Annotated in this window: 92 protein-coding genes, 1 pseudogene, 2 riboswitches and 1 other annotated feature (1 of these 96 running past the window's edge); of the genes and pseudogenes, 63 read left to right on the top strand and 30 right to left on the bottom strand. The window is 49.4% G+C overall.

Annotated elements, in window-relative coordinates; translation table 11 throughout:
* Nucleotides 1-217 precede the first annotated feature (217 nt).
* The 5 genes from NFR28_RS06890 (at nucleotide 218) to rplL (ending at nucleotide 6,968) form a co-directional block, all read left to right on the top strand.
* The gene (locus NFR28_RS06890; RefSeq protein WP_251179095.1) at nucleotides 218-820 is read left to right on the top strand and encodes a hypothetical protein; all 603 of its coding nucleotides are present in this window, start codon (nucleotides 218-220) and stop codon (nucleotides 818-820) included.
* A gap of 119 nt (nucleotides 821-939) precedes the next feature.
* Nucleotides 940-3,633: an aconitate hydratase AcnA gene (acnA, locus tag NFR28_RS06895; RefSeq protein WP_251179096.1), complete on the top strand. Its 2,694-nt coding sequence runs from the start codon at nucleotides 940-942 to the stop codon at nucleotides 3,631-3,633.
* A gap of 28 nt (nucleotides 3,634-3,661) precedes the next feature.
* Nucleotides 3,662-5,617 carry a Tat pathway signal sequence gene (locus NFR28_RS06900; RefSeq protein ID WP_251179097.1) on the top strand — a complete coding sequence of 652 codons (1,956 nt, stop codon included), beginning with the start codon at nucleotides 3,662-3,664 and terminating at the stop codon, nucleotides 5,615-5,617.
* Between the two features lie 96 nt (nucleotides 5,618-5,713).
* Nucleotides 5,714-5,878 (top strand) — a sequence feature (ribosomal protein L10 leader region).
* 58 nt (nucleotides 5,879-5,936) lie between these two features.
* Nucleotides 5,937-6,455, top strand: a complete 519-nt coding sequence (gene rplJ, locus NFR28_RS06905) for a 50S ribosomal protein L10 (protein WP_251179098.1) — start codon at nucleotides 5,937-5,939, stop codon at nucleotides 6,453-6,455.
* Between the two features lie 135 nt (nucleotides 6,456-6,590).
* A complete protein-coding gene (gene rplL, locus NFR28_RS06910; RefSeq protein WP_251179099.1) occupies nucleotides 6,591-6,968 on the top strand; it encodes a 50S ribosomal protein L7/L12 in 378 nt (125 codons plus the stop codon).
* A gap of 166 nt (nucleotides 6,969-7,134) precedes the next feature.
* On the opposite strand, the gene NFR28_RS06915 is transcribed toward rplL, so the two are convergent.
* Nucleotides 7,135-7,806 carry a type II toxin-antitoxin system RelB/DinJ family antitoxin gene (locus tag NFR28_RS06915; protein WP_251179100.1) on the bottom strand — a complete coding sequence of 224 codons (672 nt, stop codon included), beginning with the start codon at nucleotides 7,804-7,806 and terminating at the stop codon, nucleotides 7,135-7,137.
* 520 nt (nucleotides 7,807-8,326) lie between these two features.
* Here NFR28_RS06915 and NFR28_RS08880 point away from each other — a divergent pair.
* The 20 genes and pseudogenes from NFR28_RS08880 to NFR28_RS07020 all read left to right on the top strand — a co-directional run bounded on the left by NFR28_RS08880 (nucleotide 8,327) and on the right by NFR28_RS07020 (nucleotide 29,480).
* Nucleotides 8,327-8,875 (top strand): 4Fe-4S dicluster domain-containing protein, encoded by a 549-nt coding sequence (locus tag NFR28_RS08880; RefSeq protein WP_275556975.1) that lies wholly within the window; start codon nucleotides 8,327-8,329, stop codon nucleotides 8,873-8,875.
* A 20-nt stretch (nucleotides 8,876-8,895) separates the two neighbouring features.
* Nucleotides 8,896-11,076 carry a formate dehydrogenase subunit alpha gene (fdhF, locus tag NFR28_RS06930; RefSeq protein WP_251179101.1) on the top strand — a complete coding sequence of 727 codons (2,181 nt, stop codon included), beginning with the start codon at nucleotides 8,896-8,898 and terminating at the stop codon, nucleotides 11,074-11,076.
* A 39-nt stretch (nucleotides 11,077-11,115) separates the two neighbouring features.
* Nucleotides 11,116-11,184 (top strand): annotated as a pseudogene (locus NFR28_RS06935) (4Fe-4S binding protein); the annotation flags it as partial.
* Between the two features lie 12 nt (nucleotides 11,185-11,196).
* Nucleotides 11,197-11,709 (top strand): 4Fe-4S dicluster domain-containing protein, encoded by a 513-nt coding sequence (locus NFR28_RS06940; protein ID WP_251179285.1) that lies wholly within the window; start codon nucleotides 11,197-11,199, stop codon nucleotides 11,707-11,709.
* A complete protein-coding gene (gene hyfB, locus NFR28_RS06945) occupies nucleotides 11,710-13,800 on the top strand; it encodes a hydrogenase 4 subunit B (RefSeq protein ID WP_251179102.1) in 2,091 nt (696 codons plus the stop codon).
* Nucleotides 13,801-13,809: 9 nt separating this feature from the next.
* Nucleotides 13,810-14,736: a respiratory chain complex I subunit 1 family protein gene (locus NFR28_RS06950; RefSeq protein ID WP_251179103.1), complete on the top strand. Its 927-nt coding sequence runs from the start codon at nucleotides 13,810-13,812 to the stop codon at nucleotides 14,734-14,736.
* Between the two features lie 9 nt (nucleotides 14,737-14,745).
* Nucleotides 14,746-15,402, top strand: coding sequence for a hydrogenase 4 membrane subunit (hyfE, locus tag NFR28_RS06955; RefSeq protein ID WP_251179104.1), 657 nt, complete (start codon nucleotides 14,746-14,748; stop codon nucleotides 15,400-15,402).
* A 3-nt stretch (nucleotides 15,403-15,405) separates the two neighbouring features.
* Nucleotides 15,406-16,983, top strand: a complete 1,578-nt coding sequence (locus tag NFR28_RS06960; protein ID WP_251179105.1) for a hydrogenase 4 subunit F — start codon at nucleotides 15,406-15,408, stop codon at nucleotides 16,981-16,983.
* On the top strand, nucleotides 16,983-18,722 hold the full coding sequence (locus tag NFR28_RS06965) for a hydrogenase large subunit (protein WP_251179106.1): 1,740 nt from the start codon (nucleotides 16,983-16,985) through the stop codon (nucleotides 18,720-18,722). Before NFR28_RS06960 ends, NFR28_RS06965 begins: the two co-directional genes overlap by 1 nt.
* Before the next feature lie 3 nt (nucleotides 18,723-18,725).
* On the top strand, nucleotides 18,726-19,256 hold the full coding sequence (locus NFR28_RS06970) for a formate hydrogenlyase complex iron-sulfur subunit (RefSeq protein ID WP_251179107.1): 531 nt from the start codon (nucleotides 18,726-18,728) through the stop codon (nucleotides 19,254-19,256).
* Nucleotides 19,257-20,039, top strand: a complete 783-nt coding sequence (locus NFR28_RS06975; RefSeq protein WP_251179108.1) for an NADH-quinone oxidoreductase subunit B family protein — start codon at nucleotides 19,257-19,259, stop codon at nucleotides 20,037-20,039.
* Nucleotides 20,040-20,170: 131 nt separating this feature from the next.
* Nucleotides 20,171-20,629 carry a formate hydrogenlyase maturation HycH family protein gene (locus tag NFR28_RS06980; protein WP_251179109.1) on the top strand — a complete coding sequence of 153 codons (459 nt, stop codon included), beginning with the start codon at nucleotides 20,171-20,173 and terminating at the stop codon, nucleotides 20,627-20,629.
* The gene (hycI, locus tag NFR28_RS06985; protein ID WP_251179110.1) at nucleotides 20,623-21,129 is read left to right on the top strand and encodes a hydrogenase maturation peptidase HycI; all 507 of its coding nucleotides are present in this window, start codon (nucleotides 20,623-20,625) and stop codon (nucleotides 21,127-21,129) included. The genes NFR28_RS06980 and hycI overlap by 7 nt, the downstream gene beginning before the upstream one ends.
* A gap of 15 nt (nucleotides 21,130-21,144) precedes the next feature.
* Nucleotides 21,145-21,975 (top strand): formate/nitrite transporter family protein, encoded by an 831-nt coding sequence (locus NFR28_RS06990; protein WP_251179111.1) that lies wholly within the window; start codon nucleotides 21,145-21,147, stop codon nucleotides 21,973-21,975.
* A 3-nt stretch (nucleotides 21,976-21,978) separates the two neighbouring features.
* The gene (fdhD, locus tag NFR28_RS06995; protein ID WP_275556976.1) at nucleotides 21,979-22,776 is read left to right on the top strand and encodes a formate dehydrogenase accessory sulfurtransferase FdhD; all 798 of its coding nucleotides are present in this window, start codon (nucleotides 21,979-21,981) and stop codon (nucleotides 22,774-22,776) included.
* 31 nt (nucleotides 22,777-22,807) lie between these two features.
* A complete protein-coding gene (locus NFR28_RS07000; protein ID WP_251179113.1) occupies nucleotides 22,808-23,386 on the top strand; it encodes a carbonic anhydrase in 579 nt (192 codons plus the stop codon).
* 53 nt (nucleotides 23,387-23,439) lie between these two features.
* Nucleotides 23,440-24,771, top strand: coding sequence for a chloride channel protein (locus NFR28_RS07005; RefSeq protein WP_251179114.1), 1,332 nt, complete (start codon nucleotides 23,440-23,442; stop codon nucleotides 24,769-24,771).
* Nucleotides 24,772-24,911: 140 nt separating this feature from the next.
* Entirely contained in the window at nucleotides 24,912-26,024 is a 1,113-nt protein-coding gene (locus tag NFR28_RS07010) for a DUF4013 domain-containing protein (RefSeq protein ID WP_251179115.1), read from the top strand.
* Between the two features lie 23 nt (nucleotides 26,025-26,047).
* Complete coding sequence (locus tag NFR28_RS07015; protein WP_251179116.1) at nucleotides 26,048-27,955, top strand: YgiQ family radical SAM protein; 1,908 nt, start codon at nucleotides 26,048-26,050, stop codon at nucleotides 27,953-27,955.
* Nucleotides 27,956-28,067: 112 nt separating this feature from the next.
* The gene (locus NFR28_RS07020; protein WP_251179117.1) at nucleotides 28,068-29,480 is read left to right on the top strand and encodes a uracil-xanthine permease family protein; all 1,413 of its coding nucleotides are present in this window, start codon (nucleotides 28,068-28,070) and stop codon (nucleotides 29,478-29,480) included.
* Nucleotides 29,481-29,535: 55 nt separating this feature from the next.
* Here the strand turns inward: NFR28_RS07020 and NFR28_RS07025 are convergent, their stop codons facing one another.
* Both NFR28_RS07025 and NFR28_RS07030 read right to left on the bottom strand, forming a co-directional pair.
* The gene (locus tag NFR28_RS07025) at nucleotides 29,536-30,171 is read right to left on the bottom strand and encodes a flavodoxin family protein (RefSeq protein ID WP_251179118.1); all 636 of its coding nucleotides are present in this window, start codon (nucleotides 30,169-30,171) and stop codon (nucleotides 29,536-29,538) included.
* Nucleotides 30,168-31,859, bottom strand: a complete 1,692-nt coding sequence (locus NFR28_RS07030) for an FAD-binding protein (RefSeq protein WP_251179119.1) — start codon at nucleotides 31,857-31,859, stop codon at nucleotides 30,168-30,170. The genes NFR28_RS07025 and NFR28_RS07030 overlap by 4 nt, the downstream gene beginning before the upstream one ends.
* A 74-nt stretch (nucleotides 31,860-31,933) precedes the next feature.
* On the opposite strand from NFR28_RS07030, the gene NFR28_RS07035 reads away from it, so the two are divergent.
* From NFR28_RS07035 to NFR28_RS07055, 5 genes are all read left to right on the top strand, one after another.
* Nucleotides 31,934-32,851: a patatin-like phospholipase family protein gene (locus NFR28_RS07035; protein WP_251179120.1), complete on the top strand. Its 918-nt coding sequence runs from the start codon at nucleotides 31,934-31,936 to the stop codon at nucleotides 32,849-32,851.
* Nucleotides 32,848-33,591 (top strand): tRNA threonylcarbamoyladenosine dehydratase, encoded by a 744-nt coding sequence (locus NFR28_RS07040; protein ID WP_251179121.1) that lies wholly within the window; start codon nucleotides 32,848-32,850, stop codon nucleotides 33,589-33,591. The genes NFR28_RS07035 and NFR28_RS07040 overlap by 4 nt, the downstream gene beginning before the upstream one ends.
* Nucleotides 33,581-34,372: a TatD family hydrolase gene (locus tag NFR28_RS07045; protein ID WP_251179122.1), complete on the top strand. Its 792-nt coding sequence runs from the start codon at nucleotides 33,581-33,583 to the stop codon at nucleotides 34,370-34,372. Before NFR28_RS07040 ends, NFR28_RS07045 begins: the two co-directional genes overlap by 11 nt.
* Nucleotides 34,373-34,477: 105 nt before the next feature.
* On the top strand, nucleotides 34,478-35,080 hold the full coding sequence (gene thrH / locus NFR28_RS07050; protein WP_251179123.1) for a bifunctional phosphoserine phosphatase/homoserine phosphotransferase ThrH: 603 nt from the start codon (nucleotides 34,478-34,480) through the stop codon (nucleotides 35,078-35,080).
* Between the two features lie 160 nt (nucleotides 35,081-35,240).
* A complete protein-coding gene (locus NFR28_RS07055) occupies nucleotides 35,241-36,251 on the top strand; it encodes a helix-turn-helix transcriptional regulator (protein WP_251179124.1) in 1,011 nt (336 codons plus the stop codon).
* Between the two features lie 55 nt (nucleotides 36,252-36,306).
* Here the strand turns inward: NFR28_RS07055 and NFR28_RS07060 are convergent, their stop codons facing one another.
* From NFR28_RS07060 to NFR28_RS07080, 5 genes are all read right to left on the bottom strand, one after another.
* Nucleotides 36,307-36,903: a hypothetical protein gene (locus tag NFR28_RS07060; RefSeq protein ID WP_251179125.1), complete on the bottom strand. Its 597-nt coding sequence runs from the start codon at nucleotides 36,901-36,903 to the stop codon at nucleotides 36,307-36,309.
* 178 nt (nucleotides 36,904-37,081) lie between these two features.
* The gene (locus NFR28_RS07065; RefSeq protein WP_251179126.1) at nucleotides 37,082-38,881 is read right to left on the bottom strand and encodes a flavocytochrome c; all 1,800 of its coding nucleotides are present in this window, start codon (nucleotides 38,879-38,881) and stop codon (nucleotides 37,082-37,084) included.
* A 658-nt stretch (nucleotides 38,882-39,539) separates the two neighbouring features.
* Nucleotides 39,540-41,219 (bottom strand): energy-dependent translational throttle protein EttA, encoded by a 1,680-nt coding sequence (gene ettA / locus NFR28_RS07070; protein WP_251179127.1) that lies wholly within the window; start codon nucleotides 41,217-41,219, stop codon nucleotides 39,540-39,542.
* Between the two features lie 153 nt (nucleotides 41,220-41,372).
* A complete protein-coding gene (locus NFR28_RS07075) occupies nucleotides 41,373-42,230 on the bottom strand; it encodes a hypothetical protein (protein WP_251179128.1) in 858 nt (285 codons plus the stop codon).
* 318 nt (nucleotides 42,231-42,548) lie between these two features.
* On the bottom strand, nucleotides 42,549-43,988 hold the full coding sequence (locus NFR28_RS07080) for a helicase HerA-like domain-containing protein (protein ID WP_251179129.1): 1,440 nt from the start codon (nucleotides 43,986-43,988) through the stop codon (nucleotides 42,549-42,551).
* A 256-nt stretch (nucleotides 43,989-44,244) separates the two neighbouring features.
* On the opposite strand from NFR28_RS07080, the gene NFR28_RS07085 reads away from it, so the two are divergent.
* Complete coding sequence (locus NFR28_RS07085) at nucleotides 44,245-44,613, top strand: histidine triad nucleotide-binding protein (RefSeq protein WP_251179130.1); 369 nt, start codon at nucleotides 44,245-44,247, stop codon at nucleotides 44,611-44,613.
* Between the two features lies 1 nt (nucleotide 44,614).
* Nucleotides 44,615-47,227 carry a DEAD/DEAH box helicase gene (locus tag NFR28_RS07090; RefSeq protein ID WP_251179131.1) on the top strand — a complete coding sequence of 871 codons (2,613 nt, stop codon included), beginning with the start codon at nucleotides 44,615-44,617 and terminating at the stop codon, nucleotides 47,225-47,227.
* Here NFR28_RS07090 and NFR28_RS07095 read toward each other — a convergent pair.
* Nucleotides 47,224-49,362 (bottom strand): HelD family protein, encoded by a 2,139-nt coding sequence (locus tag NFR28_RS07095; RefSeq protein WP_251179132.1) that lies wholly within the window; start codon nucleotides 49,360-49,362, stop codon nucleotides 47,224-47,226. The genes NFR28_RS07090 and NFR28_RS07095 overlap by 4 nt on opposite strands.
* 194 nt (nucleotides 49,363-49,556) lie before the next feature.
* Between NFR28_RS07095 and thiM the strand changes: the two genes are divergently transcribed.
* Both thiM and NFR28_RS07105 read left to right on the top strand, forming a co-directional pair.
* Nucleotides 49,557-50,495, top strand: a complete 939-nt coding sequence (thiM, locus tag NFR28_RS07100) for a hydroxyethylthiazole kinase (protein ID WP_251179133.1) — start codon at nucleotides 49,557-49,559, stop codon at nucleotides 50,493-50,495.
* A 12-nt stretch (nucleotides 50,496-50,507) separates the two neighbouring features.
* Nucleotides 50,508-50,804: a thiamine-binding protein gene (locus tag NFR28_RS07105; protein ID WP_251179134.1), complete on the top strand. Its 297-nt coding sequence runs from the start codon at nucleotides 50,508-50,510 to the stop codon at nucleotides 50,802-50,804.
* Nucleotides 50,805-50,813: 9 nt separating this feature from the next.
* Here the strand turns inward: NFR28_RS07105 and NFR28_RS07110 are convergent, their stop codons facing one another.
* From NFR28_RS07110 to NFR28_RS07130, 5 genes are all read right to left on the bottom strand, one after another.
* Nucleotides 50,814-52,604, bottom strand: coding sequence for an ABC transporter ATP-binding protein (locus tag NFR28_RS07110; protein ID WP_251179135.1), 1,791 nt, complete (start codon nucleotides 52,602-52,604; stop codon nucleotides 50,814-50,816).
* Between the two features lie 5 nt (nucleotides 52,605-52,609).
* Entirely contained in the window at nucleotides 52,610-54,055 is a 1,446-nt protein-coding gene (locus tag NFR28_RS07115) for a helix-turn-helix transcriptional regulator (RefSeq protein ID WP_251179136.1), read from the bottom strand.
* Between the two features lie 187 nt (nucleotides 54,056-54,242).
* Nucleotides 54,243-55,970 carry an FAD-dependent oxidoreductase gene (locus NFR28_RS07120; protein WP_251179137.1) on the bottom strand — a complete coding sequence of 576 codons (1,728 nt, stop codon included), beginning with the start codon at nucleotides 55,968-55,970 and terminating at the stop codon, nucleotides 54,243-54,245.
* Entirely contained in the window at nucleotides 55,960-56,619 is a 660-nt protein-coding gene (locus NFR28_RS07125) for a cytochrome c3 family protein (protein WP_251179138.1), read from the bottom strand. Before NFR28_RS07125 ends, NFR28_RS07120 begins: the two co-directional genes overlap by 11 nt.
* Nucleotides 56,620-56,750: 131 nt before the next feature.
* Nucleotides 56,751-57,761 (bottom strand): L-lactate dehydrogenase, encoded by a 1,011-nt coding sequence (locus NFR28_RS07130; protein ID WP_251179139.1) that lies wholly within the window; start codon nucleotides 57,759-57,761, stop codon nucleotides 56,751-56,753.
* 186 nt (nucleotides 57,762-57,947) lie between these two features.
* On the opposite strand from NFR28_RS07130, the gene groL reads away from it, so the two are divergent.
* Both groL and NFR28_RS07140 read left to right on the top strand, forming a co-directional pair.
* On the top strand, nucleotides 57,948-59,576 hold the full coding sequence (gene groL, locus NFR28_RS07135; protein ID WP_251179140.1) for a chaperonin GroEL: 1,629 nt from the start codon (nucleotides 57,948-57,950) through the stop codon (nucleotides 59,574-59,576).
* Between the two features lie 288 nt (nucleotides 59,577-59,864).
* Nucleotides 59,865-64,340: an isopeptide-forming domain-containing fimbrial protein gene (locus NFR28_RS07140; RefSeq protein ID WP_251179141.1), complete on the top strand. Its 4,476-nt coding sequence runs from the start codon at nucleotides 59,865-59,867 to the stop codon at nucleotides 64,338-64,340.
* A 115-nt stretch (nucleotides 64,341-64,455) separates the two neighbouring features.
* Here NFR28_RS07140 and NFR28_RS07145 read toward each other — a convergent pair whose 3' ends face one another.
* Nucleotides 64,456-65,469, bottom strand: a complete 1,014-nt coding sequence (locus tag NFR28_RS07145) for a P1 family peptidase (RefSeq protein WP_251179142.1) — start codon at nucleotides 65,467-65,469, stop codon at nucleotides 64,456-64,458.
* 160 nt (nucleotides 65,470-65,629) lie between these two features.
* Between NFR28_RS07145 and NFR28_RS07150 the strand changes: the two genes are divergently transcribed.
* Complete coding sequence (locus NFR28_RS07150; protein ID WP_251179143.1) at nucleotides 65,630-66,487, top strand: TIGR02452 family protein; 858 nt, start codon at nucleotides 65,630-65,632, stop codon at nucleotides 66,485-66,487.
* A gap of 79 nt (nucleotides 66,488-66,566) precedes the next feature.
* Here the strand turns inward: NFR28_RS07150 and NFR28_RS07155 are convergent, their stop codons facing one another.
* Complete coding sequence (locus tag NFR28_RS07155; RefSeq protein ID WP_251179144.1) at nucleotides 66,567-68,897, bottom strand: ATP-binding response regulator; 2,331 nt, start codon at nucleotides 68,895-68,897, stop codon at nucleotides 66,567-66,569.
* Nucleotides 68,898-69,121: 224 nt separating this feature from the next.
* Here NFR28_RS07155 and NFR28_RS07160 point away from each other — a divergent pair, with 224 nt between their 5' ends.
* The 5 genes from NFR28_RS07160 to NFR28_RS07180 all read left to right on the top strand — a co-directional run bounded on the left by NFR28_RS07160 (nucleotide 69,122) and on the right by NFR28_RS07180 (nucleotide 73,382).
* Entirely contained in the window at nucleotides 69,122-69,766 is a 645-nt protein-coding gene (locus NFR28_RS07160) for a putative ABC transporter permease (protein ID WP_251179145.1), read from the top strand.
* A gap of 78 nt (nucleotides 69,767-69,844) precedes the next feature.
* Nucleotides 69,845-71,254, top strand: coding sequence for an MFS transporter (locus NFR28_RS07165; RefSeq protein ID WP_251179146.1), 1,410 nt, complete (start codon nucleotides 69,845-69,847; stop codon nucleotides 71,252-71,254).
* A gap of 143 nt (nucleotides 71,255-71,397) precedes the next feature.
* Entirely contained in the window at nucleotides 71,398-71,772 is a 375-nt protein-coding gene (locus NFR28_RS07170) for a GntR family transcriptional regulator (protein WP_251179147.1), read from the top strand.
* 9 nt (nucleotides 71,773-71,781) lie between these two features.
* The gene (locus NFR28_RS07175; protein ID WP_251179148.1) at nucleotides 71,782-72,663 is read left to right on the top strand and encodes an ABC transporter ATP-binding protein; all 882 of its coding nucleotides are present in this window, start codon (nucleotides 71,782-71,784) and stop codon (nucleotides 72,661-72,663) included.
* Nucleotides 72,660-73,382, top strand: coding sequence for an ABC-2 transporter permease (locus NFR28_RS07180; protein ID WP_251179149.1), 723 nt, complete (start codon nucleotides 72,660-72,662; stop codon nucleotides 73,380-73,382). The genes NFR28_RS07175 and NFR28_RS07180 overlap by 4 nt, the downstream gene beginning before the upstream one ends.
* 91 nt (nucleotides 73,383-73,473) lie before the next feature.
* Here the strand turns inward: NFR28_RS07180 and NFR28_RS07185 are convergent, their stop codons facing one another.
* Nucleotides 73,474-74,241: an FAD-binding protein gene (locus tag NFR28_RS07185; protein WP_251179150.1), complete on the bottom strand. Its 768-nt coding sequence runs from the start codon at nucleotides 74,239-74,241 to the stop codon at nucleotides 73,474-73,476.
* 75 nt (nucleotides 74,242-74,316) lie between these two features.
* Between NFR28_RS07185 and NFR28_RS07190 the strand changes: the two genes are divergently transcribed.
* Nucleotides 74,317-75,573, top strand: a complete 1,257-nt coding sequence (locus NFR28_RS07190; RefSeq protein ID WP_251179151.1) for a response regulator transcription factor — start codon at nucleotides 74,317-74,319, stop codon at nucleotides 75,571-75,573.
* On the opposite strand, the gene NFR28_RS07195 is transcribed toward NFR28_RS07190, so the two are convergent.
* A complete protein-coding gene (locus tag NFR28_RS07195; RefSeq protein ID WP_251179152.1) occupies nucleotides 75,563-75,880 on the bottom strand; it encodes an SWEET family sugar transporter in 318 nt (105 codons plus the stop codon). The two genes, NFR28_RS07190 and NFR28_RS07195, sit on opposite strands and share 11 nt — an antisense overlap.
* 83 nt (nucleotides 75,881-75,963) lie before the next feature.
* On the opposite strand from NFR28_RS07195, the gene NFR28_RS07200 reads away from it, so the two are divergent.
* Both NFR28_RS07200 and NFR28_RS07205 read left to right on the top strand, forming a co-directional pair.
* Nucleotides 75,964-77,400: a Na+/H+ antiporter NhaC family protein gene (locus tag NFR28_RS07200; protein ID WP_251179153.1), complete on the top strand. Its 1,437-nt coding sequence runs from the start codon at nucleotides 75,964-75,966 to the stop codon at nucleotides 77,398-77,400.
* A 169-nt stretch (nucleotides 77,401-77,569) separates the two neighbouring features.
* A complete protein-coding gene (locus tag NFR28_RS07205) occupies nucleotides 77,570-78,553 on the top strand; it encodes a helix-turn-helix transcriptional regulator (RefSeq protein WP_251179154.1) in 984 nt (327 codons plus the stop codon).
* Nucleotides 78,554-78,662: 109 nt separating this feature from the next.
* Here the strand turns inward: NFR28_RS07205 and NFR28_RS07210 are convergent, their stop codons facing one another.
* Both NFR28_RS07210 and NFR28_RS07215 read right to left on the bottom strand, forming a co-directional pair.
* The gene (locus NFR28_RS07210) at nucleotides 78,663-79,040 is read right to left on the bottom strand and encodes a hypothetical protein (protein ID WP_251179155.1); all 378 of its coding nucleotides are present in this window, start codon (nucleotides 79,038-79,040) and stop codon (nucleotides 78,663-78,665) included.
* Nucleotides 79,041-79,166: 126 nt separating this feature from the next.
* Nucleotides 79,167-79,850, bottom strand: a complete 684-nt coding sequence (locus NFR28_RS07215; RefSeq protein ID WP_251179156.1) for an HAD family hydrolase — start codon at nucleotides 79,848-79,850, stop codon at nucleotides 79,167-79,169.
* A 237-nt stretch (nucleotides 79,851-80,087) separates the two neighbouring features.
* Here NFR28_RS07215 and NFR28_RS07220 point away from each other — a divergent pair, with 237 nt between their 5' ends.
* Nucleotides 80,088-80,393 (top strand): ferritin family protein, encoded by a 306-nt coding sequence (locus NFR28_RS07220; protein ID WP_251179157.1) that lies wholly within the window; start codon nucleotides 80,088-80,090, stop codon nucleotides 80,391-80,393.
* A gap of 5 nt (nucleotides 80,394-80,398) precedes the next feature.
* Nucleotides 80,399-81,373, top strand: coding sequence for a peptide-methionine (S)-S-oxide reductase MsrA (gene msrA, locus NFR28_RS07225; RefSeq protein WP_251179158.1), 975 nt, complete (start codon nucleotides 80,399-80,401; stop codon nucleotides 81,371-81,373).
* A gap of 10 nt (nucleotides 81,374-81,383) precedes the next feature.
* On the opposite strand, the gene NFR28_RS07230 is transcribed toward msrA, so the two are convergent.
* Nucleotides 81,384-82,469 carry an asparaginase gene (locus NFR28_RS07230; protein ID WP_251179159.1) on the bottom strand — a complete coding sequence of 362 codons (1,086 nt, stop codon included), beginning with the start codon at nucleotides 82,467-82,469 and terminating at the stop codon, nucleotides 81,384-81,386.
* A gap of 33 nt (nucleotides 82,470-82,502) precedes the next feature.
* Nucleotides 82,503-83,813, bottom strand: a complete 1,311-nt coding sequence (locus NFR28_RS07235; protein ID WP_251179160.1) for an NCS2 family permease — start codon at nucleotides 83,811-83,813, stop codon at nucleotides 82,503-82,505.
* A 189-nt stretch (nucleotides 83,814-84,002) separates the two neighbouring features.
* Between NFR28_RS07235 and NFR28_RS07240 the strand changes: the two genes are divergently transcribed.
* Entirely contained in the window at nucleotides 84,003-84,752 is a 750-nt protein-coding gene (locus NFR28_RS07240; RefSeq protein ID WP_251179161.1) for an MBL fold metallo-hydrolase, read from the top strand.
* Here NFR28_RS07240 and NFR28_RS08885 read toward each other — a convergent pair.
* Nucleotides 84,749-85,444, bottom strand: coding sequence for a helix-turn-helix transcriptional regulator (locus tag NFR28_RS08885; protein WP_275556978.1), 696 nt, complete (start codon nucleotides 85,442-85,444; stop codon nucleotides 84,749-84,751). The two genes, NFR28_RS07240 and NFR28_RS08885, sit on opposite strands and share 4 nt — an antisense overlap.
* 126 nt (nucleotides 85,445-85,570) lie before the next feature.
* Between NFR28_RS08885 and NFR28_RS07250 the strand changes: the two genes are divergently transcribed.
* The 4 genes from NFR28_RS07250 (at nucleotide 85,571) to NFR28_RS07265 (ending at nucleotide 93,870) form a co-directional block, all read left to right on the top strand.
* On the top strand, nucleotides 85,571-86,506 hold the full coding sequence (locus NFR28_RS07250; protein WP_251179162.1) for an ABC transporter ATP-binding protein: 936 nt from the start codon (nucleotides 85,571-85,573) through the stop codon (nucleotides 86,504-86,506).
* A 20-nt stretch (nucleotides 86,507-86,526) separates the two neighbouring features.
* A complete protein-coding gene (locus NFR28_RS07255; protein WP_251179163.1) occupies nucleotides 86,527-87,732 on the top strand; it encodes an ABC transporter permease in 1,206 nt (401 codons plus the stop codon).
* Entirely contained in the window at nucleotides 87,719-88,951 is a 1,233-nt protein-coding gene (locus NFR28_RS07260; protein WP_251179164.1) for an ABC transporter permease, read from the top strand. The genes NFR28_RS07255 and NFR28_RS07260 overlap by 14 nt, the downstream gene beginning before the upstream one ends.
* Nucleotides 88,952-89,304: 353 nt before the next feature.
* Nucleotides 89,305-93,870 carry a DUF7601 domain-containing protein gene (locus NFR28_RS07265; RefSeq protein WP_251179165.1) on the top strand — a complete coding sequence of 1,522 codons (4,566 nt, stop codon included), beginning with the start codon at nucleotides 89,305-89,307 and terminating at the stop codon, nucleotides 93,868-93,870.
* 124 nt (nucleotides 93,871-93,994) lie between these two features.
* Here the strand turns inward: NFR28_RS07265 and queA are convergent, their stop codons facing one another.
* Together queA and NFR28_RS07275 are read right to left on the bottom strand one after the other, a co-directional pair.
* Nucleotides 93,995-95,098: a tRNA preQ1(34) S-adenosylmethionine ribosyltransferase-isomerase QueA gene (queA, locus tag NFR28_RS07270; protein WP_251179166.1), complete on the bottom strand. Its 1,104-nt coding sequence runs from the start codon at nucleotides 95,096-95,098 to the stop codon at nucleotides 93,995-93,997.
* Between the two features lie 46 nt (nucleotides 95,099-95,144).
* On the bottom strand, nucleotides 95,145-95,906 hold the full coding sequence (locus NFR28_RS07275) for an epoxyqueuosine reductase QueH (RefSeq protein ID WP_251179167.1): 762 nt from the start codon (nucleotides 95,904-95,906) through the stop codon (nucleotides 95,145-95,147).
* A gap of 107 nt (nucleotides 95,907-96,013) precedes the next feature.
* Here NFR28_RS07275 and NFR28_RS07280 point away from each other — a divergent pair, with 107 nt between their 5' ends.
* From NFR28_RS07280 to NFR28_RS07295, 4 genes are all read left to right on the top strand, one after another.
* Complete coding sequence (locus NFR28_RS07280; RefSeq protein ID WP_251179168.1) at nucleotides 96,014-96,808, top strand: HAD family hydrolase; 795 nt, start codon at nucleotides 96,014-96,016, stop codon at nucleotides 96,806-96,808.
* Between the two features lies 1 nt (nucleotide 96,809).
* Entirely contained in the window at nucleotides 96,810-97,955 is a 1,146-nt protein-coding gene (tgt, locus tag NFR28_RS07285; RefSeq protein WP_251179169.1) for a tRNA guanosine(34) transglycosylase Tgt, read from the top strand.
* Nucleotides 97,956-98,114: 159 nt separating this feature from the next.
* Entirely contained in the window at nucleotides 98,115-100,844 is a 2,730-nt protein-coding gene (secD, locus tag NFR28_RS07290; protein ID WP_251179170.1) for a protein translocase subunit SecD, read from the top strand.
* A 22-nt stretch (nucleotides 100,845-100,866) separates the two neighbouring features.
* Nucleotides 100,867-101,187, top strand: coding sequence for a DUF1292 domain-containing protein (locus tag NFR28_RS07295; protein ID WP_251179171.1), 321 nt, complete (start codon nucleotides 100,867-100,869; stop codon nucleotides 101,185-101,187).
* Between the two features lie 83 nt (nucleotides 101,188-101,270).
* Here NFR28_RS07295 and NFR28_RS07300 read toward each other — a convergent pair whose 3' ends face one another.
* Genes NFR28_RS07300 through NFR28_RS07320 form a run of 5 tightly spaced genes read right to left on the bottom strand, consistent with a single transcriptional unit; the run spans nucleotide 101,271 to nucleotide 104,863 of the window.
* Nucleotides 101,271-101,684, bottom strand: a complete 414-nt coding sequence (locus NFR28_RS07300) for a pyridoxamine 5'-phosphate oxidase family protein (protein WP_251179172.1) — start codon at nucleotides 101,682-101,684, stop codon at nucleotides 101,271-101,273.
* Between the two features lie 12 nt (nucleotides 101,685-101,696).
* The gene (locus NFR28_RS07305; protein ID WP_251179173.1) at nucleotides 101,697-102,497 is read right to left on the bottom strand and encodes an energy-coupling factor transporter transmembrane component T family protein; all 801 of its coding nucleotides are present in this window, start codon (nucleotides 102,495-102,497) and stop codon (nucleotides 101,697-101,699) included.
* Nucleotides 102,494-103,468: an energy-coupling factor transporter ATPase gene (locus tag NFR28_RS07310; RefSeq protein WP_251179174.1), complete on the bottom strand. Its 975-nt coding sequence runs from the start codon at nucleotides 103,466-103,468 to the stop codon at nucleotides 102,494-102,496. The genes NFR28_RS07305 and NFR28_RS07310 overlap by 4 nt, the downstream gene beginning before the upstream one ends.
* On the bottom strand, nucleotides 103,444-104,271 hold the full coding sequence (locus tag NFR28_RS07315; RefSeq protein WP_251179175.1) for an energy-coupling factor transporter ATPase: 828 nt from the start codon (nucleotides 104,269-104,271) through the stop codon (nucleotides 103,444-103,446). The genes NFR28_RS07310 and NFR28_RS07315 overlap by 25 nt, the downstream gene beginning before the upstream one ends.
* Before the next feature lie 4 nt (nucleotides 104,272-104,275).
* Nucleotides 104,276-104,863: an ECF transporter S component gene (locus tag NFR28_RS07320; protein WP_251179176.1), complete on the bottom strand. Its 588-nt coding sequence runs from the start codon at nucleotides 104,861-104,863 to the stop codon at nucleotides 104,276-104,278.
* 131 nt (nucleotides 104,864-104,994) lie between these two features.
* A riboswitch (FMN riboswitch) is annotated at nucleotides 104,995-105,157 on the bottom strand.
* A 246-nt stretch (nucleotides 105,158-105,403) separates the two neighbouring features.
* Between NFR28_RS07320 and NFR28_RS07325 the strand changes: the two genes are divergently transcribed.
* From NFR28_RS07325 to NFR28_RS07355, 7 genes are all read left to right on the top strand, one after another.
* The gene (locus tag NFR28_RS07325; RefSeq protein ID WP_251179177.1) at nucleotides 105,404-106,561 is read left to right on the top strand and encodes a cation diffusion facilitator family transporter; all 1,158 of its coding nucleotides are present in this window, start codon (nucleotides 105,404-105,406) and stop codon (nucleotides 106,559-106,561) included.
* Nucleotides 106,562-106,779: 218 nt separating this feature from the next.
* Entirely contained in the window at nucleotides 106,780-108,198 is a 1,419-nt protein-coding gene (locus tag NFR28_RS07330; RefSeq protein WP_251179178.1) for an alanine/glycine:cation symporter family protein, read from the top strand.
* 24 nt (nucleotides 108,199-108,222) lie between these two features.
* Nucleotides 108,223-109,521 (top strand): NAD(P)/FAD-dependent oxidoreductase, encoded by a 1,299-nt coding sequence (locus NFR28_RS07335; protein WP_251179179.1) that lies wholly within the window; start codon nucleotides 108,223-108,225, stop codon nucleotides 109,519-109,521.
* Nucleotides 109,518-111,293: an NAD(P)/FAD-dependent oxidoreductase gene (locus NFR28_RS07340; RefSeq protein ID WP_251179180.1), complete on the top strand. Its 1,776-nt coding sequence runs from the start codon at nucleotides 109,518-109,520 to the stop codon at nucleotides 111,291-111,293. The genes NFR28_RS07335 and NFR28_RS07340 overlap by 4 nt, the downstream gene beginning before the upstream one ends.
* Before the next feature lie 39 nt (nucleotides 111,294-111,332).
* Nucleotides 111,333-111,482: riboswitch (adenosylcobalamin (AdoCbl) riboswitch) on the top strand.
* 224 nt (nucleotides 111,483-111,706) lie between these two features.
* Nucleotides 111,707-114,058 (top strand): prenyltransferase/squalene oxidase repeat-containing protein, encoded by a 2,352-nt coding sequence (locus NFR28_RS07345; protein ID WP_251179181.1) that lies wholly within the window; start codon nucleotides 111,707-111,709, stop codon nucleotides 114,056-114,058.
* Between the two features lie 17 nt (nucleotides 114,059-114,075).
* Entirely contained in the window at nucleotides 114,076-115,065 is a 990-nt protein-coding gene (locus NFR28_RS07350; protein WP_251179182.1) for a DUF4430 domain-containing protein, read from the top strand.
* 7 nt (nucleotides 115,066-115,072) lie between these two features.
* Nucleotides 115,073-115,343 carry the beginning of an energy-coupling factor transporter transmembrane component T gene (locus NFR28_RS07355; RefSeq protein WP_251179183.1) on the top strand. 581 nt of this gene lie beyond the right edge of the window, so 271 of the gene's 852 nt are visible here — the first part of the coding sequence; its start codon is at nucleotides 115,073-115,075; its stop codon lies beyond the right edge, outside the window.

The raw sequence follows: 115,343 nt of genomic DNA on the forward strand, positions 1-115,343 counted from the left end.
CCGCCATCGCCTAAAGTACTACAGCGTCAGGCTGTGGGAGGACGGGAAGTCGCGCTCACAAAGGACGCTTTTGTTATTGTGGGGCAGAATATCCGTTAATGGTTGAGCAGGGTCACCTAGTCGTTGTGACCATAGGATTTGCACAAGAGCAGTCGTATAATAAAGGTTCAATAATATTGAGATATGTATGCATGTTGAGAGATAGCAGAGGGATTGTATGGCTGAGCAAACTGAAGAATTAGAACGCTTGTCTCAAGAAGCCATAGCGTCAGAAGAGAAGCTACAAGAACTTGTTTCGCTCTTATCGGGCTCGTCTCGAAGAGAGCGCCAGACAGCTGCAGCAGCACTTATACTTGTAGCGCAAAGTGATATTAGTCGCGTGATTCCTTATCATGCTGAATTGGTTGATGCGCTTAATAGACCTGAAGCTCGCACGCGCTGGGAATGTTTAGATATTTTAACCCGCATTGTGCCAGAAGATTCGCGTGTTTGTGACAAGGCGTTGCCTGGTGCTGAAGCGGCGCTCTTTGATGAAAAGAATGGTCCGGTGCGTTTAGCTGCCATGCGTTTCATGTGCAAGCTGGGCAGCACAACTGAAGCACGCTCTGAGCGTATTTGGCCGTTTATCGATGAGGGAATTCAGTGCTATCACGGAGATCTTGAGTACCAGGATATGCTCGCTGCGGTAGTTGAATTCTCACAAGGTAAACTCTCCGATGAGGTAAAGGAGAAGCTTGCTCATCGCGTTCGCTTTGATGCAGAAAACGGGCGAGGTTGGCTTAAGCGAAAATCTCAAGCTGTTCTGGATAACGTGAAATAGCAACATTCAAAGCGGGTGTTTCGCCCGCTTATTGTATATGGCGTAAATAAGAAGACCGCACTGGTCAATATCAAACGTTATTACAAAAGTAGTCTTTTGGTTTTAGGAGGAGACGAATTATGGCACAAAGCCGATATGCTGATGTTTTGCAGGTAGGAGACAAGGGGTACACCTATTATCCTGTATCAGGTTGCAAGGGGGCAGAAAAACTTCCCTATTCGCTTACAGTATTGTTGGAAAACGTGCTTCGTAAAGCCGAAAGCGATGATGCAGCAGCAGTTCTTGCGCAACGCATTATTGAAGCCGGCACGCAAGGCGTGGTAGGAAGCGAAGTTGAGTTTTCGCCTGCTCGTGTGCTCTTTCAAGACTTTACTGGTGTGCCGGTATTCGTTGATTTCGCAGTCATGCGTGAGGCTTGTGCTGAGCTAGGAGGAGACCCGAAGCGCATTAATCCTCAGATTCCGTGTGACTTAGTAATTGATCACTCGGTTATTGCTGATGTAGCAGGTTGTGGTTCGGCCATGTCAAAAAACATGTCTCTTGAGTTTGAGCGCAATAAAGAGCGTTATGACTTTTTGAAATGGTCACAGCAATCCTTTGATAATGTACGCATTGTGCCACCAGGAGTGGGCATTTGCCACCAGCTCAATATTGAGGCGTTTGCTCCTGTAGTCATGACAGCACAACCAGGAGAAGCAGGAGCGGGCGTGGCTGATCCTGCTCGCAGTGATGCTACTACGGTTGCATATTTCGACACATTGGTTGGAACGGATAGCCATACGCCAACTGCAAATGGTATTGGTGTGCTTGGTTGGGGCGTTGGCGGCATTGAGGCTGAGGCGGCCGCTTTAGGACAGCCTATCACCACGCTTGTGCCGCGTGTGGTGGGCGTACGCCTTACCGGTTCGCTTTCCGAAGGCGTAAGCGCTATGGATGTATCGCTGACGTTTGCGCAGATGTTGCGTGCGGCAGGCGTTGTAGGATGCTTTGTCGAGTGTTTTGGCCCAGGGCTTGCCAGCTTGAGCGCAACACAGCGTGCTTGCATCTCAAATATGACGCCCGAATATGGTTGTACTTGTACGCTCTTCCCTGTTGATGAGGCTACGATTGACTATTTGACGCTCACGGGTCGTTCGCAAGAGCAGGTAGATTTGGTGCGCGCTTATGCTAAAGCACAAGGCTATTGGTATGAGCAGGGTGCACCTGAGCGCGTGTACTCAGAAGTGATTGAACTGGATTTGGGAAGCGTTGAGCGCTCATTAGCAGGACCTTCTCGCCCGCATGATCGTTTTGCTTTTGATTCTGCGGCACACCGATTTGGCGAAATTTGCGCTGAGCGCGGTGTTGATTGTGCGCGACGCGTAACTGTTGATATCGATGGAGTGCCGACCGAGTTACGTGATGGCGCTTTGGCTATTGCTGCGGTAACAAGCTGCACCACCGCAACGGACCCAGCTATGATGTTGGCTGCTGGTTTGGTGGCGCAAAAGGCCGCTGAGGCAGGATTGAAGCCTAAACCATGGGTTAAGACAATCCTGGCTCCCGGTTCTCGCGCAACCGAGCTTTTGCTGGAGCGCGCAGGCCTTTTGGATGGTCTGCGTAACCTGGGCTTTTATACGTGTGGCTTCGGCTGCATGAGCTGTATTGGAAATTCAGGTCCAATTCGTTCTGAGCTGCATGAAATTGCCGATCAGCTTGAGTTGGCTAGTGTGCTTTCAGGCAATCGCAATTTTGAAGGACGCATCTCGCCTGATGTTTCACAAAACTACTTGGGTGCGCCGGCAACGGTGATTGTCTATGCACTTGCAGGCTTTATGGATGTGGATCTTGCGCATACTCCGCTGGGAGAGCGCGCAGATGGCACGCCGATTTACGCTTCCGATATTTGGCCGACGAACGCTGAGATCAATAAGCTGGTAGATACGTATGTTACGCGTGACCTTTACGAAGAGGGAATGCGTGGCATGTATGAGGGAGACGTTGCATGGCAGGAGTTGGGAAGTGACCCCAGCGACACTTTTGCGTGGGATGAGCGTTCTACGTACGTGCGTCGTGCACCCTATTTTGATGGCATGACGAAAGAACCTGAAGATAAAGCCCCCATTTCGGATGCGTGCATTTTGGCAAAACTGGGTGACTTTATTACAACCGATCATATCTCGCCCGCAGGGTCAATTGCACAAGATTCGCCTGCGGCAAAATATTTGGAAAACAAAGGCGTTTCGGTAAAGGACTTTAATACCTATGGGTCTCGTCGCGGAAACCACGAGGTCATGATGCGCGGCACCTTCGCCAACGTGAAGCTTCAAAACGAGCTGGCAGAAGGCAAGCGCGGCGGTTGGACCCGCAACGCGCTCACCGAAGCAATTGAGCCACTGTTTGATGCAGCGGTTGCCTACGACAACGCCGATTTGGGCGCAGTGGTAGTAGCCGGCAAGATGTATGGATCAGGCTCCTCGCGCGACTGGGCGGCGAAGGGTCCGGCACTTTTAGGAGTTCGTGCGGTTATTGCAGAGAGCTATGAGCGCATCCATCGATCGAACCTCATTGGTATGGGTGTTTTACCTCTGCAATTCATGGAGGGCGAAAACGCGCAGACGCTTGGCCTTGATGGCACGGAGCGTATGAGCGTTGCTCCCGTGGACTTTAGCGCGGGGCTCCCTCAACCAGCTATCACTTCGGTGACAGCTACAGACGAGTCAGGCAATCAACGGATATTTGATGTTATGGTGCGCGTGGATACCCCAACTGAAGGCTATTACATGCAGCATGGTGGTATCTTGCAATATGTTTTAAGACAGCTTGCTCAATAATCATCACCAATCAAGAGAGCGAAGGAAGATGAAACAAAACTCAGGGTTTGATGCCCTTATTGAAGCCCTTAAACAATCAGGGATCAATATGGACGGGAAGTTTGATGCTGATGCACCGTATGTTGAGGCGCAATCAGCTGACTCAGGCTCCGGATCTCGTACCTCTGGCGGTTCGGGAGGATCTGGGGGTTCAAAACCGCCACATCCGCATGTTGAGATTCCCTTTGCGGATAAGATGGCGAATTGGGGCAAACGCACCGTCATTATTGCTGCCATTGTTGTTGTGATCGTGGCGCTAATTGCATATTGGTGGTTCCATCCACCTATTAATATTCACAGCACTGACACCTGGATGTTTGTGTGTGTCTTTATCCTGTTACCCCTCTTTATTTTCTTCTGGAGTAAGTCAAAGAGTTATCAAGGGGGAACCAAAAAGGTAAAGGCGTCTGAAGGCAAAGCAAAGGCTTTCAAGATTGCATCATATGTGCCAATTGCTGTGGTTGTATTGGGGTTGCTTGGTGCGCTTTTGTCGCTCCCGCTTTTCCCGGGGAATGCTGAAAAGTACTCAAATGTGCTGAAAACTGACACGCTGGAGTTCGCACAAGATATTAAAGAAGTGAACTATTCAGAGATCCCTGTTATTGACCGCAATTCGGCTATTTTGCTTGGTAATCGCGAAATGGGTTCAATTCCTGAGTACGTGAGTCAGTTTGAAGTCTCCACGCTCTACAGCCAGATTAACTATCAGGGAACTCCAGTTCGTGTAAGCCCGCTTGGGTATGCTGATCTTTTCAAATGGTTTACGAACCGAGAGGGCGGCATCCCAGCTTATGCGTTGGTTGATATGACCACTCAAGATGCCGAAATCGTGCGTCTTGGCGATAATCCCATCTATTACTCGCAGAGTGAGCCGTTGGTTCGCAATATTGATAGACATGTTCAGCTGAAATATCCGTTCTACATGTTTGATGAGAAGTCATTTGAGATTGACGAAGATGGCCATCCGTGGTGGATTTGTCCAGTAAAAGATTTCACTATTGGTTTGTTTGGTGGTCAGACTATTAGCCGAGTGGTGCTCTGTGACGCTACGACAGGCGAATGTCAGGATCTGTCAATTGAAGATTGCCCCGAATGGGTTGACCGCGTATTTCCTGCTGAGTTGCTTATTCAGCAATATAACTGGTGGGGATCGTATAACAATGGCTGGTTGAATTCATTCTTGGGACAAGAAGGCGTGGTGCGTACTACCCCGGGTACTGATGGCACGTTGGGCTACAACTATATTGCCAAAGACGATGACGTATGGGTCTATACGGGCGTTACTTCTGCTACAGCTGACAACTCCATTATTGGATTTGTGCTCGTTAACCAACGAACGCAAGAGAGCCATTTCTACAGCGTTTCAGGTGCTACTGAGGACTCTGCAATGGATTCAGCAGAAGGTCAGGTACAAAACCTTCGCTATACGGCAACATTCCCCTTGCTCATCAATGTTGCAAATCAACCAACGTACTTCATGGCGCTTAAAGACGGCGCCGGCTTGGTAAAGAAATTCGCAATGATTGATATTCAGCGCTACCAAAATGTAGCGGTGGGTGACACCGTTGCCGATACGCAAAAAGCCTACGAAGCGCTTTTGGCAACCAATGGGGTAGTTGCTGAGGGCGAAGGCGGAGCTGCTGATGTGGTAACGGTAAAAGGCGTTATTCGCTCAATGAATCAAGCAGTCATTGAAGGCAACACGCATTTCTATCTCACCATTGAAGGTGAAGATGGCGAAATCTTTGACTTTGCTTTGCCGGGACTTCTTGACATCGTGGGATATGCGGTGGGAGACACCATCAATTTCACGTACGTTGAAAATGAGACGTCAAACACAAGTCCGGTCTATGAGATTTTAGGTGGCACCCTTGCGTCGGGTGAAACCGTTGCCGAAGATGAAACGCTTTCGGGTGAGCCGGAAGAAAATGTGGTGGCTCCGTGAAGCAGCCACCGGGAAGATGCTTGACAGTATCGCCTGATCTATTAAAATATATGGGCTGTCTTTTTAGGCTTTCAGTGTATTAAGGCAGCCCATGAATATAAAAATGTTCCGCTACTAAAGACAGCAGGTACCAAAGCGCATCTCTTAATGAGGCGCAAGAGGTTTAATCGCACAAGCGGCCCGCCGAGGTGGTTAGCATTATTCGCTCTGTTGAATGCTGCGACCTCCGTCTGTATGCGGGGGTCGTTTTCTTTTCAAGTGAAGCGACCCACCCTCAAAAAGGGCGGAACGCGATTTGCTTGAAAAGGAGGTGTACAGAATGCCAAACGCACAAAACATTGATCAACTTTCGCGCATCAAGTCTGACTTGGAAGATTGCCCTGCAGTTTGGGTAGTTGACTACCGCGGTTTGACCGTTAAGGAAAGCCAGGCTCTGCGCAACGCAATTCGTGAAGCAGGTGCAAGCATGAAGGTGTACAAAAACACCATTATGCATATTGCATTGACCGAAGCTGAGCTGCCGACTCTTGATGACATCTTAGAGGGTCCCAGTGCATTTATCTTCTCCGGTTCTGATGTTGCTGCTTCAGCAAAAGCTGTTAAAAATTTCGCCAAGGGCAATGAGAACCTGGTTATCAAGGGCGGTTTGATGGAGGGTGCAGCTGTTTCAGCTGCTGAGGTTGAAGCTATTGCTTCTCTTCCGTCTCGCGAAGAGCTCATGGCTCAAATTGCTGGCGCAATTTCTGGTGTTGCTCGTGGTCTTGCTACGACGATCGACGGTGTGCCGCGTAAGGTGGCACAAGTTATGCAAGCTCTCTCAGATCAGAAGGCTGCATAACACAACCATGCGGCACAAGGTGCCGCGTGGCTGTTGTGGCGTAGTATGCGCCACGAACTGACGAATGACGCCTGTGCGTCGCATTGAAAAAGTGAAGCCAGCCCTGAGGGGTTGGCCCTATGAAAGGAACTAACAATGGCTGTAACTCGTGAAGAGATCATTGAGGCTTTGAAGGAAATGTCACTGCTTGAGGCATCTGAGCTCGTTAAGGACATCGAGGAGACCTTCGGTGTTTCTGCTGCTGCTCCGGTTGCTGTTGCTGCTGCTCCTGCTGCTGGTGACGGCGCTGCTGCTGAAGAGAAGAGCGACTTTGACGTTGTTCTCGAGGGCTTCGGTGACAACAAGATTGCTGTTATCAAGGTTGTTCGTGAGATCACCGGTCTTGGTCTGAAAGAGGCTAAAGAGGCTGTTGAGGGCGCACCGACCACCATTCAGGAAGGTGTTGCTAAGGACAAGGCTGAGGAAATCAAAGGCCAACTGGAAGAGGCTGGTGCAGCTGTTACCCTTAAGTAATAACACTTGTTTATTGCTTACAGCTTAAAGCTTCTCAAGGCGTCGCACATAGTGCGGCGCCTTTTTTCTTTACTTGATGCGTACGACGTGGCTGCTTTTGGCGTTATGTGAGGTGAGGGTGCAGAGGGGATATGACTGCCCTGATATCTTAAAGAAGGCGTTAAGCCTACGAGAGATTTCCTGAAAGCTGCCTGTTGAAAGATTCGACGTGATGCCCTGTCAAAACATTTCGTGAGACTGTTAAGCAGGCGGTAAAAGGAAGGCGGTTGCCTGCGTATAGACGTGCTGCCAATCGGATGGCGGTTCCGTCTTGAAGAGAGACATCATCGGCTAGAAGCTCGATAACGGTGCCAATTAAAGATCGGGGGACGCGATAATCTTCGTCAAGTATGCGTACGGTTCTGGCTACAACTTCTGGATAAGCTTGGGCACAGCCCGAAGCAATGAGTCGACGCGCTTTGGCCGAGGGGCGGGGTTCGTCATCAAGTAGATAGCGCAGTAGTACTGTTTCATCAACGATGGTCACGACTCGGTCTTTCTCTGGAAGCGTACGATGGCGGCTTCGGTTGGATTTCTCACTCTGCTCCTTAAGCCAAGCGGTCCGTTCGTCACCCGTCAATTGGGGATTGCCGTAGTGTTTCAGTTTTCCAAACGCCGAGGTGCCTCCTTCGCTTTTGCTCGTGTGGGGCGTGAAGGGAAGACGTCGCTCGTTTACCGCCTGTGCAACGAAGAGGCGCACGGCCTCTGATAGCGACATTCCGAGAGCCTCAAACAGTTGATCTGCTTCCTGCTTTAGCTCTTCGTCGACGCGGATTTGCATGGTTGCCTGCTTGCTCATGGATCCTCCCGAAAAAAAATTCTGTGCCCTTGAAGACTGAAAAAGAAGTCTAATTGTGAGCAATTTGGTACGCCAACAGAACAAAACACCTGCATTATAGCGAAATATGTAGTACAAATGTAATACATAGCAAAATGACTTGAAAAACCCCTTCTTAATTTCCTGTTCAAAAAATGTCGAAATTAGCCCTTGCCGAACGATGTTAATGGGCGTATAAAGACCGTGACATCTCCGAGAGGCACTGGCTGCCGGTAATTCAGTTTTACATTCTTTCTTTTTAATACGGCTTTACCGCAGGGGATACTTGCGTTCATTTTGAGGGTGCTCGACTCGCATTCGACGTTTCCGGAGCGTTGCATGTGTGTACGGGTATGGATCGAGAGAGTTAAGAACTCTTGGTAAAGCAGCTCACTGATGTCTTGCCAGCCTCCTGCATAGGAAAGGGGAGGGCGAGAGGTAGTGGGGTTGTCTGGCCGATGGCCGTTGGGCTGTCGGAAGAGAAAAGTTGTAGGAGGATTACATGGGTTCCAAATTTGTCATTGCCGACCCGGGCCTGTGCATTGGTTGCCAGACCTGCATGGCGGGTTGCCTGTTGAAGCACAGCGTGCCGGGAGACGTTGCCAAGCCCCGATTGAATCTCATCACCACGTTGACCATCTCTGCGCCGATTGTGTGCCACCATTGCGCCGATGCACCTTGCGTTGCGTCGTGTCCTGAGGGGGCTTTGTACTTTGACGGCGATCGTGTTGCCGTGAAGCAGGAGCGATGCATAGGCTGTCGTAGCTGCGTGCTTGCTTGCCCCTACGGTGCAGTAGAGGTGGTATCTCAAGAGGGAGCGGCCAAACTTGGCGGTCTTGTTGTCGAGAGCGCCCCGAAGGCTTCGCTCGTCAAATGTGATTTGTGCTATGACCGCGAAGGCGGTCCGGCTTGCGTCGAGGCCTGTCCCACAGGCGGTCTTATGGTTGTTGACGAAGAAGAGCTGGCAGACCGTCAGCGCAAGCGTCGCATGAAGGCCGCTGTGGCCTCGGGAGCTTTCTCGAGCGTGCCCTTGAACACTGATCTCAACTAGCCTAGGGAAGGAATTGCACTATGGAAAAGCACATGGCTGTCTGCCCGTACTGCGGTGCCGGTTGTAAGCTCAATCTCATCGTGGACGACGGCATGGTCATCGGCGCAGAGGGTCTCGATGGCGTGACCAACGAAGGAGAGCTGTGCCTGAAGGGTTTGTCGGGCTTTGATTTCATCAACGACACCAAGATTCTCACACCGCGTATCTTGCATCCAATGATTCGTCGCGAAAAGGGCGGCGAGTTGGAGCGCGTAACGTGGGACGAGGCGCTGGACTTCACGGCGAAAAAACTGACGGCTATCAAGGAGAAATATGGACCTGATGCCATCATGCTCACCGGCTCTTCCCGTGGTCCGGGAAATGAGGCCAACTACGTCATGCAAAAGTTCACCCGCGCTTGCGTAGGTACCAACAACATTGACAACTGCGCTCGCACCTGTCATGGCCCCTCGGTTATTGGTCTTATGGATACGGTAGGATCGGGCGCTATGTCAGTCTCTATTCCGAACATGGAGAATGCTGACCTGATTATGTTGTTTGGTTACAACCCTTCAGCGTCACATCCCATCGTAGCTCGTCGCATTGTGAAAGCCAAGGAGAAGGGCGCAAAGATCATTGTTGTAGACCCGCGTTCTATTGAGACGGCTCGCATTGCCGATCTGTATATCCAGATTAAAAACGGCTGCAACCTTGCTTTCATGAATGCGTTTGCAAACGTGATTGTTTCTGAAAACCTGCACGACAAGGCCTTCATTGATGCCCATACGAGCGGCTTTGATGAGTGGTGGGAGACCATTAAGAACTATACGCCCGAATCGGTTGCTGAAATTTGTGGCTGCGACCCTGAAGACATTCGCAAGGCCGCCCGCATGTATGCTACGGCTCCCAACTCCATTATCGGTTGGGGCATGGGCGTTACCCAGCAGCGTCAGGGCGTCAAAACGGTGCACACCATTGCCGCTATTGCTTGCATCTCTAATCAGATCGGTCGCGACAATGCTGGTCTTGCTCCGGTGCGTGGCCAGAACAACGTTCAAGGTTCTTGCGACATGGGTATGTGGCCGAGCCTGCTTCCCGGCTACCAGAAGGTGGAGAACCCAGAGGTTCGTGCCAAATTTGAGAAAGCTTGGGGTCTGCCCGAAGGCAAGCTGCCAGCCAACCCTGGCTTTAAGTTGACTGATCTGCCTCATGGTGTGAAAGAGGGAAAGATCAAAGCCTTCTACAATTTCGGTGAGGATCCGCTGCAGACCGAGCCCGACTCTGCCGACATGAAAGAGACCCTGGAGAACCTTGAGCTGCTCATCAGCCAGGACATCTTCATGACCCAGACGACGGCACTGGCAGACGTGGTGTTCCCGGGCACGTCTTGGGGCGAACACGACGGCGTGTTCTCTGCCTCTGACCGCACCTTCCAGCGCTTCACGGCTGCTGTACCGCCTAAGGGTGAGTGTAAACACGACTGGCAGATCTTCAGTGAGCTGTCCACTCGTATGGGCTATCCGATGCATTATGAGGACACCAAGGAAATTTGGGACGAGATGCGTTCGCTGTGCCCGAACTTCTACGGTGCTACCTATGAGAAGATGGACGGCGTAGGTCATGCCCAGTGGCCAATCCCGACGCTTGATTGCCCGGGCACCCCAACGCTGTACAAGAACGGTCAGTTCAACACGGCCGACAAAAAAGCCATCCTTATGGCTCATGATTTCATTGAGCCTACAGAGATGCCCGACGACGCTTATCCGCTTGTGTTGTGCACGGTGCGCGAGGTGGGTCACTACTCCTGTCGTTCGATGACTGGCAACTGCAAAGTGCTCTCAATGCTGGCTGACGAGCCGGGTTATGTACACATTAACCCCGCCGATGCCGCTGCTCGTACTATTAAGGATGAGGATCTTGTTTGGGTGAGCTCTCGTCGCGGTAAGGTCATCACGCGCGCTTGTCTCGATGAGCGCATCAACAAGGGTGCTGTCTATATGACCTATCAGTGGTGGATTGGCAAGTGTAACGACTTGACCATGCATGTGACCGACCCGTTGTCTGGTACACCCGAAGACAAGTATTCCGCTTGCGAGGTGCACTGTATCGACGATCAGGTTTGGGCTGAGCGCCATATGCAATCTCTCTACACGACGCTCAAAGACCGTCTGGCCGCTGAAGCCGCACCCCAAAACGTGGCGCCGGCAACCGAGGCCCGATAGGATAACACCTGCTTCCACACTCATTCCGAAAGGACTCTGATGAACACTTTCATCGCTATAGAGCCGGATAGGTGTATCGGATGCGGCACGTGTCTCGCCGCCTGTAGCCATGGCCATCGTGTGGCCGGGCTACAGGCGGAGCCCCGTCTCGCGCTGACGTTTACACCGCAGGTGACGGCCGCTGTCACTTGTCATCAGTGCGAGGGTGCACCGTGTTTGGCGGTTTGCCCTGTGGATGCAATTAAGCGCACAGATAAGGCTATCGTCGTCAACGAGCAGACCTGCATAGGCTGCAAGATGTGCGCGGTAGTGTGCCCCTTCGGCGCCATTCATCCCTCGGGTACGTCCACGGCGGGCGTTGCCGGCATCTCCTATCCTACTCCCACTCAGCCACAGGGCACCTCGCCTCTGTTGGCTTGGAGCATTGGTGTCTACACCTGCGCTGTCAAGTGTGACCTTTGTTCCACCTTGGGTTCCGACGAGGAGCCCCATTGCGTCGATGTCTGTCCGACTAAGGCGCTTTACGTGCGTGATGCCACGACACTGACGGGCATCCGTAAAGACAAAATGCGTGCCGCCGTTGCGGCTAACCAAATTATGATGGGTCGTTCGACAAACTTGAAGGAGGCCTAAATGTTAGAACTGATACTTCTTTCCCTTGGGGTCTCCTGCGTTGGTGGCATATTGTCGTTAGCGACGTCGAAGGCCCGTGCCGCCTCTAAGACCATCGCCTGTGTCGGTGGGATGGGAGCAGCGGCTCTAAGCTTTATTGGCGGTCTAGGCGCGCTTTTCCAGACGGCTACTTATGCCAGTTGGATTGGGCCTATGCCGTTCACGAATTTTACGCTGCTCTTAAATCCGCTTGCAGGTTTACTCATTGCTGTTATTGCGGTGCTGGCTTTTGTGGCGTGGCTTTACGGGCTTTCTTATTTCGACGAGTATTATGACAAAGGCATCGGCGTCATCGGGTTTTTCATGAATCTGTTTATTGCTTCTATGAACCTAGTCATCCTTGCCGATAACGCCTTCTGGTTCCTTGTGTTCTTTGAACTGATGTCGCTCACGTCCTACGTGCTTGTCATCATCGACCAGACAGAGAAGTCCTTGAAGGGCGGTTTTCTGTATCTCATTATGGCCCATATCGGCTTTCTGATGATTGCCCTGTCCTTCTTCGCCATGGCTTCTGCTACCGGCTCGTTGGAGTTTGAGGCCTTCCGTACCCATGCGTTTGGCCCTGGTGTTGCTACGTTGGCCTTTGCGCTTGCCTTCTTCGGCTTTGGCGCGAAGGCGGGCATGGTGCCGTTCCACTCTTGGCTGCCTCAGGCTCATCCGGCAGCGCCCTCTAATGTGAGTGCGCTCATGTCTGGCGGCATGATCAAGATTGGCATTTTTGGTATCTGCAAGGTGTGCTTCGACCTGCTTGGCGCAGCGGGTGGAGAGATCGGCTGGGGTGTGCTTGTCATCATCATTGGCGCCGTCTCTTCTGTGCTCGGCGTAGTCTATGCCTTAGGTGAGCATGATCTTAAGAGCCTTTTGGCCTACCATTCCGTCGAAAACATTGGCATCATTCTGCTCGGCGTGGGTGTGGGCATCTACGGCTGGGCTGCTGGCCTGCCCTGGCTTGCCGCCATTGGCCTTCTTGCTGGGCTCTACCATTTGATTAATCATGCCATGTTCAAGGGTCTGCTCTTCCTTGGCGCCGGCAGCGTGCTGTATGCCACGGGCACCCGCAACATGGAAGTGCTTGGCGGTCTAGCGAAGGTGATGCCTGTCACAGCTGTGTGCTTTCTCATTGGTTCACTAGCTATTTCTGCCATTCCGCCTCTCAATGGGTTTGTATCTGAGTGGTTTACCTACCAGGGTCTCATCGGCGCAGCTATGAGCGGTGACATCTTCATGCGCATCCTCTTTGCCTTTGCTGTAGTGGCTCTTGCTATTACCGGTGCTTTGGCGGTTACCTGCTTCGTGAAGGCATTCGGCGTGACGTTTCTTGCACGACCTCGCTCCGAAGCTGCCGAGCATGCTCAGGAGGTGCCTGCTCCTATGAAGGTTGCTATGGTGGTTCTCACGGCGGCCTGCATTGCGTTGGGGCTTGGAGCCGCTTGGGTTGCTCCTGTGGTCAGCTCTATCGCGAGCTCGATGCTTGCATCGGCACCCTTGCCGGTGGTCGAGGGAGTAACGCTTGTGTCCTTGGACACCGTTTCGGTGGTCTCGCCGCTTATCATGGCCGTGCTTATGGCTGTCATCATTGCACTGTGTGCTCTGGTGCGCAATGCGGCCAACCAGAGAGCTGGCATGAAGAGTGATCCGAATACTTGGGCCTGTGGTTATCAGGCGGACCTCACCATGGAGACGCTTGCTTCTACCGTGGGTGCGAACGTGAAGACCTTTATGGGTCCGCTTTACGCCATTCGCTATGGCGTGAATCGTATCGGGGAGGCGGTTTCTCGCTTGCTTGGTCGCGCTCTTGAGCCTGAAGGGGAGAAAGCCTCTGTTGTACCTGCAAAGCCTGCCGCGCCCCTCTCGCGCTACGATCGCGATCGTAGCGTCGGCATCGCTCCGGCTGAGCGGCGCGCTCCAGCACTTTCGAACTCAGTACTCTCTGTTGTGAGTGATTTGGGTGCTTGGTTCGGGCGCATGGAGAACGGCGACTTCCGCACTTATATCGTCTATATCGTTGGCGCGTTGGTATTCTTCCTCGCGCTCATCATCTTGGTACGTTAGGAGGATGTCATGACTATCATTATTGCGATACTTCAGGCTATCCTTCTGGTCTCAATTGCCCCGCTTCTTTCTGGCATCACTCGCAAGATCCGCGCGAAGATGCACTCGCGAACGGGTACGAGCATCTTCCAGGACTATTATGACCTGGTAAAGCTGTGGAAAAGATGCGAAGTGAAAGAGGGTGGCAGCAGCATTGTCTCCCGTCTCGCTCCGCCAATATTCCTCGGATCGTTCATTCTGTTGGCTACGGGTCTTCCGCTCGTGATGCAGGCCTGCCCGATTCCGATTTTCGGCGACATCATCACCATTCTGTACCTTATGGCTTTGCCTCGCTTTATGTTCGCTTTGGCATCTATTGACTCGGCAGGCTCCTACACCGCCATCGGTGGTGTGCGTGAACTGCTTGTGGGTGTCTTGATTGAGCCTTCGCTCATCCTGGTGCTCTTCGTCATGGCTGTGGCAGCAAGCTCTACCAATGTGGGTATCATGGCCTTTTCGGTAGCCAACTTGTCCGCCTATCCTTTTGTGGCTGTTGTAGTTGCTGGGGTGGCTTGCGCTATGGCTTGCTACATTGAGATGGGCAAGCTGCCTTTCGACTTGGCTGAAGCTGAGCAGGAGATTCAGGAAGGCCCTCTGGCTGCCTATTCTGGTCCATCGCTAGCTATGATGAAGCTGGGCGTCTCGCTTAAACAGCTCGTGGTGGCAAGCCTGTTCGTGGCCATTTTTGTGCCCTTTGGTGCTGCCGCTAATGCAGCCCCCCTTGAGCTTGTGTGCGGATTGGTGGCCTACTTGGTTAAGGTGCTTATCGTGTTTCTGATTGCTTCGGTGATCGAGAACGCGGTTATGCGTGTGCGCTACAAGTTTCTTGGCCGTTATACCTGGTTCGTTATGGGGATCGCCTCGCTTTCCCTTGTGTTCCTCGTTATTGGAATTTAGGTGGTGGATATGTTCAGTTACTCATTAGTTAATGTGCTTGGGGCGTGTCTCATCATCACCTCGATGATGGTCGTGCTCGCCCGTACCAGGCGCGCGGCGGCCTTCTTGTACTCATTGCAGTCGTTGGTGCTCGTGGGCTTGCTTGCCTCGCTGGGCGCAGTCACAGGGTCGACGGAATTGTTCACCTGGTCGGCCACGGCCTTTGCTACTAAGGTGGTGCTTGTTCCTGCCATCTTGTTGTTCACGCTGAAGAAGATTGGCAACGACGCTCAGGCGGATCTATCGCCGAAACTCAAACCCATGAAGTCTGTGACGCTTGTAGCTGTGGAGGTGTTCATCTGCTTTGTGGCCGTCTCCGGCATTGATCTGCCTACGGCTGCGGCTGTGAAGCCTACATTGGCTGTATCGCTTGCACACTTCTTCATCGGACTTACCTGCATTGTTATCCAGCGCTCCATCTTCAAGCAGATTTTTGGATATTGTCTGATGGAGAATGGCTCCCATGTGACTTTGGCGCTTCTGGCACCTCAGGCGCCAGAGCTGGTGGAGATCGGCGTTGCAACTGATGCTATCTTTGCGGTGATCATCCTGGCGGTGCTCGTATGGCGCATGGCGCACTACGCTCACACCCTTGACGCCGACGATCTTTGCGAGCTGAAGGGATAAGCCATGGATTATTCATTGTTGCTTTTGATTCTTTTGGGCTGCCCGGTGGTGGCGGCGCTACTCATCGCTGCGCTGCCGGCGAAATCGACTCCGCGCGCTGTTTACGAGGCCATCCATGTGCTCTCGCTGGCTGGCGTGGCGATATCGGGGCTCATGTTGGTGGTGTCTGCCTTTATGGGCAATGACATCTTTGCTGTAGGAGAGTGGTTTCATCTCGACGGTTTGGGTGCACTGTTTCTTGGCCTCATTGTTGTTATTGCCCCCTGTACGGGTATCTATTCGCTTCCTTATGTTGCCCACGATGTGGCCGATGGAAAGCTTGGACCCTCGCAGGTGAAGCAGTATTACGCATTCTTCAGTCTGTTCGTGTTTTCGATGATTCTTGCTGTCACCTCAAACAACATCATCATGATGTGGGTGTCGGTAGAAGCGACAACTCTCTCGACGGTGTTTCTTGTTGGTGTCTACCGCACCAAACTTGCACTTGAGGCGGCATGGAAATACGTTATCGTCTGCACGGCTGGTGTTGCCTTTGGCTTGTTCGGAACGTTGCTCGTTTACGCGAATGCAGCTGATATTATGGCCGATCCACATCAGGCGGTATTCTGGACGGCCATTCTTCCCAATGCGCCTTTCATGGACCACTCGCTCATGATGATTGCGTTTGTATTCGCGGCCATCGGATTTGGCACCAAGGCAGGTCTGTTTCCTATGCACACCTGGCTGCCCGATGCTCACTCCGAGGCGCCCAGCCCCGTGTCGGCTCTGCTTTCCGGTGTGCTTTTGAAGTGCGCGATCCTTATCGTGCTGCGCTTCTTCATCTTGACGGCAGCTAATGTGGGAGACGTGTTTCCTCAGACGGTCATGATGATTCTTGGCGTGCTATCGGTGTGCTATGCGGCCTTTGAGGTGTACAAGCAAAACGACCTCAAACGCAAGCTGGCCTATAGTTCCTGCGAAAACGTGGGGCTCATAGCTGTGTGCTTCGGTATTGGTGGTCCTTTAGGCATCATTGCCGGCCTCGTGCACTGCGTGGCTCATGGCCTCACCAAGGCTCTCATGTTCTGCCTTTCCGGCAACGTGATGATGAAATATCACACCCGCGACCTCTCGAAGATTTCGGGCATTATTTCTGTGGCGCCAGTGACCGGCGTGCTGTTTGCCGCTGGATGTTTGGCTCTGGCGGGCTTTCCTCCCTTCGCCATGTTCGTCAGTGAGATGTTCATGATTCTTGCCGGCGTGGCCGCGAAGGCTTGGTGGGCTATTGCTCTTGTGCTCGTGGCGTTGGTGGTGGTTATCATGGCGCTCGTGCGTATGATTACCGGCTCGGCGCTGGGGCGTGCTCCTGAGGGTGTTACGCGTGGTGATGTGCCGGTGCTGTACTTGGTGCCAGAGGTGGTACTTTTGGCTTTGGTAGTGCTGCTTGGTGTGGCGCTGCCCGGACCTTTGGCCGGCTCCATCGAAGAAGCCAGCGCTATCGTACTGTCTTACGAGGATGAGAACCCCGTAAACGATAGTTTGTTCGAAGATGCCTTGGCGGCTCTGACCGTCGAGGAGACTCCCGAGGAGGTGTTCGAGTAATGACGACCAAAAAGCAAGCGGCTCTGCGCGTGGGCGAGACGCACGTCCAGGCTGTGAGGGACACCTTCCCTGGCGCGGTGCTCGATGCAACATGGCAGGCTGCTGACCAGGTGGCTATCACCGTACCTACCGACATGTTACCCGATGTGGTGGAATTCCTCTATTACGGTCGCGGAGGCTGGCTGCCCAACATGGTGGCTAACGATGAGCGATCCTTGTGTGGCTGCTATGCCTTGTACTACTTGCTTTCCATGGAAGAAAGCGATCCTGGTTTTGTGGTAGTGCGGGCAGAGATTGATCCCGATATCATGGAGTACCCGTCGGTGACGCCTCGTGTTCCCGCTTGTGTTTGGAGCGAGCGAGAGGCCTTCGATATGTTTGGCTTACGCGCTATTGGTCTTCCTGACGAGCGCCGATTGGTGCTTCCGGACGATTGGCCGGATAACCTTTATCCGCTGCGCAAGGATTCCATGGATTACCGCAAGCGTCCGGCTCCCGTGACTGATGTAGAGAACTACTCGTTTCTCTATGAAGGCAATGCCGAGGAAACAACTCAGGTGCCCATGGGACCTTTGCATATTACCTCTGACGAACCCGGACACTTCCGTCTGTTTGTAGAGGGAGAAGATATTATCGATGCTGACTATCGATTGTTCTATGTGCACCGCGGCATGGAGAAAGTGGCCGAGAGCCGTCTGAACTATGACGCCGTGACGTTTCTAGCAGACCGCATCTGTGGTATCTGCGGTAACGCCCACTCAGTGGCCTATGCCGAGGCGGTAGAGAACGCCCAGGGTATAGAGGTGCCAGTGCGCGCGCAGTACATCCGAGCCATTCTGCTTGAGGTGGAGCGCTTGCACTCCCATCTGTTGAACCTCGGCCTCGTTTGCCACTATTGCGGCTTTGACACGGGATTCCAACACTTCTTTCGCGTTCGTGAGAAGGCTATGGATTTGGCAGTATTGCTCACGGGTGCTCGCAAGACTTACGGTCTGAATCTTATCGGTGGCGTTCGCCGTGACATTTTAGACGAGCAGAAGCTTGCCACTATCAAGTATGTGCAAGAGCTGCGCAACGAGGTGGAGGCGCTCGTAGATATGCTCGTGTCTACGGCCAATTTCGAGTCGCGTACGGCCGGCATCGGTCGTCTTGATCCGGCTGTTGCTCGTGACTATAGTCCCGTGGGACCGTGTGTTCGCGGTAGTGGTATCGCTCGCGACGTCCGCTTCGACCATCCCTTCGACGGTTATAAGTTCCTTGTGGGTATGTCTGCGCGCAGTCACGATGGCTGTGATGTGCAGAGTCGTACCCTCGTACGCGTTGAAGAATTCATGGACTCCCTCACTATGATCGAGCAGTTGCTTGATGGTGCGCCGGAAGGCCCGATCCAGGCGGAAAACTGGCAGTATACGCCACACAAGTTCGCTATGGGCTATACCGAGGCACCGCGCGGGGAGGACATGCACTGGGCTATGGTTGGCGACAACCAGAAGTGCTACCGTTGGCGCGCTAAGGCGGCCACCTATTCCAATTGGCCCATCCTGCGCTATATGTTCCGAGGCAACACGGTAGCTGATGCGGCCATTATTGTAGGGTCAATGGACCCTTGCTATTCGTGCACCGACCGAGTGACGGTGGTTGATGTCAAGAAGAAGACCTCAACTGTGCTTACGAAAGATCAGCTGGAAGGCTATTGTCGTCGTCGCACACATTCTCCCCTCGCAGGAAAGGGGTGGTAGGCCATGCTCAAACTATTCAAGGAGATTTGCAAGGCTGGCGATGCCACGACGGGCTATCCGTTTGAACCATTGGAGATGCCTGCAGGATTTCGTGGGAAACCAGAGCACAACGAAAAGCTCTGCATCGCTTGTGCGGCCTGCGCTATTGCCTGTCCAGCTAACGCCATCACCATGGAGTTGGACGATGAGCAGAACTATATTACCTGGGATATCAGCTACGGACGCTGCATCTTTTGTGGCCGCTGCCAGGAGGTCTGCCCGCTGTTCGCTATAGAGTTGACGACAGAATTTGAACTGGCCGTGCTGAACAAGGATGACTTGCGTGAATCCTGCTCCTATGAGGTGGCTCGCTGCTCACGATGTGGCAAGCCTTATGCCTCAGCTAAGGAGGTCGACTATGCTCGGCGCGTGCTTGAGAGCGTGGGCGGTACCGCTGCGGCCGATATCGAGAAGGTAGACCTGTGTTTGGACTGCCGCCGTTTCGATGATGCCGAGGCTTTCGCTCACCAGGCGCCTGAGAAGAGGGAGGCGTAAATGTTAGAGAATGACTTTCCGCAGACGCTCCAATGGCGACCCGATCCGGTCGTTCTTGATGCGAAGGTGGCCGAGGCCAAGCAGAAACTGCTCAACTCCATTAAGCGATCCGTGTACGTTTATCGTGTGGACTGCGGCGGTTGTAACGGCTGCGAGATTGAGATCTTTTCGACTATCACCGCTGTTTTTGATGCTGAGCGCTTCGGAATAAAAGTAGTACCCTCACCGCGCCATGCAGATCTGCTTATCTACACCGGTGCTATGACGCGCGCTATGCGGGAACCAGCCCTGAGGGCTTATCACGCTGCTCCCGATCCGAAAATTGTCATGTCTTACGGAGCTTGTGGCTGTACAGGTGGCATTTTCCATGACAACTACTGCGTCTGGGGCGGCACTGATCCAATTCTGCCCGTTGATGTATACGTGCCGGGATGTCCGCCCTCACCGCAAGCTACTATTTTCGGGTTTGCCACAGCTTTGGGCATTCTAGAGCAGAAGTTGCATGCGAGCCATCATGTGGCTCCCGCTGGTGAGCAGGTGCCTGTGGCCTTCCCGGCTATACCTTACAAAGTACGCACAGCTTTCGAGCGCGAAGCGCGTCGCATGAGCGGTTACTACTACGGCAAGCAGATTGTGGACGAGTTTATGTTGGCGCTGGCTAAAGACAAAGTTGACGCTCTGGGGGCTGCCGATGCACTTATTTCCGCCGAGAGTGACACGCGCAAGCGTGCGGTGTTCATGGATTTGAAAGCGTTGCTCATGAGCAAGGTGGTCGACGAATGAGCGTAACCGTGCGACAGCATTGCGGGCAAAAAGCCGCCGGCTTAGGAGAGGAGCCGGCGGCTTTGGCGGCGCACCCTTTATTCACGCGGTCTCTGGCGGCCCACACTACCGATGGGCGGACGGCGCGCGAGGTGGTGTTCTATCGTCTCGGCGAGAAGTTCGTTGACCACGAGCGGTCTATTCCTGAAGACGTCCGCTCGGTGTTGTACTACACGCTGGCTATTGGACATCATACCGGTGTCATTGACTGTCTCAAGCCGCGCCTTGCCACCTCTCGCGAGGTGTTTTCCGAAGTGCTGGCGCTGCTTGAACCAGGTGCTGCCCGCGACAAGCTTGCTGGTATTGAGAAGTTTGGCGAGATTGAAGTGAAAAAGGAGCATGTGCCTATGCTGAAGTCGGCCGTGATTGCAGCGCTGGACCGAGCGGGCTCTGCTTTGGAGGGGGCAGAGGAAGCTGCCGCGCTAGAAGCAACTACCGAGACGGTCACGGCTATAGACGCTCCTGCATGGCTTGAAGAGTTTCTCCATCTCTTGGAGGAGATTCAGTGCGAGCCGTGCGTGTACGCCATGGGAAGGAGGGTCACGTGCTAAGTGCCGAAGAGATTTTGGCGGCTCACGAGGCGTCAGAACGTGGCGGCAATATCGTTTTTTGCGTGGGCAGCGTCCTTCGTGGAGACGATGCGGCCGGACCCCTTTTAGCCAAGAAGCTTGACGACTTTCCCGTTGAGGGATGGTCGGCTGTGGATGGCGGACAGACTCCCGAAAATGACTTGGGCTACCTGCGCCGCCTCGCTCCGAATCGGCTGCTTCTAGTAGATGCGGCCGCTATGGGGCTTACCCCTGGCGACATACGGCGTTTGAAGATGCAAGATGTGGCCATCCAATCGCTTATCACGACCCATACGCTACCTATCACCTATCTGCTCGCAGAGTTGGAAGAAATGTGCAACGAGGTGGTGTTCCTCGGGGTGCAGCCGGCGGGAACCGAGTTTTTTGATCCGGTGCATCCGCGGGTGCTTGCGGCTGTGGAGCATATTTACCAAAACATCGCCCAAGGCGGCGATTTCGAAAAATACCCCTATGTAAATTAGGAAAGGATACAACCTATGTCTATCGTGAAAGAAGACCTCGCGGTCGTTTCCCCCGATGCGCTTGCACCGGCGGCTACTGAGGCTAAGGCCGAGAATATCGGTGTGACGAAGGCAAGCATGCCTGCCGCGAAATGCTTCGTGTCCGCCATGCTTGCAGGTGCATTTATTGGTTTTGGCGGCATGTACTTCTGCACTTTCTTGGGCGATACCACCATGGCCTTTGGCGTGCAGCGCGTTGTCGGTGGTCTGTGCTTCTGCCTCGGCTTGTGCTTGGTGCTTTGCTGCGGTGCCGAGCTGTTCACTGGTAATGTTCTCATGGTTTGCGCCAAGGCCTCAAAAAAGATTACTTTCGGCGGCCTGTTCCGCAACTGGGGCATTGTGTGGCTTGGTAATCTTGCCGGCTCGCTTCTTGCCATGTTTATCATCTTCATGTCAAATCTGCAAGGTATGAATGGTGGTGCCGTTGGCGAGGCATTCGTTTCTGTGGCTGCGGGCAAGGTTGCGCTCGCACCCGAAGTGCTGATCTTCAAAGCAATTCTGTGCAATATCCTTGTGTGCTTGGCGGTATGGATTGGATTCTCATCGAAGACAACAGCCGACAAGGTTTTAGGAATTTTACTGCCCATTTCGGCATTTGTGGCCTGCGGGTTTGAACACTGTGTAGCAAACATGTTTTTCCTGCCTATGGGTCTTGTGCTCAATGGTGTTGGCTTTGGTGCCGCTGGTGCGATTACGCTAGGAGGCGTTGCCTACAACCTGGTATTGGCCACGCTCGGCAACATCATCGGCGGACTGCTTGTCGGTTTGGCTTATTGGTTCATTTACCACAAGAAGCAGGAGAAGTAGTTTATGAAGGTGGTCGATCAATATCGGGAAAGTGAGCCGGTTGGGCTCTGTGAAGGCGCGCTTCTGACACCAGGGGAGTCATGTGTCACCATTCCGAGGAAGGTGCTCGTTGAGCACGCCCTGGAGGTAGCCGTAAACACAGTACCTACTATGCGTGTCGTCTGTACCCCCGATCATCTGGTCGACTTGGTGGTGGGTCGCCTATACACTGAGGGCATAGTGAGGGGCATTGACGACATCGAAGAGATCTACCTGAGCGAACAGGGAACGTGTGCTTCGGCGCAGCTTTCTTGCTGTCATGCCGACTTCTCTCGACAAGGTATCGAGACAGTGCCCTCATGCTGTACAGGCAACCGTGTCTACAACCATTATTTCAACAATGATGAGCGCCCGGCCAATGTGGAGCCTATTCCCTGGAAAGCAGAGTGGGTGTTTGCCGCGGCCCGGGCGTTCGCGGAGGATTCACCCTTGCATCGAGCAACGACAGGTACGCACAGCTGTTATCTTGTGTTGGGGGGCACCGTTGTTGCATGTCGCGAGGATCTGGGCCGCCACAATGCCTTCGATAAAGTGGTGGGGGCTGCCCTGCGTGAAGGCATTGATTTAAAGGATGCGCTTATCTTTTCAAGTGGGCGTTTGCCTGTGGACATGGTGATGAAAGCTGTTCGAGCTGGTGTTCCTGTTTTGGCTACAAAGGCCGTACCTACCGACGAGACCATCCGCCTTGCGCGAGAGTTTGATCTTACGCTGGTTTGTCAGGCGCGTCCTGACTCGGCTGTGATCTACAACAATCCTCTCTGACGCGCTTTACGAAAATTGATTGGAACAAAATATGACGAGTAAGAAGGCGCTTGACGCCCTAAATAGGTTAATGTCTGGCAACGCTGAATACCTCAAGGCAAACGTTGCTGAAGGGGATATTTCCCCAGATTTGAGAGAGCGTCTGTGCGATGAGGGTCAAGAACCTTACGCCATCGTTGTCACATGCTCCGACTCCCGCGTGGTGCCAGAAGACATCTTCATGTGTGGGCTTGGCGAATTATTCGTAATTCGTGTGGCGGGCAACGTGATTGGACAGACTCAGGCTGCCAGTGTTCTGTATGCCATAGAGCATTTGGGTGCACCTCTTGTTATGGTTTTAGGGCATACGCATTGCGGTGCTGTTGGTGCTGTGCTTGAAGGCCACGCAGAAGATGCTTTGCGCCCATTGTGTGATCCGATAAAGAACGCCATAGGGAATGTGTGCGACCCCGAGAGAGCGAGCGCACTCAACGCGATGGCTGCCACAGAAGAACTGCGGCGTATCGCCAGCATCGCTTCGATGGAGCGTCGTGGGGAGCTTCTTGTGATACCTGCCTTATATCGCATTGATAGCGGAAGGGTCGAGCTGCTCGTAGAGGATTGCGTCTGAGGATTGCAACCTTATCGGGCAACGAGGTTTCTGAAAGATATGCAGGGGTTTGTATGGCTCTAGATCGGAAACATTTAGGTAGAGAGAGCGCTCTTCTGGTGCTCTCTCTTGTTGTTTTAGGTGCGACGGTCGGCGTGCTGACGGTAACGCTTAGCCTTGCGGTCGCTGGTGCCGCAACGATTTTCTCTGAGCACCCCTTCAGCGTTTGGCTTCTCCCTGTAGCGGGTTTTGCAACGTACGGTATATATCGTGTTTTTCGCTTAGATTACTCATGGAATACGTCTCGGGTTATGGAGGCGATTCGTGACGGTCGGATGGTGCCAGTTGCGCTTGCGCCTGCAATCATGGTTGGAACATTTCTTACGGTTTTGTGTGGCGGTTCGGTAGGCATAGAAGCTGCTGCGCTTCAAATGGGTGCTGCGGTAGGTAGCATTGCTCCCGAGAGAGACGTAAGTGATTGCCGTAAGCTATTCGCTCGTGCTGCTATGGCGGCAGCGCTTGGCGCTATGCTTGGGACACCGTTAGCGGGAGCAGTATTTTGCTTTGAATCCTTAAGAGAAAGACCTGACTCAATACGCTGCGCGACTGCTCCGCTTGTTTCTTCTTTTGTCGCTTGGGCAATTGCCGATGCCTCAGGAGTGGCTTTTTTCGATATGCTCAAGTTTCCGGTTTTGATTGATATCGAAAGCGAGACTGTCATTCTTGTCGCTGTGTTAGGCGTATGTGCGGGCCTCCTTTCGTTGTTCTTTTGCTCTAGTTTGGGCATCTTGCGGAAGGGTTTAGCGCGTCTTGGTGCTCCTGTCTTCGCACTCGCGGCAGGTGGGGTTGTAACTGCCTTAATCGTTGGTTATGCCGATCTTTTTCACTATGAGGGGCTGCGCGTCTATTGCGGCACAGGCGCGGCACAAGTTGAGGCGGCATTGCTTGGAGCGTCTCTGCCTTGGTGGGCCTTTTTGGCTAAGATGGCGCTTACGCTCCTCACCTTTGCTGGAGGCTTTAAGGGTGGCGAGATAATGCCTGTTCTGGCTATTGGCGCGTGTCTCGGTTCCGCAATGTCAATGATTGTAGGATCATGTTGTGCAACAGAGACCGCATATTTAGGGCTCGTATTGGTGGAGATGGGCATCGTGTCGTTCTTTGCCGCCTGTACCAACTGCCCTTTAACAGCGCTGACAATGTGCTTTGAAGTCTTCGGCATGGGTAGCACTCTTTTGGCTTTGGTTGCGATAGCGCCTGCATTTTTAATATCTCGTTCGTCGAGCCTCTATCCTACAACGATTCCAACTGTTAAGCGGAAAACTCTATCGTCAACGAACTGCAGTCACACAAAGACACGATCAAAACACTTCAAATTGTTTAGTGACAATAACAAACGAGATCGTTGAATTTGAGTTGTGCGTGCTGCGTTGTGTGGCGAATGCGAGATATGAAGGCATCGCATGTTTTATTGAGAGCACATCTGATAAGATGAAGCCGCCGATAAATGGTGTAAGAATACTCGCATTAGCTTTTAAGGGAGCGAAGGATGACAATTAAGTACGCGCAGACTGCTTGGGCAGATATTAAGAGCTCGCCAAATTGGTTTGGTAAATTACTCCTCTTGAGCCTAGTGGCTATGATACCTATTTTTGGCACTATTGTTGTTTATGGCTATTTGTTGAACTGGACGCGTGAAATTGCTTGGCAGTACAAAACACCTCTTCCTCCGCGCATTTTCGGAAACGAAAACGGCAACCTTTATAAGCTGGGTTTCTTTGCTTTTGTGGTAAACATAGTTATTGCAGTAATTTTGAACGTTGTTAGTGTGATTCTTGACGGAGGAGCTCTAACAAGATCGCTTTCACATAGCGGTTACTTTATAGGGATGTACGGCTTAAGCTCTGTGTTTATGCCTTCAATAATTTCTATGGCAGTTGCAGTGTTTCTGACGCTTTTTAACTTTGCGAGTTATGCGCGTATGAGCATCTATGGCACGTTGAGCTCGGGCTTTCAGGTAAATAGGCTCTGGGAAATGATCCGTTTTGACGTAAAGGGATTGTTTAAGATTCTTGGCATGACCTTACTCATTATGCTGATTGCCTTTATTGCATTATCCATCATTGCCTCAATTCTCATTTTTGCCTTTATCTTTTTATTTGTAGGCGCGACGGGAGATTATGGATTCGCAACGCAATACTCACTCAGCAGATCACTGAGCTTTGGTTTAGGGCTTGGCAGTGTAGTGTTTTTGATTGCAATTCTGGCATTTTGCTATCTGACTGCAATTATTACTGTGTTTACTGACATGATGTGTTTTCGCGCGTTGGGCTATTGGGTTGCGCAGATGAACGTTGCGAAATGGGGCCCACAAGACACGCCTATTTTCGGCGCGGTGACCAATCAGCCAACGAATACAGCTTATGCTCAGCCTCAGCAGTATCAGCAGCCTTATACGCCGCCGGCTCCGTGGCAGCAGGGCGTCGCGCCGCAGCAGTCGGTGCAACCGCAACCGCAGCAGTCGGTGCAGCAGCAACCGCAGCAGCCGGTGCAGCAGCAACCCCAGGTTCCTCTGCAGCCGCAGCAGCCAGTACAGCAACAGGCGCAGCAACCTGCGCAGCAGTCACCTTCCGAGCCAAATAACCCCCACGAGGGTGCATAACGCAAGAAATGCGGTATAAGCGCATGTCTGATTTTTTGCCCATATCCAAAGAAGAGATGCTTGCTCGTGGGTGGGATCACGTTGATTTTGTCTACGTCTCGGGCGACGCTTACGTTGACCATCCCTCATTTGGGGCGGCTATTATTACGCGAGTTTTAGAGTCGCAAGGTTATAAAGTCGGCATCATAGCGCAGCCTGACTGGACCAACCCAGATTCTGTGCGCGTCTTTGGTCAGCCACGGTTGGGATTTTTGGTTTCAGCAGGGAATATGGACTCCATGGTTAACCATTACACTGTGGCTAAAAAACGCCGTAGCGATGACGCTTATTCGCCTGGTGGACAGGGTGGCAAAAGACCAAACCATGCTGCGGTTGTCTACAGTAATCTCATTCGCCGTACTTATAAAAAGACGCCCATTATCCTGGGTGGCATTGAGGCAAGTTTGCGAAGGCTTGCTCATTATGATTATTGGTCGGATTCCATAAAGCGCTCCATTCTGCTTGATTCAGGCGCAAATCTCATATCGTATGGCATGGGTGAGCGCTCAATAGTAGAGATTGCTGATGCACTCTCAGCTGGGTTGGCAATTGAAGATATCACCTTCATTAATGGAACGGTTTACAAGACAAAAAGCCTTGAGCACGTCTATGATGCTGTCATGCTGCCGAGTTTTGGCGAAGACAAGGCTGATCCACTTGCCTATGCGGCATCGTTTGCCATTCAGTATAAAAACTCAGATCCTTATTCGGGCAAGCGATTGGTAGAGCCGTATTCTGATCACGAATATGTCGTGCAAAATCCTCCAGCGGAACCACTTAATAGCGCGCAGCTTGATGCAGTGTTTCGCCTGCCTTATACGCGAAATTATCATCCGATATACGAAGCTGCTGGTGGCGTACCAGCGCTTTCTGAAGTGAAATTCTCGCTTGCCTCTAATAGAGGCTGTTTTGGCGAATGCGCGTTTTGCGCTCTGACTTTCCATCAGGGGCGCATCGTCACTGCGCGAAGCAAAGATTCGCTTATGGATGAAGCAAATCTGCTCATAGAAGACCCAGACTTTAAAGGCTATATTCATGATGTAGGAGGACCGACTGCCAATTTCTCAGGGCCGGCATGCGCCAAGCAAGCGCGCGCGGGGGCGTGCTCGCACAAGCGCTGTTTGTCACCGCAACCGTGTAAGCAGTTGGTTGCTGATCATGCTCCTTATCTGGATATACTTCGTGAATTGCGAGGCTTGCCGCAGGTCAAAAAGGTATTCGTGCGCTCGGGCATTCGCTTTGATTATATCTTGCTTGATAAAAAGCATGGTGGCGAATTCCTCTCCGAGCTCATGGAACATCATGTTTCAGGGCAGCTACGCGTGGCGCCAGAGCATGTTTCTGATAACGTGCTTTCAGTGATGGGAAAGCCGCCGCATGCGGTCTACGAACAGTTTTTGGCACAATGCAAAAAAGCCAACGACGCAACGGGCAAAGAGCAGTACGTGCTGCCATATTTGATGTCGTCGCATCCAGGGTCAACTCTAACAGATGCCATTGAGCTTGCAGAATACTGTCGTGATATGGGCTTTAGTCCTCGACAGGTGCAAGACTTTTACCCTACGCCGTCTACCATAGCAACGGTGATGTATGCCACGGGTGTGGATCCGCGCACAATGGAACCAATCTTTGTTGCGAAATCTCCCCATGAAAAGGCGCTTCAGCGTGCGCTCATTCAGTATAGAGATCCAAAAAATCACGACTTGGTTCGCGAAGCACTGCGCAAGGCAAAGAGAACCGACCTTATAGGATTTGGCGAAAAATGTCTTGTGCGACCTGAGCGCAAGAAGAGCCAAACAAAACAAGCTCATGAGCGTTCTGGTAAAAAGCGTCCAGGGAAACAAGATGCCCGAACGCCGTCAAGCAAGAAAAGACCGAGTTCTAAAAAATAGTTGACGCTGTCGTAAAATAGGTATGACACAATAACTAAGGTCTGCTTGAGAGACCATTGGTAGGCGTTGTGTTTCGCATTGCCTTATCTGTTTCAAGAGACAAGGAGTTTCTATGGCCAAATCTGCCACTGTTCCAACTATGGGCGCGCAAGACCCATCAGATGCCGTGCATGACGCACGGGTGTTGGGAAAGCCAAAAATGGTTATATTCGGCTTGCAACACCTGTTCGCCATGTTTGGCGCCACTATTTTGGTTCCCACGCTGACAGGTTTGTCAGTATCGGCAACATTGCTTTTTGCAGGAGTGGGAACACTCCTTTTTCATCTTATTACCAAAGGAAAAGTTCCGGCTTTTTTGGGCTCGTCGTTTGCTTTTATCGCCGGTTATGCAGCCATAGCGCCAGCAGGAGAGGCGCACTTGCTGCCCTATGCTTGTTTAGGCGTTGCATGTTCTGGATTGCTGTATTTGGTGCTTTCGGCGCTCTTTAAAGTGTTTGGGCCATTGCGTGTTATGCGTTTTTTCCCGCCAGTTGTAACTGGCCCTATTGTTATTTGTATTGGTCTTATTCTTGCAAGTTCAGCAATTGCAAATTGTGATACCAACTGGCCGGTTGCGCTTTTGGCAATTGCCACTATTATCGTGGCGAACATTTGGGGCAAAGGCATGATCAAGATTATCCCCATCTTGCTGGGTGTGGTGGTGTCGTATGTGGTAGCTGCAGTTGTTGGCTTGGTTGATTTTGCGCCTGTTGCAGAAGCTGCCTGGATTGGAGCTCCCTTCCTGTGGGACAACACAGTCTTTTCTCTCTTCGGGCCGAACTTTGATGCTGGTCTTGCTATCACGGCCATTATCACCATCATGCCGCTTGCTTTCGCCACTATGATTGAGCACATCGGCGACATGTCAGCTATTAGTTCAACGTGTAATCGCAACTATATTGCCGAGCCGGGTCTGCATCGTACGCTGTTGGGTGATGGCTTGGCTACCATGGTTGGATCATTGTTTGGTGCTCCTGCAAATACTACCTATGGCGAAAATACGGGTGTTCTTGCGCTTACGCGTGTATTTGACCCACGCGTTGTTCGTATTGCGGCGTTATTTGCAATTCTGCTTTCGTTTTGTCCAAAGTTTGCTGCCATTATTGCGGTCATGCCTGCGTGCGTGATCGGCGGTGTCTCTTTGGTGCTTTACGGCATGATTTCTGCGGTAGGTATTCGCAATTTGGTGGAAAACCACGTTGACTTTATGCAAACGCGCAATGTGCTGATTACCGCACTTATTTTGGTGCTCTCATTGGGTATTGCTTATAGCGCGGCAGGGGCTATCGTGTTGCCTGTTGGCTCTATTACCATCTCGCTATCTGGTTTGGCAGTAGGATCCATTGTGGGCATTATACTCAACATTATCTTGCCTGGTCACGAGCAGCCATGGGGCAATGAAAAAGAGACAGCGAATGATTCGGATAAACCGGAATTGACGCTGCCTCTTGAGGCTGATTTGGTTGATATGCCTTTGAGTGATTAGCGGTATATCATTGATTTGAAACGCGGCGCTTCAATAGAAGGCTTTGGGTTGTTTGCTATCGTATGAAGTTGGTAAAGGTTGCAACTTCAGGAGTGTGCGGCTCAAGGCCTTCTTTGCGCGCAAGTTCAAATGCTTTAAGCATATATGCCATGTTGGTACCCAGGATGCGCATACACTGCATGCCTTCTTCATCTTGGCGTACCTCATCAGGGTTAGCACCGTGCACCATGTTCCAATAACGTGACGAAACGATAGGCATTTGAGCAATGGTCATATATTTATTGAGCTGGTCGAATGTTGCCGTTGTTCCAGCTCGACGGGCGGAAGAGATAGCAGCTGCTGGCTTGAAATAAAACAAGCTTGGTCCTTCTGCTCGGGATCCTGCATAAAAGGCACGATCCATAAATGCGGTCATGTTTCCACTTGCTGCTGCATAATGAACGGGGGATCCGAACACAAAACCATCCGCTTCACGCGCTTTTTCTATAAAGACATTAACGACGTCGTCAAAAACGCATTTGTGCAGTTGGTCGCATTTTTTGCACGCAATACAGCCACCGATGGGTTTGTTTTGGATCCAAAATATTTCAGTTTCAATGCCGTCTTTTTGCAAGGCGCGCGCAACTTCTTCAAGTGCGGTATAGGTGCAGCCTTTTTGATGGGGGCTTCCGTTGACTAACAATACTTTCATTCTCTCTCCTTAGACTCAGTAGTATTCGCATGTGATTCGTCTTCAGTATAGCAATGCGAGCCAAGACTGGAGGTACGCTTGGCCGCTGCGTCTATAATTGCTTGCGCATGGCTGATCTGGTAGCGAAGACGCATGGCACGCGCATATGAGGCAGCGTCAGTAGTTGGTGTTAGGTGTAGCGCAAGTTCTGCCGCGCAAGATTTAAGCTCTTGTGTAGCTTCATGAAGCGAGCGTTCTGAGCGAAGAATGAGGCAGTTTGCTGACATGGTCTTTTGCATGCGTGCGGTAAGACGGGAGGCGGTTTCAGCATCAATGCCAGCAAGAGCATCCTTGGCGGGCTGGAAGCATGCTTGGACAACGGTGGAGGCGTTGACGGTGGGTTGTTGGCTCGCATGCAAAGCAGCTGCTCGTCCAGCACGCGTGCCAAAAACAAGGGCGCTTGCGCTTGCAAGACCACCAATGCGATCAGCTCCATGTACGCCACCGCTGCATTCGCCACATGCGTAAAGACCATTTATGCGCGTGAAGCCGTTTTCATCAATGGAAATGCCGCCATTAGCTGCATGTGCATAGGGTGCAATACGCATTTCGTCAGTAAGCCCAATGCCTGTTTTTTGTTGCAGCCAGGAAAAATAAACGCGGACGAATTCGGGGAGTGAATCGTGTGCCTGGTGTGGAGCATAGCGAGCGCGCAAGCCGGCATCTTTTGCGCGCGCCAAAGCAAAATCAACCTCACGCGAGATGCGCTCGGTGGTAAAAGGTCCGTGGCCACTGCGCGCCTGAAGGGCTGCTTGTTCTATTTCCGAGGGAAGCACAGATTCGTTGTGGGCATCGGTTAATTCTAAGTGTCGAAAGATCTTTTCATTAAACACAATACCTTCGCCCGTGCCAATAAGACCAGGCATGATCTGGATGAATTCAATGTTAGTTAACGTTGCGCCTACCGATGCTGCCATGCCTTGTACGCTACCAATAACGTCTTGTCCGGTGAGATATCGCGTAAAGAGGCCGCCTGAGCCTCCTGTTGCAAGAAGGACGCTTTTGGCGAAGAAATATACCAGCTCGCCAGCAGTCAGGCTTTCATCGTTATGGTCAAAGCAGCAAACGCCACACACTGAAGTGGCGCGATCTTGGGTTGCGGTGTGTTCTGTGTTGGCACGAGCCCCGATATAGGGAGCTTCATCGGGTGAACAAGGATCTGATGGGCAGGTAAGAAGCTCTAGTACCTCAAAACCAGGATAGAGAGCAACATTGTTTTCGCGCAACAGATGTCCGATTGTTGTTTCGTAGGGCGTACGTTCAATGCCGCGCCATGTGCGATGTTTATGATCAAAGCATGGAATGAACTCTTGTTCCTGCGCGTGTTCGGGGTATTTAAGCTGCACGCCTCTTCGTTCAAGGTCTGCAAGAACAAGGGGGGTCTCATGCACAAGATGTGCAACAAGTGCGGGGTCGGGAATTTGTTGACCAACGCGCAAGATGGTTGCAATGAACTCGTCTTCATCTTCGGCATTTTCTGGACCCACACATCCAAGGCCCCATGTTCCAGGATAAAAACTTGATCCGGAAAAGATTGGACCTAAGCTGACAAGCGCAACGCTTGCGCCTGTTTCGGCGGCAGTCAGCGCTGCCATTGTTCCGGCAAGTCCGCTTCCAACGACGACAACATCGTAGATAATGTGTTGCACGCTTACTTCCAATCACGTGTTATTGACATCAATGCGTTCATTGTAGCGTGGAGCAAACGGCTATACTAACGTTCATGAATAAACATACAACAAATAACCTTGCTCCTAATATTGATAATGTAGCGCTTATTATTGAGGGCGGTGGCTTGCGCGCATCGTATACTGCCGGAGCTATTGTGACGCTGCTGGAGCGTGAACTTTATTTCCCCAGTGTATATGGCATTTCGGCTGGCTCAAGCCATACGGTTAACTATCTTTCGCGTGATAAGCGCCGTGTTAAGTATTCATTTGTAGATTTCGTTACCGAACCGAATTTTGGTGGATGGGGAAGCTTTCTGCGCGGAAAGGGATTCTTTAATAGCCCTTGGATCTACGAAGGCATTGCCCAGGAGCTTGCGGGCACGGATTCGCCTTATGCATTTGACTTTGAGACATTCGCTCAAAACCCCGCTCAACTACATATAGAGGCATTTGATTGGGAGAGCGGTGAGACGGTTGCATGGACGCGCGAAGACATGCCAACCATGCGCGATATGATGCTTCGAGTCAGAGCGTCTTCTTCAATGCCGTTATTTATGCCTCCAACCGTGATTGATGGGAAAACGTATATGGATGGCGGTATGGGCACCAGTTGGGGAATCTCACTAGATGCGGCGCGGCGCGATGGCTATGAGCGCTTTTTCGTTATTCGTACGCAACCGCGAGGATATCGAAAGTCAGAAATGAGTGCGATGCAAAAGGCGCTTTTTCGGGCAGCATTTCGCACCCATCCGCTTGTTGCAGAAAAAACCATAGAGCGACCTTCTTACTATAATGCGCTTTGTGACGAGCTTGAGCGCTTAGAAGCCGCGGGTCAAGCATATGTTTTTTATCCTGATGAAATGCCAGTAACGAATCGTGAAATACGTGTCGAAAAGCTTCAGCATGCTTACGATTTGGGCTACGCACAAGCTCAGCGTGAGGCGGATGTGTGGGAGAGGTGGCTTGCATGAGTGAGGCAACATCAAAGCTTGAGCTTATTATGGGTGCTGACGGCGTGGAGCGAATTGCGCAATCGTGTGTCATGGTGCTGGGCTTGGGGGGCGTGGGCTCTAACTGTACTGAGGCGCTTGCTCGCGGCGGTGTTGGATCTTTTGTGTTAGTAGATCATGACATAGTGCAAGAAAGTAATATTAATCGTCAGGCTATTGCATTCATGTCCACTATTGGCCAAAAAAAGACTGAGGTCATGGCCAAGATGATTGCTGATATTAATCCTGCTGCACAGGTAATCACGCTTGATGAGTTTGTCTTGCAAGAAAACGTAAAAGCATTGATGGATACATGGTCTGCACGCGTAGATTATGTCATTGACGCAATTGATACGGTGTCCACCAAGTTGGCGCTTGCGCAATATGCCGATGCGCATGAGTTGCCCTTCATTGCAAGCATGGGGGCTGCCAACAAGCTTTATCCCGAGTGTTTTCATGTCTCTGATATCTATAAGACTAAAAACTGCCCGCTTTGTAGAATTATGCGTAAAGAGGGAAGAAAGCGGGGCATTCGCAAGCTTAAGGTGTTGTATTCGTGCGAAGAGCCTGTGGCGGTTGAGGTGCGTGAAGGGGCAACTCGTCGTGAGCGCTCAAACTTGGGAACTGCCTCTTATGTGCCACCGATTATGGGTCAGATGATTGCAGGTGAGGTCTTGCGCGAATTAGCTTTTGGCGAAAAGGGTTCTCACCATGCCCTATGACATGCATTGCCACTTAGATTTTTTTGCTGATCCTGCCCGACTTGCAGCGCATCTTAGTGCTAAACAAATTGGCGGCTTGTCGGTTACGGTGCAACCGTGTGATTACGTGAGCGCTCACCATGCTCTTGCTACCTCAAAAGGCTTTCGAGTAGCGGCTGGGCTGCATCCCTGGTGGATTGCGGCCGATGAGGCGCGCGCTCAAGCGCAAGTTGGTGAGCTTTTGGATCTCTTGCCAATGACTTCATATGTGGGAGAAATTGGCATGGATTTTAGCAAGCATACCCAAGCGTCCCCGGAGATCCAAGTGATGGTGTTTCGCCAGATTGTCCGCGAATGTGCGCGCTTGGGCGGCAAAGTTTTATCCCTTCATGGGGTGAAATCTGCATCTGTTATGCTTGACGAGCTGGAATCTGCAGGTACTTTGCGCAATAACACCTGCATCTTTCATTGGTTCTCAGGCTCTTCGCAAGATCTTATACGCGCGCGAGAGCTTGGTTGCAAGTTCTCAATAGGGATGCGTATGTTGCAGAGCGCAAAGGGACGCGAATACGTAAAGGCTCTTCCGCTTGATGCGCTTTTGCTTGAGACTGATTTGCCGCAAAAGGGTGATAAGCGGGAGGCAGCTTGCGTAGCGCAAGACATGCAACAGTCGTTGAAAGCGGCACTGGAACATCTTTTGCACGTCAAGCATGCTCGCGACGCAAGTTATACGACAGGGGAGGAGCAAGATGAAATGCTGGCTGATGCCATTGCGCAGCAAAGTGCAAAACTGCTGGTGTAGTTTTGCGACTAACCCTTGCGCCGAAACTTCGACAAAACTTCAAGTAACCAACTTGACTAAAACGCTCATCAAAAGGGAGAATAGTTTACACACGAAAGGAGCAGCATGTACATTACGTGCTTAGATCTTGAAGGGGTTTTAGTCCCTGAAATTTGGATCGCTTTTGCTGAGGCGAGTGGAATTAGTGAACTGACGCGCACGACCCGTGATGAGCCTGATTACGACAAGCTTATGACATGGCGTCTGGGTGTTCTTCGTGAACATGGGCTCGGTTTGGCTGAAATCCAGCAAGTCATTGATACCATTGATCCGCTTCCAGGAGCTAAGGCTTTTTTGGATGAGTTGCGTGAAATGGGTCAGGTGATCATTATTTCGGACACATTTACGCAATTTGCGCAGCCTTTGATGCGTAAATTGGGGTGGCCGACCATTTTTTGCAATGAGCTAATTGTGGGCGAAGATGGCATGATAGAGGACTTTTCTATGCGTTGTCCTGAGTCAAAGCTCACAACGGTTCGCGCTTTGCAATCATGTGGGTTTGACACTATTGCAGCGGGCGACAGCTTTAATGATCTTGGTATGATTGAGGCAAGCGCCGCAGGCTTTCTCTTTAGATCAACCGATGCTATTAAAGCAGCACACCCTGATATTGCGGCTTTTGAAGATTACGATGATCTTGTGGCGGCCATCCGTGAGGTTGTAGCGTAATTAAGCATTTTAAGGTAGTGTAGAAGGCGCCATATTCAGCGGCACTGCCGCATTTTCATGGGCGCCACCTCGAGCGAACTCCTTCCCTCCTTCGCTCGAGGTGGCACACGTGTATATAGGTGATATTCGGTTACCTCGACGGGGGTCGTAAGGAGGAGCCGTGGGTAGCAATCCGCAGAAGTTGAAGCTTTTGTATTTGATGCAAATGATGTCGGAAGAAACCGACACCGAACAAGGTCTCACAATGGGACAAATTCTTGAGCGTCTTGAGATGCAAGGTATTCATGCTGAGCGCAAGTCGGTTTATCGTGATATCGAAACTCTGCGTGACTTCGGGTTTGATATCCGTAGTTATCAGCGCGCTCCGGTGGAATATGCGCTTAGTGAGCGTGATTTCACCTTATCTGAGCTAGAGCTGCTGATAGACACCATCCAATCTACGCGTTTTTTGACACAGCGCAAAAGTGATTCATTAGTGCGAAGTGTTAAAAAACTGGCGTCGGCTAATCAACGCAAGCTCTTAGATAAGCGCGTTCATGTTGACGGGCGTATCAAGATGCAAAATGAGTCAGTATTTGCAAATGTAGATCGCATTCATGAGGCTATTACGCGCCGAAAAAAAGTGACGTTTTTGTATTTCAAATACGATGCTGACAAACAAAAGGTTTATCAGCGCGACGGACAACGCTACGAAGAAAACCCTGTTCACCTTGTATATTCTGACGGGTATTACTATTTGGTTGCTTATAACGAAAAGCATGAAAGCTTTCCCAATTATCGCGTGGACCGTATGGACAGAATTCAGATTAGCGATGAGCCGGTGTGCAGAAATGAGCGCATTGCAAATTTCTGCGTAGAGGATTTAGCCGGGCATGCGTTTGGTATGTATTCTGGCGACAAAGTCAACGTGACGCTTTTGGTGGACGAAGAGGTAATGAGCTCTGTGATTGATCGTTTCGGCAAGGATATTCACGCATTTCGTCTCAATGATCATCAAGCGCGCGTAGTGGTTCCCGTCATGAAAAGCCGTGTGTTTTTTGGATGGCTTGCTCAATTTGGCACAGCTATACGCATTGAAAAACCTTCTAAGTTAGCTGAAGAGTATGTGGCGTATCTTCGTGACATCATGCAAGGTTATACCGTGGATGCTGAGGGCGATGCGCTTGCATGATTATGCGGCTTGCGTAAGCAAAAGACACGACGGCTTTACTGCTGACAGGCTGTTTTTATGCAACTGCGCGACGTGTTGGATTAAGGTGCATCCGAGGTGTATGAAGCGCCGATGCGCGGAAGGATTGAGTGAGGTGCTGGCTGAGTGGCGAGCGCCTTTTTGCGCGCTCACTCGTGCAGCCTCCTGCCCCAAGAGTGATGCGTCCTCCGTCATCAAAGCGAGCTTCAAGTGCGGTCAGCAATCCTTTTTCACTTGTGCCAAATGAAAATGAACTAATGTGACGTCCGATGGCATAGTGAGCAGGTGGAAAGGTTTTCCAAACAAATGTTGGCTGGTTTGCGTTTCGAGGGATGAGTGGGATTTCTGTATTGAGCGTGCCAAAGAAAAGCGCAACATGTTGTCCGTCGAGGGCGAATAAGGCAATGTCTTGGTTTTCAAGGCGTAAAATAGTGGGACTTTGCGCAAGCCACGTATTATCTTCAGGGTTATAGAGAGACAATATGTCAGTAATGCGTACACCCGCACAACGAATTGCTTTGCGCATGCCTTCAAGAGTGAGTTGAATTGGATCCCAAGCAAATCGATCCTGTAAGAATTCGTAGATGCTTACAGCGTTTGAGATAACTTCCTGGCTGTTGGTGCGAGTGCACATGATGAACCTCCGTAGTGTGTTTAAGCTTTATTACTGATGCTTGCTATCATACGGGGGTTTTACGTTTTGAAAGTACCAAAATTGGGACAATGAAATCTATTTTTCCCTTGATACAAAAAAGCACCGCGCTGGGGATCAAGCCGGCCGCGCGGTGCTTTGGGTTTAAGCTGTGAGTAGACTATGCGATGACATAGGTTGCAGCATTAGTGCCTGCGTTGCGTCCAAAGGTCATGCAGTCAGCAATAGCATTGCCACCGAGACGATTTGAACCGTGGATGCCACCGGTAACTTCGCCAGCTGCATAGAGACCTGGAATGGGGTTGCCGTCAGCGTCGCATGCTTCAGACTCAACGTTGACCTTGATGCCACCCATGGTGTGGTGTACGGTCGGAACCTTGCGGCATGCATACCAAGGACCTTCAGTCATGGCTGCATCGGCGGTATTGTTGGCTTCAAAACCAAATTCGTCTTCAGCTCCGCCAACCACTTCATTGTAGGCATCAATGGAAGCTTGCAAGTTAGCAGCGTCAACGCCCATGACGTCAGCTACTTCTTCAACGGTTTCGCCGGTAACGATATGGCCGAGGGCTAACATGTTATTGATGGTTGCGCCATTGGCATCGGGCTCATCGGGGTCAGGGTAACGCAGGGTGTTAACAACAACCCAGTATGTACCATCGGGCTGAGCGAAAATTGCCTTGCACAATGCGTCACGCTCGGCACCTTCGTTTACGAAACGCTTGCCATCAGTGTTAACGAAAATACGATTACGTCCAGAGGTACGGATGTCTTCCATAAGACCGGTGCCCGGAGTGCCACAGGGGTGAAGCTGGATGTCAGACAGACCAATCAGCTCTGCGCCCGCACCTTCAGCTAGTGCCAAGCCTTCGCCTTGTGCGCATGGCTTGATATTGGTGCAGCCAATGGAGTCGTCCAAGGTAACTTCTTTCCAAACGCCATCGTTAACGCTTTGACGATATTCGACATTAGCACCAAAACCACCTGTTGCAATAATGACGGCGCCAGCGTTGACCGTAACTTCTTTTTCGCCCTTATAGAGAGCCTTCACGCCAACTACTGCTCCGCTTTCGTGGGTGATAAGCTCAGTTGCTTGCATATCATTGAGCAGCATGATCTTGTCGGCATTGTCTTCAATGAACTGCTGGAACGAACGGATGTAGGTATTACCAGATGGAGTAGCAGGATAGTGGCTACGCTGTCCCAATGAACCAGTTGCAGAACCAATTTCGTCCTTGAATTCTACGCCGAGTGATTCAAGCCAGTGAACCGAATCAAGTGCGTTGTCGGTGAGATAATGCACCAGCTCAGGTGTGCCTTGCTCGTGTCCGCCCTTGATGGTGGTGTCATAGAATGTCTCAATTGAGTCATCAATGCCTTGAGGCTCCTGGCGCTCAGGATCAACAGCATTTAAAGCGCCTTCTGATACGTTAGTAGAACCACCGGTGATGCCGCATTTTTCAAGTACAATTACGCTTGCACCCGCTTGAACAGCTGCAATAGCTGATGCCAAACCAGCACCGCCGCCGCCAACAACGCAAACATCGGTGTCATAGGTATCTTTGATGTCAGCTTCTGCGGGAGCGTCTGCTTCTTGCAGGGCGGCGAGAGCACCCGCTTGGTCAGCGCAATCTTGCAGACCTTCAGTAAAGCTCATGGAAGAGAGTGTTGCGCCAGTAATAGCATCAACATTGAGCGTTTGATATTCCATGGCTTGGTCGGTAAGGGTTTGCAAAGCATCATAGCCAACACCGAAAGACTCTTGATTGCTTGCCGTGTCTATAGCTGTGATGGCGTTGTCGCTAAACGTTACCGTCATGGTGTAGGGTGCATTGTGACCGTTGACTTCTGCGGTATAGGTACCCGGGATCCATGCTTGTGCTACCTCTTCAGTTGCGGTATGAGGCGCACAGCCAGCCAGGCCGAAGAGTCCAAGAGACGCCCCCCATGACAGCTGCACCTTGGCAGAAATTACGACGAGTAAGGTGATGCAGATTATAAGTTGATGTTGCGCGTGCCATGATTGCCTCCTTAGGACTGGTACGTCTTTAGCTCTTCTAGCTCCATTGAATGATTGCTACTTAAAGCGGTCATCATTACGATGAATTCATAGTAGTCTCTTCGTAATGGCACAGAATTGACATTGGGCATTCGTAAACGTTGTGTGTGTTTGTTGTATGGAGTTTGAAAATCTGATGTTACGTAGCCGACAAAAATTAGCTAGCAAAATAGATAACTTTTTGCATAAAAATGAAAGATTGATGACAAAATATTGCGAACTATGAGAGAACCGTGGAGGCAAAGAAACGGGGCGGTTACGCCAAAAGGGCTGTTCGCAAGGCAAAAAGTTTTTGATTAATACTGTTTTTCTTTAAGGTCAATCCGACCGGAGCGTGCATCACGCTTTTGGGTTGCCATAAGATGTTCAAGCTCTTTGCGTGAGTGAATCCCTCTTTACGTGGTTTGCGCTTATGCGCTTGATAAACATTGTGGAAGGGAGCAAGAAAAAAGAACATCCCCCGCAGCGGCTGGATTTGAAGCTTTTTCGCCTCACCCGTGACGGGGGATGTTTTGAACTGGTGTTTTAATGATGCAACACTAATATTGTGTGTTGTTATTTAGTCGCGCGTGAGCTTTCTATGCACGCGATGCGGCTTAGCCGCTTCAGGTCCTAAGCGCTCAATACGGTTTTTCTGGTAGTCGTCAAAGTTGCCTTCAAACCAATACCACTGCCCGGGGTTTTCGTCAGTGCCCTCCCACGCAAGAATATGGGTGGCTACGCGGTCAAGGAAGAAGCGGTCGTGGCTGGTAATAACCGAACATCCCGGGAAACCAAGAAGCGCTTCTTCTAGGCTAGAAAGCGTTTCCACATCAAGGTCGTTGGTGGGCTCGTCTAAGAGCAAAACGTTTCCGCCTTGTTTAAGCGTGAGCGCTAAGTTCAAACGATTGCGCTCGCCACCAGAAAGAACACCTGCGGGTTTTTGCTGATCGGATCCTTTAAAGCCGAAGCTTGCAACGTAGGCGCGGCTGGGAATCTCAGTTTCACCAACCATCATATAATCAAGGCCATCAGATACTACTTCCCACAGCGTTTTGTCGGGATCAAGGCCTTCGCGGTTTTGATCTACGTAAGACAGCTTGACTGTTTCACCTAAGGTAAGCGTGCCTGAGGTTGGCTCTTCTTGGCCGACAATCATTTTAAAGAGGGTTGATTTGCCCACGCCGTTTGGTCCAATAACGCCCACAATACCGCCTTGCGGTAAGCTAAACGAGAGATCGTCAATAAGAACGCGGTCTCCAAAAGACTTATTAAGATGTTCAACCTCAAGAACTTTTGCGCCCAGTCGGGGTCCAACGGGAATTTGAATATCGGAAAAGTCTAACTTTTGAGCGTTACGAGCTTCGGCGGCCATCTGATCAAAGCGTTCAAGACGAGCTTTTGATTTTGCTTGGCGCGCTTTTGGAGAAGAGCGTACCCATTCAAGTTCGCGAGACATGCGCTTTGCCAACTTAGCCTGTTGCTGTCCTTGGGCTGCAATACGCGCCGCCTTGGTTTCAAGATAGGTTGAGTAGTTGCCTTTGTAGGGGAAGAGCTGACCGCGATCAACCTCACAAATCCATTCTGCCACATTGTCCAAGAAGTAACGATCGTGGGTAACAGCAAGTACGGCACCAGGGTAGCGCTGCAAGAATTGCTCCAACCAAAGCACTGATTCGGCATCTAAATGGTTGGTGGGTTCGTCAAGTAACAAAAGATCAGGTGCTTCAAGGAGCAAGCGGCACAATGCTACACGCCTGCGTTCGCCACCGGACAATACATTGACAGGCATATCGGGATCAGGGCATTGGAGCGCATCCATTGCTTGGGAAAGTTGGCTATCTAAATCCCAGCCGTTTGCTGCGTCAATTTCATCTTGGAGCTTGCCCATCTCATCCATAAGCGCATCAAAATCTGCATCAGGGTCAGCCATCTCAGCGCTTACTTGGTTAAAACGATCAATTTTGGCAAGCACATCGGCAAATGCCATCTGTACGTTTTCAAGCACCGTTTTATCTTCGTCGAGTGGGGGCTCTTGTTCTAAGATGCCGACGCTGTAACCGGGGGTAAGGCGAGCTTCGCCATTGGTGACTTCCTCTTGCCCTGCCATAAGTTTGAGTAAGGTTGATTTACCCATGCCGTTTGGACCAACTACGCCGATTTTTGCGCCTGGGTAAAACGAAAGCGAAACATTATCAAGAATGACCTTATCGCCGTGCGCCTTGCGCGCCTTATACATTTGGTAGATGAATTCTGCCATCAGGTGTTCTCCTTGGTTTTCCTTCTTAAACGGCCTTTAGTATACACTTCCTGCTCTGTGTTTTAGGCGTGCAAAAAGAAGGCGAACATACAAGAGTCGCAAGGTGCAATGAATGTACCTTGCGACTCTTAACAGGAAGAGACGTTGAGGTTGTTACTGGCAAACAACGATACGATAGTTGGCGTTATCACCGCAGCAGGTCTGCAAGATGATGGACTCACCATAACCAGTAACACGACCAGAGATATCTTCAAAATAGGATGTGTCAGGGACGGTGAAGGTGTCAACTGCATAATAGGTGCGCTCGTTGCCATTTGAATCGCAGACGGTAACAGGGGATCCTATTCCAAGACCCATGACGCATGAGAATGAGCCAGGATTATGTCCAATGAAGTAACCCCAGGTGCCATCAGTGGTGCTATCTGAGCCCATCCATAAGCCACCGCCGCTTGCAGGAGCGCTTGAACTCATGTATGAACCGCCATAGGTAACAATGGTGCCTGCAATGTTTAGGGTTCCGGGTGCAAGACCGCTTGAAGAGGTGTCTATAGAATCGTTTTGAGCCTGGGGCTCGTATACCTCAACTTCAGCTTGAGGTTCAGGGGCTGCTGCCTCTTCTTGTGCAGGAGCTACATAGGTAGAAGCAGAATATTGATAGGGTTGCTCTTCAGAAGTAACAGGCTGCGCTTCTTCACTGGGGGAAGTGGCTTCAGCCTGCTCTTCTGCGACTTTTTCAGTAAGCGATGCGTGCCCTTCAGCAGCTTGCTGGTCTTGTATTTCTTCAACATCGGCGCTTGCGTTTTCAAGAGTAGTGGTGAGACTCTCTTCGTTAGCAGGGGGTGTTTCGTCAAAAGCGGCCTCAGTTATATCGCTTTCAGCAAATGGTGCAACTTCATCTGCGTTAGCCACGCTTGGATTTTGGATGGCGAAGGCAATGCCGCCAATTCCTAAAACAACACAGACTGACGCAATAACAATGGTTGAGACCTTCTGTGTTTTCTCGCTCTTCATGGCAACTCCTTTCCTGAATTGCCACCACCTAGGTGGATCTGTGCGGTGATGGATTGTCACGCCATGCCTGCGGGGCTTACAGCCTTGGATGAGGGTTGTTTTATGCCCTTAGTGTTCTGGTTGTATAATAGGAAACAACTTATAAAATATGTATCTGATCAGGGTTTTGTATGATTGCTGTGGTCAGGGTTTAACGAAACTGCAAAAAAAGGCTGTCACCTGAATAGTCTTTGTTATTTTCGCCATCGTGCTGTTATCGTGCTGATAAAAACCGTTGCAGAAAACGAACCCATGAGTGCTGAGAGTGTGCTGTTTGTTTTAGCGGCGAAGGCTTCCAAAGAGACCGCGCAAGAGTTGCTTTCCTGCTTCGCGACCAATTTTTCCTACTGCTGATTGCAAAGCTTTGGCTGCGCGTTCTTGTTCTTTTGCTAATGCTTCACGTTCTTGCGCCAATGCGTCGGCTTCTTGCGCTTGAGCATCTTGCGCTAAAAGCAGTTCATATGCGCTTTCGCGATCAATCGCTTGACCGTATTTGTCTTTGAGATCAATTTCTTCATTCAGAACTGCTTCAAGTGTGGTGTCATCAGCTTTCCCCATTTGGCATTGAGGAGCAATGACCATTGCGCGCTCAACAATACTTGGCTGCCCTTCCTCATTGAGAAATGAAATGAGCGCTTCGCCTGTGCCAAGCTCTTGAAGCGCAGCCTGCGCATCAAGCTGGGGATTTTCTCGGAATGCGGCGGCCGCAGCCTTAATGGTTTTTTGCTCAGCAGGTGTATAGGCACGCAGTCCATGTTGTACGCGATTGGAAAGTTGCGCAAGCACTTCGTCAGGGATATCAGAGGGAGATTGCGTAATGAAATAAAGTCCTACGCCTTTTGAGCGAATTAGTTTGACGACTTGAATTATCTTGTTTTGCAATTCGGCGGGCATGTCGTTAAAAAGGAGATGTGCTTCGTCGAAAAAGAAGACAAACTTCGGCTTTTCTAGATCTCCTGCTTCGGGCAAACTTTCGTACAATTCAGAGAGCATCCAGAGCAAAAACATGGCATAAATCTGCGGACTCTGGATAAGTTGGGTGGCATTTAAGATGTTAACAAAACCATGTCCGTCCTCGTCACAGGCAAACCAGTCTTGCAAATCAAGTGACGGTTCGCCAAAAAAGAGTTCGCCTCCTTCATCTTCAAGTGAGAGCAAAGCTCGCAAAATGGCACCAACGGATTGTGAGGAAACACGCCCATAACTTCCTTGAAGCTCTTTTGCATGCTCGTCAACGTAGTTGAGCATCGCGCGTAAGTCTTTTAAGTCAATAAGAAGAAGCTGCTGGTCATCAGCAACATGAAAGACAATATCAAGCACGCCGGTCTGCACATCAGTCAAATTGAGCATGCGCGAGAGCAGCTCAGGACCTAAATCGGAGACCGTGATGCGCACGGAGATGCCTGCATTGCCAAGCATATCCCATATGCGCACAGGACACGCTTGTGGAACCCAGCTATCAGCACCCAGCTTATTGAGACGTTCGCGTAATTTTTCGGTGTCGTCTCCTGCTTGTGCCATGCCGCTGACATCTCCTTTGACATCTGCCACAAACACAGGTACTCCGGCTTGTGAAAATCCTTGCGCAATGGTCTTGAGCGTAACCGTTTTACCTGTGCCCGATGCGCCAGCGATAAGTCCATGGCGATTGGCTTGATTAAGCAACAGATAGGTGGGGTTTTCGCCTTGAGCAACCCAGATAGCATTGTCGTGAAGCATGATGTGGCCTCAATTCTGTAGCGTGAAGCGTTTTGTGCGCATATTCAAACTAAGCGAGTAGCGGGTTTGATCTGCTTTATTGTAGGAAGCCAAGAGATTGGAGCTGAAGTGGCTGGCTTATTGCTTGCCAAGGTGTTGCAAAAGCGATGACGGTTGTTTGCTTTCGTGTGACAGCTGGTTTGTGTTTGTGCGAAACGCCTATGAAATGCGTTAAGATGAAACACGGGAAATCACGTGAGTTTGAAAGGACTTTAATATGAGTGATTGCTTGTTTTGCAGAATTGTTGAGGGCGAAATTCCCTCTCAAAAAGTATACGAAGATGATCTGTGTTATGCCTTTGATGATATTGAGCCCGAGGCACCTGTGCACACGCTGATTGTACCCAAGCAGCATTTTGATAATTTGGCCGATGATGTGCCTGCTGACCTATTAGGTCATTTGCTGGCGGTAGTACCTCAGGTGGCAAAAATTAAAGGCGTGGATGAATCGGGGTATCGCACTGTAATCAATACTGGCCCCGACTCAGCGGCAACAGTTGCTCACTTGCATGTGCATATCTTAGGCGGCACGAAGATGGGTCGCTTTACCTTTGAGAATTCTCAGCGAATTGAGGGTAACGAATAATATGACCCATGACGCTTCACCCGAAAATGCACCTGACGAGGTTGTTTTAGACGCCACGCCACTTGATCCTTTTGAGCCAGGATCGCTTGGCTGGCGTCTTCCATGGGCAGAAACAGGCGAGGGAGATTTACTCAGCCCTACTGAGGCTTTGGAAACCTTTTTAGAATGGGTGGAAGATCGCGGTATTACTCCTTGGCCGCATCAAGAAGATGCGCTTATGGATTTGGCGGTGGGTGATAGCGTCATTTTGGGCACGCCAACCGGATCAGGAAAGTCGCTTGTTGCACAAGGTATGTGTTTCATGGCGCTGGCAACAGGTAAGCGTGCTTACTACACCGCGCCCATCAAAGCGCTGGTGAGCGAAAAGTTTTTTGACATGGTAGATGTGCTTGGTCGCGAAAACGTGGGTATGATTACCGGCGATAGCGCTATCAACACCGATGCTCCTATCATCTGTTGTACGGCTGAGATCTTGGCTATTGATGCTTTGCGGCAAGGACCAGATAGTGACATTACATGCGTCATCATGGACGAGTTTCACTTCTATAGTGATCCTGACCGTGGTTGGGCGTGGCAGGTGCCGCTTTTAACACTTGAGCATGCGCAATTTTTGCTCATGAGCGCCACGCTGGGCGACATGACTTTTATTGCCTCTGATCTTGAGGCGCGCACGGGGCGTGCCGTTGATTTGGTAGTGGATGCTCCGCGTCCAGTGCCTTTGTCATATGAGTATTCGCTAACTCCTCTTGAGGGGACGGTTGAGCTGGCGCTTCGCGAAGGTGAAGGTCCGCTTTATATTGTGCACTTTGCCCAGGATGCAGCACTTGCGTCAGCGCAGAGCTTGGCAAGCTATGGCGTTGCTACTAAAGAACAGCGCGAAGCCATAAAGCAGGCCATCAAGGGTACTCGTTTTACTACTGCTTTTGGCAAAATCTTGCAGCGTCTGCTTCTTGCCGGCGTTGGCGTGCATCATGCAGGCATGCTGCCGCGCTATCGCCTTCTTGTGGAAAAGCTGGCACAAACGGGGCTGCTGCCTGTCATTTGCGGAACGGATACGCTGGGAGTTGGCATCAATGTACCCATTCATACGGTGGTACTCACGCAGCTGACTAAGTTTGACGGCACAAAGATGCGCCGCCTGCGCGTACGTGAATTTCATCAAATTGCTGGACGAGCAGGAAGAAGCGGTTTTGACACCGAAGGTAAGGTTATTGCGCTTGCACCTGAACACGAGATAGAAAATGCCAAAGCGTTGGCGAAGGCGGGTGACGACCCGAAAAAAGTGCGCAAGATTCGCAAGAAGCGACCACCTGAGGGCTTTGTGACCTGGGACGAAAAGACATTTAAACGATTGATTGAAAGCGAACCAGAAAAGCTCACGCCGCGCACGCGTATCACGCATGCGATGGTGTTGTCGGTGGTATCTCGTGGAGGAGATGCGTGGCAAAACGTTTTAGACCTTATTGATGCTTCTGCGCAAACCGATGAGCAGAAGGCGCGCTTGCGTGCGCATGCTGCAGAGATCTTCGACATCTTGCTTGATGGCGGCGTGGTAATACGAGACGAGGACGAAGCGGGTAAAGCAAGCTATGCGCTTACCGTAGAGCTTCCGGAAGACTTTGCGCTTGATCAGCCGCTTTCGCCATTTTTGCTGGCGGCACTTGAGTTGTTTGATCCCGAAGATGAAACCTATGCCTACGATGTGATTTCTGCAGCGGAGGCCACGCTTGAGAATCCGCGGCAGGTGTTGCGTGCTCAAGAGCGTCAGGCAAAAGATGCAGCTATGGCGGCAATGAAGGCTGATGGCGTGCCCTATGAGGAGCGTATTGAGCGTCTGGAGGAAGTGACTTATCCGCGTCCGCTTGAAGACTTGCTCAATGCAGCATTTGCTCACTATTGCGAAGCGGTGCCATGGGCGCGTGATTATGAGCTGGAACCGAAGAGTGTGTTGCGCGATATGCTTGAGTGTGCAGCTGACTTTAAGACCTATATCAACAAGTATGGTATTGCTCGTTCGGAGGGCACTTTTTTGCGCTATCTGTCTGATATCTATCGCGTGTTAGACAAGACCATACCGCTTGAAAAGCGCACTGATCAGCTCTGGGACATTATTGAGTGGCTGCGGCTTGTTATTCGCACAACTGATTCAAGCTTGGTTGACGAGTGGGCAGGACTGGGTATGTCGCCTGAGCAAGAGGTTGGTGGCTTTGAAGCGGAGTTGGCGGTGGTGAAAGACCGTCGTGCTTTAACGCTTTTGGTTCGCAATGCCCTCTTTACGCGCGTGCGCTTAATTGCGCAAGACAAGCCAGAAGAGCTAGGCGAGTTGGATGCCGAGTGGGATTTCGGCGTGCGTGCATGGACTGAGGCGCTGGATGCTTTTTACGATGCGCATGAAGATGTATCACTTGACGCCGACGCGCGGAGTGCTGCCTATTTTATTGTTGATGAGTCTGACGAAGTACGCGATCATGTATGGCATGTTCGCCAGATTATTCACGACAGCGACGAAGATCATGACTTTAGCATTGCAGCCGATGTGGACTTAGATGCATCGCAAGATCGGGGTGAAGCGGTATTTCGCCACTATCGTGCAGGTTTTATCGAAGAGATTTAATCATCTAAGAGTGGGGTAAGTTTGCCAGCACTTAAGATGGTCAGCTCGCGCGTTGCGCGCGAAATGGTAGTGTAGAGCCTGCGGCGCGTGATGTCATCATTGGGGTAGAGGCGCTCTGAAGCATCCGGAATGATGACGCGGTCAAACTCTAAACCTTTCGCAAGTTTAAGCGTAAGCAGAACAACACCTGATTCAGGGAGAGAACCGCGTTCGGATAGCAGCTCAGGGGCATTGGTGCCAAGCGCTGCTTGTATGCGTTTGGCTGCATGCTTAAAAGGCACAATGATGGCACAGAGCCCATCTTTTTGTTGTGCAGCCTCTACCGCGTCACAAAGAGCTTCTTTCCAGCTTTCTTCATCGGGGCAACTGATAATCTCAGGTATTTGTTCTTGACGCTGGATGGAAGATATTTTGAGTTGGTCGTCGTGGCGTGCAAGTTGGGCAAAGAGCTCTGTAATGGCGGGGGTTGAGCGGTAGCTGGTCATGAGGTCTGCGCGCGAAACTTCGCCACACGCTCGTTTGAAAACATCTGCGATCTCATCATAGCTTGAGGATATCTCTGAAATGGCCTGATTAGGGTCTCCCAGCAGCAAAAAGTGTGCACGTCGAAAGTACTTTGCCAAAACGGTTAGTTGTGCCACCGAGTAATCTTGTACTTCGTCAACCATGACATAGCGCGCCTCAGCATTGCAAAGTCCTGTAACTGCCATTTTGACGTAAAGCCATTCAACAGAGGTGAGCCCGTCAGTGCGCAAAAGCCGCATGCCTATACGATCAATGCGAAGCCATTCGTCATTTTCAACTTGAGTAAAAGCCTCGGCAAACTTGTGGTTGAGGTAGGTAAGCGTAAGCGCACGTGCTTCGTCTTCAGTCTGGGGGTCATACGTTTCATTAAAGAGCGCAAGTTGTTCGTTAACCTCTAAGGACGCTGCTTCAAGTTGCGCCGACTCGGAGGTTGCCATGGTTTTGAGACGACCCTCCAGACGATGCACAAGTTCTTCGCGTATGAGTGTCACACGATGAGGGCCTGCGGGCGCCCGATGATATTTTTCAGAAAGCTTGCGTATAGAGTCTGCGCTAATAAGGCGCACACCGTGAAGGGTAATATCGCGAAAATCATGCACGTCAAACTCAAAAGACGAAAGTGCGGAGTCAATCTCTGCGAAGCGCTCTAATGGCGTGGAAATATCTCCTATGCCACGACCCTTTGGTAAGAGTGATTGAGCGAAGACGTCCCAGGTCACCATCTCGGGATTGCGTTCACCTAAATCTGGCAAAACCGAATCAATGTAGTGTGCAAATACCTCGTTAGGGGTAATGAGAAACACCTGTGAAGGATCAAGGGTTTGGCGCTCTTGATAGAACAAATAGGCAATTCGCTGGAGCAGCACGGATGTTTTACCGCTTCCAGCAATGCCAGAAACAAGCAGCGCTGCTACATCAGCATGACGGATGACGCTATTTTGCTCTCGTTGAATAGTGGCGGTGATGTCACGCATGTGGGCGGAGCGCTGATGTGAAAGCGAGGCAAGCAGCAGTGAATCTTCAATGGCAACATTGGTGTCAAAATAGGCATGTAGGATGTCTTTGGTGATGTCAAACTGACGGCGCAAGAGCAGATCAACGTCAATCGTGCGTCCTTCAGCAACATAGGACGTAGGACCCATTTCCTGATTGTAGTACACCTCAGCAACAGGGCTTCTCCAGTCAACCACAAGACGTTTGTAGTTCTCATCAGAAACGCCTGCCGTCCCTAAGTAGAGTGATTTTGCGGGCGCATCAGGCTTGAACTGAACGTCAATTTTGGCGAAGTACGGCTGGCGAAGCAGCACTTCAAGCGCTGCAAGCTTTTCGGCCTCAACCGTCTGAGAGAGGTTATAGCCCGCAATGATGCGATTAACTGCCTCAAAGTCAGCCAACGTTTCCAAGATATCGTCAGCAGTGTCGAAGTTTGCGGTAAGCTCTTGCGCCATGGCCTCTTTATCTTGCGCTGCCAAACGCGCACTTGTCTCAAGCTTGCGCGCTGTTATTTGCGAAAGCTCAGTGAGTTTTGCGTAGATGTCGCTCAGATGTTGCTGTTCAGCAACAAAAACAGGATCAGTTGTTTGTGAGGGCGTGCTTGTGTTGTTCGTCATATGCTTTCACCTATATGTCATGAGCGTTATTTCTTCGGATGCAGAATGAAGGCTTGTGGCCGGTCGATAAATTGTTCCAAGTATCTTACACGTTTACCGCTTGCCATCAAACCATCTGCCCTAAAACATCACGTTGGTATACTGATCACTTACTTATTGTTTGCGTTGTCCCCGTGATTGTATGAGGAGCCAATATGTCATTTGAGGAAGATGTAGCGAAAGCGCACGCACTATTGCAAGCTCAGGCCGAAGCCGAAAAGCAGGCAGAAGAGCATCTGCCTGATCCGGAACTTGCGACCGCGGTAGCTCAAGCGCTTGTAGCTGTTCGCAAGGAAAACCCGCTTGTTGGTTCTATTACGAACGCGGTAACAATGGATTTTGTGGCAAATGCGCAGCTTGCAATTGGTGGCTCTGCTGCCATGGTGTATCTGGGCGAAGAGGGTCAGGCGCTTGCTGAAGTGGGCAATGCGCTTTATATCAACATGGGCACATTACTACCGCTTCACGAAGAAGCCATTCCTGCGGCTGCACGTATTGCGCATGAGACGAACACGCCTTGGGTACTTGACCCTGTAGGTATTGGCATTGGTGGTATGCGCGGACGCATCTTGTTGGAGTTAGCGGCGTGTAAACCAACTATCATTCGCGGTAACGCTTCAGAGATTATTGCACTTGCTTCACTTTGGGCGGTTCCTATGACAACGGGCGCTCTTGAGCATTCAAAGCGCGGCCTCGTGCGTGGTGTTGATTCTACTGATCAGGTAGATGACGCCTTAGTGGCGGCATGTGAACTTGCGCAGTTCACCGGTGGAGCGGTAATGGTTTCGGGCAAGCAAGACGCCGTGTGCGACGCTACGCATATCGTGCGCGTGTTTGGCGGCAGTGCCCTGATGAGCAAAGTCACCGGGTTTGGTTGTTCGTTGGGTGGCGTTGCGGCGGTCTTTGCCGGAGTGGCTGATCCGTTTGTTGCAGCAGTGGCGGCATCTTGCTCATACAAAAAAGCTGGTACGAGGGCTGCTACACGCTCAAGCGGACCAGGTACCTTTAAAGCGGCCTTTTTGGATGCCCTTTATACGCTTGACTCGGCCGAGATTGCCGAGCGCATCTCTTCAGTTGACACACTTGAGCGCTAAGGCGGTCTTTTAATGAATACGTTAGTAGCGGTTGCAATTGCTCCTTTTGGTATAGGGGATGAGCTTGCTGATGAGGTTTCTGAAGTTGTGCGCGTGATTCGCGCTTCGGGTTTGCCTCATAAGACAACATCCATGTTCACCGAGATTGAGGGCGAATGGGATGATGTTATGCAGGTGGTCAAGGACGCTACCTTTGTCTTGGCTGAGCGGGGCATTCGCACTGAAGTTGTTCTTAAAGCAGATATTCGCCCAGGGTATACCAATACTATGGAGAGCAAGGTGGCAAAAGTAGAGGAGCGCCTAGCTTAAGACGCTTCTCTACTCGTCTTCATATGCGCCTGTTTGACGGTTCCAAAGATGTGCATAGTCGCCATTTTTGGCGACGAGTTCTGCGTGAGTTCCGTCTTCGACAATCTTGCCTTCTGAGAGCACGACAATTCTATCAAGGCTTGCCACGGTGGAAAGCCGATGTGCCACCACCAAAGAAGTGCGACCTTGCATGAGGTTGCCGAGCGCTTCTTGTACCAGCGCTTCGCTCTCAGAGTCCAAGGCGCTTGTTGCCTCGTCAAGCACCAATATGGGTGCGTCGGCTAAAATGGCGCGCGCGATAGCTATGCGTTGTCGCTGACCGCCAGAAAGCTTGATGCCGCGTTCTCCTGTTACGGTATCAAAACCTTGCGGGAGCTTCTCTATAAACTCAAGCGCATTTGCAAGACGCGCCGCCTCTTTGATTTCGTTTAATGTTGCATCGGGTTTACCGTAGGCAATATTTTCTGCGATGGAGCGGTGAAAGAGCAGCGCCTCTTGCGGCACATAGGCAATTTGTTGGCGAAGGCTTTGCTGCGTGATATCAGCAATATTTTGACCATCAACGTAAATTTTGCCTTCTTGGATGTCAGCCAAGCGCAATAAAAGCTTGGTAAGTGTTGTCTTGCCCGACCCGCTTATTCCCACTAAACCAACGCGCTGTCCTGCAGGGATATGTAAATTGAAGTCATCGAAGACCTCTGTGATTGCGCCGCCGTCGGTGTAGTTAAAGCCAATATGATCAAAATCAATGTCGCCAAGCTCAACAACGAGCGGTTGTGCGTCAGGTTTGTCTGCTACCAAGCGAGGCTCATCAAGCACCTGTGTCATGCCAGATGCGTCGCCAAATGCTTGGTTGAGGCGCTGTAAGCCTGTATTGATGAAGTTGAACTGGTTGGTGACCGTATAGGTGTAGGTGAACATGATGATGACGGTGCCTGGAGAGATGTTGAACCAGGCATTACCGCCTGCAATGAAGACGGTGACTACGCTCATGATGACAACGGTTATGCTTGCAGTAATGACCCCGCGCGCAAGAGAAGAGCGCATACGCTGAGAATCGCGGGCAACTACTTCGCGATTGGCAGTGTCGAACAGTGCACGCTCATAATCTTCGCGACCGTATGTCTTAACGGCAAGAATATTGGTAACCGCATCAGACAGTTCGCCTGAGAGTTGATTTTGCGCGCCAGCTGCCTTTTCGTTGAGGTGCAAAATGCGTTTGTACATGACATAAGAAATGGTTGCATAGATTGCCAAAAGAGCCATCAGTACTGCTGCATATAAGGGCACAACAGGGATAAGGAGAGCGCAGGTAAATACAACAGAACAGAGCACGGGTAAAAACGGGAAGGTTATGGTGTTCATAAGCAGCGTGTATGCGCTCATAAACTTCGCTGTCTGGCTGACGAGCGTGCCACCAAAACGGTTGGAATGAAAAGTCATGGATTGGTTAGAAAGTGCGTCAAAAGCCATGGTGGCTAAGTCGTAGTTCACCTTAATCTGAAGCTTCCAAGACGTGTAGTCTTGCAGTTTTGAGCAAGCTTGACCGCATAAGTTAATCAAGATAAGCGCAACAATGTAGGGACCAAAGACCGAAAACACCTGGTCGGCAGCTACTGGCTCGGCGCTAATACGGTCAACGATGAGGCTCATAACATAGGGGTTGCCATAAGAGAGCAACCCACAAAAACCAATCGTGGACAAAATGAGCGCAATCCAAAGACCAAAGTGTTTTTTCGTTGCCTGCCAAAAATAATGCAGGGTTCGCAGTGTGGTTGAGGTAGAAGTTTTCGTTTTCATGGGCGCTATTGTAGCGCATGAGGCGAATCGCCCTCAATGAGGTCAATCAGTTGTTGGTGTGAGTGAATATTGAGCTTTGCGTATATGTGCTTGACGTGCGCTTTTACGGTGTTGCGAGAAACCACTAGTTCTTCTTCTATATATTCGCGATTCCTACCTCGCGCAAGCATGGCAAACACTTCTTTTTCGCGTGGTGTGAGGTTGTACGTATGAGCTATAGCCGCACAGCGCTCATCAAAAATTTCGGTAGGGGTGCGAATTTCAACGGACTCAATAACAGGCTGAACACCCTCAATGATTCCAGAAAAGGTGAATGAACTCAGCCCGATGATGACATAGGCGGCAAAGGCCATGAGGAGTGCACCTGCAATGATAAAAAGAAGCGAGCTTTGTGCGGCAATAGCATCATTGGCGGCAACACCAGCAGCTGCGCCAACGAGTGTGCCAAAAGCAGAAACACCACGCCCCCATGTAATAACGGTAGTTGCGCCAACGGGATTTCGTGCAGCAATAGCCACGAGCGCCATCCATGCTGTCATAGAAAAGAGCACGTTGCCAGCAGAAAGGAGCGATGCAGCCCATGTGGTATGCGAAAGGATGTTGCCGGCAGCCAAAAGAAAGCCGCCTATTACAAAGAGCGCAGAGATTCTCACAAGCATATCAGCGGGATAGCGCTTTTTGCTGATAATCACATATCCTGCTACGAGAACGGGGGGAACAATAGTCAAAAAGCTGTATTGCGGGACACCAGCCTCTTCGCCAAAGCGAAGTGAAAACCCAAAGGCAAGTTGGAAGAGAAAGAGGCAGATGAACAGTGCCGAAAAAGGTGCAAGGAAAGAATAGGGGCGAATAACAGCAAGATCTGATGGGGCATCAGATGTATGTGCAAGTGATATGAGGGGTAAACCGAGACGCAAGCTGAGTGCGGTTGCGATGATTGGGTAGATGCAATAGCCAAGATAGGGAATTGCAAGGGGAAGACCAATAAGCGCTTCTCCGCAGACATATTGACCAATGAATGCAGCGCAGATGGCAACCGTTGCACCTTGTATGGAAAGTTTTGAAAGTGAAAGCCCAGCAAAAACAGTTGCACCTGCTCGTCCAAGAGAAAATAAGCAAGCACCCGCAATCACCAACGGGGGCATTTTAGTGATAAGACCACAGGTCAAAACGATGGCGCCTGCTCCTATACAGACAAAGGTAGCTCCCACAAACGCGTGTGGGGTAAGTATGCGAGGGAAGCGGTAGGCAATAAATCCAAGCGCAAGCAGGGCAACTGCCGCACAGGTAACTGAAATATCTCGCGTAAAGGTGTATATATCGTCAAAAAGCGGAAACACCGAAGCATTCATGAGCGTTGTGGTTGCTAAAAGCAAAGCAAGTGCACATGCGCAGCGAATGACAAGTGCAATTTCAGCGTGTTCAATATGTGTGCGAAGCGAAGATGTCATATGCCGCCTTGAATACAAAAGATGAGTGCTTTGTTGAATTAGATAACACGGTGATGAGAGATATTGTACCTGGTATTTTGTGCGCGCTTGTTGTCTCTTTAGAAAAAAGCCCCGGTTTAAAAACCGGGGCGAGGGTTGGAGAAAGGAGTAAAGCTAAAAGGCGAACTTAAGCTTGTATGTGGCGTGCTTACGCCTGACCGGTGGCGGCAAGCATGCCGGCGCGGCGGCCAAAGGTCATGGTGCGACCGCATGCTAAGCCAGTAAGGAGATTGGGGTAGCTGACAGAGAAGAAGCCGCCTGAATCGTTGCCAGTCAGATAGAGGCCCTCAATAGGATCGCCATTCACGTCGCAAGGATGCATGTTGGTGTCAATGGTGACACCGTCAAGGGTTGCCAAGAACCAAGCACCCGTGCGCACGCCGTAGTAGGGCGGAGTATTGAGGGGCATCAGACGATACGCTTCTTTGAAGTAGTCGGTGTCTTCGCCTGCCTCTGCCATTTCGTTGTAGTGCTTCCAGGAAGCAACCGTTGTCTCAACAGGGAGGTTGAGTTTTTCAGCAAGTTCTTCCATGGTATCTGCTTGCTGCACATATCCATCTTCAATAAGCTTTTCAATCATGCCGTCAACAGCCACCATGGGGATGTTGTTTTTAGCGCCGTTGTCGAAGGGATAGAGGCGACAGCAGCCCACTTCGTTCATAATGCGTGCTTGCTCTGCATGATTGGCATCCCAGATATCAACGTAAGTTTGATGGGGCTGCATGATAGCAGAGTGCAGCATGTAATCATAAGGGCCTGATTCGTTGCAGAAACGCTCACCTTTGAGATTGAGCTTCATGAAGGGTTGCTCGCCGAACCAGAACCAGCGGCCAAGCACGCCATCACCTGCAGTCTGATCAGGTTTGACGCAGGCACGATTGAAGGTACAAGCCGCGCCCAGGGGATCCATGGTGGCACCCAGCCACAGAGCGGCTTTGATGCCGTCTCCGGTAGGATTGCCGCCAGAACCGGGAGCAGCAATGCGGATCTTTTGATTCCATGCTTGGCGATCTTCCATCATTTCAAGGTTGTTGCCGTAGCCACCTGTTGAGAGGATGACGCCTTTTGATGCGTTGATGCGAATGTAGTGACGATCTCCATCAACAGCGCGTGCAATAACACCAGTGACGCGACCGCTTTCATTTTGCTCGCACTTGATAAACTCGGTATGCCAACGGATCTCTGCATCCAATTCAGCAATGTAGGCAAGCAGAGATTTTTTGAAACCCCACTCTTCGTCTTTTCCTACCAAATCGGTCTTTTGGGGGCTGTGGCCCGTTGCCCATGCCTTATCGCGTGCGCCTGCACCTTCGGTTCCAACAGAGCCTTCAAACTCCATTACCAATTTGCCGTCACGTTCGATGATGTCGGTGATCCAGTCAATCATAGCGCCAGATTCATTTGCCCACAGCTTAACCAAGTCATAATCAACGAAGCCGTTTGCGTAGCGCACGATGTCTTCAATGGCTTCTTTTTTCTCAATCTTAAATTGCGGGAATTCTTCAAAAGAAGCTTGTTGCAAACGTGAATCAATTGCGCCAATGTCTTCGCGAAGGTTATGTGCAGTATCTTGACGATCAATTGCTAAAACGTGTGCGCCATTCTCTGCCGCTGAGATGATCGTCGGAAGACCACCGGTACCAATACCAACTACCAAAACTTCGGTATCAAGGGTTTCGGTAATGTCTGATTCAAGAATCTCAGGAGGCTCGCCAAGCCAGGAAGGGACACCGAAGTCTCCGCGGCGTTCGTTGGTTGGAGCTGGTGCTGCATAACCTTGGCCGCATGCGGAAAGACCAGAAGCAGACAGACCGGCAAGGGCTGCAAGGCCAGCGCCCTGCAAAAAGCTTCTGCGTGAAAAACCTTTATTGCTCATTGGGTGCCTCCCATCCTTCGGGCATGTTTAAGCTATGGCATTCGTTACAAACCAACACGTTGGCTTCGTGAATTCCGTGGCAATCGCCGCACTCAAGCGCGAGATCTTGATGACTTGCGTGGGGGTTGTATTTGGGGTCGTTGTCAGAAAAGCCCCAGAGGTTGTTGGTGATTTCGTCGAAGGTGGTGCCGGCAGCGTGATGACATTCGCTGCGTGCACAAAACTCTTCGTTGGCAAATTCTTTGCCTGTTGCAAGCATAGTGCCGTCATCAGTCATTGGGTAGCTGTCTGAGACCCATGCCATTACTTCTGAGATTTGAGTTGTGAGCTCTGCTTCATGGCAATTGAGGCAAGCAATATCATTGTTGGCGTGTGCCGTGATGCCTAGGTGGGGATCGTCTGCGGTATAGGTTTCTACGTAGTAGTCCATCGGACTGTGGCAGACGGAGTTACAAAAGCTTGGTTGCTCATGCCATACCCAAAAGCCTGCTCCTGCTACAACAATGACTGCCACAATGACGCCAGCGACAATCCAACCGCGCTTGCGAGGGCGCTTAGGCTCTGCGTTTTGTGGCGTTGCTGACGCTTCGGTTGCTGTCGTGGAGTTTTGCGTATCAGCAAAACTACTTTGATGCTCTGTGTTTGTCATACCCGCTCCTTTCAATATGCTACTGAGGTGTTTCAGCGAGCTCATTGTGGAGCGAAAAGAGGTATCCGACTATTACCCTGCTGGGGGCATTTTTGCAAAATTGCAGATCAGAGGCGAATATACAAGAGAAGCTATTCGATGCTTAAATCAAGGCTTGCGATAACTTCTTGTAAGGCGCGTGCCGATTCCTTTAGTTCACATTGTTCGCGATAGTTAAGTGATGGAGGCATGCGAACTTCAATGCCCGACTTGCCAACAATGCACGGGGTTGAAAGAGCTACGTCTTTGATGCCGTATTCTCCATGCATGGTATTTGAAATTGAGAGCACGGATTTTTCGTCGCGAACAATTGCGCCGCAGATCCGTGTGACTGCCATGGCAATGCCGTAATAGGTAGCATGCTTTTTGCGAATGATTTCATATGCCGCATTGCGCACGATATCTGATATCTCTTTACGGAATTCTTCATAAGAACCATTGGCGCGCATATTGTAGAAGTCTTCAAGTGGGATACCAGCTACATGTGCACTCGACCACGCAATGAGCTCACTATCTCCATGCTCTCCGAGAATACGTGCATGGACGTTGCGTGGGTCAACGTCAAGACGCTCTCCGATAATATGCTTGAGCCGTCCTGTATCAAGTACGGTGCCTGAACCAATAACGCGATGTTCGGGCAACCCCGAAAGTTCAACGCACACATGCGTGAGAATATCAACAGGGTTTGCAACTACCAAAAGTACCCCTGCGCAAGAGCGACTGCGGATTTCGCTCAAAATGCCTTTGAAGATCTGAACGTTTTTATTGACAAGATCAATGCGTGTTTCACCAGGTTTTTGGTTGGCGCCCGCCGTGATAATAATAATGGCTGCGTCAGCAATGTCGTCATAGGTGCCTGCATATATTTCGCAGGGGCTGGCAAATGCTGTGCCGTGCGAGATATCAAGGGCTTCGCCTTCTGCGCGTTCGTGATCAACATCTATGAGTACTATTTCAGAAAACAATCCCGACTGCATAAGGGCAAACCCTGTTGCTGAGCCCACAAAACCGCATCCAATAATAGCCACTTTTCTGTCATTGACAGGGTGCGGAAGAGCAAGCTTTGGTGCAGGGGTGGGGGTGGGAGAGGTTGTTTGAGCCATAATTACTCCTCAGATTTTGAATGGCGTTTTAAAGCGAAGTATAAAGATACAAAAGTGCTGCTTTGCGCCAGATTATTAAGTGGTAACGTGATGGTTAATTAGATAAGATCTAGCACTCTCGGTCAAAGAGTGCTAGCCTAGTGGCTACATGCTTTACAGCTGATGCATGCGAAAGGATGCTCGATAATGTCTAAAAATATTGCATTTGATAACGATACGCGAAAGAAGCTTGCCATTGGTGCGGCTAAGCTTGCAGATGCGGTTAAGGTAACGCTTGGACCGAAGGGTCGCTATGTTGCCATGCAGAAGTTTGGCGCATGGACGCCAACTCTGACCAATGACGGAGCTATGGTGGCAGCAAACGTTGATCTTGAAGACCAGATTGAAAATATGGGTATGAAGATTGTTCGCGAAGCCGCTATGGGTACAAACCTCGGTGCTGGTGATGGTACTACCACCGCTACCCTTTTGGCTGAAGCCATGATTAGCGAAGGCGTGCGTGAAGTTATTGCGGGAGCTGATCCTATTGCAGTTCGTCGCGGCATCAAAAAGGCCACGAATGCGGTTATGGAATTGGTTGCTTCGCGTGCAGTTGAGGTAACCAGCGAAGAGCAGATTGCAGAGATTGCAACCATCTCTTCTGGTGACCCTGAGATTGGCGCAAAGCTCGGTGAGCTCTTGGCCAAAATTGGCAAAGACGGAGTAATTTCGGTTGAGAAGTCAAACAATTTCGGCATCAATGTTGAAGTTCAAAAGGGCATGCGCTTTGATCATGGCTTTATCAACCCTGAATTTGCCGACAATATGGGCACTATGACCGCCGAGTTGGTTGAGCCATACATTCTTATTACTGACTATCGCTTGGCTGACAATTTCCGCGATATCGTTCCGGTTCTTGAAGAGGTTATGGCAACAGGACATCCTTTGCTCATCTGCTGCGAAGATGTTCGTGGAGAATCTTTGCACTCATTGCTGATGAACAAGCAAAAGGGCACCTTGAATAGCGTTTGCGTGCAGGCTCCGGCATTCGGAGACCGCCGTTTGGTACTGAGCGAAGATTTGGCTTTGCTGACAGGCGGACAATTTATCAGCGAGACGCGCGGTTTGAAACTTACTGATTTGACTAAAGATATGCTTGGTCGCGCCGATAGCGCCATGATCACCAAGGGAAGCACTGTTGTTGTTGGCGGCAAAGGTAAAAAGGAAGATATTGATGTCGTGTGTTCTCAGCTGCGCGCAGAGATTGAGGTAACGGCTCCTGGTATGGATCATGACGTTTTGCGCGAGCGCCTCTCAATGTTGCAAGGTGGCATTGGCGTTATGGAGGTTGGCGCTCCTACCAAGTCTGAGATGAATGAGATGCGTAGTCGTATTCAAGACGCTTTGATGGCCACGCGTTCAGCGGCTTCTGAAGGTTTGGTAGCTGGTGGCGGTACTGCGTTGCTGCAGGCGGAATCGGCGCTTGATGATGTGGTTTGTGAGAATGAAGACGAGCGTGCTGGTGTTGAAATTGTTCGCAAGGCACTGCAAACTCCCATTCGCACTCTTGCAGAAAACTGTGGTTATGAGCCTTCAGTTATCGTTGAGAAAGTTCGCAATTTGCCGCTTGGCCATGGTTTGAATTGCGCTAATGGCGAATTTGGCGACATGATTGCCATGGGCGTGGCAGACCCCACTAAGGTAACGCGTACTGCGTTAGATGCAGCTGCATCAGTGGCTTGCCAGGTGCTTATTACCAACGCTTCAGTAGTTGATACAGTTCGCCCTGAGCCGCCTGCGCCAAAAGCTCCTGTATACGGACAAGACGAAGACTAAATCTCAACGCTTCAAAATCTCACGTTGCGATATAAGCAGATCCGACTCATGCCGGGTCTGCTTTTTTGTGTCAGTTTAAAGGTTGATGGAAGAGCCATAACGCGAGAGCTTAGATGGTAATGCTTGTGCGGCTTTATCATCAAATTGCCTGATAAGAACGGGTACGGAGACGGCAGGAATTGCCCCCTTTAAGGTTACGAAATGTTGACAAACAAATAACGGAACGGTTAAATAAAACGATTAGTGTGATGAACATGGCAAGCACTATGACTTATGACGGGGGCGTATATGGAACAGAAACAAGCAACGTGGGCGAAAAAGCTTTTATTGGTATTTTTCGCGATAACGCTCGCATTCGGTTCGGTGGTGATATCGCCAGCAGAAAAAGCTCACGCTGAAACATGGCCGCAGTATCTTGCTCGCACATGGGACGCGTGTAAAGCTGAATTTGCTGCGCTTGATAAAACAACAGGACTTCACCAATGGGACGGGTCTTCTTCTACCCAACCTGCCAAGGGAACTGGCACGGCCGAAGATCCGTGGCAAATTGCTTACCCTGAAGAGTTGTATTGGGTTGCAACGCAAACCGATGCCAATCATAAGAGCATGCGCTTTGTAGATGATATTGACCTGAGCGGCAAGCCGTGGCCTGGCATGGCAATTACTGGTTCCGCAGAAACGGTCATTGATGGTCAAAATCACACTATTTATAACTTGTATATGACAGGCGCTGGTGGCAGTCCGAATGCAGCTGGCGTTGGTTTTATTAGTTATGCCAATAATCCTCAGTTCGTGATGAAAGATGTCATGTTCCGCTATGCTCAAATCATTGCAACTGCCAACAACTATAACTATTCAGTAGCTGTTTCTTATATCACCGAAGGTCTCTTGCAGCATGTTTCAGTAGAGGATTCATTGGTGCAGGGTGGCAACTTTGTTGGTGCGCTGTGTAATGGCTGGGACAATAGAGCTCATGCGGCAGTTGATGCAACGGGAGAGCTGAAAGAGTCAACTGTGGGTGTTCGCATTGATCAATGTCACACTGCGCGCGTGTATACCTATGGTGGCTCTTGTATTGGTAACTTCTCAGGTCCTTTGTGGGGAGCGAAGGTTACCAACAGTTTTGCCGTTGATGGTGCAACTGTTTCTACGCAAGGACACTCGGGAGGCTTTGTTTCCTGTCCTGGATATGACTACGTGGAAAACAGCTTCTGTAACATCTCAATGTATGGCAATACGCAAACATCAGTATTTTCAGGAGTTAACCATTACAACAATGGCTTTAAGAACTGTTATGCCTCTGGCGTTGTAGAAGGATCATCTATTGTGGGTGGTTTTATAGGCGATGCAGAAAGTGGCAATGGCATTACTGCATATGCCTCAAAGTATACGAATTGCTACTCTACGACGATGGTTGGCATGCAGAATACCGCAAGTAACATGGGTGGTTTTGGTGGCGTTGCCGACTATGATCTCACCATGCTCAATTGCTATTCAGCAGGTGAAGTTGGAGCCTTGACTACTGCAGGCAACGAGCCTTCTGTAGCCGGTTTTGTGGGTACAACTGGATCGCTTAATGCTGGTGCGTGTTATTACGACATGCAAACATCTTCTATGCGTGATCATGGAACAGGTAATAATTCACTCGTTTCTGCGGGAGAGAGTGGTGTGACAGTTGCAGGTCGTGTCACCAAAGACATGACTGGTGCAGATGCTTTGTCAAATATGCCCGGCTTTACCGAAGATGTTTGGTTGGCTAAAGAGGGTGTTTATCCGCAGTTGCGCGTGTTTGCAAATCCAACTACTTTCCACCCTGACGATCGGGACTTGGTTAAGGCATATTCGCTTGCGTCGGTTTGTACCGCTATGCTGTATCCGTCAAACGGAGACTATGAAATCTCGGATGAAAATATCATCAAGGAGATGGATACCGTTCGTTCCATTAAATATTTGTTCCCCTTTACCAACAATGCCATGGTGGAAGACGATCAATATGACGTCTCTTGGGAAGCAGACGATATTAAATCTGAAATTTTGGAGGGCGTGCCGGTTATCACGCTCAAGCCTGAAACTTATGCAGTTGCCAGCTTGGCACCTGGTGTAGGCTGGACGACCGTCAAAGTAAAGTACTATCCGGATCCAGCTGATAAGTCTCACTACGTTGTCGGTACGCGTCGTTTGCGCCTTGTACCAACAACCACGCTTTCGGTTGCAACAGCAGCTGGCATTGATCATACGGCTTATGTAGCACCGAAGGGTGCGCGCCCGCTTGATCCGGCAAAATACCAAGGACTTATGCGCTATGACCATCGCGATGGCGTCAAGTTCAGCATGGGTGATGTCTTCGCGCTGGCTGGTGGTGCGCTGACCACTGAAGCTTTCCCCACCGAAGAAGCGGCTGGCGGTCTGTCATTTGAGCGCGTACCATTACCGACGGTTGGCGGATACGTGGATGTGTTTATTGACAAGCAGGTAGACGACGAATGGGTTCGCCTGGATATGACCGATGACCTGAAGTCGCTCATGCTGTATGACCGTGATGCTCGCTATGACGACTTGGGCTTGTATAGGATGGTATATCAGTGGCGTCCGAGCGGTGAGGCTGGCGGTGCGTTCTTGGAGAGCGTGAAGTACCTCTCAGTTACCGAAACTTTCTCAGTAACCTATAAGAAAAATACTGCATCGCTTGAGCAGCCAGCAAAGAAAATTGAAACCCAAGCGGCGCCTCAGGCAGAAGATGACGACACCTATTATTATGATCCAGGCGCCTATGTGCCAGGGGATACTGTGGATGTTCGCTATTATCCTGGCCACGCAAGCTCAAAGACGAGTAATCCAGAAACTCCGGGGTATACCTTTACGAACTGGAACACGCTTGCTGAAGGTACAGGTGACTCTTTCGACAACACATCTGCCATCAAAAAAGACATGGTGGTATATGCACAATGGGAGCTAGATAAGCGAAGTGTTACTTTTGATCCCAACGGTGGCACCCTTGATGGAAGCACCGATGCGGTGCAAGATGACACCTATCATGCGTTGGATAAGGTGACTACCCCAGCTACTAATCCGGTTCGTGATGGCTATTCATTTATGGGGTGGAGCACTGATCCTCAGGGTGACAAAGCTACTTATGATCCTGATGCTCAGCTGTGGGATGATGATGTGACCTATTACGCGGTTTGGAAGAAGAATCCCACGCCTTCGTTTAGTGTTGAAACAGAGCGAATTACCGATCCTGAGAGTGAAACTATTCAGGTGGGCGACACCATTCGCACAACGATGACTGCTGAGAATATCGGTGATGAAGACAGCCTTTGGAAAGATGTAGTTATCACGGGTACTATTCCTGAAGGCGTGACACTTGATCCTGATTCGATTATCTTGCGTGATCCTGATGGAAATGAAACGAAGTTGGATCCATCTGAGGTATATGATCCTAAGACGGGTACTATCCGCGTGCCTGTAGGGGATATTGATGGTAAAGACAAATACGAGCTTATCTTTGACACTGTTGTTAACCCGAAAGCTCTTGAAGAACCTACGGACGACATAACCATAAAAGGTGAGGGCGAAGGCACAAATCCTGATGGAACTGAGATTCCAGCTATGCCGGGCTCTAATAAGCCAGAGGGAGACATTATTCCTGGTGATCCGTCACCTGAACTCAAGATTGAAGTAACTAATACCACGCGCCCTGACTCAGAAGATGCACAAATTGGCGATACGCTGGAATATACCATTACGGCATCTAATCCACCTGAGGGAACATCGTGGGACGAAGTGGTTATTACTAATGTGATTCCCGGAGGTCTTACGCTTGATCCTGATTCTCTTGAAGTTCGTCTGCCTGACGGAACGGTTTTACCGCTTGATCCTGATGAAGTGTATGATCCAAGGACAGGCACACTCACTATCCCGCTTGGGAATATTCCGGGTGGTAAAGATGCAGTGATTACTTATAAGGCAACTATTAATGAGTCTGCAGCAGACGAAAAAACTCCGCAGTACCACGATATTGGCAACTCGTTGACCGCAACAGGCAAGACGCCCGAAAACAAAGAGGTTGACGAGACAACGAGTAATCGCGTTTGGCCTACCGGTTGGGTTAAATATGCAACACCGGATCCGACAGTTTCAAAGACGGTGTCAAACCAAACGCATGAGGAAGGCTTCTATATTGGGGATGAGCTTGTTTACACGCTGACGCTCAATAACAATATGCCCTACACGCATTGGAAAAATGTCGTGGTAACTGACGTATTGCCCCAGGGTCTGACTATTGATTCAAAGACTATTACGCTTCTCAAACCCGATGGTTCTACCGAAACACTTGAGGGTGTTTATGATGAAGCAACACGCACACTTTCGGTTCCGCTCGAGGATGTTTTCGGCGGGGACACGTACCAGATTATCTACACCTGTACGCTTTCTAAGCCCGACACCGATGAGCCAATTGTGAACTCAGTGAGTGTTGTGGGCGAAGGTCCTGAGGGTGTTATGGATGTTGATGTTTCTGATAGTGTAAGCATCCCTGTTCCTGAAGAAGATGAGAACGGAACGCAGCTACCGGTGACTGGTGACGCAGGTAATGCAGGTGTGAGTGGTAATGCTCAGGATGAAGGCGAAGCACGCGACTTGAAGGCGTTAGCTAAGCTGGCAGCAACAGGTGATGGCGTTGCTGGTGTGGCTGGTGGAGTTTGTGTGCTCGGCGTAACTGCGCTTATTGCTTTAGGCATTGTGCGTCGTCGTATGAGTGCATAAAAAAGCCAGAGCAAGTTTCATCTTATAGCGACCTAATGCAAAGCCCGGCACGTGTGCCGGGCTTTGTTATTGGCATCTCAAGTACTTACTACGGGAGGCTTTTGCAGTAAAGCGTTTATACAAACGGATTATGAGGCGGACAAGGGAGGTCTTGTGCGGCAGGAATACCAAAAACTTCGTGTGCATGAATGACAGCGTTATTGATTGCGTGGAACAGAGCCACATTGGAAAGTGCGCTTACGGCATCAGGTGTTGCTGACACTTCGTTTAGACTCAATGCAAAGATGATATCTCCATCGTTGAGGGTGTGCACAGGCTCAATAGCACGAGCATATGCATCGTGTGTTTGCGAGGCAACTTTGGTGGCTTGAGCTTTGGTTAAGCTTGCGTTAGTGAGCACGACACCAAGTGTTGTGTTGCTTGTGGGTGCCTGAGGAGCTGCAGCAAGTTGTGCTTGACTTGCAAGAAAGGTCTCAAGAGGGTTGATAACTTCGCCCTCATCGTTGCGCACGCCAGCAATCCATGCTCCTTGTTCGTTGCGAATGTTTCCCAAAGCATTCACAACCACCAGCGCTGCACATATGAGATCACCAAAGCGGAAGCATGAATAACCAAACCCTGATTTCATGGCACGAAAAGGTTCGGCAAATTTTCCGACAGTAGCACCCAGTCCAGCTCCAACGTTTCCCTGCGCAAGCGCATCAAGATCAGTTGCATTTTCAAATGATGCCAACGCTTTAGTACAAGCGTCATAGCCGGTTTGGGTTGAGGGTGTTTGTCCGGCGCAAAGGGGAAGGTCAAAAATGCATGCCGCAGGCACAATGGGAACAAGCGAGCCAGCAAGCTCAAAGCCATATCCTGCGTCAGCAAGGGCGCGCATTGCGCCATCGGCGCTTGCAAGGCCATAAGCGCTTCCGCCTGAAAGTGTAAGAGCATGAATTTGCTGCACCATGTTTTCTGGCTTGAGCAAATCGGTTTCACGGGTAGCGGGAGCGCCTCCGCGTACGTCTACACCACATGTTGCCCCATGAGGGGTAACAATGACCGTACAACCAGTGAGTGCGCCAGCAACTTCTGAATGTCCAACGCCAAAACCGCGAAGGGCAGAAAGAGGAGCAGGTGTAATCATGGACAATCCTTACCTTAATGTGCAATATAGCCTTATACGATGGCATTTTTGCACGGATTTCACGTGCCCGCAAGTGAAAGCGCCAAGCGGTTTTGTATAGTATGCATAAGAAGATTGAGCGCGTCTTTAAGGCGTTAACCAGAGAACTTCAGGAGGAATTATGGCCGACAGAGAAGAGCGAAAAGAACTGGCAGCAAAACATAACGCCCTGATGAAGGGTGCGTTTGGTACTGACACTCAGGCAACCGTTGATGCTGCGGTTATTTATGAAGACGGATTTGCAGCCAAACAAGACATTCCTGCACGTGAAGAACAGACCAAAACTCAGGTGACTTCTGCTTTTGCCCCTGAGGCACTGTATCGTTTTGGTGAAGGCCATACCATCATTGTTGATCCGACGTCCTTTACCCGACCCGGTGGCAATTATGTTGAAGGGGGAGCGGGACCCGAGGCAACACTTTGTATGGAGAGTAATCTCTACCAGGTTTTATGTGGTGTTAAGGGTGCCTACCATGACGCCAACAAGAAGGCGCAAAGTGGTGGTTTATTCTCAAGCCGTGCCATCTTGTTGCCCGATGTTGTTTTTTCGCGAAGCGGAGCAATTCGCAAGGCTGACATTTTGGCTGTGGCCGAACCTATGCGCGCACGTGCATTGGAGAATCATCGCTCAGAGCGTGAGTGCGACTGGGCACTTGCTGACAGAATTGCCACATTGCTGACGCTTGCTGCGGTTAACGAGTGCGACACGCTCATTTGCGGTGCTTTTGGTTGCGGGCGCAATGGATATGCAGCCGAGCAAGTGGCTGAGCTTTTTGCAAACTGGCTTAATGAGCACCCTAACGCTCTTGGGCGCGTAATCTTTTCGGTTCCTCGCGCTGCATTTGAAGCGTTTGACACGCGCTTTGGTCAGCCAAAAGAAGAAGTGGTACAACAGGTTTCTCAACCCGATGCTGAGGAAGAGGAAGCTTGGTCGGCGGACGATCTGCCTGAAGGGATCACCTTTACTTCGTTTGAATAAATATATTGCTTCATACCTGCTAAGGAGCTTGTTGTAAGCGGCGGTTTTGAAAACAAAGCACGCCCTCGCAGCAAGCTCTTTAGTGTTGTTTGGGGATGTAGTTGTCTAATAGTCCAAGAAGTTGCTGGATGTTGAGCGGTTTGGTGGTATGTGCAGTCATCCCTGCATCTGTTGCGCGCCGCCTACTTTCTTCAAAGGCATCTGCTGATGCGGCTATGATTGGAATTGTTTGAGCGTCGGGTCGCTCTAGATGTCGAATTGTTCTGGTGGCAACATCTCCGTCCATGCGAGGCATACGCATATCCATCATGATGACATCAAAGTGATAAGGAGCAGATGCTTCAAAAGCAGCAACCGCCTCATCACCATCGGTTACTTCTTCGGTGACAAAGCCGTATTCGCCCAGAATAGATGACATGATCTCGCGGGAGAGCTCATCGTCGTCTACCACTAAAGCGCGTGTGCCTGTAAAGTCACGCGGTGTTTCTGTGAGACCAAATTCGTCTTCAGAATGCGCAGCAACATTATTTTCATTCTGAGTTTGCAGGCGGAAGGGCACGGTAATGGTAATACTGGTACCTTTGTCTGGTTCACTTTCAACATCAATGCTTCCGCCCATAAGCTCAACAAGGTTTTTGGTGATGGTCATACCAAGACCTGTTCCTGATGACGATATGCCTTCTGCGCGCGCTCGCTGCTCTCGTTCAAAGGGCAAGAAAAGCGCTTCTAAAAAGTCATGCGACATGCCGAATCCGTTGTCGGTGACAGTAGCGGTATAGAGTCCATAGCCAGCAGGAGCACTGTCAAGTTCTTTGATGCTTACATCAACGGCTCCACCGTCGGGAGTGAATTTGAGTGCATTGCCGATAATGTTGATCATGACTTGATTAAAACGTAGTTTATCAGCAAAAACGTGCTCATGCTCTACGTTGGGAGGAGCAAACGAAAAGGCAATATGGCGAACTTGCGCTTCGCTTGAGAACATGCGATAGAGTCCGCGCGAAAAATCAGCAAGATCAACAGGCTCTTCTTTGAGCGGCATTTTTCCACTTTCAACACGGCTGACATCTAAAATGTCGTTCACGAGGTCAAGCAGATGATTTGAAGACATAATGATCTTCTGAAGACAATCTTGGACGCGCTGCGTATCGTTGATATTACTGAGAGCTAAACTTGCAAAACCTGAAATTGAATTCATAGGCGTGCGGAAGTCGTGGGACATGTTAGTTAAGAAAGTGGACTTTGCTTCGCTTGCATGCTGGGCAAGCGTAAGCGCAGACTGAAGCGCCTCTTTTTGACGCAGCTGCTCAGCCATTTCCTGGCTCGTATCACGTGCTGCAAGTACAATTTTATTCGGGTAAGAATTCAAGGGAATAAAACGCAGTTCTATGAAGCGTTCGCTGGTGTCAAATGCACGACGAAAGCTGATAGAGTAATCTCCAACGCCCTGACTCAATCGTTCTTTAATGGTGTCAAGAGAGACTTCGCGAGCTATGTGTTGTTTATCCTCTGGCAGATCATGCGTTTCAAGGTAGACGTCCATAGCTTCGGTATAGCTCATGTTGCGCAAGTCAATTTCTGCAAGGGGATCAGCGCTTTGGTCTTTCAGACGAAACGGCACAATCGTGTCGTTTTCAACATCTACTACATACAGCGCGAAGTTCTCGCGTGAGAGCGAATCAATAATATCAAGGCGATAAATACTTGCTTCCTCTGCAGCTTTTGCGCGGGTGATATCTTCGACAAAGCCATAGGAAAACTTGTTGGTGTCTCCCGTGTGGACAAGCAAGATGCGCATCCATCGCCCTGCTTTTGTGAATCCTTCAAAGATAAGATTGCCGGTTTTTTGAAATGCAGAGAAGTCTTGCAGCAATCGCTTAAAACTTGCTTGATCGTAAAGCGTTTGAGTGAAAGCTTCAAAGGACACATAAGTCTCATTTGAGTTGCATATGCTGCGTGCTGCTGGGGTGAGCATGACACACTGCGTGCGGCTCTCGTAGAAAAACAGACCCATTGAAGCGGTCATCATAGAGCGGGTGGCGTCTTTGATCCATACGGTGACATCTTGCAGAAGGACGCCGCAGTACCCCGGAGTAATGGGAAAAACTATAACATGTAAGAATTCTTCAAGAATAGGACTTACTGATTCAAACTCGTTTGCTTCATTGTGCCATGCAGCTTGATTAAAGTGTTCAAGCCATGTAGGATCGCTGTCGCTCCAGTAGGAATAAATATGTCTCCCAATAACGCTTTCAATTGATTCGTTTGACATGTCAGCCATGGCTTGGTTGACATAGGTATATTCAATTTCGTATGGCTGGTTTTCATTATCACGAAGTACTTGAAATATTCCAAACGGTTGCGGTGACTTACCAAAGAGTATGTTGCATGATTCAATGATTTCGTCCACAAAAAGCCCCCTTAAGCGCATCCTATTAATATAACAGGTCTACCTGGGATTGCGTCATTTTTTTACTGATAGTTTATGGGGGTATATTGATACATACCCATTGCGTAACAGTCAGTCAACCAGTAATAAAATGCGCGTTCATGATAAGCACTTTTGCACAGTGGAGACGTAAAGTTTTATATGTTCGTCATCACTATAGCAAAGAAACGAAAGTGTGAAGCGCAATGACCAAGCATCCATTGCATACATTAACCAAAGATGACGAAGTGGGATATTTCGCTCCTCGAACGTGGGATTTTTGGCGTGCGCTTATTATTTGCTTTTGCTTGTTTAGTCTCGTAGGGCACTGGCTTGAAATTCCTTATTGTCTGTTTATGGGTTCTGCATTTGGCATTGTAGACGCCAACTATAACGTATGGAGTGATCCGTGGTATCACCCATACTGGGTTTATGGCGTAGGTGCTGTGGTTGTAACTCTTGCGGTAGAGCCGCTCAAAGAAATCATTATTATGAAAAGGAAAACGCTCTGGGGAGCGTTGCTGGAATCATTTGTTGTTTTAGTATTGCTGAGCATGGTTATTGAGTTGGTGGCAGGCTGGCTTATTAATCAGCCAGATGCAATGGGTGAATATCCTTACTGGGATAACTCTGCGCTACCCTTAAACATCTTTGGGCAGGCGTGGCTGGTAAACGATATTTTTATAGGCCTTGCTGCAGTGGTTTACCTTTGGGTGTTTTATCCTTTGGTGTGCGAAGGGTTTGCGCTTCTCAAGCCAAAAACAGCCAATATAGTCTTTGTGCTCATTCTGATTGCCTTTGCACTCTGCTGCATTGTTTCGTATACCCAACTTGTGCTTTGGTCATGGTAGAAATTCCTTTTGCTTTGAAGCGCAGATGGGCTGATAGAATATAAGAGAACTGATCAAGTAATGAATGTCTAAGGAATTATGGAACAAGCCGCAACGCCAAAAATCCCACTCGCACTTTTAACAGTTTTATATGGTTGCGGGTTTATTGCTGGATTCAACGAAAACCTTGTGAATATGGCCCTTGTTGCCATTATGAATGAATTCTCGGTTGATGCTGTCACCGTGCAGTGGTTGGTAACCGGTTATATGATTGCTGCTACGGTAGTCATTATTTGTATGAGTTTTTGTTATCGGCGTTTCACGCTCCATGCACTCTTTCTTGGTGCAGCCGCTTTAAGCATTGTTGGTTCTGCGCTTGGGTTTATAGCAGGCAATTTTTTTGCCATTTTGGCGGGTCGACTCATTCAGGCAATCGGCACAGGAATGTTTATTCCGCTCATGATGAATGTGATAGTGGATAAAGTTCCTTTTCAGAAAATGGGCACATATGTTTCGCTTGGTGGCAGCATGATTACCCTCGGTCCTGCAACCGCGCCTATTGTCACCGGTTTTCTGGTGAGTGCGTTTGGATGGCGAAGCGTCTTTTTGGTGCCGCTTGGAGTTACGGCGCTTTTACTGGTTGTAGGGTTGTTCATTGTGCGTGATGACCGGGCAGCAGGAGATGCGCATTTTGACGTGTTATCAGTGGCATTTGCCGCAGCAGGTATAACGCTTTTGACCTTTGGTCTTGCGCAAGTGTCCTCAAATGTAGGGGTAGGAATTGGTGCGCTTGCTGTAGCTGTGTTGGTGATGTTTTTGTTCGTTCGCCGCCAACTTACGCTTGAGTATCCTTTGGTGAGTATGGAGCCAATGCGAAATGCAACGTATTGGCCTGCGGTCGTGCTCGTTATTGTCACAATGATGACGTATTTTTCCTTCAGTGTTATGGCGCCTTTGTATTTCGAAGAAGGCGCAGGTCTTACTCCTGCTACTGCGGGTTTGCTTATGGTGATACCAGTGCTCACGAACGCAACTGCCGCTTTGGTTGGTGGACGAGTTTTGGATAAGCGGGGCGAATGGCCGCTTCTGCCTCTCGGTTTGCTTTTGGCGGCTGTCGGCGTTGTTGTTATGATCATTGGAGCAGTTGGGCTTCAGATGATTGTTGTCACCATTGGTATTTTTATTGGCTATTTGGGAACTGGCATGGTTTTATCTCCTGCGCAGTCGGCTGGATTAAAACGTTTGCCCAATCATCTTAATGCAGATGGCGTAGCACTTATGACAAGTTCGGTACAGTTGGCCTCTTGTGTGGGTCCAGCAGCCTATATCGGCGTGATGAGTGCGTTGCAAAACTCCTTTTTGGAGGGAGGGGCACCAGATCAAGCAGCAGCATCTTATGGATTCGCCGGTGCTATGATGGCCGCCCTTGTTATCGTCGTATTGGGGCTTATCTGCGCGTGGCGCTATGCACGACGTATGCGTACCTATAAGGTGAGCGACGCAGAATAATAAATCGATAATTCTTTTCTTGACAGTGTGTATAACTGTATATATAGTGTATATAAAGCGTATATACACTTAGCTTCGTTACGAAGGGGACGCCTTTCGTAACGAGCGCTTATGCCACCTCGGTGGCAGAGATGGATTATCGAGTGGATATTATTATTCAAAACTCAAGCAATAAGCCCATTTATGAGCAAATAGGCAGTCAGATTAAAGACGCTATTCTCTCAGGGGACCTCTCAGAAGGTCAACCGCTTCCATCTATTCGTGCCTTGGCAAATGATTTACGCGTAAGCGTTATTACTACTAAGCGCGCCTATGCTGATTTAGAAGCGGAAGGTTTTTTGGAAACGGTGCAGGGCAAAGGTACCTTTGTGGCGGGTGGCAATAAGGATCTATTGCGAGAAGACAAACTTCGCAGTATTGAGGGTCATTTGCAAGCCGCTATTGAGCAGGGTTCTGCTTTAGGTCTTGAGAGCGAAGAACTTGTTTCAATGCTTCAGGTTTTGCTTGAGAATGAGTAGGAGTTTGAGATGGAAAACCTCATTGAAGTGGATCAGCTTCGCAAAACGTATGCGGATTTTGCCTTAGAGGATATTTCGTTTTCAGTTGAACCTGGTATGGTAGTTGGGCTGATTGGCTCAAATGGTGCAGGCAAGACAACTACCCTAAAGTTAATTCTTGGCTTGATTGACAAAGAGGGCGGAAGCGCTTCTGTGCTCGGCCAATCTGTTGATAGCGCAATGGGAGCCTCGGTCAAAGAAAATATTGGCGTGGTATTTGACAGCTGTTCGTTTCCTAACAGCATGCGCGTCAAAGATATAGGCAGTTTAGGAGCTATGGCATACAAAAGCTGGGATGAGCTGTATTTTGCTGAGCTTTGTGATCGGTTTGATCTTGCCCCTAAGAAGACGGTTGGAGCTCTTTCGCGTGGCATGGGCATGAAACTTTCTCTGGCATTTGCGCTTGCGCACCATCCTCGGTTGCTCATACTTGACGAACCGACCGCGGGTCTTGATCCGATAGCGCGCGAGGATCTTTTGGAAATCCTTCGTGATTACATGGATGATCCTAACCATGGCGTCCTTATGTCATCACATATCACGAGCGACCTTGACAAGATTGCTGATCAGGTCATTTGTATTGATGATGGCAAGGTTATTTTTAATCTTGCGCAAGAAGACATTGGTGATAAGGCAGGGATTGCTCACGTGCGAAGCGGTGAAGTTGCCTCTGTGCTTGCTTGGCTTAAAACGCAAGGCGTATCGTCGCCTTATGTTCTTAAGCAAGACTATGAGACGGTTGTGCTGGTTCCAGATAGATTTGAATTTGCGCGAAGCTTTCCTGGCATAGCTGTAGAGGGTTCTACAATCGAGAGTTATATGACATTGGTGTTGAAAGGTGGCACCCAATGAAAACGATGATTTATTCAGATTACAAAACGGTTCGTTCAATCTTGTTGCAGCTTTTGGTTATCGCGCTGATCATTGCAAGTATTTTAGCTATTCCTTTTGGTGATACTGTAGCAAGTACCGCTATGGTTGTAGCAATTATTGACTTGGGCGCGGTTATGAATCTCTGCGCTTATGACGATACCTCCGATTGGCAACGTTTCCGTCTAACCTTGCCACTTTCGCGTACGCAGGTTGTGCTTGGTCGTTATGCAAGTGTGGTACTTATTATGATAGGTTCAGCGGTTGTTGCAGCCATTATAGGGTTTGTGTTGCAAATGACATTAAGCACCTTGGGCGTGGAAGGATTCACTCTTGAGCCTTTATCGCTCATGTTGCCCGAAATGGCAATTGCGGTCATGGTTGCAACTTGTCTTGCTCTTTTGACTGTTGCAGTTGCGCTTCCTTTTATTATGCGTTTTGGTATGACGAAGGCAACGCGCTTTATTATGGTTGCTATGGTTTTGTTGTATGTACTTGGACTGCAAGGGTTCAGCAGTGTTAATAGTGGCGGAATGGCGCTAGAAAGTCTTTTGACAAGCTTAGCAGGATCTGCTGCAAGTAACGAAGCTTTGCTTGGCTCATTAGTAGGACTTGCGGGGGGTGCCTTGTTAGTTGCTTGTGTGGTGTATGTCATAAGTGCGCTTGTGGCGGTTCGCCTTTACAAAACACGTCAGTTCTAAGAAAAAAAGCGTGAAAAATGAATTGGAGAGCCTCAAGTGAGGCTCTCCAATTTTTTATAAGGAGGGAAGATTTAGGAGGGTTTGAAAAACCTTAGAGGAGGGTTTCGTGGGCGTGGTTTGCAGCCGTGCGACCAGAGTTAATGTTGTTGCAGTTGCATGTACCGCCAACGTTAATCGTGTAGATGTTGCGATAGAGCATGCATCCATCGGTGCCCACCGCATAAAGGCCTTCAATTGGTTGTTTGGTGTTATCAACAACGCGTGCGTTGATATCGCACTCAATGCCACCAACACTCATGAGATACCATTGATTGAGTTTTGCTGCATAGAACGGAGCTTGGTTAATGGGCATCATGGAAGCGGCAGGCTTTGCAAACTCGGTGTCAATGCCGTCTTCGCACATTTTGTTGTAATCTTCTACCGTCTTAACGAAGGTGTCCACGTCAAGTTTGAAATACTCGGCAATCTCTTCCAATGTGTCGCCAACTGCCAGATCGTCCTCGGTGATTTCGTCAACCTGAGCAAGCTTATCCGGGTCAGCGGCCAGCACGGTTTCTAAGATGGTACGATCAAACACCGCATAGATAGTGCGTTGCGTCATAGCGGGCACTGACTGCATTTCAAAGTTATCAATGGCAAAGTTTTCATTAATGAAGCGAACTGCGTCTTGGTTAACCCAAATAGGAAAGCCGCCTGTGCCAAACATGCCAGCGCCTGTGATACCTGCAGTAAAGCTGTCTGCCTTCCATAAGAAATTATCGCCCTGACCGCAGATATTAGTGCAGTTGAACGTGGAGTTCTTAACGAAGTTAGAAGCGCCAGCTTTAAGTGCCATAACCAAACCGTCGCCGTTGTGCATGGGGGTGCCACGCTTTTTATTGCATCCTTGTTTTTGCGATATTTGCAGACGCTTATCCGTAAACGCGTGTGGTGTGTGGGGTCAGCAACGCTTATTTCACTAGGAACTCTTTTGATTCTTGTGCAAAGCTTTGGGACTGCTGCTTTTGATGCAAGTTTGTTCGGTGCGATTATTTCAGGCATTGGTTGCGGCGGGGCTCTTATTTACTGGGCGTGCGCGCTGATGGCGCTTAAGCAGCCGGAATCAAAACGTATCATTGTGTCTGGCTCGGTCATTGTTGGCCTTATTGCTACGGTTCTTATTCTCTGCTTGCCCTTTCAGTTGGGCTCGCTTGTTTGTGTGCTTTTGCCCTTTGCGCTGCTTCTGTGTTCAAAAATAACCTGCAAGACCTCTTTAGAAGACGAAGAAGAGCCTCAGGAGACTTCTTCGCCATCAACAAGGCGTTTTTGGAATCAGATAAGCTTGTATCTGTGTTGCTTTATCATGGCGCTTGCTGCAGGTATGTATCAGCATGTTTCAACGCAAGATGTAATGGTGCATACCATTGATCAGTGGCGAACGCTTCATGCAAGCGTGTTTATGTTTGTAAGTATTGCCCTGTTTTTGGATTATCGTCTACAAACGACACAACTTGCTCAGCTTTTCTCGCAGCTTATCGTTCCATTCATTGCAGGCGGCTTGTTGATTGTTTCGGTTGTTGGAGATGGTTTTGGTGGCTGGGGCGGCGTTATTATGCATACGGGCTACCAGTTGTTTTTGGTTTACATCTATACCGAATTCGCTCTGAAAGAAGATATATCATCTAAGCATTTGATGGTCTTTGTGCGTGGGACGATAGCCATTGATATTGGGTTGCTCGGTGGATTTTTCTTTATGGTGCTTACGGCAAGTGGCGTTAATTTAGATCTTCGCAATGTTAGTCTTGCGGTGGTGTATTTGCTCCTTTTGGTGGGTGTTCTTTTGTTCCCTAACGTTATTGCAAATGTCGCCCAGCGAAGAACTCGTTCGCGCGTTGTTATGTCTGAGCACGGAGAGCGAGTGGAGTTTATACAAGGTTTTAAGGACGAGCAAAGTGCCTTATTGCAAGGTGCTCGCGCAGAGGCAGCGAATGCGGCATTGCTGAGTGCTTTTGCTTCCCGATATGGTTTTTCTCCACGCGAACTTGAGATATTTGAGTATTTACTGCGCGGCAAAACATTGCCAGCCATAGCAAGTGATGCGCATTTGTCGTACAACACCGTCAAGACTCATGTCAGTCATATTTATCAGAAAATGGGAGTTCACACTCGCAACGAGATGATAGATATGGTTGAAACGTGGTTTAGTGAATAAACGAAGTGATAAAGGTTATCAGTCCAAGAATGATCCCAGGAATGTTCGCTACGATAATCGGCCAGTCTTTCTTAGGTTTTAGGGCACCATAAAGCGTCCACATGGTGCAATTGAAAAACGCGCATAAAGGCTGCCAGGGCGTGCCGGGATGGCCAGCAAGGTTGTTGGCTATTTGGGTAACGTAGCTTACGTACATGATGACCGAAAGCGCCGAGGCAATACGACCAATAATGGATACTACGTCAAGATTTGTGTGTGCTTGATTGTCTTGAGGTGTTTGAGGTGCTTTCGCAGGGGATGCGCTCATATATCCTTCTTTCATACGTGTAGCGATAAGTAGTTTAGTTATGTAGACGAAGAGCATCAATACACGGTAGAATCTTGTGAATTATGAAGCAAGAAAAAATCACCAATTTACAACCGTATGCTTATCCACGCGCCTCTTTTTTATCGGGGCTTGTTGTGCTGTGCGGTCTAGCTGCGCTTATGTTGATCTGCGTTGTTGGATGCAAGAGTGCTACCCAATTACCCTTGGTGTTTGGGTGCGCGTTAGCGGGGGTTGTGGCATATAAAACAGGGTTTTCGTGGAATCAGATCCTTGATGCGATGACTCGGGGTATCGGTGATGCCCTAGAAGCAATCCTTATCCTGCTTTGCATCGGTATGCTGGTGGGGGTGTGGATCGTGTCGGGTACTGTTCCAACCATGATCTATTATGGCCTTTGCATTGTGACTCCAGAAGCGTTTTTGCCTGTCGTGTTTGTGGTTACAACACTTGTCGGCGTGGTTTTGGGATCATGGGGTGCCGCTGGTACCATTGGGCTTGCTTTTATTGGTCTGGCACCTGCGCTCGGTATATCGCTTCCTATAACGGCGGGCACTATTGTGGGAGCCGCTTATGTGAGTGAGATAGTTTCTCCTTTGGTGGATGGCCCAAATTTGATGGCGGCAGTTTCTAAAGCAGATATTTTTGCGCTCTGTGTAAGATTCTTGCCTGTTGTCCTTATTGTCTGCGTGGTGTCAACACTGCTTTATCTTGTCTGGGGTCTTACGTTTGTGGACGAAAGCATTGCGTCTGGCTTGGCTCAAGGTGCAGACGGGTTGAGTGGTACTCAGGCCATGCTTGAGGCACTTAGTACCCATTATGCTTTAGGACCTCTCACGCTTGTTCCGCTGGCTGTTATGCTTTTGTGCATGTTTATGCGCATGCCTGCAATCCCAGCGTTTCTCATAGCTATTGTGTTTGGAATGATTGAAGCGGTGCTTTTTCAAGGGTGCAGTATTAGTGAGGTGTTTTCTGCGGCCCATATTGGCGCACAATCTCAAACAAATCTTGCGGAACTGGACGCCTTGCTTTCAAATGGTGGATTGGCTGCCATGATGGATACCGTTTCAATCGTGATCTTGGTTATGGCGTTTAGCGGCATGGCGCAACATTTACATCTTATTGATGAAGTGATTGAACGACTTACGGCACACTTGAAGTCATTTGCTCAGTTGGTGGGTGCAACTGTTATTTCTGGAGCGCTCTTTAATACCTTATTGCCTGATCAATATCCCGCAATTACGCTTTCTTCTCAAATGTATGGCGAAAAGTTCAAGCAGCATGGTACGCCAGACGAGGTATGGGCAAATATTGTCAATTCAAGCGCAGGGATAACGTCGGTTTTGATTCCCTGGAACACGTGTGCGGTATACATGGTGACTGTTCTTGGTGTTGACTGTCTCTCGTACGCTCCTTTCGCATTATTTTGCTATTTGTATCCTCTTGTTGTGGCAGCAATTGGCGTATTTGCTGGCAGACGTATGAAGTGGTGTTCAAAGTAGCCTTTTATGGGACAGGCGGCCTGCGTTAAGGGTATAGTTCGCAACAAAATGCGCTACACTAGGGATTGCTTGTGCGGCCACATTCTGGTCAGCAAAAGAACGCTTTGATGTGAATTGTTGTGGGGGAGCGTTTTACGCTCTGGCGCGTATTGTATTTGGGGAGATAGGCATGGCTTACAATAGCAAAGCAAAACTCAAAACGCTCTTCGTACGTCGTATTTTGGAAGATGAAACCGATGCAGAGCACGGTTTGTCCATGCGTCAGCTCATAGAACGACTAGCCGATTATGATATTTCTGCTGAGCGAAAAAGCGTCTATCGCGATATTCAAATCTTGCGTGAATTTGGCGTTGATATTAAAACCTATCAGCGCAATCCTGTTGAATATGCCATTGAACGACGAGATTTTACTCTTTCAGAGCTGATGCTATTGGTGGATGCGGTTGAATCCTGCAAATCGCTTACACGCCGCCAAACTAATGCGCTTGTATCAAACTTGAAAACCTTCGCAAGTGACCATCAGCGTGCGCAGCTTGATCGTCGCATTCATGTTCCTGGGCGTATTTCGTCAAAAAATGAGAGTGTATTCGGTCATATTGATGTGCTGCATGAGGCACTTCGCATGCATAAGAAAATATCTTTTTTGTATTACAAATATGATGTAGATGGTACACGTGTTGTAACCCACAATGGCGAACCTCATGTTGTCACACCTGTAGGTATTACTTATTCGGATGGCTTTTATTATTTAACCGCATGGAACGACAATCATGAGAAGCTTATTGAGTTTCGCATTGATCGTATGGATCATTTGCGCGTGACTAACGAAAAGGCTACGCGCAATGAAGTTATTACTCATCATACTTATGATGGTGACGAATATGAGGTTTTTGGACGTTTTAACGGAGAGCCGGTAACCGCAACACTTTTGGTTGACGGGGATAATCTTGAGATTATTCTTGATAGGTTTGGAAGCGGTGCTCAGATTATTAAGGTTGACGATAACACCGCAAAAGCGCTGGTGAAGGTTCGTAAATCTCGACAGTTTTTTGGGTGGCTTGCTGGTATGGCAAATGTGGTTCGCATAGAAGGACCAGAAAGCCTCAGACAAGAATATCGTCTGTATCTTCAAGATCTGCTAGATCAGGCATAGTGCCAATTATCTCTTTTGGGGTAGTCAGTATGAGGTCTATCCATGACACCACGTCTGAATAGACCTCTTCTTTTCCAATTTCGTTCAGTATTTCATGGTGCATGTGACCTTATAGCAGCGATACAATCTCAACAAATGCATCTCCGTAGAATGCAGAAAAGCACGTATCTGATCTCCAAAGAACCAGGTGCTGATCACCTGAAGAAAAGGATAAAAAGAAGGATGCAGAAGTATCAATAGTGCCAGCATACATGCGTGTCATATGCGTTGTAAGCGGTGGGATGAGAAGGTCTTGAGATAAGAGGCGAACTAAGGTTGGTGAATCTGCTACCCACTCGTTGAGGTCTGCATCCCATAAGCGAAGAACCTCTACAACCTCAGTGCTCAATAGTGCACCCGAAGCGTCTTGTGACAGTGGGGTGAGTGAGGTGTTCGCAAAGATATGGTCTAAGGGTGAAGTAAATACTGTTTCATAAGTCTGTACCATGCGCTCCTAGCAATCTCTCGGATGGTTTTGATGTTGGAGTCATCTTAGAAGAATGAAAGAGCATACCTGACCAAGATATGGGACACCTCAGCTCATTTTGAAAAATTTTTGGGCTATACAGAAAAACTACTGTTCAAGCAAGCTTGCAAGATCAGTGAGTTGCTTGCACATGATTGTGGGGTTTTGGGCACGCAGGGTGTCTTCGCTAAACATTCCCCATGTTGCAGCTACCGTTTGACACCCTGCACCGTTGCCGGCTTGCATATCGTAAGGGCTATCGCCAATATAAAGAATCTGATCAGGGGAGATCTCAAGTTGTTCGCAACCTACTATGACAGGAGCCGGGTTGGGCTTATGGAGGTCGGTATCATCTGAACCAATAAGAACGGTGAAGTAGGGGGACAGCTCGGTTAAATCAAGTCCGCGCTGAGCAAGGGCATGACGCTTCGATGTAACAATACCCATTTTTAGTCCTCGTGCTGCAAAACGCTTGAGTGCTTCTATGGTGTGCGGGAACGCCTTAATTTGTCGATCGTGCACTTCTTTGTTGTGCTCACGATATATTTGAGTGAGTTCTGCTGCTTTATCGCTATCACCATGAGTAAACGTTAGCATCTGATCATAAAGCGGGGTGCCAACTCCACGCATAAGCTCTTCGTCGGTCAGACTGAGCCCATACGTGTCATTTACCGTGTGACGCATAGAGTGCAAAATAATGTCATACGTATCAAGTAATGTTCCATCAAGGTCAAACAGCAGCCCAGCAAGCGAGTCGGTTTTAAGTTTCTCTGTAGGGACGGTTTGGCTCATCTTATCTCCTTCAAAACGCGAGGTGCTCACGGCACGGGGTGCAAGGTGGAAACCCTTTGCCTGAGCGTAGTTGGTTACTTGTTACCTAAATGATAGCTACCAACATGATCATAACGTGACGCAAACGAATTCGTCATAAAATGCGCGAAAAGCCGCCCAAACGGCGTGCAGAGACTACCATGGAACACAGTTTATGCCTGCAAAGATCGCGCAGTGCATCTCTTTAGAAAGGAGTATATGATGGCAATTCTCTCAAACCCGTTCGTAATGGAAGTTCCACGCAAGTTGACTGACGAAGAATTGGTGAATGCAATTCGTCAAGATATCGTAGGCGAGCTTGAAGCAATTCACGAATACGACGCTCATGTACAAGCAACTGACAACGAAGACGCTATCAAGGTGTTGTCTGACATTCGCGATGAAGAGCGTGAGCATATGGGTGAATTGTTGGAGCTTCTTGAGCGCTTGGCGCCCGATGAGAAGGCGCTGCATGACGAAGGCCGCGAAGAAGTCCGCAACATGTTAGATAAAAAGAAGAAGTAAGCATCATGGACGCAGAAGTTATTTATGTGGCAGGTGGATGTTTTTGGGGTACTGAAGCATTTTTGCGGCAATTGCCAGGCGTCTTAGACACTGTGGTAGGGTTTGCGAATTCTCGTATCCCTGATCCGACCTATGAGCAAGTTTGCACAGGTCAAACGCACGCTGCCGAAGCAGTTTGTGTGTATTATGACCCATCGCGCATCTCCTTGCGATTGCTATTGGAAGCCTATTTTACGACGATCGATCCATTTTCGCTTAATCGTCAAGGCAACGATTGTGGTACGCAATATCGCACGGGAATTTACTGGGTCAACCCCGCCGACGAACCCATAATAGCTTCTGCAATTCTTTCGCTTGAGCGCACGCTGCAGCATCGCGTGCGTATTGAAGTCTTGCCGCTTGAAAACTTCTATCGTGCAGAAGAGTATCATCAGGACTATCTGCAGAAAAATCCCGGCGGCTACTGCCATGTAGATCTTGGCGGCGCTCAAGCATTTGTGTCAGAGCATGCAACAGACTTTGAAATACTTTCCCATGATTACACCAAACCTTCTCGGGAAGATTTGGAACGCTCTTTGAGCGAAGATGCCTTTGCTGTTACCCAATGCAGTGCTACGGAGCGACCTTTTAGTCATCCCTACGACGAACTCTTTGATGAAGGCATCTATGTTGATGTAGCAAGTGGCGAACCACTCTTTTCTTCGCACGATAAATTTGACGCCGGATGTGGTTGGCCTTCTTTTGCCCGACCTATTGCCCCGTTGGTTGTTGATGAAGTGCTTGATACTTCAATTATGGGAATGCCTCGAGTAGAAGTGCGCAGTTCCACTGGTCAAAGCCACCTTGGGCATGTCTTTAATGATGGTCCCCAAGAACGAGGTGGTCAGCGCTATTGCATCAATGGCGCCGCCTTACAATTTATTCCTGTGGCCGATATGGAAAAGCTTGGATATGGTTATTTGCTTAACCAGTTTTCGTAGGTAAGCAGCGCTAGCAAACCAGCATAGTTTTGTCGCCAATTTCACCAACAAGTGATTGCGTCATAAGCTTGCCCACTTTTTCAGAGGAAAGCCCTCGACCAAAAAGCGCCATCATTTTGGTAAGGGCAGCTTCGCATGTCATGTCAAGTCCTGATATGACGCCAGCATCAGCAAGTGCGTCTCCGGTTGCATAACGCTTTTGCTCTACGCCGCCAGCGGGACATTGAGTAACGTTGACAATCACTTTTCCGTTTTTAACGGCTTGTGCTATAGCATTGGTAAACCATGGCTTGCTGGGCGCATTGCCAGCACCAAAGGTGCGAAGCACAAATCCTTGCATCTCAGGCATTGCAAGCTGGTATTCAAGACTTTCTTGGGTAAGTCCTGGATATACCGAAATAATGCCCACTGTTTGCGCCATATCTGTCTGTAGCGTCAATGGGTGCGATTGCACGACGCGGCGCAAAAAGTCCTCATGATACACAATATGTAAGTCCATATCTGCAAGAGCAGGGTAGTTAAACGAACGAAAAGCGCCAAAATCAGTTGAGCTTTCTTTAGTGGAGCGACATCCGCGCCACAGATGCCTGCCAAATGAAATGGCCACTTCTTGCACCATGGGCTGACCTGCGTTTGAGCCTTCGGTAATTCTTGCTGCCGCAATCTGGAGCGCCGTTATGACATTTTCAGTACCATCTTCGCGAATCTCGCCAATGGGGAGCTGGCTGCCAGTCAAAATAACTGGTTTAGCCAGCCCCTCAAGCATAAACGAGAGCGCGGATGCGGTATATGCCATGGTGTCGGTTCCGTGCAAGACAACATAGCCATCAACCGCGTCATAGTTGTTTGCAATTACTTCGGCAATGGTTTTCCAAAGTTGAGGATCCATATTTGATGAGTCAACGGGCGGGTTGAACTCGTAGTGAGAGAGTTCATATCCAAGACGTCCAATTTTGGGGACATTTTCAATAAGATGGTCAAACGAAAAAGGAACAAGTGCACCACTTTTGGCGTCCTCGATCATGCCAATTGTGCCCCCGGTATAGATAACCATAATGCGAGGTGCTTGGGTTTGGGTTTTGGAAGCGGTGGACATATAAACTCCTTTTCGTTTGGTTTGCGCAAACAATTATGCAAACAAGAACATAACAAGGAAGGCTGCAGCTGCCACCCACATAAGCGGTTTAACTTCGCGCGCCTTTCCTCGAGCAAGCATCAGCAAAACGTAGGCAATAAAGCCCAAGCCGATACCATTGGTAATGGAATAGGTGAAGGGAATGCCAACGATAATCAAAAATGCAGGGAAAGAAACTTCAGCATTATCCCAAGCAATAGAACCAACTTCCGACATAATCAAGAAGCCAACAACCACTAAAGCGCCGCAGGTTGCTGCGCTTGACACCATGCCGAAAAGTGGTGCCAAAAAGGCGCAGATGATAAACATAAGACCAACAATGAGGTTGGAAAAACCTGTTCGTGCGCCTGCTGCTACGCCTGATGCTGACTCCAAAAAGCAGGTAACCGAACTTGCGCCAAAGAAGCCGCCAAGAATTGCGCCTCCAGAGTCAACGGTCAAAATAGCTTTGATATCCTCAACGTCGCCTTTTTCGTCAATAAAGTCACCTTCTTTTGCAATGGCAACAGCGGTGCCCAAGGTGTCAAAAAAGTCACTCATCAGCAAGCTGAATACAAAGAGCAGAAGTGCTGGCTCTAAAAAGACGTGCACGATTGCAGGAGTGCCATCAACCATTTGGAAGGGAGCGGCGAAAGCGGAAAAGTCCAAGCCAAGACTCCATGACTGAGGCAGGGGAGTGACACCGAGCGGAATGCCAATAATGACAGCCACGATAATTGATATGAGGAGGGCTCCAGGTACGCTCATAAGTGTAAGAATGATAGCGGAAAGGAGCGCAACTATCGCAACGATTGAAGAGGGCTCAGTCAGCGCACCAAGCGCAATGAGCGTTGAATCATCAGAAACGATAAGACCTGCGCCTTTAAGACCAATGAAGGTAATTAAAAGGCCAATGCCGATGCCAATGGCTTGGCGCAGATCAAGTGGAATAGCATCCATAACTGCTTGACGGAGACCGCCTAACACAAGCGCCAAGATAACTATACCCTCAAGGAGAATGACCGCCATAGCAACGCGCCAGTCAATGCCCAGCGCACCGCACATGCCATAGGCCACAACTGCGTTGATGCCCATGCCTGATGCCAATGCAATAGGTCGGTTAGCAAAGATGCCCATAGCTATGGTAGCAAGAGCGGCACTAATGCAAGTTGCGGTCAATGCTGCTTCAAACGGTACTCCCGCATCACTTAAAATAGCTGGATTGACTGCAACGATATAAGCCATAGCCAAAAACGTTGTCAAACCGCCGATAACCTCGGTTCTATACGAGGATCCGCGTTGTTTGATCTTGAAGAATTCCTCCATTTTTACCCCTTCGTTATGCCGACATAACGAATCACATAATAGCAGGTTATGCATGAGAAACTCATCAAATGAAAGCCAACTTTTCCGCGTTTGCCACTATACTGTTTACCTATGACTCATAAAGCTAATTCTCATATCCATCTTAAACTGCATGTTCTCGCAAGTGGCTCAAAGGGAAATGCTTCAATAGTGGAGTGTGCAGACACCGGTGAAGGTTTCGTTATTGACTGCGGTATTTGTAAGCGGGACTTTTTTGCGCGTTGCGAAGAGGTGGGCTTTGATACGCAGCGCATCCGGGCGTTTTTTGTCACCCATGAGCATTCAGACCACACTAAAGGCTTGGGTGTGGTTATGCGGGGTCTTGCCAAACAAGGAATTCGTCCGCTTTTGCTCACCCATCCATCTATTGTGCGCGCTTCATCAAAGGTTGATGAGGTTGTCTCGCAGAAGCTGTGTGACTATGTAGAGCTTGCGCCCAATCGGATCTACCAATTGTCAAATGTTTATGTGCATCCTTTCAGCACATCGCATGACGCTGCAGCCTCTTTTGGCTTTCGCTTTATGTATGGTCAAGACGCTTTGGGATACATCACCGACACGGGTATTGTTTTGCCCGAAGCGCATAATGCACTTTTGGGTGTTCGTATCTTGGCGCTTGAATCCAACCATGATATTTGCATGCTCAACGAAGGCGACTATCCTTACGACCTTAAGCGGCGCGTGCAATCAGATCGCGGCCACCTGTCTAACGAGCAGGCTGCCGATGAGCTTGCAGCGCTGCTTCACGTTGGCTTAGAACAGGTTGTTGCCATGCATGTTTCGCAAAACAACAATACCTATCGGCTGCCCGCTCAAATGCTTCAGCGCAAGATAAATGAGGCGGGATACACGACGCAGGTATGTGTTGCCTATCAGGATCGAGCGGTCAGCGTAGGTTAAAAATTGTCAGATTGTTCGCTGAGTCCTTGGTAGTAGGCAACAGCAAGCTGCGTGCGATTTGTGAGGTTTTGTTTTGCCAAAATGGAACTAATGTGGTTGCGAATAGTTCCTTCCGATAAAAAGAGTTCTGCTGCAATTTCATGATTGTCTTTACCTTGAGCAACCAATCGCACAACGGCTAATTCGCGTTTGGTGAGATCTGAAAAGCAATCAAGCTGTGGTTTGCTGGGGGTATGAGCGTTGTTCTGTTGGGAGAGATAGCGTTCACGAATATCGTCATAGGCAAACTTGAGACCCGCAAGTTCTGAATTGCTTCGTATGTCGCGAATTGCTAGAAGGGTTGATACGCCACAAAGAAGCCACGTTGGAATAAGTGCTTGCAGTGATGTAAACCCCATAATAGTTGCAGTAATGAGTGATGCTACCCACAAAAGACGGAGAGTCCATGAGTGTTCATGGAGCGACACATAAGCGATGAGAGCTAAAAGAGGGGCAAACTGCGAAAAGACAAGAGGGCACAGGCAGGAAATGATAAGGGTGAAAACTTGTACCTTATGAGGCGCAAGCCAACAGATGCAGATAAAAATAATGGCGCTCAGCAGTGCTACCACACCCAGTGATGAGGGTAAGGTGCCCGCCAGAAGTGCCACGCATAAAGCCAGAATTATTATTTCGTCAATGAGTGTATGCATGCTTGCATTATACCTACTGCGCGCCTGGTCAGAAACATAATACGTAAATCCATGACAAATGTCATATGGGCAGATATGTGCATATTTGACACAATGACGCAATCAAAGACATCAAAGGAGTTTGAGATGGAAGATGTGGTTTGGGTTAAAAACCTGGTAAAGCGCTACGACGATGTTGTTGCTCTTGATCACTTTTCGCTTGAGATTGCGCAGGGTGAGATATTTGGGCTTTTGGGTCCAAATGGAAGCGGTAAAACGACCGCTATCAATTGTATTTTGCAGCTTCTTAGTTACGACAAAGGTGAAATCAAGCTATTCGGTCAGCCAATGACACAAACAAGCTATGACCTTAAACGCCGCATAGGCGTTGTACCGCAAAACGTGGCGGTATTTGAGTCGCTCACGGTTCGCGAAAACATTGATTATTTTTGCGGATTGTATGTGACTGACAAGCATGAACGAAAGCGTCTGGTGGATGAAGCGCTTGAGTTTGTGGGGCTTGAAGACTATGAGCGCAGCCGGCCCAAGAAACTTTCGGGCGGCTTGCTTCGCCGTCTTAATATTGCTTGTGGCATTGCGCATAAGCCACAACTGGTGTTTTTTGACGAACCCACGGTAGCGGTTGATCCGCAGTCACGCGCATCCATTCTAGAAGGGATTATGCGCATGAATGCTCAAGGGACAACAGTGGTGTATACGAGCCATTATATGGAAGAAGTAGAGCAAATATGCACGCGCATTATGATTATGGACAAGGGTCAAACGCTGGCATGTGGCAGTAATGAAGAACTCAAAGAGCTCGTTCACGCAGGCGAAAAAATTACTATTGAAGCAGAGGTTTCGCAGGCAGCGCTTATGCGCATTCAGGCGCTTGATCACGTGATGGCTGCGCGGGTGCATAAGGGCCGTTTAGAGGTGACGTGCGAAAACGCCGAGCATAATGTTGCCGATGTCTTAGCGGAACTGGCGAAAGCAAAAATTCGACCTGGTCGTATTTGGGCAGAACCGCCAACACTGCAGGATGTTTTTTTGGAAATTACCGGTCGCGAATTGCGCGATTAGACAAACGGGCGGTGGTATTGATGCTTATAACAGTTCGCTATACGCTCATGAATTTGATAAGAACACCCGGTATTTTAATTTGGACGTTGGTGTTTCCGCTTATTCTATCAACGGTTTTCGTGGCGATGTTTTCCTCTATTGAGAAGATGGCTGGTGAACAATCGGTACGCGTGGTGGTAGTAACGCCTGAGCAAACCGATGAAGGAGCGTCTTTTGAGGCATTTTTGGATGCAGTAGGAGGAAGTGAAGGTTCATCTGAAGAAACTCCGTTGCTTGACATCACCTATGTTGACACAGAAGACGAAGCAAGGGCTTTAGTGAATGATCATTTGCAAGACGATCAACCCTTTGCAGGGTATGTGGTGCTCAAAGAAGGTTTGCCAGAGGTGTATGTAATTGGCAAACAAAGCGCTGATGGTATGGGCTCTGTAGCTCCTTCAATTCTGTCGCTCATTATGGATTCTTACCGTGAACGTAGGGCGCTTGTTGGCCAACTGATAGATGAGAATCCTTCAGCATTGGCAGATCCGGTCTTTATTCAGAGTTTGAGTGAGCAGGCAAAAGTCACCCAACAGGTGCAGCTCACTGTGCATCATCCTCAAGAAACTATACGCTTCTACTTTGCACTATTGGGTATGGCGTCTTTGTTTGGTGGCTCTGTAGGCATAGTGGCAATTCAGCTTCTTAAGCCCAATATTTCAAGTCTTGGAGCGAGGCGAGCGATTGGGGCAATGACGCACGCTAAGACGGTTGCTGGGACAATTTTTGCATGCTGGATGCTTTGTTTTGCCTGTTTGTGTGTGACGTTTATGTACTTGCGATTTGTCGCGCAGATAGATTTTGGTGGCAGAGATCTTGCAGCTTTAATTGTGCTTGCGCTTTCGTCTCTTTTGGCAACGGCGCTTGGCTGTGCAATTTCATCCATTCCAAAAATACCCGAAGATGGTAAAAGTGGTCTTTTAACAGGAATTGTTTGTTTTGCATCGCTCTTTGCGGGGTTGTATGGCCAGCCTACTATGGAGCTTGCTGACGCTGTTGCAAAAACCGCTCCTGTGCTTGAGTTGATTAATCCTGCAGCACAAATTTCGCAGTCGTTTTATAGCATTACCTACTACGACTCATACGAGCCACTCATAGGTCATCTTGTGATCTTAATGGCAATGACACTTGTCTTTTTTGCGCTTTCGGTTCAGTCCTTAAGGAGGCAGCGCTATGCAAGTCTTTAAATGTGCGCTCAATGTCATTTTTCGCAATAAGATTTTTCCGCTTGTCTACATTGTGGGACTGAGCTTTATGGGGCTTTTCATGGCGTGGAGTTTTGACTTTGGGAGTCAGTCGTCTGAATTTGAGTTAGCGCGCGCAGACTATGCGGTCGTGGACAGAGATCAAAGCCAACTATCTCATGGCATTATTGATGCGCTTAATCTATCGGGCGAGCGTGTAGAGGTTGCAGACGATATTCGGGCATTTCAAGATGCAGTTGCAAAGGGGGAGATTGATTATCTTCTCATAATTCCTCATGGCTATCAGGCAAGTTTTGAAAAGGCAGTGCAAGAACAAGCGGCATTGCCCATGATGGATATGGCGTTTAGTTTCAATTCATTGGAAGGGCGGTTTGTTAACGAACAAGTAGAAAACTACCTCGGCATCATGCAGTCTTTAATGCTGGCGTATCCTGATGCCAGCTTGGATAAGCTTACGACAGATGCTCAGGAAATACTGTCTGACCGAGTGTCGGTTTCGTTTATTGAAAGCACTTCAAAAGTCAGTGCAATTGACCAACTGACATTTTACTTACAGTGGTCAACGTATTCGCTTTTTGCAGGAATTGTCGTTTGTGTTGGAATGTTATGCTCAACATTTTCCCGTGTAGATGTGCGCAGAAGAAATCTTGTTTCGCCTCTGTCGTATCTTTCTTATAACGCTCAGTTGGCGCTTTCTTGTTTGATGTTTGTACTCATTGCATGGGCATGGACATTTATGCTTGCAGTTGTTGCTTTCCCTGCTGCAATAGAGCAAATGGGTGCAATAGCTCTTGTGTGGTGCGCGCTGTCAGTATTAGTGTTTTGCCTCATTCCTTTGGCTGTTGGTTATTTGCTTGGGCAAATGGGAGCCGCTGATATCATGTGTAATGCTGTTGGCAACATTGTGGGTTTGGTACTTTCGTTTTTGGGCGGCGCATGGATTTCGTTGGAATTATTGGCGCCCGAAATTAGAGCTTTTGCCCAGTGGTTACCGTGCTATTGGTATAACGACGCTTGTTCGCAGGCGGCACATTTCGGTGCGAACCCAAGTTCTCAGGAGTTGTTTGCTGTTGCTCAGGATTGGGCGGTGATGCTTCTGTTTACGCTGGCGCTTTTTGGCGTGTCGCTTTTGATTGGGCGATTGCGTACCCAGACCATGCAAGCAGGAGGCAATGCCGCTGCAACAGTAGTAGTTCGCTAGGTTTTGAGGGGTGTTTGCTCGAATGTTTGTGTAAACACCCCTTTGATAATTCGTGTAGCTTCTTTGCTAAAGCGTACATATTGACCCCTCTGAGGCATGCAATGAGAGCTCTATGCCGAGTGAATTATCGAATAATTTGTTAGAAATGCGGGTTTTTTGCCACCATATACAACTTTTTTCTCACACTGTTTTAATCTACTTTATAAATAATGCTATAAATTAAATCTATAAGAGTAAAATATTGAGAGAGAATGTGCGCTTTCGAGAGAGAAGCGCACCTTTCTAAGACGACAACTTATTGGCTGTTGACACAGTATCTTTTGCTATCTTTGCGAAAAGAGAGGGGTATAACTATGGGCAGTGTGTCAAAACAGGTGAGCCAACGAGTTTGTGCTTTCGTCCTAGCATTGGGGTTAGTACTGTTGCTCGTTCCGACTATTCCTGAGCAAGCACATGCGGAACTGACGCAAGATCAATTGCAGGCGCATATTGTGCCAGGGATTGATCCAGATAACACCGTTATTAATCTGTTCGATTATTCAACAGGAAAAACAAGCAAGCTTGATAGTTTGGTTGTTGATGTTGTAGGTGGCACTGGAGCTAAACCGCCTTACGATAATTATGAGACATGGTTGACAGGTGAAAACAATATTAACCGAGGTCGCTTGCTGACCTTTGGTGATGGTATGCGGCATTTGGGATATTGGAATCAAGGTCTTGTTGCTAGCTATGGCCAAATTGCCAAAGAAAACCCCGGCATGATGGGCATCGTAGAATCTGGACTTTCGGCTTCAGGCTACCCTGTCGTTAGCAATGATCCTGAAACGGGCATGAGCGCAAATCCTAAAGAATATAACACTGCATGGCGCGGCACTGGTGAAATGATTTATGGCAATGCCGGACCGCTTTTTACTACGAGCCTTGGTTCTTCTAAAGGAAATGCTAATTTCAATCCTGTGTATGGATTTAACATTGATCCTGTTGTGCAAGCAAATGCGTTGTCAGTAGCTACAACAGGTAAAGATTTGGATTTTAGTGTCTTTCCTCAAGGAAACGCTGCAGCAGCAGCGCTCACAAAACAGACGTTTGTTAACAATCCCACTGCTTACGGTGTGGACTGGTCGGGCTATGACCTCTCAGAAGACATTCGTTCATTGCAATATCTTTTCGACCCCGATCAAGAGGTAGGCGGTAAGGTCTCATATAAAAATGTTACAGGTCTTTTCCAGATGAATGATGAGGGTTATTACTCATACGACATGCGTAATAACTTCGCTGAATTTGTTAATGATCCGGTGGAAAACGACGAGGGACAAATTGAAAGTGATGGGCATTTCGTTTTATATGATCAGCCTGCTGGTAACCGCACCGACAGCGGTAAGCCGGGTAATTTCTTCCCCTTCAACTCTGCAGCAAAGGCTTTTAAGGTTGATGGCTCAGGTAATTTAGTAAACAACATGAATGCAAATAGCCAGGGTAATGAAGAAGCCGTTAACCATCATCTCGGTATGACGCTTGAAACAACCTTTAGGCAGCCTGTTGATGGCAAGGTAGGCACTAACGACATGGTCTTTGAATTTGCCGGAGACGATGATGTTTGGGTGTTTGTTGATGATGTGCTCGTGCTGGATATGGGTGGCATTCACTCCGAAATTTTTGGCACGATCAACTTTGCAACGGGCGATGTGTTTTTGGGTCCTGCTTTCGATACTAATGGTATTCCTGGCGATCCCGAGGCAGCCGCAGTTATAAAAACTAATCTCTATGACCAGTTTGACGCAGCCAACGCCCTTGATACTGAGCGCTGGAAAGGAAACACTTTTGCATCTAATACAAGCCATACGTTAAAGATGTTTTACCTAGAGCGCGGCAATTACGACTCATCTATTGCGGTGAACTTCAACTTGCAGCCCGCTCTTTATCAGCAGATTTACAAGGTTGACCAATATGGAGACCCGCTTGAGGGTGCTGAGTTTGACCTCTATGCGGTTCGCCCGAAGGATGGCACAATTCCAACGATATCTAACACGTCCAGCTTTACGCTTGATGATGTTGAAATTGTTGGTGGAGCTTTAACGCATCTTGTGACTGACGCATCAGGTGTTGCGCGCTTTGAAGACCTGACTACCCGAGCCCAAGAAGTTGTCGACCCTTTCAACTTCTCGGATCGCTATAACGCTGAAACAGGGGAAGGGCTGCTCTACATTCTTCGTGAGACAAAAGCTCCGGCTGGTTATAAGTCAACTCCGCAAGACTTACTTTTGCGCTTTGAACCGCAATACACCATGCTTGTCGTAAATAATCGCTATCAGACTGGTGCTTACGCAAGCTTTGTTAGCAGTATTACTGGCAATGTTGGTTCGGTGTTCTATGGCCAGATCGGAAAAGATGGCGGTCTTGTTGATAAGATTCCGGGTACCGATCCTGTTCCGGTAGATGTGCAAGAGGACGGATTGGTTGTTGTTGTTCCAATGATTCGCGAGACTTTAAACGGGTCTTCGCAGTGGCTACCGCTTTATGGAGATAATCTTTCTGGTTTTAAGGCGGTACATTACGAGCAAGCGCGTGATAGCGAATATGAAGAGATAAAGCGTGCGGCGCGTGTTGTGACACTCAATGGTGCGCTTTTGCAAGCAGGCGTTGTTCATAATTCAAAGAAAACAGGAGGTCATGCCACGGGCTGGTATTTGGATTGGAATGATGACGAAAACCGCTTAACGGGCTATCTGGAAAACCTCCCAGGTCGTGCAGATCGTTATTTGCTGCAAAATCCTGATGGTGATATGCGCAACTTCTATGCAATTATCAAGCCTGCTCAATTGGCAGATGCGTTGGAGATTACGCCTGAAGAATTGCATAATATGACAAGCGAAGAACGATATGCAGCGCTTGGTGCTAAGGTGGCTGCAGCGATTGAAGCTGACGGAGGGGAGCGCGGCGAGCACTACGACAAAATTGTGAACGCCATTAACCCAGAGCCTGATCCAGTAGAGCAGCGAGGCTATTGTCCGCTGGATATTAAAGCATTCATTCGTGACTTCCGTTCGCGCATTTACATTCCAAATGAGCAGCGTCAATTGCGTGTTGTGAAGGTTGACCAAAGCGGTACACCAAGAAATGGTGCGGTGTTTGCGCTCTATGAGTCCTACGAAGATGCGCAGGCAAATGATGTTTCTCGTGCTGTTTCTCAGGGCGAGACGGCCGATGTTGCAGGCCAGTCGGGCATGCTGGTATTTGAGCCCCGTCAGGCGCATGCATCACACGATGAGGGTGCGGTTGCGGGTTATGGAGATATGATCTGGCCGGACACACGCCTTGACGGTGTTGCTCGCAGCTATTGGTTGCGCGAAGTAAGCGCTCCGGCTGGTTGTGAGATTAATCCAGCTATTATTGAAGTGAAAGCTGGCGTGTATTCAATCTATGCCGATGCAGGATCTGAAGATGATGGCGTAAAGGTTATGGCAGGTGTTGGTAAGCTGGCACAAACCATGGTGAAATACGCTTCTGAAGGTGATGTTAATGTTACCCTTCGTGACATTACTGCAATTGCACAGCACCAAGATTCAGATTCATTTGCTATTGACGGCTGGAAAGATACCGAGCTTCCGCTCACGGGCGATGAAGTGAAGCTCTTGCGTTCTATGGATCTTCATTATGGTGTCAATGCGACTATTGACTATGGTCTGCATGATTCTGATGGTGGCAAGAATTATCAACCGTTCTTTGTTTCTGATACCGGCTATATTCGTGCGCGCGTAGAACAAGACTACGACTATCACAATGATCCCGATGACCCGTACTATTCAACTGCTGAGCAGGACGATTTGACGGGGCAGGATATTACAGGTTTGTTCTCATTGGTTAATACGGTTGTGGTAACAGACCAAGATCCAACGTTGCCGGGTATTGGTACGCTGGTACTTTCAAAGATGGTGTCTGGTCAAGATGTACCTGCAGAAGATTATCTTCGTAACTATCATTTTGAGGTTCGCCTGTATGATCCGAAGGGTAACGAGCTGACTGATGATTACTACTACTACGGACGCGATCGCACGGGCTATGTGAAAAGCGGCGACATCTTAATGCTTTCACATGCTGAAGAGTTGCGTATTTTGGGCGTGCCAGAGGGCACTACCTATAAGGTGATAGAGCAAGAGGCCAATTCGGATGGCTACTATACGCGACCTGCTGATGGCACGTTTGAAGGCAATGTTGTTGCTGGTGGCACGCATGTAATGGCATTTAGGAACATTCGTGGCGTTCGTCCTCCTGAGGCTGAACTAAGCATCATAAAAGAGCAATCACTCAATGGCGGTGAGTTTACCTCTGATGTGCTCAATGTTAAGCCAGCAGATGTGGTGACGTATCGCTTGACGGTCAACAATGACAGCGAGGGTCCGGCGTTTGATGTGGTGGTTCGCGACATGATTCCTGAAGGATTGACCTATGTTGAGGGGTCGGCAAGTCATGATGGAGTGTTTGCCGATGGACAGTTGGTTTGGAATGTGGGCGATTTAGAGGCGCAGAGCTCGGTGTCGGTTACCTTTGATGTGGTAGTGCCTGAAGTTGATGAGCCAACAACCTGGGTTAACATGGGTACGGTGACATCTACGGACGATCACGGCAATGAAGGGGATCCTGATGACTCGAATGAAGTGCTCATTAAGACACCTGACGCCCCCGATCCAACCCCTGGTCAAACACCAGGTGATGAACCTGGCAACAATCCTGATGATCCGTCAACACCCGGTGATAATCCTTCGACATCAACTCTGACGCCGTTGCCGCACTCTGAAACTGATTCTGGTAGCGGAACTGACTTGGCTGACACAGGTGATGTTGACTACGCGTTAGTTGGCGGTTTGGGAATAGCGGCCTTAGGTGTGGCTCTTGTTGCGCGGCGCCGCATGAGTGCGTAGGTTGCACACCCTGCGCTTTGCGCTCACGCATGCAGAAGCGATGCAAGCCCGGCTCTCTTGGGTTTCCAGCAAGTGGAAGCCTAAGAGGCCGGGCTTTTGCTTACTTATGTGTAGGGGGCGACGTCTATTCCGAGCAAATAAACATAGCGTCGCCAAAACTCAGAAGTCTATAGCGCTTTTCGATGGCGTGATTGTAGGCGGCAAGGATGTGTTCGCGTGAGCTGAAGGCACTCACGAGCATCATGAGCGTTGAGCGTGGGACGTGGAAGTTAGTGATGAGCGCATCTACAGTTTTGAATTCATAGCCAGGCAGAATGTAGAGCGAAGTTGCTTCTCTATCGCGTGGAGTGAGGCCGCCTTCGCCACCGTTGGCTTCCGGATCCCAGGCGCTCTCGAGACTGCGAACGCTCGTTGTGCCCACTGCAACAACGCGACCGCCGCGTGCATGTGTCTCATTGATGGCATCAATGGTGTCTTGCGAAACAGTGTAATACTCGGTGTGAATGGTGTGCTTAGTGGGATCTTCTTCGTCTACCACGCGAAATGTGTCTAGACCAACTTCTAGCTCAACCGTTTTCCAGCCAACACCCATCTCACGCAAACGATTGATAAGTTCCGGCGTGAAATGAAGTCCCGCCGTTGGGGCGGCTGCAGAACTTTCGCGGCGCGAATACACCGTTTGATAAAGCTCCTCGTCACCGGTGTAATTGCGAATGTAAGGCGGAAGAGGTGTGTGTCCGACAGCATGGAGAGCTTCGTCAAGTGAAGGTAGATCGGTGGTAAGTTTAGCAACGCGTTCGCCTTTTTGTGCACCTTGCGCCCAATCAATAATTTCGGCACTTAACACAACTTCTCCGGCGTCATTAGTAAAATCCACCACTGCGCCTGTTCCGGGTTTAAGTCGTTTACCAGGGCGAACAAGCACCTCCCAATAGGCAAGACGATTGGTGCGCGGTTCAGGTCCTCCGGTCTCTCGCAGCAAAAAAACCTCGGCTGCCCCACCGGTATTGCGCTTACTTCCTAACAGCCTTGCAGGCAAGACGCGCGTTTCATTTGCAACGAGAAGGTCTCCTGGGCGAAGGTAGTTAACGATATCGGAAAAAATACAGTCCTCCACCTGACCTGTTTCGCGATTCATTACCAAAAGATTGCATGCATCGCGCACTTGGGCAGGCGCTTGTGCAATCAGTTCCGAGGGAAGCTCGTAATCAAAATCATCGGTCTTCATGTCAGGTAAATCCTTGTCGTCGATATTCGGTCAGTCTGTTGCACGATCAATTATGCGTGCGTGGCGTGGGTTCTGCCTCAGATTGTTCTTGTGCTTTGTTGGCAAGTCGTATTTGTTTTAGGATCTCGCGTTTGCGCTGCTGTTTTTTGTCGTAGGCTGCACGCTGCGCTTTGCGAGCCATTTGTGCCGCCTGTTCTTCGGCGCGTTCTGCCGCATGTTCAGCGGCATGTGCTGCCCGAGCTGCTGCTCGAGCAGCCTTGCGCTCTTCGCGTTCGGCAGCAGCTTCAGCTGCAGAAATACGACATCCACACCAGTTTTGACGATACATTCCCAGCGCTTTACTGCGACGCGTAGCTTCGTCATAAAAGGGTCGATAGTCCTCAAAGAGTGGTGTGAGGTGTGCCTCTTTTGCTGCAGCCTCAAGCTCTTCTTTGATGATGTCAGTGTATTGGTAAGGACTGACTGATAGGGTGGTGCCAAGCGCTTCAAAACCATGCGAAGCCGCATAGGCAGCACTTTGACGAAATCGAAGGCGATAGCATGCACGACAGCGTTCTTCGCGATTGCGTGAGCAGACCGCATCATGCACAGCCGCCTCCCAAGCAGCGGGTTCGTAAGAGCCTTCAATGACGGGGAGGCGCTGTTCGTCTGCCCAGCTGCACAGCACTTCACGGCGCCTTTCGTATTCGTCGGCGGGTGCAATATTGGAATTTGCGTAGTAGATTGTAAGGTCATGCCCTGCTTCTTGCAGCTTGCGCACTGGCTCAAGCGAGCACGGTCCGCAGCACGCATGTAGTAACAGCTTCATACCTATTTACTCCTTTTGTCCGCTGGTAATACTAGCACGACTGCGCAATAGCCTATACTACCCAACAGACTTTTATCGAACAGTGCACATGAAACAAGGAGATCTCTATGTCTGGTACGTTGCAAGCTCCAGAGCACTCATATCGCGCGATATGTTTTGATCTGGATGGAACGCTTTTGCCGATGGACTTGGATGAATTCATGAATGGCTACTTTAAGCTTTTGGGTGAATATGTCGCTCGCTACGGCGTGAAGTGGGATGATTTCATTTTGGGAATGAAAGCTGGCATACAAGCGATGGCAACCCATAGCGATGGTCGCACCAATGAAGACGCGTTTTGGGAGCAGTTCTTTTGTTTTGTTGACCCGAATGCATGCGATTGGGAACAGGTCTTTTTAAGCTTTTATGAGGACGAATTTGGCAAGCTTGGTCAAGTGGTCACACCTAATCCTGCGGCCGCAGAAGCAGTGAGGACACTTGCTGATAAGGGGTACCCACTGCTGCTTGCCACTATGCCCATGTTTCCGCGAAGAGCGGTTGAGTGGCGGCTTGCGTGGGCCGGGGTGGATCCTGCGCTGTTTGAATATATTACGACCTTTGATAATTCAACCTCCACAAAGCCTCATACAAGCTATTACGAAGAAGTGCTTGGCGTCCTTTCTAATATAGCGGCAGATGAGGTGCTTATGGTGGGAAATAACACCGTCGAAGATTTGGCATTTTGCAAACTTGGGGCTGATGCCTATGTGGTGACCGACAACCTGATTGACCCGGTTGGTTTTGACTTGAGTACGCTGCCTCACGGTACATTAAAAGATTTCGCATCGTGGGTAAATACATTCCCATCCTGTGCAAACCCTGCTCAAGTTAAGAATGCGGTTGTCGCAGAAGGGAGAAACTAAGATGGCATTGTTTGACACTACCATTGATGCGCGTAGTGGACATGCGCGTGCTCTGACATATGAAACTGCACACGGATCATTTCAGACCCCCATGTTTATGCCAGTTGGCACCTCTGCAACAGTTAAGGGCATAACTCCAGATCAACTTCATGCTCTTGGCGCTCAAGTTGTATTGGCGAACACCTATCATCTCTCCATGCGCCCCGGTGCAAAGCTTGTGGCAGAGGCGGGAGGTATTCATAAGTTTATGAACTACTCAGGGCCGATGCTTACTGACTCAGGTGGCTTTCAGGTGTTTTCACTTGCTGATACCGTTAAGCTTGACGATGACGGCTTAACCTTTCGTTCTATTTATGATGGAGCGAAAATTCGTTGGACACCTGAAGAAAACATGCACATCCAAGAGCTCATTGGTGCCGATATTGCTATGCAGCTTGATCAGTGCGCTCCGTATCCGGCTACAAAACAGTTTGTTGCGCGCGCGGTTGATCTTTCTGCTAACTGGGCGAAGCGTTGTTTGGATGCTCACAAACGACCTGATCAGACGCTCTTTGGCATCGTGCAAGGAGGTATGCATCTTGATTTGCGCCTGGAGTCAATCGCGCGCTTGCGTGCTATAGAGGATGAAAGCGTGAATGCGGGTGGTAGACGCTTTGGTGGCTTCGGAATTGGTGGCTATTCGGTGGGCGAAGATCATGAAGTTATGTTTGAGACGCTCGGTGAAGTGGCACGCGCGCTTCCTGAAGATCGTCCGCGTTATCTGATGGGGGTAGGAAATCCTACTACCCTGGTTCGTGCGGTGGGCGAGGGCGTTGATATGTTTGATTGCGTGCTTCCGACGCGTACAGCGCGCATGGGTACTGCTTTTTCAAGTACGGGACGCATGAATCTTCGCAACGCAAAGTATGCGCATGATTTTACGCCGCTTGATCACGAATGTACTTGCTCGACCTGCCAAAACTTCACTCGTGCATACTTGCGTCATCTGGTTAAGCAAAATGAGATGCTCGGTGCAATTTTGCTTTCAGTGCATAATCTGCATTTTCTTATTGATCTTATGCGTCGCGCTCGTGAGGCTGTGCTCAATGATTCGTATGATCAATTCCTTCAAAATTGGATGGCTTCTGAAGCTGCGCAAGACTACTAAATCAGGGATCTGTTCTTGGAAAAAAGGGTTGCATAGTTTATGCATTCTTCTTAAATGAGATAGATTTTATGGCACAATAGGAAAGTTGGAATTCAGGCGTCCTGCTGAGGGAAATGGGCGCTCATTATCACTGCAGGAAGACATAGAGGAGAGTTTGCTATGGCAACATCTCAAGCTGGTCAGAAGAAGCGATCAGCAACAACCTCAACCAATCGTCGTAACGTTTGGCTTTTGGTTTTAAGCACCCTTTTGGTTATTGGTTCAATCTTTTTGTTCACCCCTCCGCAAGAAAAGATCAACCAAGGTCTTGATATCCAAGGTGGTCTATCGGTGGTGCTGACGGCTCATAGTACAAATGGTGAGCCCGTCACAAATGAAGAGATGGAAAGTTCGCGCGCCATTATTGAAAGCCGCGTCAACGCGCTGGGCGCTTCAGAGGCGGTTGTGCAGGTGCAAGGTACCGACCAGATCCTGGTGCAAATTCCAGGTTTGTCTGATACCGAAGAGGCTTTAAACACCATTGGCAAAACAGGTAGTTTGGTTTTTGCTCGTCTTGATTCATTTACCGATGAGACAGTTCGCGAGGAAATTGAAAAAGGCGAATATGGCACCATGGGTACATATACCGATGATTTTGGTATGTCATTTCCTACAGGCGAAGTACAGCATCTCAGCGTTGAGCCAGGAACCTATACGCCGCTTGTTACCGGCTCAGAAATCACCAGTGTATCCATTGGGCGCACCTCTGAAACAGCAAGTGATTATGCAGTTAACATCACGCTTAACAGCGAAGGTGCGAAGGCGTTCGCTCAGGCAACCTCAGAATTGGCAGCTACGCATGGTCAAATTGTCATCATTTTGGACAACGAAGTACAATCGGCACCCGCAGTACAAAGCGAGATCCCGAATGGCCAAGTCCAAATTACCGGTGGATATTCCCTTGATGAAGCTCGCAACATGCAGACCGTCCTAGAGTCTGGTTCGCTGCCCGTGAACTTCGAGTATGCTCAAAGCCAGGTTGTTGGACCGACCTTGGGTCAAGATGCACTTGCTTCAGGCGTGCTGGTGGCAGCTATTGGCATGATCATTGTTATTCTGTATTTGCTGTTCTTCTATCGTGGTCTGGGCATTATTACGGGTGCAGCTATGGCAGTGTTCGCCATTTTGTATCTGGGTATTTTGGCGGCTTTGTCAGCGTTTGGTTTGTTTAGCTTGTCGCTTGCTGGCATTGCAGGTATCGTTTTGACCATCGGTATGGCAGCTGACTCTTCCATTTTGACGGTAGAGCGTTTCCGTGAAGAAATCCGTATGGGCAGAAGCGTGCGCGCAGCATCCATCACTGGTGTAAAGCATGCAATCTTGACATCAATTGACGCCGACCTTGTTACCTTGGTTTCTGCACTGTCGCTGTTCTTCTTGGCGGCAGCTTCGGTAAAGGGCTTTGGCATGACGCTGGCACTGGGCATCTTCTGCGACATTGCCATGATGTTGATTTTCAAAGCGCCACTCATTCGCGTTTTGGCGCCTCGTGTTATCGCAAAGAATCCGGGCTTCTGGGGTATTAATGACTCGTTGCAAGCTGCTGCAGATTACAAAGCTCTGGCAACAGCTGAAGGGCAACCCATAGCTGCTGCAGAAACCGCGCAAGAGATGAACCCGGCAGAATCTGCTGAGATTGCTGAGGCACGCGATGGTAAAGCAGGGGCGGCTGCCGAAGCGCAAGCGCGTCATCCTCGCGGTCGTTTTATTAAGCGAGACATTAATTTCTTAGGCTATCGTAAGATTTTCATGACCATTGCCGCGGTTGCGGTAGTACTTTCGCTTGCGCTCATTGGTATTCGCGGTTTGAATTTTGGTATTGAGTTTGTTGGTGGTACCTCTATTGCCTTCCAGAATACCGGAGATATCTCTATCGAACAGATGCGTGATGCATTTAACGAAGCCGATGAACCTGATGCGGTTATCCAAACTACCAATACTGACGGTCAAGAAGGCTTCTTGGTTCGCACCACTACAACAAGCCCTGAAGAAGCCGCAACGCACGCAAATCAAGTGGCGGATACCTTAGGGCTTTCCACGGAGAGTTTCCAGGTCACTACCATAGGTCCCGACTGGGGTGCAAGCGTCGTTCAGGCATCGCTTATCGCATTTTTCGTGTCCATTATTTTGATTATTATCTACATTGCTATTCGCTTTGAATACAAGATGGGCTTTATGGCAGTGGTTTCACTTCTGCACGTACTTATCGTGGTTGCAGGTGTGTACGCCTTGGTTGGACGCGAAGTTAACCCGAATACCATTGCGGCATTGCTCACTATTCTGGGTTATTCGCTCTATGACACCGTTGTTGTTTTCCATCGCATAAACGAAAACATGAAGGATGTCTCTGGCATTAAGTGCTCATTTATGACGATGGCAAACCACTCTATCAATCAGGTGTTTATTCGCTCCTTGAATACCACTATTTCTTCGCTTATTCCGGTTTTGGCTATGCTGTTCTTTGGCGGCGAAACGCTCAAGGACTTCGCTTTTGCTATGGCAATTGGTTTGGCGCTTGGTTCTTATTCAACAATTGCGGTGGCATGCCCGTTGTTTGCACTTTGGAAGACGCGCGAGCCAAAATATGCAAAGTTGCAGAAGAAATACGGTAACGAGATTGGTCGCTTTGAATTTGGTAAACTTGCTCCAGCTGAAGGCAAAGGTCATGCTGTTAGCGTGCAAGGTGTGAGCACTAAAGGTGCAAGCGCGGGTGCAACCGTAAGCGTAGAAGCCAAGAAGGTAGCTAGCGCAACACCCTCAAAAGAGCCAGCGGGTGCATCCTCGGCAAAGCAAACATCTGCTAAGCCGGCCAAAGGCAAGCGTCGTAAACGTCCTGAAAAGAAGCAGTAGTCAGGATAGAAAGGGGCAAGGTATGCGTACAGGAAGCGCTCCAAACTTTTGTCCGCCCACTGAAGAAGGCATCATTGTGATGCTTGAGGATGAGGCAGGAGATCGCGTTGATCTTGAGTTTTTAGGTCTCATTCTGCACGAAGGACGCAGGTATGGATTCTTTTTTCCAGTGACTGAAGAAGACCCTGCAGGTTCGTCAGGGGAGATAGTTCTTTTGGAGGTTACCTCTCTTGATGAAGACGGTCAGCCTGCTGAGTTTGAATTGGTTGAAGACGAACTTATTGCTGCAGAGGTCTATGAAGACTTCAAGCAAGCAACCAGCGACTTATACGACTTTGAGTAAGCGTAACTCATAAGACACCAAGAAGCCCGGTTCAAACATTCTTGTTCGGACCGGGCTTCTTTGTATATTGGACAACTAATGGATTAAAGGTCGATAGGCGTCCAGGTTCCATCTATATCGCAAAGCCATGCTTGTGGCTCTTGCACCGTGAAAAAAGTCAGACGGGGATCATTCTCGTCTTCCCAGCTCTCACCCAAACCAATCATATGCTCAAAACCAGCACGTCTCGTATGAGCATCAGCACGATCGTTGAGATCAGCAATGCCGCGCATGATAATCCAGCCACGACCGGGACGCCAAGCCGTGAGTTCAAACTTAGGATTTGCAAGCAGCTCTTGGTAGACATCCTTGCTCGTTGCGGTGCAAAACCAGATTTCGCCATCTTGGAGTGCGGCAAAGCTAAAAGGGCGAACATGAGGTTGGTCGCCTTCGCAGGTGGCAAGATACCACGCATTGACGCTGGTCAGATAATCAACAATAGTCTCGTTTCCATTCATAGGGAAGCCTTTCTAAAACGTTTGCGGAATAAAATTGGCGCTCATAACGCACAGAAGCATAAAGATGAGCACAAATACGGCATTTCTATCCAGGGCGCTATAAGATAGCGGTTTGAGGCGACTGCGACCTTCTGCGCCGTGGTAACAACGTGCATCCATAGCAAGCGAGAGCGTTTCAGCATGTCGAAATGCGCTCGTAAACAGAGGAATTGTCAGCGAACGAACCATGGACAACTTGCCATCTTTAAACTGTGCGCCACGGCTGACCTGGGCACGATAGATAGTTTGCAGCTCAATAATAAACTGTGGTAAAAAGCGCAGCGCGATACCCATCATCATGGAAAGCTCGTGCGCTGGTACGCCGAGTTTTGTCAGCGGCTTGAGCAAGTATTCAAATGCATCAGTTATATCAAGGGTGGCAGTTGTAAGAGTAAGGAGGCTCATTGCTAGTAAAAGCAGAACCAAACGAATAGCTAAAAAGACCGCTTTGATAAGACCGGTTGTCGTGATGGTAATAAAGGCCCACTGAAATACAACGGTGCCTTCATGTACGAAAAAGATATTAAGGAGCGCAGTGATAACAACCACAAACAACAGCGGCACGATAGAGCGAAATGCGCTTTTAAAGGGAATGCCTGAAATGGCGAAGAATCCCAGCACGAAAACTGCGCACACCGCTAAGCTCCAAAACGATTGCGCCATAAAAATGATTACCATCACCGCAAGAGATCCAAGAAGCTTCGCACGGGGATCCATGCGATGAATAGCAGATGTACCCGGTATATAGCGTCCCAAGACGGCAAGATCATTCATGCGCGTACCTCGGATTCAGAAGCTGATGCAAGTTGAAGAGCTATGTCGTGTGCAAGCGATTCGGTGGTGTAAAGCTCGGCAGGTAGATGAAAGCCAGCCTCGCGCAATTCATTTGCAAACTTTTGCGCAGCAGGTACGTCAAGACCAATCTTTCGCAATTCTTCATCGCGTGAGAAGACTGCCGCAGGTGTATCAAGGTCGAACAGCTCTCCTGCGTTAAGCACTAAAATCCTGTCAGCAAAACGCGCGAGGTCATCCATGCTATGAGACACCAACACGATAGTGATTCCTTGTGCGTGTAACTCTGAGATAAGTAAAAGGAATTCTTCGCGCGCTACGGGGTCAAGACCAGCTACTGGCTCATCGAGCACGAGTATGCGCGGGTGCATGGCAAGAACACCAGCAAATGCCACGCGCCGCTGTTGGCCACCTGATAATTCAAAGGGGCTTTTTTCACCAATTTCATCGATATCTAAATGAACGCTTGCGAGTGCTTCGGCTACGCGGGCTCTCACTTCGTCATCATCTAGCCCTAAATTGCGTGGACCAAATGCAACGTCTTCGGCAACAGTGGCGGCAAAGAGTTGATGTTCGGGGTATTGAAACACCAGACCAACTTGACCGCGGCAGCGCTTGAAGACCGCTTTGTCAGCCAAGTCTTCACCGTCAAGCAAAACGCGTCCCTGCGTGGGATGAACAAGCCCGTTCATGTGCTGGATGAGCGTTGACTTTCCGCTTCCTGTGTGACCGGCAATGCCTAAAAACTCGTTATCTTCAACGGTAAATGTAATATCGTAAAGCGCCCATACTTGATCAGGATCACTTCCCCAATCAGGAGCTTTGTGATCAGCAAGGGATGCGGGTGGGGCAACAATACCAGCTTCTTTGCGCTTCTTCAGACGACGTTTGCGCTTTTCGGCATGTTCGGGGTTGGCATAGGAAAAGCTTACGCCTTCAAAGCTAATGCGCATAACTCCTCCTTAAGCTCATCGGTATTTACGGTGGCGGTTATGTCAATCCCCGCATGCGCGAGTGCATAACTCAATTCGGCGGCGAAGGGAAGGTCAAGATGTAATCGCTCTAAGAGCTCGTGCTGGGTAAGGACATCTTGAGGCGAGCCAATACAGGCAACTTCGCCGCCATCAAGGACGATGATGCGATCTGCTTGTGCTGCTTCATCCATATAGTGGGTGATCATGATGATAGTCATGCCATCTGCATTGAGTTCGCGACAAACGCGCATGAGCCCTTTGCGCCCTCGTGGGTCAAGCATTGCGGTAGCCTCATCTAAAATGAGAATTTCGGGCTTCATGGCCAACACGCCTGCTATAGCAACGCGTTGCTTTTGCCCTCCTGAAAGAGAGGCAGTTTCTCGGCCATCAAAGCCTTGCAAACCGACGTTGGCAAGTGCATCTGCTACACGAATGCGCAGCTCATCAGTGGGCACACTTAAATTTTCTGGACCAAATGCGACATCATTTTCAACCAGACTTGCAACCAGTTGATCGTCGGGGTTTTGAAAAACCATGCCGGCGTGGCTGCGAATATAATAGGTCTCATTTTGGTCTTGTGTGTCTTTGCCTAATACCTTCACGCTTCCCTGATCAGGCAAAAGTAGCGCATTGATGTGTTTTGCAAGCGTTGATTTGCCAGATCCATTTCCTCCTAAGACACAAACAAATTCGCCTTGCTCTATAGAGAAGTTAATGTTGCTGAGGGCAAAAGACTCACCATCATAGGTGTAATAAACGTCGTGAAACTCAATGAGTGGCATAGGGTTACGCACGTCCTTTAACTTGCTTTTTCTTCGGGGTGATAAGGTTTGAGATGGACTTATAGACAATAATGGTCAAGATTGAGTTAATCGTTGCTTTCGCTAGGTTAAACGGAATCAAGATGGGAATAATCATCTCAATAACAGCATCTAACGGCACGCCAAGATAGAGAGGTGTCACAATAAGATTACCAATAATAGCCATAATGGTGGCGGCAATAACCGAGAGCACAAGGCCAATAATTGCGCCTTTCATGGTATGCATCTTGCGATACATAAAAGCGGCAGGGAGAACTAAGCCAGCCACGACTAAGATGTTCATAAAGGCGCCAGAGACGTCAGCAAATAAAATGCCATGCAAAACTGCGCAAACAAGTCCAACAGCAAAACCTGCACCAGGACCAAAGGCAAAACCACAGACCATAGCAGGCATTGCGGAAGCGTCATACATAAGCCACGGCACACCGGGGAGCAAAGGAAACTCAATAAAGGACAGCAAAACGCCAATGGCGCACAAAAGTGCCATGGTGACCAATTGGCGCGTTGACCAGGTATTGGTGTTTTTGAATTGATAGTTAGTTTGTTCGGACATGCGAAACCCTTTCTCTTTTGGCCTGGTTCCCAGGGGCGTTATTCTGGCCAAAAAAATAAGCCCCTATGAATTCTTCATACGGGCCAAAATAAGTTCGCAAGCAAAATGTGTATATAGGCACATACCGCGAATCTCTGCCTCTTTCATCCGGACTTTACCGTTGGTTTCGGAATCTCACCGAAATCAGCTTAGGACATATGTCCTAAGGTCGCGGACTTGCACAGCGTGATCACTTAAACAGCGAACGTGTGGATTACCGCCAGTGAGGAATTTCACCTCGCCCTGAAACAGAATTCATTAAGCGGTATTGTAGAGCGTTGGATAAAGGTATGCAAGTGATACGCTTGCGGAGTGAGGGTTTCACTCATTTTCCTTACAAACAACGAGTCATTAACAAAGTGAGTTTAGCCACGTAAGTTGAGTAAAGCGCTTACTAAGATAGGGTGTACATTACAATATCTATCGGTATTGGTGAGCAGAGCGCCACTTCGCAAGCTACTTCGCAATGTAGAGCGAATTCACCAATTGAGGCAAGCCGCAATGAGCAAGAAAAACCAACAAGCCACTCCGTCGCTTTTAGATGCCACGCCTGCAGCGCAAAAGCTGCGCGAAGGTCAGATTGTCAAAGCAAGCATATATGGCATCGTTGGCAATATGCTGCTCGTGGTTTTCAAAATGATAATTGGCTTCGTTTCAAATTCAATTGCCATCATCCTTGACGGCGTCAATAACGCAACTGATGCCATTTCTTCAATCATCACTATTGTAGGTACGAAGCTTGCAGGGCGTCGTCCAGATTCGGCGCATCCTTTTGGTTATGGACGCTTGGAATATCTTACGTCGGTTGTAATTGCAGTTATTATCTTGGCGGCAGGTCTTGTCTCTCTGCGTGAATCAATTGTCAAAATCATTCATCCAGGAACTCCGGTATATTCCACTATTACTATTGCCGTTATTGTGGTTGCTATTGTGGCAAAGATATTCATTGGTCTTATGTTTAAGCACTTTGGAACTAAGACTGATTGTGAAGCGCTTATTGCCTCTGGCGTTGACTCAAATTATGACGCTGTGCTTTCAGCAGGCACGCTGGTGGTGGCTTTTGCTCAAAATATTGGCAACATAAACATTGATGGCATTGTTGGCGTGGTTATTTCACTGGTTGTCTTAAAAGCTGGCATTGAGGTTTTGCGCGATGCGATTAATCCCATAATTGGATTGCCTGAAAATAAGCAGTATTTTGAAGAAATTGAAGCATGCGCAGAAAAATACTCCGAGGTCAAAGGTGTTTATGACATTGTGCTGACCGACTTTGGTCCACGCGAGATTATCGGTTCTGCTTTCGTGGAGATTCCTGACAATCTCAATGCATGCCAAATTCATGTGTTAACGCGAAAAATAGCGGATGACATTAAGATGCAGACCGGTATAGATATGGCCATTGGTATTTATGCCGAACACCTTACGGGTGAGTTTGCTGATATGCACGAGCGGTTGGTTGAGCTGGTGAATGCTGAGTCTGCCATCATGCAAACGCATGGCTTTTTTGTTGATGAGCGAACAAAGACGTGCTATTTCGATCTCGTGATTGACTTCAAAAGCGATGGAGAGGCGCTTAAGAACAAAATCGTGACTCAGCTTGATCGGGATTTTCCTGGATATAGCTACAATGTACAGCTTGATTTCGATTACGCTTTGTAATACTGCGCGATTTAAACGACGCGATAATTGCCTGTAGGGATAAATCAAGCCCCGTTGTCAGAAATTAACTCGTTGGAAACGTTTGTAAAATTGTGCCCACTTTATAATCGCCGTATGGTTTTCCGCAATTCGCACCCATAACAGGGAAAACCCTGCTAGCAGGAGTTGGTGGCGAATACCGAGGGGAATTTTGTCCGGAAAGAAGAAAGTGGATCGGCATGGATTTTATTGTTGACGCAATTGCAAGCATTGATGCCTTTGTGTGGGGACCGCCCATGATTATTATGCTCTTGGGCTCGCATTTGTATTTTACCTTCCGAACAGGTTTTATTCAGCGAAAGATTCCGCAAGCAATTAAGCTTTCGGTTACTAAAGATCCTGATACTCCTGGTGATATCTCTCAGTTTGGTGCTCTGACAACAGCACTCTCTGCAACCATTGGTACTGGTAATATCGTGGGCGTTGGCACTGCTATTTTGGCCGGTGGTCCGGGTGCGGTTCTCTGGATGTGGCTGACGGGTGTGTTTGGTATTGCCACTAAATATGCAGAAACATATGCCGCGGTTAAATATCGTGTTGAAGACCACAATGGGGCTATGCTTGGTGGAGCAATGTATGCATGGCGTCGCGCTTTTACCAAAGAAGGCAAGACTCCGTGGTGGGCATTACTTGGTGCCGGTGCGTTTGCACTCTTTGCAGCAATCGCTTCATTCGGTATTGGCTCAGCGGTTCAGTCAAGCGCTATGACCTCAATCATTACTTCAAATGTAGAAGGTATTCCCACGTGGGTAATTGGTCTGATTGTGGTGGTTTTAGTTTCACTTGTTATCTTTGGCGGTATTAAGTCTATCTCTCGCGTGTGCGAAAAACTCGTACCGTTCATGGCTATTGCTTATGTCTTGGGATGTATTGTTATTGCTTGCATGAACTGGGAATATATTTGGCCTGCAATTTGCTTGATTTGCGAATGTGCCTTTACTCCGAAGGCCGCTTTCGGCGGGGCTGTAGGAAGCGGTCTTATGATGGCGCTTCAGTTTGGTTGTGCTCGCGGCTTGTTCTCTAATGAGTCAGGTCTTGGTTCAGCTCCTATTGTTGCTGCTGCAGCAAAAACGCGCAATCCTGCTCGTCAGGCTCTTGTTTCCATGACGGGTACCTTTTGGGATACCGTTGTTATCTGCGCTTTAACCGGCATTGTATTGGTGTCTACAATGCTTGCAAATCCCGAGATTATGGCCGAAGGTGCTATATCTCAGGGTGCTGATCTGACAAGTGCAGCCTTTGCTTCAATACCCTACATTGGCACACCTATCTTGGTGTTGGGCATGGTTATGTTTGCCTATTCAACTATCCTTGGTTGGTCATATTATGGCAACCGTTGTGTAACTTATCTCTTTGGCAAGCGTGCTATTCGTCCTTATCAGGTTATCTATGTAATCATTGCCTTCTTAGGTGCGGTGGGTATTGGTGATTTGGTGTGGACTATTTCTGACATCACTAATGCACTTATGGCAGTACCAAACATCTTAGTTGTACTTATTTTGTCTGGTATGATTGCTCGCGAAACAAAGCATTATGTGTGGGACAATAATCTGGAAGAGATTGACGATACGCCCATTCCTTTGCTGGAAAGCAAGTAACAAGAAAGAAGTTGCACATTACATATGAGCAAGCTAGTCATTATAGGTGGCGGTGCTTCTGGTCTTGCGGCTGCAATTGCAGCCGCTTGTACTATTTCGGCATCCGGGCCTTTGAAAGACTCTGTTGAGGTTGAACTGTGCGAAGTTGATGATCGCGTAGGGAAGAGTATTTTAGTTACTGGCAACGGTCGTTGCAATTTTTCTAATGCGCATAACAACCCCAATGCCTATTGGAACAGCCCCTTTGTTCAAGAGGTATTTGCCGCGCTGGAACGCACGCAGCCATGGGGAACCAAAACGCAAAATACCCAGGCAAAACCTCCGCAGGGTCTTGAGACATCAAACGCTGTGCTTACTTTTTTCTACAACCTCAATCTAGTTTGGCGCGAAGAATCTGAAGGAAGACTATATCCGGCAGCTAACAAAGCTTCAGTTGTAGTTGATGTGTTGCGCTCGTATGCACAAGCACTTGGGGTAAAAGAATGCTGCAAGCAGCAGGTGCTTGAAGTGTTTGAGGCCAATAAAGGGTATTCCGTTTTATTTTCCTCAGGCCAGACAACGCATGCAGATGCAATAATCGTAGCGTGTGGCGGCAAAGGAATACGTGAGCTCAAATTGCCAGAAGCAAGCTCTCAGCGCTATGAGCTTCAGCCGGTGCTCGGTCCGTTGCGTGTTGTTGAATCACCGTTGGTTAAACCGCTTGATAATATTCGCGTACGCTGTTGTGCAACGCTCATGGACTCAGAGGGCAAACCACTTGCCTCTGAGCCCGGCGAGGTGCTCTTTCGTGCCTACGGCGTCTCAGGAATTGCCATCTTTAATCTCTCGCGTTTCGTCTTTGGTAAAAATCAAGCACTAGAACTGGATTTCATACCCACTGTTGCTCAAGATGAAGCGCCAGCATATATACTCAAGCGCGCTCAGCGTTGCATGCAGCTTGGTTTTGAACCAACTGCTGATGTGGTATTGCGGGGGCTGTTGCTTCCTAAGGTTATTCAGAGTGTAGTTAAGGTTGCCAAAATCAATGCGCATCAAGCGCTTTGCACGCAAGAGGCTGAGGTGCTTGCGCAAACACTGAAGCATTTTACGCTGCATGTTGCAGGAATAGGGGATGAGCGACAGTGCCAAGTTATGCGAGGCGGCCTTGTGACGGAATTATTTGATTCGCAAACGCTTGAGTCAAAAGCAAATCCGCGCATCTTTGCGTGCGGAGAGGCGCTGGATGTTGATGCGCAATGCGGTGGTTTTAATTTGCATTGGGCATGGGCAAGCGGGCTTTTGGCGGGAGTGAGTGCAGCGCGCGAGGTGTGTAGTCGCTTATGATTGAAGTGTCGAATGTGCCATTGCCTCTTGATGCGGGACTGGCAAACGAAGCAGCAAAAAAGCTTATGCGCAAAGAGGCAGCAAAATGCTTAGGTGTCTCGCCTGATCAGATCATGCGGGTGCGCGTGCTCAAGCGCAGCGTGGATGCGCGCAAAAAGACGAATGTGCATTTTGTGGCTACACTCGGTATAGATCTTGATGCGAATCTTGAAAAAACACTGATCAGCCAGTTTGCTCAACGTGCCGGTAAAGGGTTTCTGAAAGGCACCCAGGTAAAAGCCTTTGTGTCACCTGCGCGCTTAGAGGTTCCGTTTGTGGGAATAGCGTGCCAAGATGCTCACCCTGATAGCGCAACAGAAAGCTGGAGTGCGTCTGAACGAGTGCTTGTCGTGGGCACGGGACCTGCGGGATTGTTCTGCGCGCTTGTGCTCGCGCGCGCGGGTTTGAGACCACTGGTCGTTGAGCGTGGGTCTGACGTTGATGCTCGTAAAGCAAAAGTGGAAGCTTTCAATGCGGGAAGCGCTTTTGATCCTCAGACCAATATTCAATTTGGCGAAGGGGGAGCGGGAACCTTTTCGGATGGCAAGCTTACCACCAACATCAAAAGTCCTTACGCTTTTGAAGTGTTGAATCTGTTCGTTGAGGCTGGAGCCCCCGAAGAAATTCTTTGGAAGGCAAAACCGCACATCGGAACCGATTTGCTCATTGATGTCGTGCGCACCCTTCGCCGTCAAATTGAAGCGGCAGGGGGTGAAGTGCTCTTTGATACTCAATTTGTTGATGTGACTTTTGAGGATGGTCATGTCGTGCGTGCATGCCTTGAACAGGCTTCTCATGCAGGCGCTTTGGACGGCAAGGGTCATCAGAGGCGTGTGTGGGTGGATGTTTCTGCTGTGGTGTGTGCTTGTGGGCATTCGGCGCGCGATACCTTTGAGCTTTTATATGAAAGCGGTGTCCCGCTTGAGCAAAAGCCCTTTTCGGTAGGGGTGCGCATTGAACATCCTCAAGCACTTATCAATGAAGCACAGTATGGGCAAAGCGCACAGCATCCGGCCTTAGGGGCTGCTGATTACAAACTTGCAGTGCATCTTCAGCCAACCGAAACCGATCCTTTGCCACGTGGTGTCTACACCTTTTGTATGTGTCCGGGTGGAGAGGTAGTGTGTGCTGCAAGCGAACCTGAGACTGTTGTTGTCAATGGTATGAGCGAATATGCGCGAGCAGGCACTAATGCCAACAGTGCACTTTTGGTCAGCGTAGAGCCAGCTGATTTTGGCTCTGACCATCCGCTGGCTGGCGTTGAGTTTCAGCGGCGCATTGAGCGTGCTGCCTATGCGGCTACTCACCTTGCGCATAAGGGTGACTATTGTGCACCTGTTCAAACGGTGGGGTCATTCTTGCAAACCGACGAAAAGGCGCCGGCATGCGTGGTGCCAACCTATTCACGTGGTACGGTACAGGTTGACCCGCGCGAATACCTGCCACAGTTTGTAACTGATGCTCTTGTGTCAGCGCTTCCTCTGTTGGATAAAAAGCTTCACGGCTTTGCTCATCCCGGTGCGGTTCTCACCGGTCCAGAGACGCGGAGCTCTTCTCCTGTGCGCATGATTCGCAACACACATCTTCAGTCAGAGTTGGTTCCAGAGGTTGACTCGGGGATATTCCCCTGCGGCGAAGGCGCAGGTTATGCGGGAGGCATTATGAGTGCCGCGTGTGATGGCGTGCGCGTTGCTTTGCAAATTTTGGAGCAGATGCGTCACCCAGATGCATAGTTGAGCTGCAAACACTCTATGAGTGCATGGTATACTTACCCCCACTAACAAGACATCCTGATAAAGGGAAGTCGGGTGAGAGTCCCGCACGGTACCGCCACTGTGATTGAGCATTTTAAAAGCTCATCAGCCAGAATACTTTACAGGAAGCGTGTGAGCACAAGCGGCGGCATACTGCGAGTGCTACCCAGCTTAAGACAAGAAGACCCATTGTGTTATAGGGTTACTTATTGTTGCTGGCTTATAAGCGTGGCGAATACGGGCTGCGTGTGCCTGTCGTTATATGGCAGGTGCACGCAGCTTTTTTGTGTACAGCCTCTTGAGTTGATCTGTACATTTTCGCCGTCTTGTTTCAAAGGGAGAGACGAAAGGAGAAACAAACGGTGATTAATTTGCAGCGAAACAAAGGGGTGATGAGCAAACTTATAGCTGGTTTGCTTGCCTGCGTGTTATGCGTGTCATGTGTTCCTTCATACGCTTGGGCGCAGCCTGAAGAAAGGGCATCTTTTACGCCAAGCGTTCAGGCAGATAATGCAGAAAAAGCCCAGGTTGTACTCACTGTTATGGCGGGAACTCAGACGGATTGGACCACCAATGAAACCACGTATGTCACCTGGGTCAACAAGTATTACACCCTTGATGATGTATTAGCTGCCGCCCATGCGTCGGGAAGGACAGATCGCACCTTAGATACGCTTACTATGCAAGATTTGCTTGATGCGGCGGTGCAAGCGGGAGATTTATGTGGATACGAAGCGCTGCCCTCTTCGTTTGGTGGGAGTTATCTTGTATCCATTACTTCAAAGCAGGATGAGACATATGCCGGCGTGGATTCGCCAAACTACGATTTGAGCCAGTTCTGGTCGGTTCTTGAAGATGGTGTACAGACGCCTTTGGCATTTGATCTAGTAACGCTCAAAGCAAATCACGCTTATCAGTTTGCTTGGGATACGTACACTTCGGCAGTTTGTCCTGATAATTGGGCGGCATTTTATGCAGATAATCCCGCACAGACGCTGCAGGCGGGTGCTGATGCTTCCCAAGGTCAAGTGACCCTGACTATCGTTGCAGGATCACAGACAGATTATACAACGGGCAAGGTCACCTATCCTACTTGGGTTAACAAACGCTACGGATTAGCTGATGTACTCTCAGATGCGCAAGCCAAAGATCCTACTAAGACGCTTGCAACGCTTACCATGCAAGACTTACTTGCGTATGCCCAAACTACAAAAGACATAGACTCATATGAAGCAACAAACTCAAGCTATGGCGGTTTGTATTTGAACGCTCTAACCTCTAAAGACGGTGTTACCTTAGCGGGTTGGAATAGCGCTGACTATTCGGCGAGTTTATACTGGTCAATTTTTAATGATGGTGCGTATGCTGATACGTCTTTTTCCGAAATTAAGCTGCAAGATCAGAAGAGTTATCAGTTTGCATGGAATTCGTTGAGCAGTGCAGCTGTCCCTCACAGCTGGAATGAGTTTTATGCATCACAGGCTCCTGGAGCCGCAGATGACAAAACTCCAGGAAATGAGGGAGAAGGCAACCAACCCACCATTACTCCAACGCCTCCTACTGAGACACTTTCACCCGATGCCATTGATCAAGCTTGCGTAGATACTCTTATTGCCACTATTGCTTCCACTTATGCAAAAACTCAGGATGCTTGGCAAGTCATGGATATGGCTGCGCTTGGTAGAACAGAAGATGTTGATGTCTTAGGTTTTGTAAATTCGGCTGCGTTGGCTATGAAGGAACCCGCCGCAGATAATGCAATGACTGCGTATCAGCGCACAATTTTGGCGCTTACGGCTGTGGGCGAAGACGCAACAAAGGTGCCCGATGGGCAGGGAGTATTCAATGCGGTAGATGAGATGGCTCAGCGTGTAACCGCGTCATCCCCGGTAACAGTGCAGGCGTTTACCCTTTTGGCATACGCAAGTGGGCCCTATGAAGTTCCTACCACCGCTGCACTTACTCAAGATGAGCTTATTGCAGCTCTTTTGAAAAACCAGCTTCCTGATGGTGGCTTCTCTTATCGTGGAGCATCAGCTGATGCGGATGTAACTGCAATGGTAATTGCCGCCTTGGCTCCTTATCAAAAAACATCTGCGCCTGCAGCGAAAGCTTTAGGTCGAGCCATAGATGCACTACACGGATTGCAGCACGAAGATGGCGGTTTTGGCGCGACGGGATTTGGTGTTGATCCTGCCACAAATGCGAACTCAACTGCCATGGCAGTTATTGCTCTTTGTGCTGTCGGGATAGACCCGGCAACCGATTGGGTGACTAAATCAGGAGCAACGCCGCTTTCGGCGCTGCTGGGTCAAGCGTCGGCACAAAATGATGGTTTTGTTTACGCGGGACAGCTCAATCCTGGTGCTACAGAGCAGGGCTTCCGCGCGCTGGTGGCATATCGCGGATTCAAAAATACGGGGTTGCCTTACAACATCTATACTCAAGCGCGTTTGGGGCAGGCTGCAATTCCTGACGACTCGTTTATTGATGGCGAAGGCGGAGACAAAACACCGCAAACAACGCCAGAGTACAAAACTGAGGCTTCGCCGTCTTCTGATACACAAAAAGGATCAGAATCAGCGGATCAGAAATTGGTAGCCGCTTCTATGCCCGCTACTGGTGATCATACTGTAAGTGCTGGTGTGGCGTTGCTGGCGATGTGTGCTCTCGGAGCAACTTGCGTGGCGGCATTGCGTTTGCGAAAGCTGCGCTTGGCTGACACGCTTAAGACGCACGATTAATAAAGAACGGTTGCGATATGACAGACTCACAAACCCCCCAGCCTCAAGAGCAAAGAGTTGCCCCTCCGCTTGCTTCAGATTTAGAAGCATCAAGCGAAGAAAAAAGTACTACGGAAACAAGCAACCAACACCGTCAAAGGCGCACGGCAGTTGTGGCGTGTGTCGTGGTTGCAGCTGTGGTGGTGCTGGGGGTTTGTGGTATTTGTTTGGGTGGTAAAGGCGCACAAGACGATGCAGCTTCACTTAAGTTGGCTGCGCCCACCGAAACTGTTTCTGACTCGGACACACAAAGCAAGTCTCAGGATGCGGACAAGCAGGCACAAGGCAGCATGAGCAAGTCCAAAACAGATGCTGATTCTTCCGGCACTGCTCAAGATGATACTGAAGCGGACAAGCCATCTGATACGGTGCCCGGAGGTATAACCGATGGGGGATCAGAAGACACGTCGGGCCAAGATGAAACCTCACAAAACGCATCTACGCAAAATACGGTTACTGGAGATGACTCACCGGGTGGTGCGCCTGACACAAGCGACGAACAAAATGACGCATCACACAAAGCATCATCAGAAGATTCTGGATCCTCATATGAAGCGAGTGCAGACAATAAACCTGCGTCTCAGCAGGCAGCTTCGGCACCAGCACCAGAGCCAGAGACACCTGTGTCAAAGCCCGAGCAACCTGCAACTATCACGGTACATGTTGCCATTGATAGTTCGCGCGCGGTGCCTTTTGGCTACCCGTCATCGCTTGGAGGGGGGACAGTTGAGCTGCGCGAAGGGGCAAGTGTATATGACGCACTTTGTGCAACTGGGGTTGCTGTTGGGGGGAGCTCTTCTTACGTTTCCTCCATTGGTGGTCTGTCTGAATTTGCGTGTGGGAGTGGTTCAGGGTGGCTCTATTTTGTTAACGGTGCTTCGCCATCTGTTGGATGCAATAGTGCGTACGTGCAAAACGGTGATACGGTAACGTGGATTTACACAATTGACCTGGGCGGAGACTTGTAGATAGGCCATGAGATTCCTTGAGCACCTACATCCTTTAGTGCTGGTTGTATATATGGCTGGCGTACTTGTTTTGTCTATGCTTTCGCTTGAACCGATTTCAATTGCGCTTTCACTGTGCGGTGCGTGCTCCTTTGGTGTGCTGACGCGCGGTTGGCGCCCAATGCTTCAATTTGTGCGCTGGCAGTTGGTATGCGTAGGGGTAATTGCGGTGGCGAATTTCTTGCTTTCGTCTACCGGATCAACTGAACTCTTTCGTATTGGCATGCGTGCTTTTTATT

Source organism: Adlercreutzia agrestimuris (genome assembly GCF_943193125.1).
Classification (GTDB): domain Bacteria; phylum Actinomycetota; class Coriobacteriia; order Coriobacteriales; family Eggerthellaceae; genus Xiamenia; species Xiamenia agrestimuris.

What these genes read in the sequence shown, in the direction of transcription:
- NFR28_RS07185 (WP_251179150.1), bottom strand. Translation starts at nt 74,241, where the DNA reads ATGCACAACGGCGACGGTTTGGTTATGGCACTTAAAGCTGGCGCTTCT.
- NFR28_RS07265 (WP_251179165.1), top strand. Translation starts at nt 89,305, where the DNA reads ATGGGCAGTGTGTCAAAACAGGTGAGCCAACGAGTTTGTGCTTTCGTC.
- NFR28_RS07000 (WP_251179113.1), top strand. Translation starts at nt 22,808, where the DNA reads ATGACGAGTAAGAAGGCGCTTGACGCCCTAAATAGGTTAATGTCTGGC.
- NFR28_RS07280 (WP_251179168.1), top strand. Translation starts at nt 96,014, where the DNA reads ATGTCTGGTACGTTGCAAGCTCCAGAGCACTCATATCGCGCGATATGT.
- NFR28_RS07215 (WP_251179156.1), bottom strand. Translation starts at nt 79,850, where the DNA reads ATGAGCCAAACCGTCCCTACAGAGAAACTTAAAACCGACTCGCTTGCT.
- NFR28_RS07025 (WP_251179118.1), bottom strand. Translation starts at nt 30,171, where the DNA reads ATGAAAGTATTGTTAGTCAACGGAAGCCCCCATCAAAAAGGCTGCACC.
- NFR28_RS07130 (WP_251179139.1), bottom strand. Translation starts at nt 57,761, where the DNA reads ATGGCTCAAACAACCTCTCCCACCCCCACCCCTGCACCAAAGCTTGCT.
- groL (WP_251179140.1), top strand. Translation starts at nt 57,948, where the DNA reads ATGTCTAAAAATATTGCATTTGATAACGATACGCGAAAGAAGCTTGCC.
- NFR28_RS07090 (WP_251179131.1), top strand. Translation starts at nt 44,615, where the DNA reads ATGACCCATGACGCTTCACCCGAAAATGCACCTGACGAGGTTGTTTTA.
- NFR28_RS07110 (WP_251179135.1), bottom strand. Translation starts at nt 52,604, where the DNA reads ATGAAAACGAAAACTTCTACCTCAACCACACTGCGAACCCTGCATTAT.
- NFR28_RS07015 (WP_251179116.1), top strand. Translation starts at nt 26,048, where the DNA reads ATGTCTGATTTTTTGCCCATATCCAAAGAAGAGATGCTTGCTCGTGGG.
- NFR28_RS07150 (WP_251179143.1), top strand. Translation starts at nt 65,630, where the DNA reads ATGGCCGACAGAGAAGAGCGAAAAGAACTGGCAGCAAAACATAACGCC.
- NFR28_RS07320 (WP_251179176.1), bottom strand. Translation starts at nt 104,863, where the DNA reads ATGTCCGAACAAACTAACTATCAATTCAAAAACACCAATACCTGGTCA.
- NFR28_RS07250 (WP_251179162.1), top strand. Translation starts at nt 85,571, where the DNA reads ATGGAAGATGTGGTTTGGGTTAAAAACCTGGTAAAGCGCTACGACGAT.
- NFR28_RS06960 (WP_251179105.1), top strand. Translation starts at nt 15,406, where the DNA reads ATGGATTATTCATTGTTGCTTTTGATTCTTTTGGGCTGCCCGGTGGTG.
- NFR28_RS07095 (WP_251179132.1), bottom strand. Translation starts at nt 49,362, where the DNA reads ATGACGAACAACACAAGCACGCCCTCACAAACAACTGATCCTGTTTTT.
- NFR28_RS07175 (WP_251179148.1), top strand. Translation starts at nt 71,782, where the DNA reads ATGGAAAACCTCATTGAAGTGGATCAGCTTCGCAAAACGTATGCGGAT.
- NFR28_RS07340 (WP_251179180.1), top strand. Translation starts at nt 109,518, where the DNA reads ATGATTGAAGTGTCGAATGTGCCATTGCCTCTTGATGCGGGACTGGCA.
- NFR28_RS06965 (WP_251179106.1), top strand. Translation starts at nt 16,983, where the DNA reads ATGACGACCAAAAAGCAAGCGGCTCTGCGCGTGGGCGAGACGCACGTC.
- NFR28_RS07200 (WP_251179153.1), top strand. Translation starts at nt 75,964, where the DNA reads ATGAAGCAAGAAAAAATCACCAATTTACAACCGTATGCTTATCCACGC.
- NFR28_RS07330 (WP_251179178.1), top strand. Translation starts at nt 106,780, where the DNA reads ATGGATTTTATTGTTGACGCAATTGCAAGCATTGATGCCTTTGTGTGG.
- queA (WP_251179166.1), bottom strand. Translation starts at nt 95,098, where the DNA reads ATGAAGACCGATGATTTTGATTACGAGCTTCCCTCGGAACTGATTGCA.
- NFR28_RS07220 (WP_251179157.1), top strand. Translation starts at nt 80,088, where the DNA reads ATGATGGCAATTCTCTCAAACCCGTTCGTAATGGAAGTTCCACGCAAG.
- NFR28_RS07105 (WP_251179134.1), top strand. Translation starts at nt 50,508, where the DNA reads ATGAATACGTTAGTAGCGGTTGCAATTGCTCCTTTTGGTATAGGGGAT.
- NFR28_RS07075 (WP_251179128.1), bottom strand. Translation starts at nt 42,230, where the DNA reads ATGAAGAGCGAGAAAACACAGAAGGTCTCAACCATTGTTATTGCGTCA.
- msrA (WP_251179158.1), top strand. Translation starts at nt 80,399, where the DNA reads ATGGACGCAGAAGTTATTTATGTGGCAGGTGGATGTTTTTGGGGTACT.
- ettA (WP_251179127.1), bottom strand. Translation starts at nt 41,219, where the DNA reads ATGGCAGAATTCATCTACCAAATGTATAAGGCGCGCAAGGCGCACGGC.
- NFR28_RS07020 (WP_251179117.1), top strand. Translation starts at nt 28,068, where the DNA reads ATGGCCAAATCTGCCACTGTTCCAACTATGGGCGCGCAAGACCCATCA.
- NFR28_RS07115 (WP_251179136.1), bottom strand. Translation starts at nt 54,055, where the DNA reads ATGACATCTTCGCTTCGCACACATATTGAACACGCTGAAATTGCACTT.
- hyfE (WP_251179104.1), top strand. Translation starts at nt 14,746, where the DNA reads ATGTTCAGTTACTCATTAGTTAATGTGCTTGGGGCGTGTCTCATCATC.
- NFR28_RS07230 (WP_251179159.1), bottom strand. Translation starts at nt 82,469, where the DNA reads ATGTCCACCGCTTCCAAAACCCAAACCCAAGCACCTCGCATTATGGTT.
- NFR28_RS07145 (WP_251179142.1), bottom strand. Translation starts at nt 65,469, where the DNA reads ATGATTACACCTGCTCCTCTTTCTGCCCTTCGCGGTTTTGGCGTTGGA.
- NFR28_RS07305 (WP_251179173.1), bottom strand. Translation starts at nt 102,497, where the DNA reads ATGAATGATCTTGCCGTCTTGGGACGCTATATACCGGGTACATCTGCT.
- NFR28_RS07160 (WP_251179145.1), top strand. Translation starts at nt 69,122, where the DNA reads ATGACCAAGCATCCATTGCATACATTAACCAAAGATGACGAAGTGGGA.
- NFR28_RS07310 (WP_251179174.1), bottom strand. Translation starts at nt 103,468, where the DNA reads ATGCGCATTAGCTTTGAAGGCGTAAGCTTTTCCTATGCCAACCCCGAA.
- fdhD (WP_275556976.1), top strand. Translation starts at nt 21,979, where the DNA reads ATGAAGGTGGTCGATCAATATCGGGAAAGTGAGCCGGTTGGGCTCTGT.
- NFR28_RS07235 (WP_251179160.1), bottom strand. Translation starts at nt 83,813, where the DNA reads ATGGAGGAATTCTTCAAGATCAAACAACGCGGATCCTCGTATAGAACC.
- NFR28_RS07010 (WP_251179115.1), top strand. Translation starts at nt 24,912, where the DNA reads ATGACAATTAAGTACGCGCAGACTGCTTGGGCAGATATTAAGAGCTCG.
- NFR28_RS06990 (WP_251179111.1), top strand. Translation starts at nt 21,145, where the DNA reads ATGTCTATCGTGAAAGAAGACCTCGCGGTCGTTTCCCCCGATGCGCTT.
- NFR28_RS07260 (WP_251179164.1), top strand. Translation starts at nt 87,719, where the DNA reads ATGCAAGTCTTTAAATGTGCGCTCAATGTCATTTTTCGCAATAAGATT.
- NFR28_RS07085 (WP_251179130.1), top strand. Translation starts at nt 44,245, where the DNA reads ATGAGTGATTGCTTGTTTTGCAGAATTGTTGAGGGCGAAATTCCCTCT.
- NFR28_RS06970 (WP_251179107.1), top strand. Translation starts at nt 18,726, where the DNA reads ATGCTCAAACTATTCAAGGAGATTTGCAAGGCTGGCGATGCCACGACG.
- NFR28_RS07275 (WP_251179167.1), bottom strand. Translation starts at nt 95,906, where the DNA reads ATGAAGCTGTTACTACATGCGTGCTGCGGACCGTGCTCGCTTGAGCCA.
- NFR28_RS07300 (WP_251179172.1), bottom strand. Translation starts at nt 101,684, where the DNA reads ATGAATGGAAACGAGACTATTGTTGATTATCTGACCAGCGTCAATGCG.
- rplJ (WP_251179098.1), top strand. Translation starts at nt 5,937, where the DNA reads ATGCCAAACGCACAAAACATTGATCAACTTTCGCGCATCAAGTCTGAC.
- NFR28_RS07080 (WP_251179129.1), bottom strand. Translation starts at nt 43,988, where the DNA reads ATGCTTCACGACAATGCTATCTGGGTTGCTCAAGGCGAAAACCCCACC.
- NFR28_RS07140 (WP_251179141.1), top strand. Translation starts at nt 59,865, where the DNA reads ATGGAACAGAAACAAGCAACGTGGGCGAAAAAGCTTTTATTGGTATTT.
- rplL (WP_251179099.1), top strand. Translation starts at nt 6,591, where the DNA reads ATGGCTGTAACTCGTGAAGAGATCATTGAGGCTTTGAAGGAAATGTCA.
- NFR28_RS07060 (WP_251179125.1), bottom strand. Translation starts at nt 36,903, where the DNA reads ATGTGCACTCGCACCAACAGCCAGGAAGTTATCTCAAACGCTGTAAGC.
- NFR28_RS07035 (WP_251179120.1), top strand. Translation starts at nt 31,934, where the DNA reads ATGAATAAACATACAACAAATAACCTTGCTCCTAATATTGATAATGTA.
- tgt (WP_251179169.1), top strand. Translation starts at nt 96,810, where the DNA reads ATGGCATTGTTTGACACTACCATTGATGCGCGTAGTGGACATGCGCGT.
- NFR28_RS06915 (WP_251179100.1), bottom strand. Translation starts at nt 7,806, where the DNA reads ATGAGCAAGCAGGCAACCATGCAAATCCGCGTCGACGAAGAGCTAAAG.
- NFR28_RS07045 (WP_251179122.1), top strand. Translation starts at nt 33,581, where the DNA reads ATGCCCTATGACATGCATTGCCACTTAGATTTTTTTGCTGATCCTGCC.
- NFR28_RS07040 (WP_251179121.1), top strand. Translation starts at nt 32,848, where the DNA reads ATGAGTGAGGCAACATCAAAGCTTGAGCTTATTATGGGTGCTGACGGC.
- secD (WP_251179170.1), top strand. Translation starts at nt 98,115, where the DNA reads ATGGCAACATCTCAAGCTGGTCAGAAGAAGCGATCAGCAACAACCTCA.
- NFR28_RS07120 (WP_251179137.1), bottom strand. Translation starts at nt 55,970, where the DNA reads ATGAGCAATAAAGGTTTTTCACGCAGAAGCTTTTTGCAGGGCGCTGGC.
- NFR28_RS07205 (WP_251179154.1), top strand. Translation starts at nt 77,570, where the DNA reads ATGGCTTACAATAGCAAAGCAAAACTCAAAACGCTCTTCGTACGTCGT.
- NFR28_RS08885 (WP_275556978.1), bottom strand. Translation starts at nt 85,444, where the DNA reads ATGCATACACTCATTGACGAAATAATAATTCTGGCTTTATGCGTGGCA.
- NFR28_RS07210 (WP_251179155.1), bottom strand. Translation starts at nt 79,040, where the DNA reads ATGGTACAGACTTATGAAACAGTATTTACTTCACCCTTAGACCATATC.
- NFR28_RS06900 (WP_251179097.1), top strand. Translation starts at nt 3,662, where the DNA reads ATGAAACAAAACTCAGGGTTTGATGCCCTTATTGAAGCCCTTAAACAA.
- fdhF (WP_251179101.1), top strand. Translation starts at nt 8,896, where the DNA reads ATGGAAAAGCACATGGCTGTCTGCCCGTACTGCGGTGCCGGTTGTAAG.
- thrH (WP_251179123.1), top strand. Translation starts at nt 34,478, where the DNA reads ATGTACATTACGTGCTTAGATCTTGAAGGGGTTTTAGTCCCTGAAATT.
- NFR28_RS07335 (WP_251179179.1), top strand. Translation starts at nt 108,223, where the DNA reads ATGAGCAAGCTAGTCATTATAGGTGGCGGTGCTTCTGGTCTTGCGGCT.
- NFR28_RS07180 (WP_251179149.1), top strand. Translation starts at nt 72,660, where the DNA reads ATGAAAACGATGATTTATTCAGATTACAAAACGGTTCGTTCAATCTTG.
- NFR28_RS07195 (WP_251179152.1), bottom strand. Translation starts at nt 75,880, where the DNA reads ATGAGCGCATCCCCTGCGAAAGCACCTCAAACACCTCAAGACAATCAA.
- NFR28_RS06890 (WP_251179095.1), top strand. Translation starts at nt 218, where the DNA reads ATGGCTGAGCAAACTGAAGAATTAGAACGCTTGTCTCAAGAAGCCATA.
- NFR28_RS07345 (WP_251179181.1), top strand. Translation starts at nt 111,707, where the DNA reads ATGAGCAAACTTATAGCTGGTTTGCTTGCCTGCGTGTTATGCGTGTCA.
- thiM (WP_251179133.1), top strand. Translation starts at nt 49,557, where the DNA reads ATGTCATTTGAGGAAGATGTAGCGAAAGCGCACGCACTATTGCAAGCT.
- acnA (WP_251179096.1), top strand. Translation starts at nt 940, where the DNA reads ATGGCACAAAGCCGATATGCTGATGTTTTGCAGGTAGGAGACAAGGGG.
- NFR28_RS07315 (WP_251179175.1), bottom strand. Translation starts at nt 104,271, where the DNA reads ATGCCACTCATTGAGTTTCACGACGTTTATTACACCTATGATGGTGAG.
- hyfB (WP_251179102.1), top strand. Translation starts at nt 11,710, where the DNA reads ATGTTAGAACTGATACTTCTTTCCCTTGGGGTCTCCTGCGTTGGTGGC.
- NFR28_RS07255 (WP_251179163.1), top strand. Translation starts at nt 86,527, where the DNA reads ATGCTTATAACAGTTCGCTATACGCTCATGAATTTGATAAGAACACCC.
- NFR28_RS07350 (WP_251179182.1), top strand. Translation starts at nt 114,076, where the DNA reads ATGACAGACTCACAAACCCCCCAGCCTCAAGAGCAAAGAGTTGCCCCT.
- NFR28_RS07295 (WP_251179171.1), top strand. Translation starts at nt 100,867, where the DNA reads ATGCGTACAGGAAGCGCTCCAAACTTTTGTCCGCCCACTGAAGAAGGC.
- NFR28_RS07005 (WP_251179114.1), top strand. Translation starts at nt 23,440, where the DNA reads ATGGCTCTAGATCGGAAACATTTAGGTAGAGAGAGCGCTCTTCTGGTG.
- NFR28_RS06975 (WP_251179108.1), top strand. Translation starts at nt 19,257, where the DNA reads ATGTTAGAGAATGACTTTCCGCAGACGCTCCAATGGCGACCCGATCCG.
- NFR28_RS06950 (WP_251179103.1), top strand. Translation starts at nt 13,810, where the DNA reads ATGACTATCATTATTGCGATACTTCAGGCTATCCTTCTGGTCTCAATT.
- NFR28_RS08880 (WP_275556975.1), top strand. Translation starts at nt 8,327, where the DNA reads ATGGGTTCCAAATTTGTCATTGCCGACCCGGGCCTGTGCATTGGTTGC.
- NFR28_RS07165 (WP_251179146.1), top strand. Translation starts at nt 69,845, where the DNA reads ATGGAACAAGCCGCAACGCCAAAAATCCCACTCGCACTTTTAACAGTT.
- NFR28_RS07325 (WP_251179177.1), top strand. Translation starts at nt 105,404, where the DNA reads ATGAGCAAGAAAAACCAACAAGCCACTCCGTCGCTTTTAGATGCCACG.
- NFR28_RS07125 (WP_251179138.1), bottom strand. Translation starts at nt 56,619, where the DNA reads ATGACAAACACAGAGCATCAAAGTAGTTTTGCTGATACGCAAAACTCC.